The organism is Vibrio sp. 2304 (assembly GCF_033339475.1).
Lineage (GTDB): Bacteria > Pseudomonadota > Gammaproteobacteria > Enterobacterales > Vibrionaceae > Vibrio > Vibrio alginolyticus.
In genome coordinates this window covers 115118-230460 of record NZ_JAWOUQ010000007.1, presented here as the reverse complement: position 1 = coordinate 230460, position 115343 = coordinate 115118, and the positions used below count along the sequence as shown (strand labels likewise).

The following is a 115343-nucleotide window of genomic DNA, read 5'->3' as shown; positions in this document are numbered from 1 at the left end:
ACGTTGCCCTCAGAAATTATCGTTATTCATTATATTATACGATAATTCCTTTTGGGATAGGCTCTAAATCCTTCTTGAAGTTAGAAATTAATTCAGCTAGAGAATCGGCAAGCTTTAAAGCGACCTTGTAGTCATAATCTATGAGAATTACCTGTCCGAAACTACCTTCCTCTGTTGGACTTAAATCAACGCAAATTAAACAAGATGAACAGTCATCCGCAATTGGGATTCTACTTTTGCCGAAGGTATACTCTTTATCTATACCTTTATCGGTATAACTGAGTACGTTTCCATCACCATCATGGCTATAGTTTTCTACAAGGCTTGAGGTCTGTCCGATAGAGAGTAAAGCGACGCCATAAGCAAAATTTGCTTGCTTCTCGGGGTCCTGCCCTTTAGATGTTTTGTACAGTTCAACTAAATCTTGTGGTAGCTCTCTACCCACATTACAGCGAAGCAAATTTATTTCTTCTTCCGACGCTGGCTCTAAGAACGCATCAGCAACTAGTGGTGCTTTATTAAGTATTTCTTTTCTTACTTGCTCGAACATTAATTTTCCCTCGTTTTCATTGTAATCTTCGGGTTTGAAAGAATAAGCTTCAAAATCGAAGCGATGGTATTAATCTATTTCTTCTGCACTGCTCCAACTCAAATACCAGAAGTCTTAGTTAGAATGAGTACTAGTTATGCGGAACATAGGAAACTCGTATTACCCCTATTAATTAGAGGTAATGCGAAATGCGGTTAACTTGAGCGAGTATGAGCAAAGAAAGAGCCGTTTCCTAACTTCTAAATTTCTCTGTTTCATGGGCATATTTGGGTCGGAGAGTTTTGACTGCTCATCACCGTGTTGCGCGCATTAGTGTAAAACTGGTAGATTAGAATTTTAATAAAATAAATGTTACATCTCTAGATTTTGAACGAATAACCCTTCACGATTCTTATACTTGTTAACGGCTCTTATATCAGTAGAAACGTAATCACCACCTTTATTATCAACTTGTCTAATCTCGTATCCTCCGCAATGAACAGAAATATTCGCTTCTATTGAATGCTCATTTTTTGTTTCACCATTTACTTTCTTTGCTGACGAAACCCATTGGAAGCAAAACCTATCTTGATTATCTAAATATTCCGTAAGAGCAACTGATGTCCCTTTATCCACTTCGAAATAATCAATTGATAATATCTTGGATATGCCAGGATATTGGTAAGATGGGTTCTCTACTGTTGGTTCACTTAGTTCGGTTTGATTAGCACAGCCAGCAATAACTGATAATGTCGATGCCATAAGTAGTATTTTCTTCATTTTTGTTCCTTGTAGATGATAAAATTAGCCCCACGATCTATTAACGCTTTCGATAGTGGGGTTGTGTATGTTTATCTAATTGTTTACGTTTTGAAGGTCACGATAATCAACAGACTCATCAGCACTTGAGATGCTTGCTGCCTCACCGAACATTGCTATGTAAGCACTTGGGAAAGTCAAAGCGGCCCCTGCTATACCACAGATTAGAACGAATTTTCCTACGCCCTTACTTTGTGGTGAGCTTTCTCGGCTATTCCATGCCCAGGTTGCAAGGCTAATGACAATCATTGCAATACCAATCCATAAGCCTATGGTATATGTAGCACTACCACCTGCAGCTGAAATTGCATCCACGTTTTTTGCAGCTTGCTCTAGCTTTGTTTCATTGGCTGCCATCGTAGTTACAGAGGTTAGTGCTAGAGCGATACCCAGGGCACCGGACCATTTCGTTAGTTTATTCATAGTTACTCCGTGCTATCTCCTTCATCGAAGATATAAGTTGTGTTAGAAGAGAGGTTTGCCCGACCAGATGAGTCGAGTGTTATTGGGTCCACTGTGTCACTAAAGGTAAATACCTCACCCACTAGATCTAAACCACCGTGGAAAGTTAATAATGCGCCAGCTATTGAGAAGGATATTGGCCATAGAACAGAAACATCATTATCCGCTTTGTTTGCTTTGTACCAACCGATGAAACCAAACACGACAAGACCGAGGCCAAGTACTGCTCTCAAATTCCAGAGAACTGCAATCCAAAGTCGAACATGTTTAATTACATTTATTCCGCCATCTGCAATGGTGGAGTTATGCGTTTCTGAAGCGAATGAACTACTGGATAATGTGTAAACAAACATCCAATACCACTTTTTCATCGAAGCGCTCCAATACAGTAAGTATCTGAACAGATTGTTCCGTCAGCCGAGATTTCTCTAACAGTTCCAATGAAGTCGTAGTATTTTCCTTTTTCTACGGAAATAGTTCTTTCGCCAGAGGTCTTGGTAAGATTTACGACTAGCGCACTGTTTAGGTCCTGCGACTTAGTGATCATTGCGTAGTCAGGAAGAAGAATTCGCCCATCCTTGTATGTTACTCCCGTACTTGGAACTACCATTTTTGGCGCTTCTATTGGCTGTACTACAGTCGAGCTAGATGCTATTGCCATCGTTGGCTGTACTACTTTGCTATTTACTTCTGTATTTTTACCAATATGTTGGGTGGTAGTCTTAGCAACCTGTACTGCCGTTGGCTTTGTAATCGATTCTTTAGCAGGTTTTACAACTTTCTTTTTAGACTGCTGAGAGCGTCGAAGGTTGGCTAGTTCAGTCGGCGTGTACTCCTGGCGTTCTTTATCAATAAAGTATTTGCTGCCAATAAGTAAAACTCCGTCTTCTCCCTCACCTTTAATGTTGGTGACTTTATGGTTGCCAATTTTTGATTTGAACGGCTCACTTTTGTAAAGAGTGATGTAATGTGGAGAGTTATCGGATCTATCTGGTGCACGTACAGCAAAAACCCCCTCAGCAATCTCATCCACAACGTTGAATTCTTTTAAGCGTTTACGCTCACTACTTCGCGCTGCTTTCGTATGTCCGTTTGAAAGGCTATTGTTTAATTTAGCAAACTCGCCTTCAAATGAATTTACATCGCTTTCCAATTTATCCAATCTATTGGTTAAACTAACGTTAAAAGTTTCTTGAGCAGAATTAAATTGATGATATGGCTTCAATCTCATTGTAATTGAGTCATCAATTTGTTGCTGTAAGGTCGAACTGATCGTCTGTGTAATATTCTGTGACGCAGCTTTCGAGGTTGACTTCACAATCTCACTTTTTTGCTTACCAAATTCATCCTTTACTTTGCTAGGAATGTCTATTTTAGTAATGATTGATTGAGCGATTTCTTGTCTTTGTAATTCAGTGATAGCACCAAACTCTTCAGACTTAGTAATCACATCTATTTCAGTCTTAATGAGTTCAGGCAATGATTGCCTGAGAGCGGTGATCTCACGCTCAAGATTTCTCTCTAGCTTTTGTATTTCTTCTACTTTGGAAGGGCCTCCAAAATCTGGTATCAAACCCATTTTATGTGCAGCTAAACTAGCACCACCAACAAGCAAAGTAGCTCCTACGACATAAACGAGTAACTTTACTTTTGGCTTTGCTGAGCTGCTTTGGCTTTTATTCGCTTTGCCAGCATTTGCGTCTTGAGCTTCGTTATCGCTCATGATGATCGCTCCTTGTTTTTAATTGAATAATGTATTATATAAAAGATCTAAATTAATTCCATAAACGAGTTTTGTTGTCACTCGGGATTGATACATTTTGCCCAATATTCGATTTGCGAATTTCAGAGCTTAGGTCAGTTTCTTCGGAATTAACTTCTGTTAGTCTATTTTGCTCCGCCATCATCTTGAGAAGATCGCTCTGATTCGGAGTTTGAATTTCATCCGTTTCTTGTACTTGATTCTCAAACAATAAGTACATAGTTTGACCTTTCGGTATCTCTACCTGAACAGGTCTTCTCGCATTATCGTATAGGATAGGTAAAAAGCCTTGTGCAGCTTTGGCGATACTATAAACAATTCTGTCTCTCGTATTATCAATCGCACCTGTCGAAGTTGTTGTTTCCCCATTTGATGTTGTCACTGTCGTATCAATGAGTGAATCCAAAAAACCTGTCATAAACAAACCAGCAAACATGCCACCAAACCTCTGGATGTAATGGTGGTCTACTTCACCTTCTATAAGCGCCTTTTCAGTTTCAGCAGATAATACCCAAGCTTTTACAGGGATTTGTTTCCCATCTCTAATAACAGACGTTACAGTTAAGGCAACACCTGGAGCTTGTTCTATAAGCTCCATTTCACCGAACGCAATACTACCTTCTGCTTTTCCGGTTAATAAACGAATTCTGATTGGGCCAGGAATGTCTGAGTCGATAGGCAAGGTGGTACGGGCATAAACCAACTCACCTGCATCAAATACTATAGACTCTTGGTCTACTTCAACTGGTGGCTGTCTATATTTTTCATTAGAGGTTTCTTTTTCATTGTCCGTATACCCAACTGTGTTTTCTTTCTTATAATAATTAGGATGAATCCCCATTTGAGTCTGACCTCCATCAGAACGATACAATGCTGAGGCCACTTCTTGTTCTGCATCACTCGGGTCAAAAACGAACTGTGATGTTTTACTATAAATGTCAGCCTTCTTACTATAAGTGATTTTGTACTTTTCGCCTGTATCTGGTGCGTAAGGGAGACCTGAAAATAATGCTTGTGCACCTTCTGATATCTTTTTTTGTCGCTCAGCTTCTAATTGTATCAACCGCTGACGCTCAGCATCGGCTTTGTCGTTTCGATTCTTTATTTCTTGAGCCTTTAAACTCATTTTAGTCGTTGCTAGTTCGTTTCGGAGATCTTCTAGCTGGCTTGAAGTTTCTATATCTTGTTTAGGCAACGGTAATTTTACGTCTCTACCTGCACTATTCTCTTCTGTATCTGAATTTGTCTTTTTAGACTCAGCATCTTTGCCAGACTTAACTTCTTGCCCCAGGGGATCAACCTCCTGCGACTTAGGCTTGTCAACTTCGGTTTTTGTATCTGGTCCCGTTGCTGATTCTTGTACGCGAGTTTTACTGATATGGCTCTCGCCATTAGTAGCAGCCTGTTTACGCGCGTTCTTCTCCCTTTCTTCGGTTTCTTTAGCGATAGGTGAATTTTCAGGAACACTGATTGTCCCATCAGTTGAGTTCTTAATCACATCGTCAGTTTTAACGACAGGTCTACCTGCTGTTTTATCACCTTTGCCCGAAAGGTCTTCTGTAACTTGATTGGAAGCCATATAGATTGCGTATCCAATCCCTCCGGCGGCTACTACAAACAAACCTACAACGATTGCTATTTTTTTTAATTTCATCGGTGAGAAGCCTTATAGTTCACTTGTATCCACAAACGCTTTTACTTTCTGTCGACCATCGCTAAACCAATAGAATGAACGGGGGTAAAGTTTGTAAAGGTTGTAATCACCGACACTTCCCTCTCTTACCAAAGAGCTACCTTTGCTTCTTAAAATGGCTGTTGTTCTGATATAAACAAATTCATTATATAAATAGGCTTGGCCATTGATTCCTTGCAATTTAGTTTCTTTGGCACCAGGCACACCTGTTGTCGTACCTGAAAGAAAAGAAAAGAATTCTGGACCAGCTTTATCAAGATCTACACTTGAAGTAGAACGGTATTGTATTGGCTTGGCGTTCGGGCCAATTAGTGGAATGATCACTTGTCTTCGAGAATTGTAGTAATCTGTTTTTTCAGAACTAATCATGAAAGGAATAGTTGTATCTAAACCCTTCAGCTGAAACCAGCCCGAATGAGTTACTCCAGGTAAACGAGCTTCCAAGCTATATGCGTTACCGGGTGTTTTTCCAGCCTCGAAGGCTCCCTGAGCTCCTAGCTTAACATATACAATAGGCCAAGGAGCTCCTGTCTGGTCGAAAAATGAAATAGACCCAGGGAAGCCAGGGTACACCTGCAAAATTAACTCCTGAGGTAGTGAAGGATCGAATTTAATCGTATCAATTAGACTTTCCGGGGGCCTTACTAAAAGTTTATTTTCTGCAATTAGCCTCTGCCTTTCTATTTTACGCATCCTTTCAATAAAAGCAGGGTCGGAGTTCATTTTCTCACTTTTAATGATGTCATTCTTTTTATTCTCAGCCCTCAGTATCTCAAGTCTGTCTCTATTTTGGTAATTACTCTGGAGTTTCGAGTATTCTAGATCTGTTATGTACGTCTGAATTGCATTTTGTTCATACACCTCAAGTTCACGCATGTTAATCAATATATTTTCTATACTTCCATATTTCTTTAACAATGCATCCGCAATTGCAGCATGACTAACTTGGTTAGTTTGATTAGCTTGAGAAAACGCCGACAATGACAACACCACCGCACTTACTGTTAAGCGGAAATAGGCTTTCAGAGAGGAGATGTTTCTTGAGTGCATTGGTAATCCTTGAAGTTTAACAAGCGTAAATATATTTCATTTATGTATTAAAAACAACCCTACTCAGACAAACCTAACGATTGTAGTGTTTTCTCTACAATATCACTGACTTCTTCGTCGCCGAGAGGTTCTGATTGGAGTTCTTCTTTAGGATATTCCAATATGTCCTTGACTTGATTGATCGCCGCCTCTGTGGCTCTTTCAGCATTAGGCTCATCTAAACCAGCTAACAAATTTATATCTATAGTAGTGCCAGATATAGTGCCTTTATTGTTCTGCTGAGCGCTTTCAAGAAATGGATCTGATAGGTTAGATGAAACATATCTACTGTTATAAGCGATATCCAACTCGCCGTATGCATCATTGTCAAAATTAGCAAGGTCTACTTCGGAGGTCTCTTCGTTCGTACCTAAATCTTGAGTGGATAAATATGCTGGTGGCGAAACAAATTCTTCGCTAGTACTGTGCTCAAAGGGGCCTTCGGCATAGAAGTTGTTGTACTGCATAATTGAATCAAAGTCGTGTTCTTCTTCAGGCCAATCCTCATCACTATAGGTGTTTTCAAAGTCATTAAAATCGAGTTCATCATTAAAGGCTGAAACTTCTTCATTATAAGCCTCCATAGAGCCCATAATCTGTACTTCAGCATCTGTTTGTGCAAGACCAACAAGCTCTTCATCGAATACATCTACTGGTGATTCTTCAGGTCGTATTTCTTCGACTTCTTCAATGGCGCTCTCCGTTATCAACGTTGCGTCTTCTTTAATTATCCCTAAACCAATAGCCATCATCATTTGTTTAGAGATGTTTTCAGTTAGGTTCAATGCTCTTACTTCAGTTAGATTATTTTTTAGCTCTAAGAACTCCAACATTTCGACATTGCTATCGATATAATCGTTGGCCTGTTGAACATATTCATTGGATTTTACTAACTGTTGCCTCTTAGCCGTTTCTACCTCATCATCAGAAGGCTCAAGCACCTGAGCAAAATAGTTCAAACGAGAAGTTTCTACATCAGGGAAGTCGAGTTTTAATGCTCGGAATGGGTATACATCACCACCAAAAATGTATAAGCCTTCTCCAGGTTCAGCACTAGCAAGCATCTTAGCGTTTACAGTATCTTTTTCTTCTACTCGGACATCATCGTTATCATGGACCGCCCCAGCCAAATTATTCTCTATTCTATCCTGACGGGAACCAAACACTTTGCCAGTTCGACCAAGCGCCAACTGTAACGATTCACCATGGTCTTCATTTTTAAGAATGAATTTATTGTTTAAGTTGCCCATTAGTGCTTCATATTCATCCCGGCCGCAAACCTTCTGGAACATTCCGGCTGTCTGTGCTCCAAAAAGAACGTGAAAACCATATGAACGAACCAAGGCAACAATCATGTAAAAACCTTTAACCGCATACATTCCGTACTCATCAAAGAAAAGTCGTACAGGATATCTAGCACTGGAAGGCCTATTGTCTACTGTAGTAATTCGAGAACCTTGTAGCTTGTAGCCAGCAGCTCTCATCAAAATAGGCCGTAATCCCTGCAATAGAAGCCTACCCAATGCTGCAACGGAATCGGGGTTTTTGGCAATGGAAGGAAGAAGAACTAATAATACTCGCCCCCCTAAGCATACATCCGTCATATTTACTTCCGAAAGTTTTGTCACGAATATATGCCCCATGGTTTCACTCAGGTCAGCCATGGTTTCACTAATCATCATCACACAATATGTGTGCTGTTCATCTGCTTTACTATTAAGATCAAGGTTGTCTATCTGTTCCTCAGTCATATCAAATATGGCATCACTAATAGAAGGCAAGGTTTTTAAATATTGCTGGAGTGGTTGTCGGTACTTTAAAGGCACATCTTTTCGCGCTGCCTTTTTGAGCATAGTTTTAATGACAAGAAAGTTTCGAACCACTTCGATGTTTAAATCTAAGCCTTCCACATCCCTTTCGTAAGCAAGATACTGATATGCTCCCCCAATCATAGTAGAACTACGACCTTCCCAAAAAGAGCTATCCCCTCCATCCGTTTCACGCCCTAACCCCATGGTTATAGTCTTCATCTGGTCAGGGGTTCCCGCATTTAGAATATTCATGTTATTCGAAATGCGATCGTCGTCGTGCATGTTAGTAGTATCTAAGGAGTCCATGGGAGTCAGAAAATTGAGAACCAACAAATCGTGGAGTCTATCTAATCGTTTCAAGATAGCGAAAATTGTCCAAAACAATTTTATATCTGCCTTACCATCAACTATGACTGCTGATGTTCCTCCTGGCTGGAGAAGTGCTTGAAATAGCAATGTCAGTATAAGTACAGTTTTACCCGAGCCCGTACTGCCCATGACGAGTGTATGTCTTGTTTCCATATCCGGGTTGGATACGAGTAACCTACGTAGAAAAAATTCAAACCCGAATATTAATGTACCGTTTCCTCTTTTACGCTGGGGAATAAGATGGCCAGCTTTAACTGCGTCTTTTAACGACTCCTTTTTTGAAATAAACTGCTCCCACTCCGGCGCGTCAAAAGGATATTCATGCTTCTCTCTTGAGTTTGTAAGCTTCAGACAAATTGCAAATGCAAAAATAAAGTCCCCATTTTGAGGGAACATAAACAAAGCAATCCCGCATGCAGCAATTAATAAAGGAAATGACACATTTACTGCTGACTGTATTCGCATCCACATAGTGCGAGAATCACGATGAAAGAGCTCTGGGTTATTCAGTTCAGGGTTTGTGTTTAGAACCGACTGCTTCTTAAAACTGGCCATACTAATCAACTTCCTTGTACTGCTTCATTAACTCAGGAATATCCTCATAAGGGTCATTGAAGACTTTCTCATCCTTTTCTATATCGACACCTAGTGACTTTAGAATCTGTTTTGCTTCATTCTCTCGGCCATCAGCCTTTTTCTCTATCTCGCTGAGATCAAATAATCTACTAAATTCATCCTCATCCATGTTCAGGAGGTCTTCTCCTTTCTTACCTGCTGTTAATATTCTCTCTGCATTAATGTGAAGGTCTTGCACTGCTCCTAGGACACTTGGAATTGTCATTCGAAATCCGGCTTTTCTTTCCATAAGAAAATGCGAGCGAGTACCACTTGCTTCTAAGAAAGGCGTTTCTCTGCCGATAGACTGCAATACCATTCCTAAATTTCGGTCATGCTTAGTTACCCAAGTAAACTCGTTTCCTGCAATACGGTTTACATCTTTAAAGAGAAGCATCAACGCCCAGATTACAGTAGTAGAATAAGCATGCTTCTTTGTTACCATTGCATAGAGGATTTCTTCGAATGTACGGGTTGTCTTTCCATCCATTTTTTCCTTAAGCTGTGTAAGAACCTTTCTTTCAATACCGTTAAATAAAAGTATTGTGTCTTCGATGCTGCCAGCGTAAGGGACGCCATCATTCAATAAAGTTGTTGGACGAAAGCCACCTATTATCGCTCCTCCTCTCTTAAACTTATCCGCTTCATTACCCTGTTTATCTACATATTCAATTGGAATGGTTTTCCCATTATCATCAAACAACCGTGCTAGTTTATCTTCCGAATGTAGTTGTTGCGGTAAAGGACAGAGGAGAAGCCTCTCTAAGCTGATAGTCGCTGTTCGAGAGCAAAACTCTATTGTTGAGTCTTTCGGGTTCTCGCAGTAATAGAAGTAACAAATAGGCCTAAAATTGCTAACAAACCCCGTTTCTTTTTGCATTTCTTTGTCACGTTCTATTTCATCTAATGTGACACCCAAAGGAGGATTTGCTGTGAGCATTTCGTAAGGAGATACACCCATAGCGTATCGGTTTTCATAGTCAGAGCGATTTTCGAAATTGTAATCATGTGAATAGTCACAAGGGTTTTCACCCTCTAAACGTTCTTTATATTTAGGAAACATCCAGCCAATGGAATATCCCATCAATTTATCGTAGAAGTTGGGCGGTACTATACGTTTTAAATGAGGATGAACCTTGGAAGCAGCCCGTATCATTGATTCAACGTTGTGTTCTTTTCTGGTTTTAGAGCGTATTGAATATTCTTTACAACCTAAGTAGATCAGAGCTAAAGCGAAGGGCCATTTAAGTATATTTCCGAAAATAGAGTCGTAAGCTCCAATATACTCGGGTGTAATCATCGTATAATGCAATTCTAATATTTGATATAGCCCCTCCTTAAACCCCCATCCTTGAAATCCTGTTAGCCAAGAGGTAGTTACAACCACGAGGTTCTCAAAAGCAAAAAATGTAAACATCTGAGCTATCTTTAGCATTCTCCACACAAAAGCAAGTATGTGGAAAAAGTGCGCGTAAACCCCGTAACCCATACCTATTGCTAATGCTAGAGCTAGGGCGACTGAAGCATTCAACTCTGATTCTTTTTCTGGCGTACGCTGACTCATAACTTAGGAATCCTTAAAAATTATGTTTGTGTCATCAATACGTCGCTCTTTAAGAATCATTTTTAGAGAATCATACTTTCCTTTGGTCAATGGAATGGGTAACACAAGCCGTGCCCTTAGACCTTTTCGATGAAGTATAAAGTTTACGGTTATGACGAAGTAGTAATAGAGGAAGACAACACATCCGAAAGTCGTTAAAACTTTTGCCGAAAAGTTCTTGTCGGAAGCTGTTAACGATTGCATAGCTTGAGTTATTTCGAAGGTTAAGACGATACTGATCACACAAAATATGACCGAAGCTCCGACAATCGCTTGCCCTACTAAATGTGACTTAAGTACTGGATGTATCGTTCTGAACTGTTTCCACATTCCGATATATGTGACGAATAAACTAAGTACCGGAGCAAGAAGAGAAACTCCACCTGAAACAGGCATTAAGAGTAATGAAAGATACTGTAGAAATATTAAAGTTAACATTTTTGCACCGTTGCTTTTAATCCATTTAAGGCATATATTTTTCACATCATAGCAAATTTATCAACGGATGGAATGGTTTTAGCTAAACGAAAACAACCAAATCTAACATCTCGTTCAACCCTCAAAATCAAATCAACCAAACAACCAAACACCAAAAAATATGGCATTGCTTTTCATCCGTAAAAGACATATATTTTTGTGATTATAAAATATGTCATAGGTAGTAGTAGTTTGGAGTCACTGTTAGGAAGCAACGTCATTTTGTTTTCTCAAAAAGAAAAAGAAACTTTATGCATTATCTCGAATGTCGAATATGGACGCCGTGTTGCTGAGTTACAACTATCTTCGGCTGATAGCTACAAACCTGTTTTGAGTATTCTTGTCTCTATTGTCGATAGTAACCATCCAGAGTTGGACACCCTCGATCGCTGCTTCCTTGTTAACTCATCAATCTCTACAGATTCCATTGAATTAACAGAGCTTTTAGAAAAGTTTAAAAGCTCAACCCAGTCATACCAACAAACGATAGAGATTGATGGTGTTGAATTTTCCTATCTGCGCAAGGAAATAGAAAGGTTACAACTAATAGGATAAATGTAATGGAAAACGAAGAGTCTGTTGGCTTTAAATCAGTTACCCAATCTGCCGAGTTAATTATCCATGCAGGGTCTTCTCCCATCCCAGGAGAAGTCAGAAGCCGCCTAGAAAAGATACCAAGTATAAAGCCAAGACCAGCGCGCAGAATAATGGGTGTGAAATTGGCTGAATTGGGTGTCAATAGAAACCCTTATGTTGCAAATAGAGCAACTAAGGCTTTACTTGCACTGACTTCAATTACGTGGGGCCTCACCCTGCTTTTATTGACTGGTTCGCTGGTTAATTTTTACCTGCTTGAAAGAATAAATATCAGCGCTACCTCCCATGACGCAAGGATTGAGCCTACTGGCAAGCCTGTACGCATCGGTAACTTGGATTAGAGGAAGGATATGTTTCGCTCATCCGTAATTAAGAATCATCGAGGGCTCCTATCTGGTTTCGTAGTGCTGGTGGTCATTATCTATTTCTTAGAGTTTGCACTAAACACTCTTACAACAAATAAATCTGGTTACTACAAGATCCCCACTTACAACGATAAGGGCATTACCCGAATAGTTCCTCAGGTCCCATTAAGTGACCGTCTTTTTTCTGACTCTGAAGTTATGGATTTTGTAACTGAAGCTATGTACAACACACTCTCTCTATCTTTCGATAGTTATGAATTGTCTATGACAGAATCAGCATTACTATTCTTTACTACTTCTGGCTGGAAGTCATTCTCAAGCGCAGTTCAAGAAGCAGAAATTTTATCAACCATTTTCTCTAATAAAGAAATTATTGAGTTTTACCCTACCCGAGCGCCTTTTATGGAATTCAGTGGCACAGTTGACGGGAAAATTGATGGAAGATTCACAAAAGATGCCTACTGGGTATGGCGAGTTAAAGTTCAGGGCAAGATTATGAAAAAATCTTTGAAGGTTAAAGACGCAACTGAAACTGAGCTCGAGGCTATTCAGAATCAAAGGCACCAGGCCGCTAATGTAACTTTCTGGCTTGATTTACAACGTGTGCCAAAGGGTAAGGGGGCAAGTGCAGTTAAGATCATAAGTTCTTCTAATTGGGATGTTGATTGGTTATGAATATTCCACGACTTATTCGCATACTTAAATTCGACTGGCCATTTGTGCTTGCTATCGTTTTATCTGTTTTAGCTATTTTTAAACTTTCCGATTTCAATGAAGAACTATTAGGGAACCCGGATAGAGTTTTTCTTTATTCTGATGGTAATGGTGGTTACACAAGGGCCTTTGTATCACGTGACCCACGCTATACAGACGAGAAGGTTGTCAGGTTTCTTCGTCGTATGGTGAGCTCATGCTATACCGTCGATTATAAAACCGCTCAACACCTAATGAACGGTGAACGCGATAACGATTATGCCAACTGTATTGAAAAGCACTTTGCGCCAATAGCCGCCACATCACTGTTCAATGTTTATCCTACTGACCCTATGATTGAGGCGATTCTTATGTCAGAAGGTAAGGCTAACGTTGTTGTTCCTTACGATCCTATCGTTACCTTAAAGAACAAACCTGGTAAGCCTTTAGTTTGGGTAGTTGAGGTTCCGATAATGGTAACAGTCCAATCGGTATCAGGAGACCAAACAACCTCATTCATTGCTCACTACACAGTTCTACCTGAACCTAGAGCGGATAACGCAAGTTCATTACTCATCGACAGGGTGGTTTTTAGATGAACGTTAAAGACCTATTCAATTTTATTAGTACAGCTTTGGGGAAGACTCCGTTAACAGGAAGACAAAGTTCGAAGTCTACTGAGGATAGCTTTGTTAAAGGGGATACCTTTAGTTGCCAATCAATACCCTCCAGCGAGGTTAACCGTAACCACGATGCCGTGTTTGAAACAGATAAACGTCATAATTTAATCTATGACAATTTTAAGTCTGTCCAGCGATCTCCATACTACGCTCTGGTTTTATTTTTCTTAGCTATTGTTGCATTTTTATACGCCTTGAACCTGTTCATAGATACCACAAAGATTACTTCAACAAACTACTTTATTGCATCAACGACAAGTGATACTGCTGTATACCCAATACCCACAGATAAGCATATCTTGCCGACTAAGGACCAAGAAAGAAACCCTGGCGAAACTTACTCTGAAGAAGAGTCAGAAGTATTAGTTCGTGAATATCTAGTTGATAGCCTTAAAGACTGTTTTTCAATGAACTACTTAAATGCAGCAACAGTACTGTCTAGGTGCAAGTCCAACCATTTGGACTCTGAAACAGACACCCAAGACATATTTATTGAGCTTCTAAGAGCAAGTAACTATATAAATATAATGAAGAAATACCAGACTTCTGCATTACTCCACGTAGACACAAGCTCTATTAAACTTTTGAACAAAGCAATAGCTCAGCGTGAAGCCGTACCTGGCAGCGGCGTTATGCGTAGCCGCGCTGTCTGGATTTACCAACTTAAGATGCATTATACGATGGAGAAAGTTTCTGTCTCTTCTCCCACCTTGTGGCAAGTTGAGATGATCAGAGAATCTGCTTTCAACAAAGAGTTCCCTGTTTCTATCTTCAAAATACGCGATATCGAGTGAGTGAACATGAAAAGTCAAAATAAAGAGCTTCAAGTTAACCCGAGAAACTTTCAACCGTCTTTGTTGCAAAAAAATTTACATAAATCACGCAAAGGAAAGTCAAAAACTAAAAAAGCGTTGGCAAAAGCTCCAAACTACTATAGAGACCTTTTTCAGCCAATTGAAGGGGTCTTTAGCCGACCTTCATTTGGCGAGTTTCAATTCACTTACTGTGGATACATGATAGCTAACCAGCGTGAGGGTGTTCTCAATATCTATGTACCACAAGAAACAGACTCCCCATTACTAGAGTCACTCGAATCATACGGGTTTTATCTATGTAAAAAGTACCCTATTTCTGTACCCAATAGCTCTAGATCCTCAAGACTTCTTATGAAGCGCTATCTTTCAGAAAAAGTATCAGATCAGCAAGCTGTGGAGACAATAATGCAGTTAAAGATCATGCTAAATGCAGCAATAAAAAAACAACAACAAAGTGAGGATTTAGATATATCGGCAATGCCTAGCCTCAGTCCTACAATATTTAAGTCACTAAAAGATATCGGTATAAATAAGCAATCAGAGTTAAGGAAGGCAGACTTAAATGTTTTGTTCCATAAGATCAAAAGTGGAAACTCGAAGAGCTATAAAGGGGTACGCTTGTTATTTCAGCTACATTGCTTAAGAGAGGATACTCAAGTTCCTTACTTATCTAACGATACCAAACAACGCTTAGTTGATTCTTATAATTTTTTCGCCAAAATTAGAGGATACGCCCCTCTGACTTATATGTTTTACAGCTAGAAAATAACCTTGCATTAGTTTCTTTCGACATGCAATTAAACCATCAGTTACAAGGTAACCAGTCGCTCATTAGGCCTCTATTTATTAGTTAGTTTCAAACAGCAATAGATGTTGAATGTATGTAATTCTCCACAAAACATATGGTGACGTTAGCTAGGTATCGTTCACCATACTACAAGTGCTGATTCCCTCATTAACTCTATATTTTAAATCCTTCGATTCTAGTTTCCTTTACCTCTACTGTTAGCTTGGGGTGTGGTAACTGTCCTCTAGCCAGCATTTGAATAGGATTTCCTGTTCGTTTTGTAGTGGTTTCTTTATTACTTTTTTCATACGCTACTTTGGGTGATATTGAAGACTCCCAGTAAAGAAGGTCTACTGGAAGAGCGCATAGAAATTGTAGAGGTTTCCGTGTCTTGAACTCACCGTGAACTAAGCGCCTTTGTGCATATGAGTAAATTAGATCCTTTTCTGCACGAGTGGTGGCCACATAGAATAGCCTAAGCTCTTCATGAACATTGTCTTTCTCATTACCTTTGAAGTGTGCTTCTTCTTCGCAGCCAATGACATATACACGCTTAAACTCTAAGCCCTTACTAGCGTGTTCTGTCATTAACTGAACCGCACTAGCCCCTTGCTCACCAGAATCCACCAGCATGTTAAGTTCTTTGATACAATCATGTAAGTGTCCATGAACCTCAGTGAAAGCAAAAAGGCGCTTTGTTAAGGTAATGACGTTTTGCTCTCTTTTATTAACTTCTGAGATTACTTCTGCTGTCATCTCTTGAGTTTTATACTTCTTCTTAGCGTTATCTATAATTTTGGGTTTGAACAGCTCGACCCAGATTTGATGCAAACCTTCCTCTAAGCCAGAAAGTACTTCTCCCCACTTATTTCTCAGTTCAGAATCACTAAGTTCATAGTTATTTATTTTTGCTAAGTCAGTGATTGAACCGCATTCGAACAATGCTTCTTTGATAATTGAGTGGCACTCCAACAAAGAGGCAAATCCAAGCTTTCTATCTTGAGATTTTACAGTTCCATACGTGGTCATGTACTTACAGTATTCAATAACTGTTAGGTTTTTATCAATGAGCTTTTGGCGCATAGTTACGCCCTTAGTTTTAAGGCTTGCTGCATCAATGACACGTGAAGCAGCCATAACATCCTTCTCATTAGCACAGAAACGTAGGAATGCACTCCAGTCCTTTACTTCTTTACTATCAAAGAAATCCTTGTCGCCAACAACTCGGTATTCTACCCCATGCTCAATAAGTTGAGCTTCAATTGGGTCTTTGATTACTTTTGAACGATACAGAATGGCAATTTCTTCTGGTTTTAATTCACCAGATTCGATAGCCTGTTTAATCTCATTGGCTGTCGTAATTGCCTCATCCTTGTCATTGGCAAATTGTCGGGCAATTGGCTTATCACCCTGAATATTTGCCATTGCTATCATATGTCCGTCTGTAACCTTTTGGTCTTCATGCATTAAGTCAGCAATAGCATTGGCCACATTTACAACTTGTTCAGTTGATCGAAAGTTCTCTCCCATCTGAACAATCTTCATGTCTCCGAATTCTTTTTGAGCATTTAGTAACTGACCGACATCTGCAGCCCTGAAAGCATAAATACTTTGTTTTTCATCACCAACCATAGTTAGGTTATTGCCTTGACCAACAATAAGTTTTAACAATAAGCCTTGGACTGGGTTAGCATCCTGATGCTCATCGGCAAGTACTGCTTTAAACTGGTTTTGCAACCAGGTTCTAAAACCTACATCATGTGTGAGAATTTTTACCGCATGGACGAGAATGTGGTCGTAATCAATAGCATTCAGCTCAATCATTCGTCTGTAGTAGACCTTCCAGATACAAACGCAATGGCTTAACAAGGCTTTCTCATCAAAAGTCAGATTTGGGTTGGTTTTGGACTGGTGCTCGAACTCAGACTTAGGACCACGACCATAGGACAAGGATAGCCCCATGAAGTTTTGAACATACTTTGCACCACCGTGCTCTTTTAAGAACTCATAGTCTGAGTTCGATAATGTTTTCTTAGCTGACTCATTTATTAGTGTAAGGGACTCAGTTTCATCCAAGATAACTAAGTCACTCGATGTATAACCGCACTTTACAAAATATGGGTGTTGCTTTTTGATGGCAGGTTTTATGACTTGGTTTAGTGCAAAGGAGTGCCAGTTACAGATAACAGCTTGATAAGCTTTGATACCTATACGTAAGTAAAGACGCTCTAACATTTCCGCAGCAGCTTTCTTGGTAAAGGTTATGGCACAAAGTCGACAGGGTTCCAAGCCTGACTCAATGAATGTCGCGGCCTTCTCCACAATAACGCGAGTCTTACCACTACCTGCCCCCGCATTAATCATGCAAGGTACTCCAGTCGTGTTGACTCCTTCATACTGACTCGCGGTTAATTTCATTCTCATCCCTCCCATTTAAGTGTTTATATATGGTATTTTAATTCAACCTCAAAGTCAACTTTAGTCTATTGTTTTTTGTTGCTAAATGATATATTTCATTTAACGGAGGATTGCGTCTATGTTTGAATTTTTGGGTGTAACAGCAGCTGACGGTCTTGAGCAACTTAAAGAACCGGAAAGGTCTTATTACGAATATGTAATAGAGCATGGCGACACGGGGCTGTACAAAGCCATGCCGTGGAAAAGTAAACGAGATTTACTTCTTACTTACAAAGGTGAGATTGAAGAGTGTACTTTAATCTCTAGCAAGCTAAACAATATACATCCTAAATACATACGTACAATCATGAGAAGCGAGAATGGTTGGCCAGGAGCTGACCAGAAAGCCAAGAACGGTTCTGGTGATTTAGGAATAATACAAGTTAACCCTAAGGTTTGGGATCAAGAGTTTCGTAAGCTTGGTGTGACTATAAACTGGGAAGACGTCAGAGATGATGTATGTGCAAATCTATTTATTGGTGGTGTCATTCTGGCCAGAAGATTAAACGCAACGAATGACATTTTTAAAGGCCTCGCTAACTACCATCGATATGCAACTTCAGACAATAAATATTTTCATTACTCGTACCGCCTGAAAGCAATGAAGCACTTTGCTGATATTGAATCTGAGTATGGTCGTTGGATTTCTCACCGAATACACGCAGTCAATAAACTAGGAGAATAGCCATGTGGGTCGCTATTGCAGAGAAGTCTTCTCAAGCTGAAAAGATCGCATCAGCTTTGAATCTTAGAAAGCAAGGTGGATTATATTCAGGCTTCTACAAAGGGCAAGAACTGATCCTTTGGTATGCCGCAGGTCACTTCCTCGAACTGTCTCCCCCTACAGAGCAAATACAGAACTTCAGTTGGAACGATCCTCGTACTCACGAACGCATCCCTCGCAAGGTTCCTTATAAAGTTTGTCCGGACATACCAGCTCGTGACGGATACCCGGCAAGAAAACCAGGAGAGCGAATCCAATTACTTAAACAGTATGTCGACAAAGCGACTTTAGTCATTGGTGCTACAGACCCAGACCGAGAAGGTGAAGTCATATACCGTAGCATTTTAGATTTCCTTAAATACGATGGCCCATTAAAACGAGTTTGGTTAACAAAGGGGTTATCCAAGGATGCAATACAAACCTCTTTCGATGAAATGGTCGATGCATCTCAATACTACGGCGAATATTTAGCTGGGTCTAGTCGTCGTATGGCAGATTACGCAGCCATGGTTCTAACTGCCACCTACACTTATTACTCAAGAAGGGGAATGCTTGGAAAGTACCTAGGCTCAGGGGATAAGAAAAGCTCAACGACATCTGTTGGTCGAGTTCAGTCGACTGTTGTAGGTTTTACTTACCATCGTCATCAAGAAAGAGCAAACTTTAAATCTGTAACTCACTTTCGTCCGGTACCGCTGATCAGGTGTAACGGCGCTGTAAGTTTTGAAGGCCGATACCTTCCAGAGATAAAAGACTCCGACTATGACTCCCCTATCCCTGGCGTAAAGTGGGATGAAAAAAATCTAGCATCCAAAATATCGCCTGATATGTCTGAGGAAGAAGTCGAGGAGTTAACCATAAACAATAGACCTAAACCTCTTTATATCGACAAATCTATTATGATGGATTTTACGGAAAGGCTTAAGCAAGCGAGCATATTGGATTTAGATATAAATGAAAGTATGGCGACTTCTGCCCCACCAAAGCCTTTATCACTGACCAAACTACAGAGTCTGATTAGCAACGCTAGTGCCACTGATGTCCTCAATGCAGCACAACGCCTATACGATTCTGGTTTTATCACTTACCCAAGAGGTGAAGAACAAGAGATTTCTGACAAAGATTACAATCCTAGGGATATTGCCGACAAATGTACTCAACTAGCAAAATGGGACCAATTTGGCCAAGCCGCCCTTAAAGTCGCTGCCATTCAAACGGGACAAGACGATACCTGCGCAAGTTTCAAACCAAGCTGCTATACGCCAGGAGATAAAATACACGATGCTCTAGCTCCTGTTGTTATACCTAAACCAGGAGAGCTACAGGGGCTAGCTCTTCAGGTCTTTGAAGAAATTACGTCGCATTACTTGCAAGCACATTTGCCTCCATCAAAATATTTAGTTCAAGAAGGGGTTTTAAAATTCGATACCCATGGGCTTTTTGGAGAACCGGTATCTAGTTTCAAGATCACAAAGCGATCTTGTATAGAAACTGGGTGGGAACATTACTTTAAAGGTAAAGAGACCGTCCAAACTATCAGCTTAAACGATTTAGACAAAAGCAATGTTTCAATTCCAGATGTTGAGCTAAAGGAGTCTACTACAACTAAGCCCCCTCTCTTCACTGAGGCCTCACTACTTTTTGCGATGTACCATGCGGCAAAATTCGAGCCTAATCCTATTCTTAGGAATTCACTCAAAGAATCAAAAGGCATTGGGACACCAGCTACTAGGCCAACTCAAATCGCAACTATCTTAATGCGTGAGTTCGTAGCGTATACTAGCAAGGGTAAAAACCCTTCGATTGATATCACCCCAAAAGGGATTGAATTGTATAAGGCACTACCTGATTCATATAAAAGCCCTGGTACTACTGCCAAATGGGAACTCAAACTTTCTGACATGAGTAAACTCCCTCAACGAGAAGCAGAAGCAGCGTCTCTGGAATTTATAAACACTCAAATTGAAAATACTGAAAAGCTAATAGGTTTCCTGAATAAAAACCTGTTTGATAAAACACCAAGAGACGGTGTGAATCCTAACATGCCACTTTCAAACCAAACCAAAGATAAACTTCAGAAGCGTTGTAAAGGGCTCGGACTACCAATGCCCAGACAGGCCTTAGCAAGTGAGGCTAAAGCGAGGCAATGGCTACGAGAGCACCCTTGGTTGGTAACTGACGCTATGCGAAGAAAGATTTCACAAATATGCTCTTTCAAAAAGATCCAGCCGCCAGCGCTTAAAATGACTGACTTTGGTAAAGCTCTAGAATTTATAAAAGCTCACGAAGATGATGTCCCAAGTACTCCATCTAAAAAGTTTCTTGATTACGCAAAACAGTTGGAATCGAAGACTGGCCTGAAAATTCCTTCTCAAGCGATTAGTAACGCCAAATTACTATCTAAATATGTAGAAGAGGCAAAACGTATTAAGAAACCAAGTAAAAAGACTATTGCTGCTATTAACGAGCTGGCCAAAAAGCTAAACGTTAGGGTTCCTGCTAGTGAATTAGAAAATGACGAAAGAGCAAAAAACATACTTAGCCGTATGAAAGCAATGATTGCTACAGCATCAAAATAAGGGGTTCAAGTAGATATGATGAATGATATTCTCGAAAAGTATAATATTCTCGAAAAGTATAAACAGGCGTTCCTAACTTCTGACTTTTATAATGACCAAAAAGTTTTAGCACCGGATGATTTAGTCCCGATGATAAGAGGGTTTCTCCATGCTAATGGGGAAGATTTATTAGTGGACAATCACACTAATATCTCTGCGTTCGCCAAGTCAGTCTTTGCGGAGACCAACCAGGAAAAGTTCGAAAGCTTCTTAACCGAACTAAAGTTACTTGTAGACGAGCTTAATTTAGACTTTAGAGGTTCTGCCGACATACCTAACTATGACAATCTCTCTATTACGCTTAGCTTCGACACAGCAAGCGAAGACCAGATTGATAGATTGATCCGTTTCGTCAGAAATAACCTCACGAATAATTTCCGAGCATCAGGCCAATACCCTTTAGCTGTATGGAAAGCTTTCATTATCTCCTCAGATTGCTGGTCGGTAGAGTTCCGATTCTCACCGAGATGGGAATTTAAAGAAGATATCCAAGGATAGAAGATTTAGAGTTAATGGTGTTAAATGCTGGAGGACATTATCAGTATTGGCAAATCAACTAACTAGGAAGATCTATGCACAAGGTGACTACGATATTAAAAACAAACATTGGGAACGTGGAAGGTTACTTAGATGAGAGCGGTAGCCTGTTTATTCTGAACCCGGCTAAGATTGAAAATCGCAAGCTTGCTCACTTCCTCCCAACACCTTCGCAACGTTCAAAAGATGATGTGGAACAAAACCCGAATAACTACCTAAAGGTCGAGGAACCGAGTGAGTTCGCAGGGGTTTGGGAAGTGAGTGGACCAAATGTAGGAAAAGGGGATGCGTTAAGAACTTATCCTTTTATGTTTAAAAGAGTGAGCCCCCCATCTGAAGGTAGTTAATACGGCACAACTATATTTTGGGTGGTTTCTTAATTGTCAAGATAAATATTTTTAGGTGCGGTTATTTCTAAATCGAATTAACAAACCGTAATTTGGACTTATAGACAGGGTCTTATTCAGTTAGTTAGTGTTCACTGACTGATATTTTGAATTTTGCTTTTTATCCACAAATGATCCTCGAACTGCACCTTGATAAACTTTTTTTATCGCACTATCTTGATACCCGTGAGCTCAAGTAGTTCAGTGCATGGAAGCAAATAGTAGCTGTGCTTAGTTTCTTTCGTGATATTAAACTGGAGCTCAAAATCACTTAAACCCCACCATAGGCAGGGTTTAAGAGAGAAGCCAAATCGAGTAGCTGCAACTACTCATTATGGCTGCTGGGTATCATTCTCGACACCTGACACACGAGACTATAGATCACCAGTAGCCTATTTGGCAATTTTCTTGTTCAATAGTTAATGGTGATTAATATGTACCCACAAAGGTTTATCTATCTGATTATGAGAGTATGGAAAGCAATGGTCTCGGTATTCAAACTCAATCCACACATATGTATCAAAGGGTTAATGTATCTAGTCGAGTTTTTTAGAGACTAAACCATTTGTATGTACACACTTCTTAAGGTGTGTACATTATTTAGACAAAAATGTTAAGTCCGTGTGCTCTAACTTCTTATACACATTTGGGTATTGGGCTCGAGAAATCTTTAAGTTTAAAAGACCTTGGGCTATTTCATCACTTTTAAATTCGGAGAGGTCAAGTTTGCTTTGCAAATATCTACCATAATCAAACATTCTATTTACCTTAGCTTGTAATACTCCCAGCTCAACTAGTTGATATTCCGCATCTTCTCTCCAACTAGGCCTACGGCTCGACTGCTTATTCTCATATTCATTTTCTACTCTAGCGGATAAGTACTGAGTCTTACTTAGTATTTTTGCCATTACCAGAACAACATCTATGTCTGCGTTTTCCATGCATTTTGTGAATATGGCTGTTGTATTGGCCAAATCTAGTTTCGGTGGTACAGGCTTCTTACCTGTTCTTTTCGGCATACCTTTCCAAAATTCAATTGATTCGGTGTAGAAGCTAGCCATCTCAGTTGTGTATTTAGTTAAGTCAGACAGAGTTTGAGGTAACAATGCTCTTGCTGCTAAAAGTTGGCTCTCTTGTCGCTGAACAACAAAGATTGAAACTTTTCTGTTACGCGGGGCAGATTGCTACGTGACACTATAGCAAAGAACTGACAATAAAGATCAAAACTCAATTTCACTCAATAGGCCAACTCAAAGCAAGAAGTAACAATAAAGTTCGAAACTTTTCGACGCTTTTTGTCATAGTTTGTCTTTTGCTGTAGCAAGCTTTTGCCCCTTTCCTTCTTAGAGAAAAAACCGTTCAAATACTGTTAATTAGATTTTCCCTACGAAAACTAATCTGGATGGTCGGTTCGAGCGTTTAAAAACAGAAGCCAGTGAAAGGAAAATTCTCACTGGCTTTGTCGTAGTATTGTGGTTCGAAATACACCTGACTTGTAATAGTTGGCGTCTTTAGCATTAGGTCTGGCTATCGTTTTGTATCTTTGTTCCAAGCGACTTATTGCCAAGCTCCTCCCTCACGCCACACAATCCCCTCAGAACGACGCCAACAAGACTCATCATTGTTTCCGTTAGGCCACGTGTTTCGCTCCGCAATCATTACCCACATTGGTTCTATGTCAAACTTGCTAACATAGTCATGAAGAGTTTCATCATCAATAACTACTGCAGTTTGATGCTCAAAAGGCTCTTGAGCTTGTATTACAACATCACCATGTATGTTTAACCATTTGCTTGGCTCACTTTGAGACAACGAAAGTTCAAGTTCATCGGCAAACCATTTTTGTGGCATATAATTCGAAAAACCATCAGGAAGAGATTTGTCTAAATGACTTTCCCAATGGTAGTTAACTGTAGGTATTGCAAATGTACATTCTTCAGGCCCGTTCCAAAGAGAGTCTGAAAACTTTTCAGATTCCCACGTATTGCGCCAATATGCTTCGCGAAGGTACGGACCGTCAGTAAACTCCCTCGGTTTAAAAGAGTCAACATCAATACTTTCATTCTCTCTAAGAAACTCGGCTAGCTTTCTCACACTTCCTTTTTTAAGAAATACGCAATAAAGGAATCTGAATTCTTCATATCGCATTCCATGCATGCCGACTCTACGACCTTGATATTTTTCGCTAGAACAATTGAATTCATACAGCACACTCCACGCCTTATTATTTTCATCAATCCTAGAGAGCTTCTCAATCATCGTCAGCGTCGGATCTTCTTCAAAAGGCCACTGCTTCAAATTCTCTTCTGTAACTTCGGGAAGCTCGATAATTGGCTCTACCATCCATTTTTCAAGGTGGAGGTCTTGTTTTACGGGAGGTAATATAGTTGGTTCAATATTTCGTCGAAAGTCATGATGGCTATATCGATAAATACACGGCTTTTCAGCTCCCCATCCGCCTTCAAGAAACCAGTAGTTGTCAGCTAATCGGGCTTGAATTTCGTCTAAAGCAATTCTTTGGTATTTTTTACCTATCCGCTCTAGGTCATTTTCATGTCTTGAGTTACTAGTACCATATCCATCTCTAGGAAAAAGATCTGAGTTCCAACCAAGTTCATAGGCTCTTTTAGTGATCCATAATCTGCATTGTTGTATATCAACCGAATCAAACTCCTCGTAGCCACCATCACGAAGGTAGTCCAACGAAAGTCTTTTCCTCTCGTCTTCACTTAATAAGCTTTCTAAGCGGTGGCGAGCATTAACTATTGCTTCTTCTAGAGCTGTAGCTTCCGTTTTGACAGCCTCATTCTCTGGTTGAGCAAAAAATATAGCTTGAAAATAATTGGGACTGGATGCTTTTTCAAACTCCTCTAGAGCGTCGACGCGCTCAGTGAAGGGATGTATCACTTCCTCTAAAAAAACTCGCTTTAGTTCTTTCTTCGAAACTGGTTTTGGACTACTAAGGGGAGTAGTTAAAAAATTTCGCACACGACCTGGGATACTGTATTTCCCATAGTCCCCCCACTCACTTGAAGCAGAACTAAATATTTCTTTGCCTCCTCTTTCTTCAGCAATTTTCTCTACTTCATCTTCAGTCAGACCAAATATTGGAGGTTCAGAGCCTAGAGGGTGATAGCAGTCTTCTAGGTTAATACCTTCACTCAATGCGTGCTTGCTATTTGCAAGTTCAATTATCCCCAATGCATAGTCTCTAGTAAGTAGTGCTACCGGTGGCTGTTTGTCTGCAAAAACTTTGGCGAAGACTTCATGCGAGTAAACATTTAGACGTTCAGAGCTTTGATCGATGCAACAAGCTCCAAAGGCTGCTGCATAGAGTCGCTCTATAACATACGGATCATCGCAATCGTGCAACTTTTCGAGCAGGAAGGTAAATATGTTTGAGTTTACTAAAAATAGCGTCGTTAGTGCTTTGGTCGCTTGGTCACGCAATGTCTGGTTAGACGAAGATAAGGACCATACCAAAACTAATGACGCTAACTCCAAATGTTTTAAATCTGCAGTGCGACTATGCTTTGATAACGCCCATGAGACAATTCTTTCAACTTGATTGAGTTCTTCTCGCGACGCCCAATTAATCCAACGTGTCCAATGACTATCTCTTTCTGGCATTTGCCATTGCTTCAGACGTTCATGAAGGCGAAGAGCGTTAAAAGGATGGTCAATAGTCATTGAAACTTCCAAGAGTAACCCTAGAGGCTCAACATTGTAGCCATCTAATCGGTTCAGTAATTCTCGCGAGTCATTCGAAAAGGCATCTGCACTCCTCCACTTGAAGCTTTCCGCAAAGCTCTCCTGCAGTGACTGTTCTCTTTCCCAATGTAATTCCCAATCGGGTAGAGTTTTAGCAAATTCTACCCCGAGTTTCTCTGGGTAGATTGTGGATAGAGCGCTAATCAATCCTGTATATTGATAGTGAAGACCATGGTCTGGCTTCCCATCATAAAATAGGAAATTCAGAGGAAAGCCCGCATCGAAAGCCGTATTTAACTGTTCCCTAGACACTTTCGAAAGCAAGGATGTCGCCATGAGGTGATCTTGGAACCTCTGAAATGAGAAGCGCACTAGTTCTGATGGGGGATTAAAGGGATCATAACATTCCGAATAAGGAGGCGGGTCGCGTCTGAATAAACTTGTTTCTATTAACACCTGTAGCCAAGTTTTTCCTTCTGGCGCAGTTCTACCCTTAAAGCTCTCGTCTGCAATTGCTATCGCATCTTCGACTTCTATGAAATCGCAACCATTCATAGCCATCATACTAGCGACTTGAACAACACATTTTTTAATGGAATTTGAAATGGTAGCTGAGTTTGCTGTTTGTATCCCAGTGCGCCAACTCAACGCATCGAGATACAGGGCCATAGTTTGTGATATTCCGTTCAACCCGCGAGGAAATTCCGTAAGTCCTTTAGCATGCAAAGCCTCACTAGTCGTTTTTAGGAATAATGGATTGTTGAATTCTGGCGATAACCATGGTGTATTGGGCCGAGCTATGCCTTTGGTATCAAGGTATCGAATTGCTGCACGTTCCATCTCCTCCGGAGTGGAAAACCCATTTATCCGATATTTAGGAAGTTTTTCGAGCAAACTATCCGGAACCGCATAAGGAAGATACTCATCACGACAAGAGAAAACTGCTGATAGGTAAGGGTATTTTTGAATCGCGTTAACTATTTCCGGGAGATTACACTTCCAGTAATGTGCACCAACACCCTCGTTGATTGCGTCAAAGAGCAGAATGGTCCGCTCACCTTTACGTTCGCCAGCTGTATTCAGGGGGCCCAAAACATCATCGACTGTTCTACCCTCTAGACCACAAATTCCGCCGAATTGCTCCCAAAATACTGACGTCGAGAAACTCTGGCCTAACACTAGGACTGTTGGTAATCCTGCACTAGTTCGCTGCTCTGCAACTTGCCCTAGAATATGAGACTTTCCCGCACCTGCAGGTCCATAAATTAGAGCGCAGCGTAATGACTCTGCTATAAAGTTAGAATTTCTTAGAATTTCTCTTAATGAAAAGCAAGAGGATGAAAGCTCTTGGAGACGTATACGCACATTTTCAAGTTTGCTTTTATCATCCTCTATCAATATACCTTTATCTACCGAAGCGTACTGTCTTTCAAGTTTCCAAACAGCGTCTTGAAGCCGATCTAAAATACTCGTTGCTACCTCAATGTTCCATTCTTCATTTAAGTCGTGTGTAAACGAACCTTTAAGCTGAACAAGTTCCTGCCATGTCTCATTTGCAATTAAAAGTGTGTCGGCATCTGATGCAAGATCTGCTGAAGAGAACTCTATAGTGGGAACTCTTGATTCCTCAAGCTCATTGAATGCGCCTATCAACTGCTCAGTCGTGCTTGGACCTCGAGCTATGGTGTCAAACAAAGATTCAACCGAGACTTCTACGTGATCGTGAGGATTGAAACGGTCATCTAACGCTCGTTTCGCAGTATTAACTTGGTCTTCAAACCAAGAATCGTTTAGTACATCACCTCCAAACCAAAACTTGATCAATGCGGCATTCTCTTTTCGAAGGAGCATTTCTTTTAGAGTAGTTTCGGACCAAAGCTCGAATTCAATGTCAATTGACTTTTCTTCTGCCCAACCTTTCCACTTATTTACTCGCTCATCCCACTTTTCTCGCTGAGATTTACCTTTCGTCCCTCTAGGTGGAGTTAAGTCTTTTGGTATTGCGAAAATATAAGTTTGAAGTTCAGGGTGTACCTTTAACGCTTGTTCTACCGACTCATCCATTTGACTCCATTGGGAGTCACCAATCGAAGTGAAATACTTTGCTTGATAACCAATTTTCCTTCCATTGTTTAGAATCCAAAGAGCCTCTACACCTCCATCTCCTCCACAACCATCATTCGGTTGGAATTCAAGACCATTTTTAGGGTTCTCTCGACGAGCAAGCACACAAATTAGATCTTCAAAGGACTCTCTAGGCCCTTTGTTGAACGCATTTATAGAAGAAAAATCAATCAAGTTTGTATGTCCTTTTCCTGTCTGGAAGGTTGCGAAATTGGGGTTTGAAAGATAACAACTAGGAAAGAATAATATATCAAACAACTAGAATACTTTGTTGACGTAATTCAAACATCCAATCAATGACTTACACCTCATTAATAGGAGTAAAACTCAGGTCTAACCGTCTTGACTCGTTTATGCCCCAAAGCTTGCCAGCCAAAGATTTAGGACAAATTTCTTTTGTCATAAATTGACCAACTTTTTCTAGTGGATGATTATGTACTTAGTTTGATACGAAGTTGTAGCTCGATTCAGAAACGGTAAGTCCAATTATTTTGTATATGGAGACAAAGTGAAACAGTTAAAAGTAAACACGCTTCATGAACTGCAAGAGTTAATTGCCACGTATGGCGAGGCGGTACTTTTCAGGGGGCAGCTTGAACATTACGGTGAGCCTAGTCATCCTTCTGTTATAGCCTCATTTGACCGCAGAGTTTGCGTTCCTTCTGAAGCCGTAAAGTGGATGAGTTATGCCAGTAAAGTTCTTGAGGTCCTTATTGGTGACCATGTTAAAGATATTAGTTATGTACAAGCACTTTTACAGCATTATGGATGGAGATCATTTTATATTGATTGCTCATCCAGCCCAGCCGTGAGCGCATGGTTTGCTAGTCATAAGTACACTGAGTCACTAGGCATCGATATGTGTGAAGATTGTGGTGAAAACTTTCTCTGGGAGCGCAAGAAGTTTGCGCAGTATAATTTTGAAGAGGGTGACGGGCATCTTTATATAATTGATAAATCAATCGCAAAAGAAGTAGGACTTGTAGATTTGTCTACATTAACACTTAGTGGAACTTTTCTCCGAACAGATGCGCAAAAAGCATGGCTGTTAGGACCGACTTTAGGGAAACCGATACCCAAGGAGTGTTTTGTTGCTCATATTACAGCGAGTAGGAGCATCTTTCGGGACTATGCAAGCTTACACGATTTAACAAACACTGATTCTTTGTTTCCGCCAGCTTCAAAAGATCCAATTTTGAAAGCACTACTAGAGTTGCCGTGGCGAGAAATAAAGTCGCTCCGTGATCCAGAGTTTTCGGTTCCAGTCTTTCAGCGAGCACTTGAATTGCCAGAATATCAAAACAGTTTTGAAAAAATCGCTTCACCTACAACTGCTTTTTACCGAGGTCAGACGATAAGTGAAATGTTCGATTCATTAGAGTCTCGCTATGGATTACTGACTGGTGGTGAAATTATTTCTGCATCAGAATTAATTCTTTTCGGAAGTGCTGATACAAACACACCATTGAATTTTCCTAAAATCGAAAAAAAGCTTGAAGGGAATAACTACCTAGCATTTGAAATAGATGAAATCGTTAAACATCCTAATGTGGGAGATAACATTATTTATCAAAAAGGGGTTGGTATAATTTCTCACTCATCGGAACTTTTTGAAGTTTGCGCATTAGTCGTTATGCATCCTGGTATTGAAATGACCAATGCTGGATTTAGTCCAGGCTGGTTCTATCGTAGAAAGTCGAGTGGTTTATGGGAACGGGAATATCATGAATATGAATGCGACTGTGGTAACGAGAATATACATAATCGTAATATTTCTGCACTGCACATCGCTGAAGAGCTTTTAACGTTGTAAGGGGAATAGTTTACATGGACCATGAAATTACCAATTACGTAATGGCTTATTAAAGTTCGCCACGAGTATCGAGTTTTCCCTACATGAAGTAATTCGTGGTTTGCTAAATTAAGTAAATACTCTAAATTGATTCTGTCCAAAAACGATTCTGAGATTAAATATCCTTTATAAGGAGCAGTGCTTATCCTGTAAGCACTGCTCCTTATAAAGTTTCAATCTTTAATGTAAAAGTGGCGAACTTTATCGTCAGAGTTTCGATCTTTGTTGTCCACCGACATCTCTCGATTCTTTTCTTCGTGATATTTAGCCGCATAAACCGCCAATAAGCTTGCTGTAAAAGCAATCATTGCTGCATTCAGAGTTTGCCAATGAGACCAAACTTCTTGGACATATGACCAATTTCCACCACCATCAAACCATGGCTTTAATATCATCATCACGAAATACACCCCAATCAAAATACAACCAAAGGTAGAAAAGTATACTCTTACAAAAGTATCCAAGAGAGTTTTGGGAGACCCCATTCTTTTCTGTATTGAGCTAAGAAATTCAGTACTGATACCGATAACTTTGCGAAGATAATTGGCCCCATCACGAAGCTTCTCTACCCCAGATAGTTCTTTATCCATGTTGTACCACTCCTAGTAAACAATTTTTTAAAGCTTAAGGTTACCAAATTGTACTCGTTTCTATGCATAATGAGCGCGATACTCAACCACAGTCAACTAAGAGGTTCATAGTTTCGTGTCTATGCTCTAGATAGCCGATTAGGTTGAGGAGCTCTCGGAAGGAATTAGACCAAGCGTAAGTAGTAAGCTTACGCTTGTTAGAAGAGTTCTTAGTGAGGATTAGAGACGTTCTTGGTCAATGAGTTGCTCTAACGTATTTCAAATGTATTCCCGTAGGAGTGATATTGGTTAAATCTCGGCTATATACATACCCATACTTTTGTAAGAGATCAATTGAGTGATACGTCCAGCCAGCGGCAAAGGCTACACCAGCCAAGGCAAAATAAACACAGATTTTATTAGCTAGCTGCATTGCACTTTGAGAGTAAATTTCATTGATTTTTTTCCCGCACAACATAGCTTTTGGGGCCATAAAAAAAATACAACCTAACGCCCCTAATAATCCAATCGGCACCCACAGAGTTAGAACGGATAGCTGAACAGTGTCTGCTTTATTCAGTAGTTCAAGATAGTCTCTATAGACTACATAAGATGGATAGCCCCAACAAATTATCCCAAACAAAAGAACAAAGATACCAGCCAAACGTAATCTTGTTTTATGTGACATTCTCAAGCATCCTTACGACTTGATTAGAAACTTTGTATTCACCCCAAACAACCTCAATTAAGACATATGTTGCTGTAACAAATAGCGCACCAACCATTACGGGAGCTCCCAGAGCTGCCGTAGCAAATAACAGAACTTCACCAGCTGCTGTTTGCAACATGAATTTGAACATATCGGCACCTACATTGCCAAACCAATCCACTAAGTGATAGTCGTCTTTAAAAACTAAGTCGCTGGTGGCTAGACTAGCGGACACCACAAAGGTTAAGGCACCCGCACCTTTGAAGTTTGCAGTTCTAGATTGAGGACTAAAGCCTGCTTGCACCGACTTAAATGAATTTAGAGGGTACTTCTTACCATTCATATTAAGCCGAGTACCATTGACAAACGCATGCCGTAGCACTTTGCCATTCTCGTTTGTCCCTGAAAATGCGACAAATAATTTACCTCGGCTTTCTACCAAATCAGCTTTAACGCCTAGATCGCCAAACTGTTTAGCAATTGATATCGCATTAAACATAGGCTCTGTGTGATTGAACCAAGACTTAACGGTGTTAATGCTCAAGGCGATAGCAGCGACATCCTTACCAGACTCCAGCCAAACGTTATGTAATATTTTATGTGCATCCTCTAAATCTGTAATTAACACATGCTGGTGGTTTTTAGCCATTTCATCCCCAAGTGAACACTGTAATCCTATTGAGTCACTGAGAAGCTGAGGAGCATTCAATCCTAGAGAAGTAGGTCCTAACCCTGCTTTTTCTCTATCTCTAAGAACCCTCTCACGATTTTCCATCGCTTGCTGAAGGAGTTAATTCAGCTCTACGCTCTCGTTGCTGACGAGCGAAGAGCTCTTTTGTGGTTTCCGGCTTTCTTCTGGGGTAACAGGGGCAGATTCATATCTCATAGGATCATACTTACACTATAAAAATATGATTATATCAATATTTTCAATACGTTATCATTATCAACAATGCCGATCTACGCTTTAACTGCCAGAAAAGCCATTATGGCTAGTTAAATGTTCACATTGAAACCTAAATCACATCAACTTGAACTCAAGTAGAAAGCTTTTAAAGAATAGTTCCCAAATTGGTATGTAATTTATGATATCGATACTATTCATCTCAGACCACTGAGTTGCTTTAATGTGAACTGGAAACAGCATCAAAACTTTACTATTAAAACTAAGAGTCTATTGTAAGGCTTCCAGACCTTTTATTAACTTATAACTAGGTACTTATAAATAATGAAGATTCTCAGCTTTATAACCAAAATCTTTATAAGAGAAAATCAATTAAGTTCCCAAAAGTTTTCAGCTTCACGTGACTTGAATGAACTTGCATTCCGTGCCCAGCAAAACTATCGAGCTAATCCGGATAAGCTCGCAAATAGAAGAAATATAACAGCAATTGTGAACGCATTTCATGCACTCCATTCAAACTTAGCAGCTCAGCCTCACGACAATTATTTCTTTGGTAATTTAATCAAAGACCATAAAAATGGTTATACCAGCATGGATACAGCAGTCAGTTTAACTCTTGACCTTATCAATGAACCTAAAGCACTTTTCTCATCACAATGTGAATATTTTTCAAGGAACTTAGAAGTCATCCTAAGAGATTACTCATTCACAAGTCCACCTGAGAAAATTATATCCCCTTACCTAAACGAAATAAGTGATGTGGCATACGGAGGCATTTAACATCTCCCTAGGCTAACTATAAGCTAAATTGCTTGCATGTAGATGGTGTAGTCGGAACTATTCCCTCATCTCTAATTTCCCGACATAGTTCCTCTACACCTTTAACAAACGCCATGTACCACCCTGAGCCATTATTAAACAGTTTGCTAAGTGTAGTAATCGCTGTAAAACACAGATTCTGCGCCTTGGTGGGCTAAATGCCAGTTTTTCCAATGCTCCCTTTCGGCTTCAACTTGTTCTCTATCTACAACCCTAGGGAGCAACAACTCGATGCCTCCCCTTTCTTCATGGGATATTACGCAGTTATGGCAATTCTCGACTATCATTCGGTTAATTTTATGTGTTTGGTCTCGCGTAAGTTTTGTACCTCTTGGAATTGGAGGAGAAACTCCAACTTGTGTATACAGCAAATGCCTTGGTCCCAGTGGTAAAATGACCTCACTGTTTGGATTTGCCCAGCCACCATTAAAATCATAATTTTTGCTATCTTCATAATTTAACCGTACCACTGGATTGTCTGACGTATACCAACTCATCCCCTCAGCAGGAAGGAGTATGGTCCACTTGTTTCTATGTAGTTGATCAGCAACAGTGGTAAGGACATGTTTTATAGACCACAACCAAGAAGCTCTTCCAACCAAAGATGTAACTTTTACTACAAACTCACCCTTAGCATTGTCTATGATCTCCACTCTTAAGGGTAAGCTATCATGGTAACGAGCCTTCCCATCAGGCTTATAACCCGGAGGTATTTTTGATTTAACCTCTTTAAGGACATCTTTGACCACTTCATTAAGTGCCACTTCATTGAAACGCTCTAAATGCTCTAGGTAACGCTTTGGAGTCCGTAAGTCCTGAAGTGCAACGAAGTTAGCTAATTTCTTATAATCATTCCTTGTAAGCTTCTCATTGCGAGCTACTTTCTCAATCGACTTACTGGCAGGAAATTCATACTTAGAATCGAACCAATTTTCTAATATATCATCTGGGCTACCGTTTTGAGTGTTTACATACAAATATTTATGGTAACCGATCGCTGATGGATAGTAGTCCTTCCATAATGGCACATTCTCGTGTTGAACAACTTTCCTATAGTGGAATACCTTACCCTGCTCGTTGCACCAATTTTTTAGATACATCTCAGGTAAAAAGTGATTGTCTTTTTTTACACTCAATGAAGCCTCCATTTTCTCTTTTAACGCTGCATTATGGTGCTACAAAACCTTACCGTACCACCGGGCTTATACCTTACTACTCGAATCTATAGTGCAATTACAGTGTCTCTCCATGCTCATGAATCGTATACTCAAAAACCTATGGTTCACAGATGTGCACCAGGCCATCTAACCATCCCAATAGCTCATGCTCTTCCTTACATTGCACCAGTACATAGCTGGATATATAATTACTGTATATACATACAGCAGTCAGACGTGTTTTTAAAATGGGTGTTTTACAAATATTTGATCAGTCAATAAATTGCGGCATAACAGGCTTTGAAGACCCAACAAGCGGGAGTGTCCGTAAATCCCTGTCATTGTCAAAACAGCTAGTTCATCATCCTAGCGCAACCAAATTAACTGTTGCTCATCAAGATGTACCTTACTTCGGTATTTCAGATGGCGATTACCTGCTTGTTGACTCAAGCCTTCAACCTGAAGCAAACGACTGTATTTTGGTTGAATACCTTGGCGAAAACGCTCTTGTGTCATTTCAAGAGATACAAAAGCAAGAAGATATTGTAGTTCAAGGCGTTGTATCTGCTCGTTTTCATTGGTACAGAAAAGGCTATTCGATACCTATTCATAACTCATTGAAAGAGTTCGACCTTCATGAGTTATTAATACCTCCTGAGCAACAACATACATGTGTATTGATGCGTGCAAACGGTAAGTCTATGTTACCAATCATTGATAACGGAGATTTGCTACTCCTTAACCGCAGCCTCTCATTTAAAGAAGATCATCCCGTTATCATGGCTTTAAATGGTGAATTGGTATGTAAGAGGTTGAACAAAAGACTGAAAAAAGCATACAGCGACAACCCAAAGTTCAGATCTGTTTATCTATCATCAAGTGACGAAATTCGCATTTACGGCTGTGTCTCTATGGCTATCCGAATTTACCGGAGAGAACTTCGTGGCCGATAAATCATTCGCACTAATAGACGGAACAGGATTTTATGCGCACAGTAGTGCTCAATTTCATCCTGGTTTAAAAGGGAAACCAGTACTCGTGTCAGCAGGCCAAGGTATTAGTATTGCCGGAGCAAATATAAAGGAATTTGGGATACCCAAGTTCTCTCCTATTTGGGAAATCGACTCTAAAGTTGCCATGCATCATGGCGCAATATTTAAGTGTAATTTTAATACCTTAGGGCAGATATCTAGGAACTTTAAGCAATCACTTATAGATGTTTCCGAGGGGCTACCCATTTTTCATTACAGCGTCGATGAATCTTGGGTGGAGACTACGGAGCTACTGAAGAATGGCATTGACCTGGAACGCGAAGCTTGGCGTTGGCGTGAACACATTTGGAAAACAACGGGTGTTCCTACAGGAGTCGGGATTGGTCCTAGTTTAACTCTTTCAAAACTGGCTTCGTTTGCAGCCAAAAAACTTCAGGGTAGTAACGGTGTATTTGTCATTAGTAAAGACAATTTGATTCAGACATTAGAAAAGGTACCTGTTTCAGAGGTTTGGAACGTAGGCAGGAAGCTATCTAAACACTTTTCTCATATGGGCATTTATAGCGCGTTAGATTTAGCTCGCCAAGATCCTAAAAAAATGCAAAAAGCCTTTTCGATTTCCGTCGCCAACACGATCCATGAGTTAAATGCCACACCTGTCTACAATTGGAACGACACACGACCTAAGAAGCAACGAATTTGGTCCACCAGCTCATACCGGGACCGTTTACAATCAAGGGAGTCCATAATGTCGGAATTATCTCTTCACCTTGCAGAGGCATTTTTTAAATTACGAGCGCAAAAATCAGAAGCCCTGGCTATAACAGCATTTGTGTCCACATCCATACATGACGATCCTCAGGAGCAGTTTAAGGCTAGCCGGAGCATACACTTCAGTTACGGTGTATGCGATACCTCTGTAGGTCTAAAGACTTTGAGAGCTATTCAGGGTGACCTTATTCCTACTCAACCGACAAAAACGCGCATTTATAAGGTTGGAGTTGGCCTTACTAGTTTAATCGACGCAGAACACAAGCAAGCAGATCTATTTGAACCAGAGGTTAATAACCATAAATTAAGCAAAGCAATCGACTGCATTAATTCGCGCTTTGGGAAAGGGACAATAGAATTTGGAGCACGTACAAAGCGGTACTCAGAGCGACCAGGGAATGTAAAGTTGCTAGAGCTGGAGAATTATTTCAGCGATTTTAATGAGCTACTTGAGGTTAAGTGTATTTGAATGTATTGGGTTGTGTGAATTAGTGAGAATGCAATCTGTCAGTTTGGTCTCCTGAGGGAGATAAAATCTGAAAAATCTGAAAAATCTGAAAAATCTGAAAAATCTGAAAAATCTGACAGATTGTTTATATTGCTATAGGAGAGGAATAAAGTTTCATACTAATTCCTACTACAAAGTCTGAGTCACGCTACAACTTAGTAATAAAGTATCATAATGGTTGTCTTGAGCATCCACAGATTGAGCGGTCCCATTTAAACACGTTTCTGGACAGAAGTTTGCCAGTGATTTTACTAAATTAGTAATTCATGAATAACTTTATGTATCGAAAAGCCGCTTAGTGAAGTGTCCAGTCTGGCTGGAGCAGATTAGTCGAGCAGTTCATCCTTTTCTTTCGCTTGAAGTTGCGTCTGATATTCTTTGAAAGTGGTGAGATTACCGATAATCCCCGCGAGCGGGGTTCTCAAATCATGAGATACGGAAAGCAAAATTTGGTGGCGCAGTTGAACTTGTTCTAGCGCATTTTGTTGGCGTCGATATCGCTCAGCGAGCTGACTGGTAGTAAAGGCAACCACAATAAAAACAAGTAAGTTGATGATGTCATCTAAGTGGAACATCTGAAGCGAATATCGAGGCGTGGTAAAGAGGAAGTTAAAACTGACGGCTTCGGCAATCGCAGCCACATAAGCTATTTGTGAGTGACATTGAAGGGCAATCACAACGATAGAAAGCTGGAGTATCAGCAACACCGCAATGGTTGAGCCTAACCAGTGATCAAGTCCTAAAGATACGACAAGTGCAAGAACAAACACCGATGCCGATAAGAGATAACGCTTCTGTAGCCAACTCATTGCCATATAAGTCATTTGAAAGAAAATCTTAACAGCGACTCTATCAGATGCGCAGTCAGGGTTCGCGTAAAAAAAGCGTAAAAAAATGGCGAAATCTAGAGGCGTTATATCCAATCAGAGGAAGTCACAAACAGCATCATAACTTCCTCGACTTATGTATTGGTTAAGGTTTTGCAGAGCCTTCATCAACCCACTTCATGTTCAGATCTCTCTGCGGGAAAGGGATGGTTAGCCCCGCCGCTTCGATATTCGGTTTCACTTGCTTCTGCACCGCCCAATAGGTTTCCCAGTATTTGTCCGTCGGACACCAGGCGCGAAGTTGGAGGTTCACTGAACTATCGGCCAGCATGTGAACAATCACTTGAGGCTCAGGATCTTTAAGGATATGTGGCTGGGACAACGCCAACTCTTTAAGCACATTCAATCCGATTTCTACTGAATCTTGGTAAGAGATGCCAACCGTGATATCCATACGACGTTTGTTGTTTCGGCTAAAATTACGAATGGTTGAATTCCAAACCGCACTGTTCGGACTAGAGATGTAGAGACCGTCCGCTGTCTCGAACACAGAAGTGAATAGACCAATATCGACCACGCTACCAGAGTAGCTTCCGAATTCGACGAACTCGCCTTTTTTGATTGGCTTCAGAAATAAAATCATGATACCTGCGGCAATGTTACTCAGTGTGTCTTTCAGAGCTAGGCCAATCGCTAAACCCGCTGCACCGACTAAGGCAACCAAGCTGGCAGTATTCACACCAAAGAGGTCTAGAACAATGACCAACGCGACTAAATAAACCGCATAAGACGCGACTTGAGAAAGCAAGCGAGCGATAATTTCATCCCCACCGCTGACTTTCTCTGTTGCTTTAAATACCCCGCGCTTGACGAGCTTGGATACCACAGAAGCCAAGATAAAAATAAAAATCGTCAAGAGCGCATTTTGCAAGATCTGCATAATGAGTGCCTGATGAGTATCGTAAAAACCAGCGATATGTTCCATGGTTACTCCTCTATCTCTTTTTGTACGGATTGATAATGGTTACTACGTGAATCAATAAGTTCACCGTTCAGTATTTGTCTATTACAGCGCTCCATAGATGAGATAACCATTGTACCCCAAATAACACAACAACAGAACAGCGCCTTCACTGCGAGAAATCGTCTGTGATTTGCCAAAACGAGCGGCGGTCAACAGCAGTAATCCCGTGACAAAAAGCATCGATGTCCAGTCACGCCAGAAGACTTCAGCACCAATATTGGCAATAGGTTCAATGGTACCAGCAATACCGATGACGGCTAAGGAGTTAAACATATTTGAGCCGACCACATTACCCACAGCTATATCATGCTCGCCTTTACGAGCTGCCACGATGGATGCTGCTAATTCGGGTAAGGACGTTCCTAAGGCAACAATAGTTAGGCCAATCAATAAATCGCTGACACCGAGTTGTTGTGCGATTTCCACCGCTCCCCACACCAAAATACGCGAGCTGATAATCAGTAACACTAACCCTGTAATCAGCCAGAAAATGGATGACTTCAGTGACATACTTTGGCTAGATAGTTCGTCGTCCATCTCTTGTTCTAAGTGGTCTCCCTTTGAGCGTAATGCGCTCCAGATTGACCAACCAATCAAAAGCATGAATCCACCAATCAACGCCCAGGCTTCTAATGTGCTGATATGGTGATTCCACAGCATTGCGCCAATGACAAGCGTGACGACCAAAAGGATGGGAAGTTCTTTACGGATGATGCTTGAATGTACAGCAATCGGTGCAATGATCGCGGTTACACCGAGTATTAAGGTAATGTTGACAATGTTCGAACCGACAGCATTTCCGAGCGCCAGAGCAGGGTTGCCATCCATAGCCGCCATAGCCGAAACCACCATTTCAGGTGCAGATGTACCGAATCCGACGACCAACATACCAATCAATAAAGGTGGCATTCCTGCGTAGTTGGCACTAGCGGCTGCGCCTTCAACAAATTTATCTGCACTCCAGACAAGCAGTGCAAAGCCAGCGATAATCGCGAGTGAAGCTAATAGCATGTTTAATCCCTATTAAATAACGTAAAAGTATAGAATAACGGCCAAAATTAATCGGTAGATGACATAAGGCATCATCCCAAATTGATTCAGGAATTTGAGGAAGTAGTGGATCGCAAGTATTGCGGTGAGAAAAGAGGTAACGCTACCAATTAAAAGTGCCAGCCAATCTACGGTTACCGAACTATCCATCGCTACTTCAGCGATTTTGGCTGCTGCCGCGAGAGCAGTAATCGGTATTGCAAGCAAAAAGGACAGGCGAGAAGCTGCTTGTCGATTAAATCCTAGTATCAATGCTGCGGTGATGGTTACACCTGAACGAGAGGTGCCAGGGATTAAGGCTAATGCTTGCGCACACCCGACAATCAGTACATCTCTCCAACCGAGAGATTCTAACTCTCTAACTTTTCGACCAAAGATATCGGCTAAACCCAGCATCACGCCATAAGCTACGGTTGTAAACAGAATAACCATAACAGAGCGAAGCTGGTCATCGATTAAGTCAAGAAGAAATAACCCAGCTAATGCCGCAGGAAAGGTTCCCCACAAAATCGCCCAGGCTAAGCGACTGTTGGCGGAGGAATATTGACGTTGAGTGATCGATTTACCCCATTCAGTGATCAATAGAGCAATATCTCGTCGAAAGTAGACGAGCACGGCGAGCAGCGTACCGATATGAGTGGCGAGATCGAAGCTAACTCCCTGATCGACTACACCAAGGAAGGTCGGCATTAAGATCAAATGAGCAGAGCTAGAAATGGGGAGAAACTCGGTAATTCCTTGCACTATCCCTAAAAACAAAGCGTACCATGCATCCACAGCAGGTTTCCTTTTGTCATCTCGGGCAGGCAACAACAAAAGCAAAATAGCAATCCTGCCCGCATCGCTATTTTGCTTAAGTCTTGCCAGAACATGTTGAACGTGAATACCACAAGCATAAGGCTTGGAGACTGTTGATATTCACTCCACTACTAATCAGTAGTGGAAGGCTACTCCCTTAAACGAGCTGAATTGTAACTAACAAATACGATTTATATCAAATGTTAAATAAATAAGTTGAAATAAGAAAAATTGGGCTGAGAGTTTGTGTGCGAGTTTTTGCTCTAACTAACAATACACAGTTTCACAATCCATCAGAGATAAGTTTTGTGAGGGCTACGCATAGTACAGTTGACAGTAATGCTCTTTGCCGCAAAGAAGGAATGGGGCAAAACCGTCTTAGAACTATTACATACACAACGTGCCCACTACGAATGTGTTCACGGGTAAAAACACCATATGTATCGCTTCAACTAAACAGGTACCGTACACAAAGACCACAGCCAACACCGACCAACTTCTTGGATTTATATCCAACTTTTTGGCTCGATAAACAAAAAATTGTATCGGCGTATACTACTATCATCCTACCTGGCTGATTTTGCAGAAGAAAGTTCATGGCATGCTTACTGCTTATTGCCGTGATAACTAGTATTCACTTTAGGTATTTGTGTGTCCTATAAAGTTCTTCCACTGTCGGAAGTAATGTCTCATGAATTTGGATTGATAGAGGGCAACTTCCATAATATTTCGGAAGCGGATATCGCCTCTGCTATTCCTTCACATCTTACTTTTGAACAGCTAAAGCAGCATCTCTACGAAGGCAATCTCGTACTCGTGAGTGATACGCCTCAAACTCCCGCTCTACTTAGTTACAACGACCCAATAGGTCCTAAAACTTGGAGGCTGAACTCTGAGGTTATCCCAGCATTCTCTGATGATGCCGCTAATAATTTATTAGCAAAAACGAAAATCACCAGAACAACGGGAGGATACAGCTCTTGTCTAGGGGAAACCTCGACGCTCGAACGAGTTTACACGCCGCAGCCAATCGCAACCGAAAGTGAAGAGGAAATCACCAAGGAATTTGAGTACAGCTTCGAAGTTGGCTGCTCGGATGCCACCATAAAGAAAATGGTGCACAGTGACTTTGCTTTAGCGAAAACTGAAAAAGAGAACGCGTTAACTCGCTGGGAACAAACCAATACCGAGCAAGGCACCCGCTACACAGCGTTATGTGTATTTGATGAGCCAAAGCGTTTAAATATCCACATCGCTGATGACAATCTCGGGCTGACGCCACAGGAAGCCGTCACACTAAAAAAAGTCGGCAGCCATAAAGCTGAGGAAGGTTTTATACCTGTTGTCCCTGCAGTGCGATTGGGCGAACGTTTAGGTTTGCCTACTGAAGGCTATTACTACCACTTTAATGATGGTGAACTTGTCCAAGAATACAAAATTCTTGGGGAAGAAAAATGGGCGTTTTACGCTACGCAATCGACACAAGACAAGCTCAATGACGAGCGTGGTTTTACTAAAGACCAAAGCGCTATTTTGGTGTATTGGAAATTAGCCGATCAAATCATCGAAAATCAATACATCATTTATCTTGAGCGACAAATCACGCGTGAAGAGCTCGATAATCTCAGTGAAGATTGGCTGTGTGAAAACGGGATAAAGTTGGATATCCCCGCATTGTTTAATGCGGTCAAACAGCCGGAAGAAGCGCGCTCAGAAGGTAACAACGATGAGACGCAAGCGGAACAAACCGCAGCGACGCACACCGTAACGGTAGGGGAAGACTGGCAAAGCATCGCTGAACTATATGGTATGGGAGCTAAAGCCTTGCTCTTGCTTAACCCAGTGTTTGAGGCCGACCCTCTGTCACTTGCGGTAGGTGATGAAATTATTGTTGCTGAGAAACAGCAACAACAAGCACCGGACAAAAAGAATACCTTTCCGCCGCTGCGCCCACAAACTTACAACAACATCCGCAACAGTCATTATCAGCACAGTGATCCATTGCTCGGGTTGACCAAATATAGAGCCATTAACACTGCCGATTGCATAGAAGGCGATGTGGTAATCCTCAATTTAAAAGACGCCACAAGCTCGCTCGTGTTCGCTAAATCCTGCACCAGACCAGAGGGATGTATTGAAATTGGCGACCAACAAGAGTCAATAAGTAACTTTGGTCCTTGGTCATTCTTCTTTGCACAAGCCAATGCAAACCCAGCTGCTGTCATACCCGCCATTCAAGCGACACAAGCACAAATGGCTATGGGCAGTTCCGCAGCTGTCGCCGGTTCCCCAGAGCAAATGCAGCAAACCCAAACCGCAGCGATGCAGTTAGATAAACTGGCCGGCACATTGAAAGACAAAATCGTCGAGGGCTACCGCTGGCAGGTCGAAGGTATTGGCGCTTTGTTTGCCATGCAGCAAAGCTTATTTGGCGATAACACCCAATACACAGACCAAGATTTACGCCAAGTAACCACGGCGCAAAGCCGCGTTCGTGTCCACATTACCGAGCCCCAAGATGGCGAGTTTTATCCGCACGTACAGGGCTATCATGTAGATGACACACGAATCCCCATCAAATATGTGAAACAAGGGAACAATGGTCAGTTGTCCGTTGCGATTGAAGAGAACGGACCAACCATATATTGGACTCCAGAAGAAAACGGTGAAGCAAGTTGGCAAACTACCCCCGATCATAGTGATGGGTTTGAAAAAGACGATATACTGGTCACGCCAATCCACTCGGATAGCGATGCGAACGTCACCGTTACGCCTGCGCCTGAAGAGAAAGACTGGCGTGATGCGATCTTGGTATTCCCTGAAAGCTCAGGCATTGCTCCGCTCTATGTAGTTTACAAAGAAAGACTGAGGGATAAGCCCGGAGTCGTTACTGGTAAGGGCGAAGATATCTTGGGTATCTGGTTAGCTGATGCGGGTAAAGATTTAGGAGCTCCAATACCGTCTCAAATTGCTGATAAGCTAAGAGGAAGTGAGTTCAGTAGCTTTGACGATTTTAGAAGAGTCTTCTGGGGCGAGATTGCCAATGATCCTACTCTATCAAGTCAATTTATACCTGCGAACCTTAAACGGATGATGGATGGCAAAGCTCCTCGAGCAAGGTTTAAGGATACCGTTGGAGGAAGACGTTCTTTCGAACTACACCATGTTGAAGAAATACAACATGGCGGTTCTGTATACGATGTTGACAACTTAAGAGTAAACACCCCCCGTAACCATATTGATATACACAAGAGTTAACGATGGAATTAAAAGACACACTGAGTGCTTATACTGAAGCTGATTTCATAAACTTAATAGATGAGATAATTGAATCAAAGGGCAGCGATGATTATCAAGATAAGTTGCTTGAACACTTCATATTAATTACGGAGCATCCGGCGGGTTCAGACTTAATTTACTACCCAGAGAACCCGGGTGAGGATACGCCTGAAGGGATAGTCAAAATAGTGAAAGATTGGCGTGCTAGTCAGGGACTTCCTTGCTTCAAAGAGTAAAAGCTAAAAGGCGTCACGATGACGCCTTTTCTCATTCCCATTCCTCAACCTGCTCTAAAAACCGCTCAAAATCCTCTTGTGTCAGAACCTTATGGCAGCTCTCGGTGAACTCAATATTTTGTCCATTGCGATTGAAGATAACGTACCAACCATCAATTGGACGCCAGAAAAAACGGTGAAGCAAGTTGGCAAACTCCCGATTCAAGTCAATTTATACCTGCTAACCTTAAACGGACGATGGGTGGCAAAGCTCCTCGAACAAGGTTTAAGGATACCGCTGGGGGAAGACGTTCTTTCTAAATGCACCATGTTGAATAAATACAACATTGTGGTTCTGTGTACGATGTTGACAACTTAAGAGCCCCCGTAATACAACATGAGGATTAACAACGAATAGCATTAGAAGAATGGATTACTTTTAGTAAGGCAAAACCCAATTAACAGGATATGAATGAGTATTTACTCTGTCTTATAATGGGGCAAAGGTGTGTTTGCCGTGATTCAGCGATATCACATCTCTGGACAGAAATGAGCGGGAGTATTAGCTCGCAAGCATCTTCTTCGGATAACTTAAATTTGGGGTAACTATCAACTAGCTTAGTAAGCTCATCACCCACATATCTAAACCTATGTGGCTGATGCGATAGAGGAGGTAACCAACTTAGGCTTTTTCAGCATTGTGCCCTACAACTGGGAGTGTAGCCCAAAACAGGGGTAGGCATTGGAAGGGTTAGCTAATAAGCTGCTCTGAAATACCTTTGAATGAGGCAAAACAGGTATCAAAGTCATGCGGCTCTGTGTTGTACACCATTGGAGCAACAAACGCGTCAAAACGTTTACGAAACTCCTCGTTGGATTCTAGCTCTTCTAATCCTAGTTTTAACTCATTGCGCGGATCATCGACAAACTCATGATGTTGATTGCCATATCGCGCCCTGTCTTCTTCCAAAACGGTATCAAACATCGGCTTTAATACGCCCATATCAATCGTATGCTCGGCGCTAATACAGTGAACATCGTAGATATGACGAACCAATGTTTCGTCATCCTTACGCTGTGGATCTCGCTTGACTGACATGGTGCGACGCAACATGGAAAGCACTTTTTCAACCAACGTCGAGTCAATAGATATACACGACATTGTGCTTACTTCGGCAGGTTGATTGTAGCTCTGCGCGACCAGCGATGAAATAGAGCGAGGCTCAACGCCCTGAAGTTCGATTGTCTCGATAAATTCCAGTTTGATATAAGGTCTTAGACACGGTGCTTGATGGTATTGTTGTGGGTACTCTATTTCGATTTCAACATAGCGATAGCTATCACGTACCGTTTTATCGCTATAATTCAGATAAGTGTGGTCAGCTAACCTCGCTATGAGGTGCTCGACTAACGCTTTGCGAGCTCTTCTCTTCGCACCAGGGCCCTTATCGAGAAACTCCTTAGTTGGAATTAATTTTATGTCGACGTCTTCAGACATTCGCAGAATCTTAATATTGGACTTGGCCAAAGCAGTTCCACCTGAAAAAACAAGCTGGTGGTGCTCACTTTCCACACCTTCCAACATGGCAAGCAGAGACACCACCCAATAGTCCTTTTCCGCGATCGACGGGTTGCCTAACTCAAGGGCATCAGATACTTCAAGAAATTGATTTTTTAGTTTTGATATACTCATTGTCGCTTGTTCAATACTCTGTTACCAACCTTAAGGCTGCGATTGAAATGCTTAGAGTCCCACTTGTACCTGATGGACGCTGGTATTTGAGTGGACTGTCCATTGATACTCTTCAATGACATAGCATCCAGCTCAAAGTCTACACCGCGCATTTTTAGGATCTCACGCATGATTGCGTCAGTACCACCGGGATTCGTAGGCATAGGTTTATTAGTTAAGCTGTTGATTGTTGACTTGGTGTATAAGCCATACCCGATTTTCATCAGCACACCTTTATCCACAAGTTTCTTCAATACACGACCAACCTGGTCATAGCTAGCATAGTTGTCGAAGTCTTTACGTTCGAACACATAGCGTCGAGAGCGCTTTATCTTTTGATAAATAAGATCAGTTGCTGTCATGACTCACCCTCCTACATAGTGCTTGACCCTAGTATACTCGAAGCCCATCGTTATTTGAAACACATACGGCATTCATTTAAGAAAAAATACGACGTGCATATTTTTAATAACAACCTATGAGTATGTTTTTACTTGATTTTTTTTCACTTACAAATTAACGACCTCATTTAAAAAAAATAAGCGACCCAATTCAAAAATAAACCTTTACATTGGTGTAAATGGCTATATAGCGCGTGACTACCGAATGAAGCTCATGTGTGCTCACTGACAGGGAGGAGTTATTGGGAGGAACTGATTGTAGTTGATATGACCGAAGCTATTCATTTGTCTGGTATACTAATTTCAACGTTTAATGCTCATGTTTATGTCGGGCGGCATGATAATGAAACTAATGAATAACTATTGGCTGCTCCTTTCAAAGAGAATGAAACCAATGGAAGTATTGATTTAGCTTAAAAGTCTTAAAGGTGAAAAGATGCAGGACTTTGATTAAGCGGCTCAGTCCGCTTTAGAAATGCTTGAGGCCAAGATTCTGGAATTGTTAGTGAAAGCAGATAAAGATGGATTATCCGAGGCCGAAAGTTTCTACTTTGAAGATTTGCTTCAAGAACGTCACGAGTTAGCAAATGAATTAGAAACCAAATAAGCGGGGAAAAGATGGCTTTGAAAACAAGCAACTAGTGATTCTGATATTTACGCAGCATTACAACATCTAATGTCATTACCTCATACTGTGACTGCAACAATGCCGCAACCTTGGGCTAAACAAACATTTTTGGAATGGTTGAAAGAATCACTCCCCAAAAAGATTCAGTACGGGGATCATTTTGATGTTGCTACTGGTGTTTACGCGCATGTAGTTCCAGTTGGTCACGGTTACTCAAAATGCCCAAATGATGATCGATACTTGATTGTTTTGTCTATTCGGTCAGGTAATACAGATTTAGACCATTTGAACGAAATTAACTGATAAAGGGAAAAAACGTGGATATACATGATTTTACAGGTTTCAAGCTTGAACTTGTTCCTAACTGCTCAGAGTCTCCAATGATCTTGAAGATTGATGGAACAGCGTCCCTTAGCATTGAATTACCATCGACAGGAGAATTTCATATTTTCCCTGCTGATGATGATTCCGATTATCACGTTGTAATGTTCAAAATGAATGGAGCGAAAAATAACCCGCCTGAAGTTAGTTTTCACGTGCTCGCGTCAGAGCTGGAAACATTCAAGAATACTACCGTTCTGCCAGTAATCAGTTAGAGAGGAAAATTCATGGCTATGAATCTAAAAAGTAAAGCAGATGATGGTTGATGTCGAGAACGCAAAGCAAGGGATGCGAGGCTACAAAACTGCCTAGAAGCTTGGGTGGCATGGCTTCGATGATTCAGGTTTGTTTCATTGTTCAGGAAACAATTGTCTATGGATTTACGCTGGTTGCATTGTGACCGTTCTTGGCTCGCTACTCAAATAGTAAAAAGTGGCAGTGAAACTAGGTAACGCTGCCAATTTAGTATGAAACTTTAATGCTCAGTATGAAGCTTTATTCTACTCACACTATTACATAAGAAAAAACCAACTAAGAATTCAACACTTACTGCCTACCAGTACTCTCTTTATAGTCAGGGAACCTTTCCTGATATCGTTTAGCAATAGAATGATTGCTATTGTTTTCTGAGACAGCCCTGCCCCCTTCTAAAAACAAAATGTGCCTCACTGGTATACGTTCTCTGAGTAATTCTTCTAGTTCACTAAAATCGAAACGTTTCCCTAATTTACATTTGCAAACCGTACGTACTAAGCTCCCCATTTTGGAAACCCTTTGCTTCTCTAGAGCAAGGGTATCAATATCATTATCACTCCAAACGTTCGGATTAGGAGGAATATCATTATGGTAGTATGCAAGATAATGGAGAATACAGGTAGAACCATTAGGATTTCGGTCACCTATAGGTGTACCATTTGGTTTGCTTGAATAAAACTGCTCCCATACAACAAATCCCTGTTTGTTAGGTACTACCTGACGGGCTATTTGAGATGAAAAGTGAGAGGTAGGTGGTTGATAATTAGGTTTCAGATAGTCCCAATTTGGCCGATCACTTTTTGCTTCAAACAAACATAGTTTCCCGACTCCCTTGTCATAATCAATCAATAAAACACAAGCATCAACGCCCCATGCTTGCTCTTCATTTGATTTCAACTTCTGTGAAAATGCAGCTGATTTTAACGGTAGCCTAGCATTAATCCTATTACGAATTTCTGCAGTTAGGACAGATGTATATTCATTTTCACTAGAAATGATACCTATACTAAAATCGGTTCGAAGATCAACATCAACTTGATTGATCAACTTTTCTATCAACTCTCTCGTTTCTCTGTCAAAAAGTGCCATTTACTTACTTCTCCTAATTTACTCATCTCGATAGAATTATGATTAGCGTCTCTTTTTAAAACGGCCTGAGCTACTTCTTTTGTTCTTTTGAAACTCTCTTGCCAGTTCAAAAATGTTTTGTGAGCAACGTCGTACAGAATGAAATGGATGGGATTCTACGAATCGTAACTTGGCTCTTGTGATGGCGACATACATTAGATTCAACTCATCTCGAATTTCGTCTTCTGTACGCTCGATTAATTTCAATTGGTCACAAAAATCATCCCCTAGCACCACCTGGTCAAACTCTAAGCCTTTCGTTCTGTGGCAAGTTCCTACGACAACTTCAGCAGCCTCAATTTTATCCACTTTAGAAAGCTTCAAGTTCTCATAAATATCAAACAAACCAGTATCATATTTAGAGACAAGTCTGAGGATTCTAGCCATATCGATGTTTTTCGTTTTTTTCGCAACTTCTACGAAATCTTCGAATGTAGTAAAATCACGCTTAAAGTCGCGTGAGCGTATTTTATCGTACTGCTCTAGCTTCAAGTAGAGTAAATCAAAGAGCTCGTTAAATGGATAGTTATTAAAACCTCCAGTCCAGTAAATGCTCTTGCCACGTTCGTCAGCTTCTATCGCGACTTCAATCGTTAATACGATCGTACGGTTGATATAGGCTATCTGGAGATTTTCATCTAAATCGTTTTCTGAAGTTAAAACAGACTCGATAATGCCATTATCGGTCCCCTTAAGCCGTTCATGAACACCAAGTTGGTTCAGAAAGGCATTGGCATATGTAGCAACCTGTTCATTGAAGCGAAATGACTGGGTTAATGAGAAAACTTCGGCTCCACTATTTTCTTGAACTTTCAGTGCATCTTCGGCACCGCGATAACGATAAATTTGTTGCGACTCATCACCACATACATAGACTCTCATATTAGTTTGAGCTTTCATAAAAGCTCTCACTGCAGGGTTAAGGTCTTGCCCCTCATCTACAAGTAGCACATCAAAATGCTCGCTCAAATCTACTTGGGCAATAGAGAAACCTTTTAGGTAACCATCGTGCGTCATGGGAACCGGACTTTCCAATAACTGCATTTCATTCCAGATTTGCTTGGCACTAGAAACTAGCTGTTCTTGAATATCCAATGATTTTTTATTTTTGGGGTTGTATGGAGCGTGTTTTTTTTCTATTTCTTGATCTTCACTACAAAAATAGTTTTCTAAAGTAACCATAGTCCCGTTTGCGATGGACCAGTCGCACCTGAGGTGCTTTCTAATCAGCCCCATGCTGAGGTTTTCTGCAAACTTGTGGCGGTAGTATTTTCCTACGAATTGATATGCTAACTGATGGCCAGTGAGTGATAGACAATTGGGAGGTAAATTAGCGGCATCTGCGATCGGACGATTATAAGTAATATAGAGCATTCTTAGCTCTGGATATGCATTCGCGAACAATCTAAATAATGTAGTTTTACCAGTTCCTGCAAGCGCTTTGATCACAGCAAGCCTAACAGGTTTGTATATGACGTTTTGTTGTTCTAACGTTGGTTTCATTTTGCCCCCAAAGCTGTTTTAATATGGTATATTGTGACAGCAAAACAAAAAGCAGTCAACTATCATATATAATAAACCCCGGAAAATATCCAGGGTTTATCAATTAGTTAGATTTCAGTTTCTAGAGATTACATTGGTGAGGTTTTTCGAGATTAGAAACCGTTAGTGGCGTTAATTCATCGCTAAAGCAATGGTACTCATCAACGAAGTTCTTTTCACACATACGGTAGGCAAAGAGCTCATTACCCACATTTGGAAGCATAAGTTTTCCATTTGTAGTGTCTGTAACTAATTCAGCACCTGCCACATCTAATGAATCAAGGCTTGAAACTTTATAAACTTCTATTTTGGTGTTATCGCTAGTGACATGATCATTTAACTTAAACTCCCCCATTGAACAAACATCAATAGAACCACCGAGAGTATCTAAGTAAAACTCTACATCACACTCACCAGCTAGTGGACTTTTTAACGCTACCCCTTCCTCTGACAACTTTCTCATTTGAAGCATTGCCTCATATGCATTCAAAACACCATAGCCGCAATATCCATTGTCACAAGAATAATTAAGAAAACCACTTCCCGCTTCACCGACCACTGGTTTGCCTGTCGATTGTTTAAGAATGGTAATGATTTCTGTAGGAGTTAAATCGGGATTTTCGTTGAGCATTAGTGCAATTGTGCCCGTTACTAGAGGTGTCGAAAGACTCGTTCCAGCCGTTTCGGTGTAGTCCAAAGCTCCATCATTATTCGAATCAACGATTGTCGGCAATGAGAGGCGGTCACCATAAGCAACAATGTCTACGTTAACATCAAAGTTAGAAAACCCAGACTTATATCCATCTAATTGGTTTGAGCCTACTCCGATCACACCGGGACAATCTTTTGGTAACCCTGTTTCATAATTAACGCCTCGATTCCCTTGCGCTGCCACAAAAGTAATCCCCTTATCTTGCGCTACTCGAATCGCGTCTTGAACGTCACCACCACACATTGTGTTCCGCAACGTTAACGACATATTTATAACATCAACTGGCTCTGAAATTAGCGGTACACCAGGAACCTCTTGTCCACTCAGCCACTTGATTGCAGCAGTTAAGTCTTCAACTTTTGCTTCACTACATTTCAGTGCTCGAGCTGCAACCAATTCAACATCAGCTACACCTTTTACGCCATCCCCTTGAGGGTTGGCACCAATTAGTGATGCAACCATATTGCCATGACCTATATCGCAGTGTTCACCACGGTCAGATATCGGTGTGTCAAAATTTGCTGTGTAACCTTCAGTTCCGATAAAACTATATCCATCAACAAAAGGAAGCTCTGGAGTATTTAAAAAGCCTCCATCTATAACACCCACACGTGTCACGTTATTGGTTTTTGCAGTATCTCTGGCCTTAGAAATACTATTCGCCCCTTTAAGTAAGTCTTGGTCTGCCCAATAGGTATTTAACTGTGACTGGTGGTAACCAGTTGAGTCTGACATCGCTAAAGGATCGACTCCTTTAAATAAGATAGGTTCTGCAATGTTCGCATGAGCATAACCTTTAAAAACTGCAGCGCTAATTAGTAGAGATAGGGTGATTTTGTTCATTCTATTTGTCCTTAAATGCTGCAATTGCCGTAAGTAGGGTCAGTTAAATTTTCAACAAACTGAAATTCAGGGTTGAACTTGAAAACTGACAGTTCAGTAAACTGACCGTAGTTCACATTACCTTTAAAGAATGAATAGCCTGTCGAAGAGGCATTGAAATCCACTGCTGGGAGTACACTCAGGCTATTCTCTTTTGCGGCAATCTTGTTCAGATGATCTATGTATTGTTTAGCGCTTGCGTTTAGTTCAGATTCAAAACTTGATAATGGATTAACAAGTAGAGTCTCTATACCACCATTATGCACCTTGCTTACTGCCAACTTGATGTCGTTTAGTTTGTCCAGGTATACCTGCTCATCAAATTCGGGTGTAAATGGGAGCTGACCATGACCCATCAATAAAAAAACCTTTTCATAAGCATGTTGGAGTGATTTTAGCTCCGAAAACTGCTTAATCTCTTCACTGTTATCGATGTACGTTGAAGCGACTTCAAGACGCTCATTAAGACTTGTGTTAACAATATCAAGGCTAAAGTTCGTAGATATTTGCTCGCTGCCATCTTCAAGTGTCAGTGTGAGGCTCAAATCACCTGAAGACTTAAGTAATTCATCTGCTGAAAGAATTAAATTCGATTTATTTACAGACCAATGAATATTTTTTTCATATTCACTTAGAGGAATTTGATTGAGAACCGACTGTGGATCTCTTACAGTAAGAGTGTAGTTATCTGATTTTGAGTTTGTTTCTAATTGGACGGTTATTGACGCCCCATTCTCCACTAGTGATTGAGTTGGATCTGTTACAGTAAGTACAAGTGACTTATCGCCACTACTGCTATTGGTGCCACCACCTTCTCCGCCACCACCACAGCCAGATAGGACTACTAAAATCGAGAGTGCTAAGTAGTTTTTCACTTCAAATCCTTTTTTTTATACGTAAATGACATAGATTAGTTTTCTAAATAAACCAGCGATTTCGCTAGTTTATTGATTGCTCTCAGATTATCCTTATCCAGATTCACGTTTTGAGCTTGCAGTTCAACTTTTGTCGTTAAGTTGAGGACTTAGAATGCTTTTTCATAAGCTTTTCTTTCAAAGCGGGCAATTTTCGCTCAGATGTCTCGTATTCGACAGCTAGTTCCAAGAGCTCATCATTACTAAATCGACTCGTTAACCCAACGATCGCTGCCAAGCCTTTTGACATGGCGCCTTTTTTTCGTGCGTTATCCACAACGCTATTACGAGTACCCAATAATGAATACACCCCTAACTTCGACATACCCAGCTTCAGGAGACGACTCTCCAGAGCATCATAATGCTTCACTTTACAGCGCTGTGACTCTGTAACGCTTAAGATAGGATTGTTTACACTCTGAGATAGAATGTGGATCTGTTGCTCTTTTGGCATTTTCAAAAGAAAATCAACGCATCGAATATGCGATTCCTTTACAGGTTCGTCGGGATTATTTTTGTACTTTTGAATCGCGACTTCATTTGAGCCAAGAAAATAAGCTAATGAGCGTACAGACTGCCCCTTTCTCCGTGATTGCAATTCATCAAAAGGTAATTTGTCTAGATTTTTCTGAAAGTCACTAAATAACATTATGCCTTTATGTTGCGGTTTTCCCGCAACATACCTTAATCTAATTAATCCGAGATAATATCTCTTCAAGAAGGACTTTGTCGTTTTCTAAGGCCTCTGTCGCTGACAATCTGCCCTGCCCAAGCTTAAGGTTTTTGTAAAGGTACCAAGTACCACGTTTGTCTATAATTCGAGCATCTAAGCCTAAATCAAGAACTTCACCGTAGTAATCGAAACCCTTACCAAACAATATTTTGGTTTCAGCTTGTTTAAATGGAGGGGCAAGTTTGTTTTTGACAACCTTAATCCTGGTTTCATTACCCATTGTACAATCGGTGACTTTATAGCTCCCCGTTCTGCGAATATCAATTCGCGTTGTAGCGTAGAACTTTAAAGCATTTCCACCTGTTGTTGTCTCAGGGTTTCCAAAACCACCAATTTTAAAACGAATTTGGTTTATGAAAATAGCCATGGTATTCGTTTTCTTTAGAATACCTGTTAGCTTCCGGCATGCTTGCGACATTAACCTCGAATGAAGGCCCATACTAGCTGCCCCCATCTCTCCTTCTAACTCCATTTTAGGACACATTGCTGCGACACTATCGATAACAATAATGTCTACTGCTCCCGATAGAGCAAGAGTTTCTGCAATAGACAGAGCTTCCTCCGCACTATTTGGCTGCGAAACATACAATTCTTCGCTATTAACGCCAATTAATTTGGCATATCCAGGATCAAGCGCATGCTCAACATCAATGAAGGCACAAATACTTTCTTTCTTTTGTGCTTCAGCAATGACTTCCAATGCCAATGTCGACTTTCCGGAGCTCTCCGGGCCAAAAACTTCATGAATACGACCTCGCGCTAACCCGCCCACTCCTAAAGCTTTATCAAGCTTAGGTGAGCCTGTAGATACGATGTCAAGATTGTTAGTTGTTGCTTCGCCCCCAAGGCTTTGCACAGCACCCTTGCCAAATTGTTTTTCAATTTGCCCTAAAGCAGCAGCAAGAGCCACGCTTTTAGGTGAAGGATTGCTGTTATTGCTAGCTATTGTAACCATAACTACCTCGCTCTGTTTTGTTATATATTATAGTTGAGCAAAGTGTTTGTCAATGGTATTTAATACCATATTAAATCATTTTATAGCTACTGTTTATTTCTGGAATGAGGTACTTCGGTAGGCATATAGGTAAGAATTGTATCCAGATTGATCAGGCTGTCATCTGGCTCCAGATTTCCGGCTTTTGACTCTATCTGACTTGCACTTGCATTATCAATTGGGCTAGGTAATAGCTGAATCCCAAGTACAATGCTAGAACACAGAAACCAAACAATGAGTATCGTCTTTTGCAAATTATCTCTACGCTTGTGCATCTCTAACCCTCCAATTTAATATCATATATTATAGATTGGTTTGTAAATTTTTCTATCTATATTCGGGCTTATATCGATATAGACGCAAAGTTGAGATATAGGGTTGCTCTTCAAACTTACTACGAGCTTTACTAGACCCCAGTCTTTTAGACTTTGGGGTAGACTCAATCGAAACCATAGAACCAATGAGTACCGTTCTCGCTGAATCCATATCGGTAGTTACAACAAATATTGGTAACGAAGCAACTCTTGAATGACTTTTCTCTCCCACTCCTGGTACATATTTAGTGATGTTCGCTTTAATACTTGTTGGACTTGGCGTCCGGTGCACAAGAAACTCCGAATCAGAAATCTCTGCAATTTTCTTAGAAACGATGTCAAAGCTATCAGAACCGTTATCAATGATTTCTTTAGCTAACTCAAGCGCTTCTTCTTTTGAGTATTTCTTTTGGTTACCCCACCCTTTTGATTCGTTATAAAAAACTATTTTTTTAGGTAGCGCCTCTTCTACCACCAGCAAGCGTTCACATTGTTTAAAGTGAACCCTTTGCATGCCTATCTCTGTTAATAATTTTCTTACATAATTCAATGCGGCAGTATTGCTTTTGCATTTACTCGAGGCCTTAGCTTCTTTTACAGCGTCTGAAAATGCCTTTTTGGCATGATTTACTTCTAGTAATTTGGGAACTACATCTTCAGGAATGAAGACCACTCCAGGTAACTGGTTTAACTCTCGTCCTGATTGGTATTCATCGTAAGTGATCGCCGTTATAGCTCTAATGACCGCTTTAATTGGTTTGATGTCAGAGGGATTGTTTAACTGAACGTTAAAGTACGTTTGCTCTAAGGAGTGAGCAAACGCATGAAGTGAGGATTCTAATGACTGAAGTTTTCGTATGACTGGCACACTGTGTAGTGACTTGGACACTCTTCTTCTCTCTCTATCATTTTGGATTGATTTGTTTCAACCCGCTTAGAGCCCCTTTGAGAATAGGTTGCCACCTTATCAAGGAAACCTCTATCGTTAAAAACAAAGTCAACATACTCTTCATACATCGGCAACCCAATTTTATTTTCCCAATATCTATAAGTAACTACTCTACCCCATGGGAAACTTTGGGTTAGTTGGGGCTCACCGAATATCTTAAATAGTTCAGTTTCAGTAGTTAACCCAGGATCAACTAAGTATGCTGGATTATTAGGGATTCTTGTACCACCAGCACCATATTCACCAGTAAAACCAAATACTGGATCAAGACTATCATTTTGAGCACAACCGAAAAGGGAGGCGCTCAACATTACAGCTAACATTAATTTCTTATTCATCATCTTTTCGTTTCGTCATGATATTGAGGGTTTGTTTTACAAAACTAAAATCAGGTACAACTGGCATAAATGCCGCTCTCATATACTGTCGAACTGTTCGATGTATTGAGAACAAGAACCGCCCAATAAAACTATCTATTTCCGATTCATTTAGTTCTTTGTATGTCACCTTAATTTGGAATATTGAGGCGACTACCACGACGCACACTACTGGAATTAACCAGTTAGGAACGAGTGTGTAGTACATATTCAACCCCCAAAAAATAGCCGCTATAACACCAAGTAATGGAAGAAGAGCAATTGCAGCAACCATAGGAAGCCTCCTGTTGTTTTATAATAGGTTACAGCATATACAACTTAAAATCCAATTCCTAAATTCATATCAGTGTCAACCTCTTGTTTAACTTTTTCGTCTACTTGTTTGCACTTGTCTTTTACTGGTCCAGAAAGCTTATTGAGAATTTCATTATTCACAGATGTATCTATAGTGAACTCATTAACTATATTACCAAGCTTGGCTTTAACAACTGCTGGTGGAGTTGGTTCAGCCCTGTCAACAGCTTCTATTTCAGTACTTATGTTAGAATGCAAAGATGGTTTACCTGTCCACGAACTTACCTCAACCTGCCTTAATATCTCAAGAAGGTCCTTGGGGTTTGCAGAGTACGGTAGGCTTAACTGACTACCTTCAAGTTTGGGTTCATTATTATTATCGAAAGTGATATTTAAGAGTTTAATGTGCCCATTGTTCGAGTACTTATGGATAAAGTCTTGTTTAGCTGCAATCTGCACCTCTGTAGATAAATTTCTACCAGCGTCTAAATTCGCTTTATAACCACGATACAGGTCAAACGACTGATGCTCATGTTCAACATAACCTGTTTTTCTAACGACCAAACCTTGATCAATTACTTTACCATCAATGAACTGGTTGAACTCTCCAGCCTTTTTAATCGCGTTTACCAGGAGCTCATCCACATTTAAAGAGGTCTCGGTAACCTTGCCTAATTTCTTGAGAACAGAGTCCCTAAACCCTTGGAGCTTGTTAACCAATGAAACCTTAATAACTGGCTGTATACGATCAATATCTCTTAGATCAATACTTTCAGCCTTCATTGCTAACCATTCTTCCGCAAGGCTACGTCTATCTAGAGGCTTGTTTTCATCAAGGTGCCCATAGTTTTGTTTTATTGTAGCCTTGTCTTCAGTGGAAATGTTTTGCCAAACAGTCTCCATAAGGTCCACATACTCGGAGTTTGTGAACATCTTCTTAAATCCCAAGTGTACCGCTTCATGTGCAATAGTCTTTCGAAGTCCTGACTCATATGCGTTATGTTCACTTTGTAGATTCACATGCATTTCACCATTGTGGGCAACCCCAGCGAGTGTAGAGCTGTAACTTTTCAGATCATTACTAAGAAAGTTCATTGAATCTATCGTTTCATGTACACGAATCTTTAAGTAAGGGTGATTAGCCTGAATCTCTTCAAGAATCTTTATTGATTTGGGGATATCCAGCTCAGGATCTACTTGGGAAGTGGGAGCAGCACCTATTGTTCTTAACGTGTCAGGATTATGTTTTATAAAAGAATGTACAGCTTGAGCTTTACCATCACGCTCGAGCTCACTGTAAAGAATAGTTTTACCTTTAAAGCCTTCCTCCCTCAGCTTCTCTATTGCCAACATTTGATCGATAATTTCAGGCTCAGTTACTGCTTCAGGTAAAATGATTGCTCGAACATCTTTTATGGTCAGTTTTTGAATGGGGTCAGCTTTCTCAGAACCTATTGGCGAAAACCTTGTAGCCTCAGCTAGCTGGTATAATTCATTCGATAAACTATCGCTCAAAGCTTCTTGCGAAACAGGTTTGTTTAGCGATAAAGATTCCACTATTCTACTGAATACATCTTCCTTTGCTTTTGATACATCAATACCTTGGTCCACCGATAACTGGGATACTATCCCTTCAAATTTTTTAATAAGGTCCGCATAATACTCAGATGTATGGTTAGTTGACCCAACAAGCTCACCATCCAGGGTCGCTTGTATTTTACTAAGGTCTTGGTTAGATAAATGTACTAATGCTGCCATCATCTGCGGAATAGTGACATTATTGGAGTTTTCAAGGAAGGCCATAGCTTCATGTTTACTTTTTAGTTCTACACTCGGCTCTAACTTGCATTCTAAGATGTTGTTTAATAACCAAGTATTGAAAGCATCCCTCTCACTGTACTCATCCAACTGCAAATTTAATTGTAATGATAGAGCTTCATGGTCTACTTCTGATTCTTTTGTATATACGTCTAGTAGTTGTTCAAGGTGGTACCTTAAGCCCATTAATTCGTTTCGCGGATCTAATTGTTTGTATAGTGTTGTTGCAGTTTCGTCTAGTAACTCAATACTTTCTTTGGAGTCATCGAGCTGCATCTCATTCATAAACGATAAAACTTGTGATTTAACGGCGCTATCAATTTTGTCATTTAATGATTCCCCTTGCTCTAACAAAAACTGTTTAAAGTCTGGTTCAACGCCCTCAAGCTTTTGAGCAGTAGTGAACTTCAAGTACTCTTCAGCAATTTCTACTAAATCTAAATTCTGAATAAATCTTGCACCGGGTAGATTCTTCTTTGGCAAGTCTGCAAATCTTCCCTGGCTATATTGATAAGCTAAAAGTACTTCTGGTCTTTTACAAAGCTCCAGAGCAGACTCTAAACCATTTTCACTAATAGCGTTTTCTAAATTTGTTGAATCAATACCTAGATTATTTAGTGCTTCGAGCATGCCGGGCCACTCTGAAAGACGCTCCATATCCACAGTGAAGTTCGATATTAATGGGTTGTTTAATTTTCCTTGGGGTGTCCAACAATCAGACTGAGTGATCGTATTTTGAAAATCTACGATTAAATCGATACCTTGATTCGATTCAATGAACTCCTGGAAGGTATTCGTTTCTACCTTAAACCCCTCTCCACTTTTGACTTTATCTAAAAGTGAACTTAGGTTTCCATTTAAACTAAAGCTCGCAATGAGAGAGTTCTCATAACCATTTTCATGAGTCACATCCCAATCTTGCTGTTTCAAATGGTGAAGGGTGTAATAGGTATTGGCCATGCCTTGAGGCACTAGTTTTAAGGTATCTACCATCTCATTTGCTAATGGATGATCAAGGCTTAACTCTTTCCCTTTAATTGAACCATTAGAAAACTCACCGTGTTCCATTAGGTTGTCTACAATACGCTCTCTATCTCGGGTAATGATATAGCTATAAACCATAATTTTAGACCTTGTTATTTATCCGCAAATGACATATTTACTATATTCCATAATCTTTATAAATTCGATTTATTTCAACTCGCGCGTGTGTTAATGTGGTATTTATACTGTGTAATTATCCTTCAGGTACAGCTCATGAAAATCTCAAATTGGCCATCACTCATTAAATGGATTATCTCTGTTGGACCAAAATCAGCCTCTACAAGTCAGCAATATATTACTTCACTGCAAAGTCGTGACCGAGACGCTTGGCGAAAACGAGTATCAAAGTTTAGCCCCAAATGTACTTTTGCTGGTGTTATTAGTGATGCAATGCACGAAAAAAGAGGCGGACTTGTAATTGGTATCGAGACTAAATGTGAAGGCAAGATAAATTTGTTGATCCCTAAAAACAAATGCAACGAAATGGATTTAGCGAAGTCGATACTATCTAATGCATCTATAGTTTCTATCACTTTCACTCCATACATTCATTTTGAGTACGGTCTAATTGGGCTAGTAGAAAGCATAAGTTCTTTATGCCACAACACAGAGAACCAAATATCAATTAAACCTAAACAATTGCCGAAAAATGCAACCTCGACCAACACTACTATCACTCAAAGTGTTCCTCGTTCCACCAATAGCTGGAACAGTTCGAGTGACGAGCAATTGATGAATTACTTGAGTCAAGATATTGGTTTGAGGCAGATAGCTTTACAGATGAACGTAACACCAAAATTCATTACAAATAGAATGCTGCAACTAAGCATAATTGACATTGACCAGTTCGCTGAAATAAAAAGGCAACTGTTAGATTTAGGGTGCTTTCAATAAATGGCTAATGCCACTTGATACCGAAGAGGATTAAACAAGTGGTAGTTTTGTAGAAATATCTATCGTAGAAGCAGCGATCAACAAGTGCTTTGCTTGGTCAAAAACCTCAGGCAAAAACACTATCAAATGAACCAAACAAAGAGGAGCACCAACTTAGTAAATGGTCTCCGAACGGAGCACGGCTTTGAATGTCATATCACGTTTGACCTTGTTTTGACTCACAGCGTTCCGGCGACGGAACGCGATTCAATTCTTGTATAGCGCCAAATGAAAAATTTATATTAGTATCCCCGATGATGATCGTTCAGGCCTTGATATATAGCACTAGCGATTAAATAACCTGTCAATCCAAATACAGACAGAGCATTAGTATGTAGTGCACCATTGAAGTAAGTAGTGATTAGAGATGAAATAAACACCACTACAAAAATTAAAAGCGCTATCTTGAAGCCCCAGTCAACAAAGAAGTCTATTGCAGGACCAAAGCTCAAAGCTAGGTTGTTATTCTCCATTACATTCTCAAGCCTTTTCACAAGCTTCTCCTAGTTTTCTTTATAGGGTTTTCGAATAGATTTTGGCGCTTTGGGTAGCCCGTTAAGCATATCTATATGAGCTTGTTTCTTACTATGCCCTAGCTCAACTTCCTCTGCAATTTGGTAGACTCTTACCTTGCTAAACCCCCACCGATTGGCTAGGTGTGCTGTAGTCCAACCTTTTCGTTTATAGCACTCAATGTATTCGTCTTTAGTCACGGTAACAAGAAACCTATCTTTGTAAAGTATGCTTAACTATATACGTTAAGCATACTTTACTCAACAACTCAAGATTTTTAGTCTTCGCGTTTCACTAATAACATACTAGAATCTGAGTATTCGTTTAGTTTGCACATAGGCCAGCTCTTAATAATTTCGTAATTTTTTCTGTTGATTTCTAAAGGTACTTCTATCATCACATCAATGAAATGTTTACTGTTATATGGAGTAGACTGCCGATGTAATACAATTTCTAACTTATCTTCGCGTGGGATTGCAGTACTTTTTACATAAACACTCGGAGACACAACAGCCTCTACCGCGGTCCGTTCTCTCAAAAATACTAGCAATTGCTCTTTAATGTCGCTCATTATTTTTTCTCTATTTATTAATAACTTAGGGTATACATTGTGTTTCTGTACACTCAGATATCTGACCATATACAGCGACAAAATCAACCTATAGATTCTGTTCGCACTGTATTTGACTTTTTTCATTAGGATTCTGTGATGAAAGCCTCAAATAAAAATGATAGCCTCAACATATCATTGATACCCATTAATTATCATTGACAGTCATCACCTGTTAATTGACAATGTGACTGTCAATTTTATGGAGAGTCACAATGTCATCAGTCACTGAATCCGTTTTGCAGAATTTGGAAAAAGCAAACGAGAGCGTAAGTCGTACCGAGTCAGAACGTCGAGCAAACATCCTTCAGCAATCGAAGGTTGTACTCGATGAACAGTTTGAAGTCAGCAAGGTCATTCTTAATCACTCAGTTCCACAAACCAAAATGAGCAAAATGTGTGGCTGGGACTCTGTCAACACGTTTAAGAAAAAGGAAGAAGATTGGGTGGAGCAAGGCTATCAACCACCTGAAATGATCCGTGGTAAGTATGCGTATTCGCCAGACTATATTCATGAAATTCTCGATTTAGCTGGTAAGCCAAAATGGTCTGATTTTAATCGTGGTACTCATATTATCAATGTACAGAACCAGAAAGGTGGTACAGGTAAGTCCATGACGACTATTAACCTGGCTCAGGCATTAGGTTTACAGCACCTTGAACGTATCCGCATTCTAATCATTGATTTAGATCCACAGGGTTCACTTAAATTGTTCGCTCAATCTAAGGAATACAAACAAAATGATCTGGACCAACTCACTGCCGTTGACATTATGACAGCGGATCTTGAGGGTAAAGATTCTCTATATCAAAATTTCGTGAATTATGGTTTAAGTCATGAGGATATTATTGATGAAGCAATCCTTAATACCTTCTTACCTAATGTTCGAATCATGCCAGCGTTTCCTGAGGATGAGCGATTTTCGTCTTTACATTGGCTCGGAGAAGAAAACCTAATTCCAAGATTAAAAGAACGAGTTATCGACCCTATTCGTAACCAATACGACTTAATCTTTATTGATACAGGACCTCAAATCAACCCGCTTACTTGGAGTGCACTGTACGCTTGTAATGGTTTGTTGGTACCAGTATCTCCAAAGGCTCTCGACTGGAGCTCCACAACTCAATTCTTGGATAATTTACCTAACCAGGTTCGAGCTTTGCCAGAAGGTTCAGAAGGTATTCGTTGGATTAAAATTGCCCGTACCAACGTCGAAGAAGAGAAAGACCGAGATACTGAGCTATCAAATCGTATCAAAGATGAGTACCGTTCCATGGTATTCAATAACTACATCATTCGCTCAAATGCTTTTGATACCGCAGCCAAAAATTATCGAACAGTACTAGATGTCGCTTCTAGCGAAGGTATTTGTATCCCTCGACAGCTACGTGACTCTAAGGACTCAGTAATTGATTTAGCAAATGAGCTTAAAGATCACTTAAAAGATATCGATTTATAAAGAGGGCACCATGTCAAGTCATAGAAGAAATGTCCAAGCTTATACACCAGGTGGTAATCGTACCTCGAAGTTATCATCAGATAGTGTTGCAATCACAACGAAAGAGGAGCAACTCCTTAACGAGGCAGCTCAAGCAGGAGTATCCGAACTAGAAATTGCGGTTGATGGCCAAGAAGTCTTGTTTCAACTGGTCGAAATTCCTTTTGATAAAATTGAAGCCGAAACATTCGTATCAGAGGATAATGTTCGAGATCAATCAATTATGTCTCGGCTGTCAGTTATAGATATTACCAACAAGATCTCTGATAAGGGTCAACTCTATCCCGGTCTTGCTATAAAACACACTGATTCACAAGGGGGTGTCACTTATGAAGTTATTGATGGCTCTCAACGCAGAAGCGGTTGTTTCTACAGTAAGCGCGGTTTTAAGATCTATGCTACAAGTCAAAATATTACACGCGAAAGTAAGCAGTCTTTATCTGAAGTAAGTAATACACATAGACCCATGTCTCTCTATGAGTTAGGTAAGCAATGGCTGAACCTCAAGAAAGAACAAGGTTTGAACAATATTCAGATTGCCACCGAGAAAGGCTATGACAAAAACTTAGTCTCAGCTGGTATAAAAGCGGCAGAGCTACCAAAATGGCTAATAGATGTCATTCCTAGTGTTCCTGATCTAGGAAGACCTTCAATAATTGAATTAGACAAGAAAATAACTAGCCTTTCTGATAAAGAAAAATCAGGCTTTGAAAATTTTTGCTCATCTTTATTAGAAGAGACAGAAAACCTAAGGCTTACAGCATTAAGCGCTAAACACGCCAACGCTCAAATCGTAAAAAAGATTCTGTCATACAGCTATGCCGAGCATGATGAGGATCAAGGGCAAGATGCATTGACAAAGCCAAAGAAACTTAAGAAGAAACTTGATAACGGCTCTGAAGTTCACGTAAAACATGACTCCTTGAAAGGTGAGTTCAGTTTCACAGTTAAAAATATAAGCGATGAGCAAAAGCAGCAGCTTGATCAGCTTTTAGGAGATTGGGGATTATCCATATAGTGTGGCGTTTATCTATCATGCTGAAAAATTGGGCATTTAACTGTTTATAGTGTCATTTTCTTTGAACTAAGCTGTAAACCTGTATATAATTCGCTTCGGAGTTAAATTGCCCCCAAGCGTTTATCTCTGTCCCCCTCTTACGCTTTTGCGTAGGAGGGGGTTCTTTTTTTCAAACCAGAAAATATACAACTCCCCCTCCCCTTATATCTTTACTTGATCAACTCCAAACTTGCGAAAATAAGCTTGTAGCCACAGAATTCTTTAGGCCAGTGTATCCTTTTACTGATATAAGTTACTCTTTTATCAACCTCAATGGCTTGTACTATTTTAAGAGAGTGATGAGAGCAAACCAATGGACTTGTATACTAATCGAACTTCAAAAAATGATTTCATTAAACATGGCATCACAGATCATATAGAAGATGGAATGGACTTATTCATTGCTTCAGCTTTTTTCACAGAGTTTGATGTTATAGATGAGGTCCTTGGAAAAGGATGTAATTTAAAAATCATTGTGCGACTTGGTTTTCCAACCTCACCATCTGCACTAGATAGATTACTAAACAATAATAAGGTTGAAGCTAGGTTCTTCACGACCAACTCATTCCATCCTAAGCTTTACATTTTTGGTGATAAGTCCATCTTGTTGGGTTCAGCGAATCTAACTCGATCCGCCATATATTCTAATCAAGAAGTTATGATTGGCATCCACCCGGAAGATCATAGATTTATAGAACTGCAAGAGTTATTCAGTGAATACTGGCGTGACGCAAAAGTGCTCAATAGAGATGCAGTCAAATGCTATCGGAGTATCTATAACAAGTACTATCATGCAAATAAACTATTAAATGACATGGAACACGATGTCATCGACACCATGGGGGATGTGAACTTCTCGAACATCAATCGCGGTAAAAAGAAAGCATCACAGAAGTCTATTTTCCAAGATACATACCAGCGTTCATATCAAGAATCAGTTAGTGCTTTTAATCGAATAGTAGAAATCTACAAAACCTTCGATAGAAAAGTTAACGGTGACTTAATACCATTAAGATTAGAAATTGACTCATTCTTCAGCTTTGTTCGCGACTTCTATGCCACTCAAGACACTTGGAAGCACCAACCTCTTGGATGGGATGAACAACAACGGTCTAAAACGGCAAAACTTATTAATGAATGGATGAATACAAAATGGGAACATTTTGAGGATCGCATTGTTCCGCATAATTATCCCCTTATAAAAAAAGTCCTCGGTTCAAAGGAAGCAATCATATCAGCTTCAATGATTGATATAGTTGAGGCACTTTGCATTCTGCACTCTTTCCATGACCGGTTTCGCTTCTACAAAGGTGGCCTCAATACATTAAAGGAGAGCTTTATGGGAAGTAATGAAGAACAGAGGGTAAAAAAGACTCTGATATACCTACTATACGGCACTGGAGACCCTGTAACACGTATGGCAAACTGCATATACGATAGTGAGTATAAGTTGAACCAATTCGGAAAATCTAATGTTCAGGAGCTAATTGGATGGATTAACAAAGAAGATTTGCCAGTCATCAACGGTAGGACAACTAAAGTACTAAGATACTTCGGCAACAAAGTTGTTCAAGTAAGTGAGTAACGAAAGTTATAGTTATTGACGCCTCACTTCTGTTGAAATGAGGCAATATGATATCCTAAAAACTACGCTACTTCTTCTACCTCTGCATCGGTCTCAATAAGTCTAATCATTTGCTCATATAAATTAGTCCGCTCAAAGTTCTCCTTTGTATATTTGCTTCGAAGATACTTCTCTACCCCTTTGACAGTTACATTTCTATCTGATGATAATGGTTGCTTAAACACTTGAGCCAGCAACTGGCAAAAGTCATGCCCATTCGCGGTCTGATATATACAATAACCAGCTTGATTTAACTCTACGTATTTATTGTATATGTCGATACAATGAGTTTGTTCTACTCTCGGACTTCTTCTGATTGCAGCTTCGATTAAGATTTGAATGTTTATTGACACATTAAAATCGTTAACCGTCACAGCTTCGCTAGTAAAGTAGTTCATACCTTTGAATCTCACATTCAAATTCAGCAACCTACAAGCGAGTTTTACAAGACCGATTTCATTACAGACGCTCATCAGATTACTCATTAATCTCTGACCAACTTCATCGATCTGCATCGGACCCAGAATATGATTTTGTGTATGTTCAGTTATAAAATCTGTGATAAATTCATCATGAAGCATCATAATTTCTGTATCATGCACGTCCGTCATAAATGTATCGTTGTAAGTCTTTTCTAGTACGTGGTCGAAGTCTGCATCGACTATACCGTAAACTTGATTAGAAATACGAGTCCTCAGCCTATCAACAGCTTCTATGACATCCGCCTTTCCACTTGCTGGAGTGCAGTAAAAGAACTCTGTATTTCTCAACACCATGTTAAACAGAGTAATATCGGAGTCGCCTTCAACAACAAATATAATCCTATTGCCTACGTGGTCAGTTTGGACCTGTAAAAGCAGAGCGCTAAATTTAGTTTCATCGCTACGTTCTCTGGTAGCATCTCTTAAACTCGACATAACTAGTTACTCTTTGCAATCACATGCTTGTCAAAGAGGTCAATTGAACTTTCCCACTCATCACCAATCACATCCGGTGAATGCGTTGTTACTATAAGCTGTGAGTAGTGATTAAACTTTGATATTTGAGAGAACTCATTAAGGAGGTCTTTCTGCCATGAAATGTGTAGAGATACCTCAGGTTCGTCTATCAAAATGATTGCACCATTTTCTGCTTTGAAAATTAGATCAAAGAAAATAGATACTTGGTTCTTCTCGCCTGAAGACAACTTTTCTAAAGGTATATTAGCACCAACATGATTGAAGAATGCGAAGCCGTATTCCGGGTTAACTGCTATAGTTTTAAATGAAAACTTTTTCTTCTCAATTAGCTTCGAGAACTCGCTCAAACGTCCTACAAAGTCTTCATGCAAAGATTCTTCATAGAATATTTCATCCAATTTATCACTCAAGTTAATGGTGTAGTCTGATACAAGGTTTAAGTCATTCAATTCGAGATACTTACTCGACTTTGGTAGCAATCCGAAACGAGTGTAAGGTGCTAACAGGTCTTGTAGGCCAACTATCCTCTCTTTCTGCATGTACGGTAATGCGTTATTTTGAACTTCGTGTGATTCTATTGAAATGCATGAAAATAAGTCATAAACCAACTGGTCAAGCTTGTGCAATTTACTTAGCGCAAACTTCATTTTATCTTCTAGAAACGCTCTTTGCTTTGTAATGATGCTATATGCTTCAGTTTCGTCATTCAGATGTACAGAATGGATAAGAATAGAAAAAGCTTTTCTGTAATCAAATACCTTTTCTTCAGACAAGTTTTGGGTTGAAGGAATGATGATCTTTTTTGTGTCATTAAGAAATGACTCGATCTGCATACCAGATTCTGAGTTGAAGTAACGGACAAGACCAAGATTGGTTTTCAGTTCGAATGTATCAAAACTTATTTTAGATAATTCTTTGTAGTTATTTGAGATAGCATTATGAATCAATTTGAGAAGCATAGTCTTACCATAGCCATTGGGGCCTGTAATAACCACATGATCGGACTCTGGAAGTTCAATGTCATAGTTTAAAAAACCAAACAGATTCTTAACTGTAATTTTTTCTATTCTTAGGAACATTTTGTAGTATTTTTATTGAAAATTATGTCGCATTGTACCATTAGAGGTAATGTCGTAAAGTGCATATTGATTCTGGGTATTTCTGTTTCTGTGGGTTATTCAGTGATTTATGGGTAATGACCAAAGACCAACGTAGCTTGAATAGTAAAGATTTATTAGTCTGAACTCGTTACTTTATCTAGACGATTTATATCCACATTCTTAACCAAAGCATCTGCATCAAATATCAATTGATTTTTTTCATTAACTTTTGGTCTGAATAAAACTAGTACTTTACCAAACTCCCCTTCTGCCTCAGCTGTTAAGGTCGTATTTCCTGAACTATCAACCAAGTAGTTTGTTGAGTCTGAATCCAACCTTCCAATTCGGCCATTCACGTGAATAATTCCAACGTCATAGTCTCTTGATGACAAACTCTCGGAAAAATACTTTTTTAACTCTTCAGGGTTATCCAATATAGATTCAGGGTCATCAACGTACGCACTTGCAACCTTAAGTTCTATATTCTGTTTATTATGAATTGATGTATAATCCGGCCCATTTGGAGTATTTGAAATGCCAGGGCTAACATATAAGCCCACAATTGCCCAAATTGCTGAACATGATGTAACTATTGCTCCTCCACCTTTTGATGAAACCTTGAGATTGTTCCATTCGATTAGTTGCTCCTCTTCCTTTAACGAGGCGCCTCTTTTGAAAATTTTATAACCAAAGTACGCAACGAAAGAACCAATAGAGAAACACAGAAGCATCCCTATACCGTTAAAGACAATAATACCCAATCCTGTCGGAGGACATTAAAGTTTGAAACTTTTCTATTTCCGAAGTGCGTTACTATCGTGGCTAAAAGAACCCAATACTGACAATAAAGATCGACACTTAGATTCAATCAATGTGGCTATCCAACGAAAGTGTGACAACAAAGTTTGAAACTCGCTTTTGGACAGAAATGAGTTAGAGCCGACCAACGGCTCTGTGCCATTTGCGGACGTTGTTAACGCCTAGGTCACATGCTGCGCAAACTAAGGCACGAAGAGTTTGCTAAACTGCCGAAGGCAGAGCAAACCGAGTGACGTGTTAGCAGTCATGTGCACCGACTTGTTAGATTTCATTTAAAGAGTTAATGCCCTGTTCATGTAGTTTATTTAAACCATCTTTCATTGCTTTAACTTGCTCTATTGAATGACCCTGCCAGCTTGATACTTCACCTACAACTTTAAATGAATGGATTGAACGATATGACATAGTTGGATTCCCTGGGAACTTTCTATCCGTTAGGTCAGGATCATTTTCAATTGGACCTGTTGGCTCAACCAAATAAATTCTTTCGCGACCATTACCTAGGGCAAGCTCTGCTCCCCAAATGGCAGCATCTAGTGTAGCTGTCAAAAATATATACTTAGCCTTATTATTTTGTCCAAAATTTGAATTAAACCCTGTTTCTATAAGATCTCCCAATTTAAGATCTGCTTTGGTTCCATGAAAAAACGTTTGAGAAAAAGGTTTTGCATTTTTTTGGGCATTCTCAGTCATATCTTTTTTCCTAGTTATGGTTTTTATACTAAATATTGCGAAATTATAGCTAACATGAAATCTAACGTTTTAGTATTTATTTACACATGAGTGTAAATAAATCATTTGTTGAACGGACGGCGACTTGTGAATCACTGTATTGGAATCATTTATGCTAATGGAATTTGCTTTTTTAAGCCTGAGGATGATTGATGACGTTATCCGATTTATCTTCATCATTGCATTCCATTGTCACTGTCGTTCAGTCGATTAATGGTCTTAATTTACGTTACTTTTCTGGTTAATTGCAAGTGTATTTTTTACACACGCAAGCGCCAGTCTATCAGGCGGCATTCAGTCTAATATTTGCGTAAATGGTTTGACGTCATCATTGTTTAACTTGAATCCAATCCTCTTATCTGTTGCGTTAAGGGGAGCACGATAGCGACGAATATCAATTGCCCTTGATGGCAGTGCGAGCAAACCCAATGCAGTTTGGTTTCCACGTTATCCATGGCGATTTTATCGGTTAAATCACGGCACTGTGCTCGAATGAGGGGGATGCGCTTGTTACGACAAGCATTGGCTAAAAAGCCATAATGGCGAATACGCATAAAGCCTTTAGGCAGGACATGTTGTAAATAGCGCCGAATGAACTCATCCATACTTAAGGTCATGAATTTGGTTTTATTGTTGTCACGATAATCCTTGTAACGAAAGCGCACACGACTGGCGTTATAGTTCACTAATCGTGATTCAGATAAGGCACCTTTGCGGGTATAACGTGCAAGATAGTGCAAGAGTTGATGTGGGTAGACACAGGCTTTGCTGTACACGCACCAAGTGGCGGGTAATGACGGTAGCGCTATGGATTGTGCCTTGAGTGCCGCTATCATTTTACCTCGAAACACAGTGGATAAAGCCTTAACAGGATAGAGATAACCTTTAGTGATAGGTTGCCACTGCGATTGTCGATTGAGGCTACCTGCGGGGATTAAACAATGCACATGAATATGTTGGCTGAGGTTTTGCCCCCAAGTATGCAACACACAAGTCATGCCGAGTTGACCCTGATGACGATGGGCAGCGAATGTCATGAGTGTTTGCCAAAGGCTCTTAAATAAACAGTGATAAAGCACGTTAGGTGCATAGTGTGCGATTAGGTTAAGTTCATGCGGTAAGGTAAACACTAAGTGAAAGTAAGGGCAAGGTAGCAGTGACATCGCTTGTTTGGCAATCCAAGCTTGCGTGGCTTGTCCTTGGCAGCGAGGACAATGCCGGTCTCTGCAACTACAACTAAATTGCTCCTCATGACCACACTGGTCACAACGCCACTGTTGATAACCGAGTTGTCCTGTTCTACACGCCAAGATATGTGCACACACTTGATATTGTTGACGGGTTAATCGGTGCTGTTGTTGGTAATGCGGTAATCCTTGGCTGAGAATATCCGCCAGATGAAGCGGTGGCATGCGTTACTGCAAGTTGGCTAGTAAATCAACGCCCCCATGCCCAAGCTCTGGCAACCAATGCAGATAGCACTCGGTCGTTTTAATGCTGCGATGCCCAAGCTGGTGCTGTAATTGATGCAACGGCATCCCTGCCTCTAATTGATGCGTGGCATAGGCATGGCGTAACTGATGCGCGTTCACTTTATCCTTAAGCCCAAGCTGTGCGGCGATTTTTTTCAGTGCCTTCGTATAGGTGGAGCTACTGAGAGGTTGGGAGGCTAACCAGCGAGAATAGAACAGCCACTCTTTGGGGTGATAGGCTTGCCAGTACACGTGGAGTTGATGCAATACCGTCTCAGGAATCACCACATAACGAGACTGGTTGCCCTTGCCGTGTTCAATAAAGGCCGTTTTACGTTGCCCATCAATCTGTGCCACTTTGAGGTGGGTTAATTCATTTAAGCGTAATCCACAGCCATAACTGAGCATTATCATGGTTTTTAAACGTAAATCTTGGCAATGGTGAATCAGTAAGTGGATATCTTGTCGGCTTAAATATTGGGGTGGCTTATGCCGTTGCTTGGGTAAAGTGATGGCTAATTGCAACGGCCGGTGGAGTATGTGTTTGAATAAGAAGAGGACACTATTAATTTGCACCAATTGGCTCGCTCGGGTTAATCGGCGCACCTCAGGCTCATTAAAATAGTGATTCAATTCCGCATCCGTGACTTGCGCTAAGGATTTACTGAAATAGTTCTCAATGCGCTGTAAGCAACCACAGTAGGTCTCGCGAGTTCGTTGTGAATAGCCCATGAGTTCAATTTCAGTGGCGACTTGTTCAATGAGAGAGTTCATTGTTACCTCCAGATTAATGGGTTAAATCTCAAGGTAAGTGTGGTCGTTGATTGGGATGTTTGCGACTCCGCGCAGCGGCTTAGTTCAACAATTTAATAGTGTGCAAATCGCGCATATTTCTACCACGTAATAGCTCACTTTTCTGGTTCATACGTTTTTATCAAATTAGCTAACCTTTTGCTAGCTATGAAAATATTTGAAAGTTAATGACGTGGTCTAAGGACAAAAATGCGCAAATTGCTCATTTACCTGAATATGGGGGAAGTTTGTTGATTTTGGATATAAAAACGGTATCAGCTGAACATTTTTCACCGTCCGCTGATCGCTCATTTGCGACGCTCGACTAGACTTGTTTTGGGGCATAAATGTGTTGACTCGTTTTTTTGTAAGAGCCTCTTGCAAAATTGGGCAGTGGGATTTGTCCAGCAGCCTGTTGGTCAATTGCGAAACAATTTGCTTCACAAATGAGCTGTCCTGAATTTAGTCAACAGCCTGTTGACCAAATTATTCTTATGAAGGTTTACTGCGTTCTAAACACGTTTAGGAGCAGAAATGAGCCGTTTAAGTAACCTCAAGCCAAAGCTTAATGTAATGAGAATAAGGAAAACGACTATGAACATAAATATTGGCTTGTAGAAATTAAACGGTTCTTCAGTACGGAAAAAGTACTGATAGATACTATCTCCAGCAGCAATGCCTAATGCGATATAGCACTTATCGGCAACTTCCTTTGTCATATATCCTCCTTCGCATATAACGCATTTTATACGGCTTTTCATAGTCCTATCATGCAGCCTTTTCAATCACAGTTCAATTAATAATCAATAGTTTAATGAGATGTTATCGGTATTAGATTGCAAAATGACGTATGATTTTTAAAAAGCTTACTTCGACACTTCCTCGAATAACTACAAGTAAGGCAAACGTACAATCACAAATTGTGAGTAGACTTTCGCGCAGAGAAGGAATGGGGCAAAATCGTCTCAGAGAAGAAGGCAAACTACGACAAATGGCACCGAAAAGTTTCGTACTTTATTGTCATAGTTCTAATCTTTATTGTTCGAGTTTCAAACTTTGTTGTCCACCGACAAATCCTTCCATGGATCTCCCTTATCTTAATTTTACTATTATTTTGTTAATTCATCTAAACAAGCTTAGATCATTCTTGTATCAACAGAGCTCAAACTTAGATTCTTTTTTCTTAGGCTCACCTTACATTCTGTTTACTTATGAACTATTAGTTATTCCGAAAGTATTTATCTGTATTCATTAATTCGTATCGGCAAGTGAGCTTTTTCTAAGGAGTATTTTGTGGCTACCATTCATTCAAACGCATTTGAATTTAATCTCGATGGCTTAACTAATATCAATTTCATAGAACAATCCCACTGTATCACCCATGGTCAACCTTATGATGGAGTCCGTTGCTACAACGCTTGTCACAAGGAGCCAGCAAAATTGGTTGTACTTGCTGGCAGGAAGGGGTCACATGAAGTTTCTAACTGGCTAGTGTCAAATGTAAATTGGCCCAAAGAAAACGGCCTAGGAGGTGCAATAGCAGATACCTATATGGATGACATTCCACGTAAACTCAATTTTGCCATTCGTGGTTGTATCATACTCACCATCTTCGGTATTGAGTACACAATCGAAGACATTGTCCTCGCACAAGGTAAGTCTGGTGCTTACAACAACTGGTGGCTTGGTTCGAGCTCAATGATAAAGATAAAGGCAGAAAACATGACAGATTCATATGCTCAGGAGCTGTCCGAAATGGCCAACAAGTTGATTATGGCAGGACTATCTAAGAGTTTCGCTAGAGCAATCAATGCTATCGGCATTGGAATATACAAATTAACAAAACCACATAAAGTGGGTCGTTGTCTAATTGGGTGCACGAATGACCAATTCGATAAAAGTAAGTCCGTGGTTTTCATAAGTATGAAAAACAGTTCGGCTGATGCAACTATGATGGGTACTTACGCGCTTGATTCTGAAAAATTGTAGTATTTAAAACACTTTAGATTAAGAATATACATTGTATATTCTAATACTTTTTTTTTGAACAACCATGTTGATTAATAGTTAATCAAGAGTTCTGGAACACTATGCCAGATGGATATCTGAGTAATATACACTGTATACTATTTTAACAAATAGCTCCCTTTAAAATATACAGTGTATATTTACAATGTGACATCAATACTGGTCCCATTAGAATATACACTGTATATCACCCCAAAAATTCACATCACTTAAGCGTATTGATTAACTTAATTAAACTATCTGGGTCAGAGGTGTAGAGCGATACCAGCTCCTTTTTACTTAGGTTAGTTAGTATCTTGGCTATCAAATCCTGGTTAGTATTGGTTACTAGGTTCTGAACCTTAAACTCTGAATACCCCATAACCATCGCAACATACAAGTGCCTGTTTTCCTTAAACCACTTCCAATAGGCAGACTTAGAGAAGCCTTCATCTACAAGTCGATCTGGAGCACTAGGCAATCCTAGTTCGGCGTTAACCTCTTTTATGGTTTCCAATTCCACCAGCCTGTTGACAAATAGCTTTAGTTCATCGTAATCATTACAGTAGTTGAATGCATTATCCAACATGAAAGCCTGTTTCGGCTTTGATTTCTGCCACAGTTTTATTGTGCTTTCACTCTGTTTAAACGCTTCAGCTAAGAGAGATAAATCGTTTTTATAGTCATAAGTAAACATAATTGTTTTATAGATTTAATAGTGATTCGAGTAAGGGTTTTGGCGTTACATTTCTTGTAGAACGTTTAGTTACTTTTGTCGTATGCATATTACTATCGACTCGATCAGGAGAAATTGTAACATTCGTATTTACTGGCATTGTACATAAATCCGTTGATAGAGATAGACGCTGTTCGAGTGAAAACTTTGATATTGTTTCACGAAGAGAAAATCTCTTTATATCTTCAATTTGAGCTTTAAACCACTCGAGGGTGATAAGAGCCTCAGATAGGTTTGACTCATATTCTCCCAACCGAGTTAAGTAGTTTTCTACGCTTGGGTTAAATGAAGCTAGAAAATCTTGTTTGTCTAAGTTAATCACATTTGAGGCTGGTGTTTCGATATTACTTAGTCGCGTGTATAGAGCTGCATTCAGATTTCTCAATTCAGTTTTTAGACAAAGATATTCCTCTGAACTTTTATACTTAAAAACATCGTCAAATTTCAAGTTAGATAGGTCTTTAGATACCTTAGCGATTTTTGAAACTGTTTCACTATCAATACTATTAATGGCATTTGAATACACTCCTTTAAGTGCCCAGTTCATCGCAATAGATTGCTCTAGTACTGAAACAACTGAGTTTAGCTGTTCGATTGTAAAGTGTGTAATTTCCTTCTTAATAGATGGCTTAGCATTCAGTTCTGTTAGTTGGTTAGTAGAGAGAGAACTTTTGTAGAACTCTTCAATCGATTTGAACGAGTCTGAGCTTAATAAAGACCAGCACTTTAATGTTCGATGAATCTGAGGCTGATTATCGGTCAAGAATAGTGTGGGATTGTTTAGCTTGACAGTTGATTCACCAAATCGAGCCAGGTATTTCTTCAATCTATCACAGTGATTCCTTAATCTACTCTCACAGCCTTCCAACGGCCTAGACAGTTGCAGCTTTATTTTGTGTCTTATTGCGTTTCTACGCTCCCGAACATGAAGTAATAGCTTAGCTTTATCGATCCTATGCTTTTGCATAGAAACCATAAAAGGCAATTGTTTTAGTTCTGATGCATTCATGTCTTGGTAGTCGAAACAACCAAGTTCTGACAGTAACTCTGTTCTCTTGGCTATGTCGAGGAATGTCGGGTAGTACTTTAACGATATCCTAACGGCCCCTGTCTCTACCATAGAACGTGCCACAGCTCCTAATTGCGTGGACCGTACTGATTGTTTTCTATTAGAGAGAGACAATCTACGTCTTCTTATGTTCTGAATGAGTGCAAGATCATGTTCAGCTTTAATTCTTTCGTAAGGTTGGGTTAAGTGCCACTGACTGAGAGTTCTTTCATTAACTACAATATTTAACTTGTCGCCTAGAGCGGCATTAGGGTCAATATAATGTGCTGGTGTAAAAACATCTTTAACTTCTTCGCCCAAGAGATCGATGTCAGGGTGAAGCACTCTATGATTATCTGCATGCGCATAGTGAAGTCTTGGATTTGTTTCAAGATTATAGAAAGAGAGTCTTGTTGTTCCCTTAGTAAGTTTACCTGATCTAATTTTTGCTACACGTTTTGTGAAATCTAATGAAGGTTTAACTTTTCGAGCCTTTTCCTGGTATTGGATATCAGTAACATGCGATAGATAGGGTATAGAAAGCTTGGTGTTTATCTTTCCACCGCCAAACATAGAACTAAAGGATGCATAAATCACTTTCGTAGCTTCTTGGATAGAACTAAATTCAATGCTACTAATTTGCTCATCAATTTCGTTATACCAATTTAGTGCTTTTTTGTTTGCATAACCCTTAAGTAGACTAGTTTTAAAGTACTCTGAAAATGCACTAGAAGCTTTACGTCCATTACACTCCAACTTGATTACCTTATCAGAGTTACTTGAAATCAAATCAAAGAGTTCAACTCTCTCAGCATTGACCATCACTGAAATCCTTCCTAAGAGATCACAATGTTTAGATCGAGAAGTGTCCTGGCTGATTGGTTCCAGCTTTAAATTATGAGCAATACTCACTTTTACAGGTAACTGTGTTTTAGGGAGGATCTTCGTGGTGCAGTTAAAATCGCTTTCATTCAAATCGCTCGCATCTATTGGACGCTCCCAGTAGCTAAGAAAGGACTTATGATTATCAATAAACCGCACTGGGTCATTGTCAACATTAAGAGTTTTCATTAATACGGCTTCAGGTAATTTCGATGAGTTAATGCTGATTTTTCCATGAATAGATTCGTACTCTGCATTACTTTTAGGATAAGGAATCCAGCCATTACCTCTCAAAAGTTCATTCCAGATAACCAAAGGTCTATAGGGAAGGGCATTTACTCCATCTAGACTCCATCTAAACGAAAGATAAGCAGCATGCTTTTCAGAAAAAATGTTTATTAAGGGTTTCTGGGCCTCTTGAATGTACATATCAAGAAATGCTCTTCTGGCTTTAGCGTTCAAGCTTCTATCATTTTTGATGTCTATAACGCCTTCATGTTGGTCGACGTACCCACTTTTATATAGTCGTTTGAACTCTTCAGCTTTTTTAGATGACTCAATTGAAATTTGAGCAAAATACCTAACCAACTTTTCTAAATACTTTACTTTTAGAACGTTCGGCTGAAATGCTACTCGTTGATATGCTGCAAAATCGATAGCTTTGGCATGCATCATTCTCGCATCCATATTGCAACTCAGCTGAAACATGAAATCTCTAATGCGCAGAACCTCTTCCTGTAAAAACACTTTCCATCGAGTATGTTTAGCTAGTGAGTTTTGGGTTTTATCGTGTTGAACCATTGTGCATAGTGTGCATCCAAATCGACTAGATCCATTGCAACCATTTGAATTCTTTTGTCCTACTGCAATCTCACAGACATCAGAAGAAGCATTCCCATAAATGGCCAAAAGCAGGGCGAAATCAGAAAGGAAGCCGGGAAGGGGAGGGAGCCCAGCTAAACTACGAGTAAGAGGCTTAGCTCCAGAAAGTTCTAAGGAAGTGAAAACCTCTTGGGTAGACCAGTCACGTATTGGAGCGTATAGAAACAGTGGGTAGCCTGTATTTAAGTCAGACTCTTTCATCTCTTTCAATAAATCACTTATAGACTTATCACTGGTTCCCTGAATAACCATATTACCTTTTCGCTTTGTACTCTCGTTGTTTCTTTGCCCTGTAGCGCAAATCACATCAAAACGGGTGTATTGCTGTAGTTCTTCGTCTGATTTAAAGCGGTCCAATAGGTTTTTTAAATATCTTTCGCTAGGAACAATTTTGAGAATAGAGCTGCAGTCACTATTACGTTGTGCATTTGGTATTAGCTTATTACTAGTCAGGTATTTGTTCGCGTACTCTTCATGAAATGACGGAGTGACAATATCGTAGTAAACGTTAATATCGTTATCTTTTGCATAGTCAATAAACTTAGATTTAACCCACCTGGTGTACATAACCATTGGAAGTGATTCCGAAAGAGTGTCAACCGTTGAAACAATTAAGGGGCGAGTTTTTTCGATCCAACCATTTTGAATACAAACTCGATAAGCTTCAGAAGCAGCATTCAAAACTGTGCTGGAGTCTTTACCCATACTGCAAGGAACAAACACTAGCGAATCACTAGATCGCAAAATCGTTATAAACTCTTCTACAACCGCATTGAACTTGAAGCTAACACTCTCGTGCAAAGCCACCAATTCGTTTTCTATTAGGTTTGTTGTTTCAAAAATATTAACCATTGGCTGAACCATTACTAAAGACCGACAACTATATAATACCATATTTAAACACACTTTATAGACTTAAATATACTTAGTGCACTTTTTTGTGCACATATATTGAAGGAGGTGTATTTATATGGTATTTTACTTCTATTCTTTTAGTCATCGGGTCAAGACATGTACACACCAATTTATTCTGAACAAGACCTTCAATTAGTACTCTTCAGAGCTAACGAGGGTATTTGCACGAATGGCATTTCTGTATTTGAGGGGGTAATAACAGGCAAAGAATTTGCTGAGAACTTCACTGAAGAAGAGAGCTCAGATAGTTTAAATGAGTATCAAAAAAGACAGAGAGACCTTGAGAAAGGTCGTGCACAAGGTTTGATTAAGTATTTCGACAATAGGGAGGATACAGTACTCCCTAGCATTACTGTCTTTGTTTCTTCATTAAAACTCCATGAGGAAATATCTATTGGTAACAAAGAAGTCGTCACAGCCACATTAGAAAGTTCATCTGACCGTCTTGTATGTGATGGTCAGAACCGTTTGAATTTGTTTAAGGACAGAGTTACGAATGCTAGTCCTACTCAGTACCATACGCTGGGAGTTAAATTCATTGTTACAAACACGGACACCTTAGAGCCAGTCACTCAAAAGATTAGACAGGTATTTTCTGACTACCACTTACACCTTCGTAAACCAACATCAGCACAAAACTTATTCTTTGACAGCTCGCAAAGCTTTTCCAGATTAATTAGGGACCAGATACTCGATAATGTATTAGTTGATGGTCATTCACTAAAGCGGTTTATAAGTACCACAGGAAAACCCAAGAAATCCCAGTTAATGGACTTGAAGCAGTTAGGCGATTTCATTTGTACCGCATTAGGTACAACTCCTGTAAAAATGAACAAATTGCTTGAAGGTTCAAGCGATACCGAAGCTGAAATAATTCGCTTAACAACTCCATTCCTCACCAAGTTTTTTTCTCTTATACCTATGAGGTTTCTTTCAGACTCAGGGCCAAATGTTATGTACACGAAAAGTATATTTTGGAAAGGGACTGCGATAGTAATTCGATCTATCTTTGAAGAGCATTTGTCTCGAATGCATAAAGCCCCCATTGATTGGTCAGTACTAGATGGGATAGTTCGATTGCCTGTGAAAGATATTACACATGACTTTTGGCTAGAGAATAATGTAGTACAGAAATCTATTTCAAGAAATGGAAGTATTAAATACAGAATGATCCGCAGCTCAGAGAGAAGCTGTGCTACTGCTATTTGTAAAGAACTAGAACTACCCTCAGTGGGAGAAGAAGTATGAAGTCACCAGAGAGTAATGACTTAGACCTGAAAGCACATCGATGCCCTAATGCGATGACAATGGCGAGAATGGGTCTATCTCGAGCAATTAAGGAAGGTGTTAATGAGTACAACATATACAGCATAGAACCACTGTTAGGAAAGCACATATCTGCTTACTTAAATGATGTCCAATGTAAATTTGAAATTCACATTGAATCGGTAAGGATACGTGACGAACATAAAAAGTTATGGTGTAACGAAAGCACAATCTTTGATGAAGATGATTTCGAGTTTGCAGAGCACTACTGTCGGTACCGTATCGCCTTCACCAACAAATCAAATTATGGTGAAAGTTGAGTACAACCCTTAAAAGAAACCGTGAACCAATTTCCTTAGTTCGAAAACTAAAGTTGATTGTAATTCGCTCAAGGCCTATATTGCTTTTTATCCATAAATGACAATGGTAGATTGCAATGAATAACATTAATCTCATTACAGTGGGGATTGCTTTAGCGGTTTCCGCCCCCTCTGTAATTGCTTCAATCAAAGCACCACACAATGCAGGGAGCTACAATAAAGTTATTAAGGTTCCTTCACACATGAACCAAACAAGTGCAGTTGGCTTGGATGATACTTTAGGCTCCAGAAACATCTCTGACGAAACAATCGTTGAGCTCCCAACCGTCCCAGATGATCCAGTAGGGGACTTTGAGATCCCCAAACCTGGAGAGGATGAAGATGAGGCAGTAGATATTACTATTAACTGTGGATGTGCTTCTGTGAATGTCGCAAGGGGAGCATGTTTTTCTCCAAAAAGAGCTAAAAGCGCAATGGACAGCAAAGCAAGTGGGTACTTTAGCTCATCTTATGGTTCATATTGGCCTAACTCGTCGAACATTGATTTCCTTGTAACATATAACCTGGAAACCAAAGGGATCACAAAAATAGCCATCACTGATCATAGTAAAATATACAATCTCACTGATGAAATCGCTAATGCTGGTTTATTTGAAATTTCCGGGCCAGTGACATCAACTGCTACACCTAGCTGTAGAGTAAGCTTAACTCGTGCTGCGTTTGCTGACATGGGATACTACACAATGGGTGCAGATGATCCATGGAGAGTAAGGTATAGAGGGTGGGCACATTACAACAAACCTTCCGGTTCCAGATACAAAACTGTAAATGGTGGTACCACAAGCACTCGACCTCCATCCGGGAAGACCTACTATTACTAGATAGCTTGAGTTTGTAAAAGCTTTTCTGGGCCTCTCAAACAAACCTTCCTTGGTGTACCAGGTCTTAATATACAAGTGGTACATCAAGGACGTTTTCTTAAAGCGTTAGTTTTCGTCCTAAATGTCACCCCAGACACTATTGGACCATAGTAAATCAATAAGATAGAAGAACACCTCTATCTAAGTGTGACATCTAGGACGAAAGTTTTCTATCTAGTGCCACCGCATATATTTAACTCATTGATATGCTTTTCTACTTTCTTATACTCAAGTAGGCTTTACGTCCTAGATGTCACAGAGAAGAGATTTTTATCTTTATTTTCAATGCTTTAAATATATTCAATGATATCTATAGTAACTAGCTTTTCTTAAATTCCCAACTGGGCTAAACCATTTTACCCCTACGAATGTTTTCGTCCTAGATGTCACCTATCACTCTTTACTGTATATCGAACGTAGAGAAAGTATGACTCCAGTGTGTAGCTTTTTATATCAGCCTAAGGCACAAATAAAATATCTTTTATTTTCAGTCAGTTATAATCATTAAGTTTGAGCTTTATTCTATAGAGTACTGGACACACATTGTTGCTTCTTAAAGTATCATTTTAAAACCGTCCTAAATGTCACCCCTCACGCTCTTGACACAGAAAAACAATTAAAATACATATACTTATAAAAAATCCGATTAAAACATCGCCATAGAACAGTGACACCTAGGACGAAAATAGAGAAAAAAACGCATTGCATATTCATTGATCCCTTACTTTCGTCCTAAGTGTCACCCCTCCAACTAGAAGCAATAGATACTATCCTTATAATTCAATACGTTAGAAGGAGTTCTGAAAAATTAGCTTAACCTTCATTTACAGGGTTTTCATTCAAAGGAAGCAAAAAAGCAGGTTATAAAGAAGGAATTGGGTCTTCATCACCCACAAAACAACTTCAATCACGGATAAAAAACAACAATTAGGGAGTTGGATCACAGTTATTGAGAGGTTTAGCCACCAGCAATATCTGGTAAAGGTGACACTTAGGACGGTATTTTGAGGCAGAACTAGCACACTTGATTGTTGAATGTGCTAGTTGGATGGAAATTTACTTCTTTGGTGTGCTAGTTGAAGCTAATCTTCATCATCTGTGACTATTTCATAGTCGGTTACATCAATGACGTCATCTGATTTCTTCATTGATGTACCTTTAGCATCTTTTGACTCTTCACCAAACTTCTTAATAGCGCTTAGGACAGCAGGGGATATATCTTCACCATTCAGCAATAGTTCTCCAATCTGCTCAGTCAATGCGACCATTTCACTCTGCTTTGGTTGAAGGTTGGCATTGATAGCTTTGATTGCTGACCTTGCAAGGGATAGTTTACTTGGGGCCTTTTTAGAAAGCTCCCAGGTAAACTTAAATGCGACAGTCTTGGTACCTTTTCGAACATCCTCGTAGGAAAGACTTTTGAAAATGTGCAACTTATTAAGTTCTTCAATTGCTGGGTTAAGCCAACGTTTCTTAAGAACCGCAGTTCTGTCATACGAAGAGGGCAGTTGCCACCTAGAGCGCATCCAATCAACATCTAGAATTAGGTTATTTCTTAAATTCTTCCACTGATTGATAGCCTCATAAAGCCTCATGGTATAAACGGAAGATAAGTTTCCTGCTTCACCTATCAGCAGCTGTGTATAGTTTGATGTGGTTTGGTTAATGATACTAATCAACTCAGCATTCAAATACAGCACTACATGTCCTCGTTTAGGACGATAGCTCTGTTTAGTGGTCCAGTGGATAGCATCATAAGCTTTTTCACCATCTTTGCTGTCTTCATCAGGAAGATAGATAACCACACTTTTCTCATGTAAAGATTGTGCTGCGCGTTGTATGTCTCTTGATAGGTTTTTCTTCGACTCATCATCTATCTCGAAGTATTCGATGAACTCTTTGTTAGAAATAGTGATCGGATACTGACCATATTCCATTGTTTTTAAATGTTCGGGAGTAGGGTTTTCCTGATTAATCCGCTTGAGGCACATGTATACAAGCCGCTTCTCATAACGAGTAAGGCTATAAGCTGCCGTTGTTAAAGCGTTCGCTTGTCTAACAGTAAGATCGTTTTTGCTGTTGTTCTCGGTCATGATACTGATACACACAATAAGAAATTGTACCAAATGTAACATTGTAGGCTTAAATGTGCCAGTAAGTAAGCAAACCAACCTTATACATACTTATACAGACTTATCCACAACCGAAAGCGTCCTAGATGGCACGGTAAGTCGTCCTAAGCGATCTTCAAATCTTCCTAAATGTAATAGTGTTTCGTCCTAGATGATCTTAAACGAATTCCTAACTACTTGAATTATAAAAACATAGATAAGTTATCAACACCCTAATAAGATCTTAAAAAAGATCTTAATAAGATCAATAAAAATATTATTATTAAATAGTGTCTAGAAATTAATCAGTTAGAAGGGTAAAGGGACGATCTTGGAGAACAAAGAAGTAGTAATAGTTCTTTTTTTGCATGTTAACTCAAAAAGCCACTCAGTAGAGCTATATGAGCTAATTTGCTCTATTTAGACACATATACCGGGTTGTGTCCAATCATAAGCATAGAGGCGCTCTCAGCTTGCATTTGCCCTAAATTTTCAATGACGATCTTTAGATCATTCATTTAATTAACCATTTGGTTTAAGGATCATACGCACGAACACAATGGGTTTAATCTTCCGAGGCTCTCCAGAACCATCATGTCATATAAACAAAGAAAGTTAAAAAATCATACACAAACAACTGTTATAATATGGTATTTACTGTTATACTAATGGGGAATTAACGGTTCTATCCCGTTGAAATATATGTAATAGCTTGGGGGCTAAAATGAAAAGAAGATCTTTTGTAAGTAGAGAAGAACTAAACTACGCTAAAAATTTACTAGTCTCTTATGGCTGTATGAATAAGGTGATTAACAGCGCAATTCAAATGGTAGATGAACTTGATATTGAGCCTGGCCTAAAGTTCCAGGCTAAGATGGGATCATTTAAGAAGGAATTGGATGTAGCTATATCAGCTATAGGAAAACCAGAATCACGTGCCAAGTTCATTCTAAACATAACGAACTTCTTGGTATCATGGTATGAAAGTGGAAATAAGTGCTTAGACAAGTTCTCGGTTGCCAGGTTTTCAATTTTGCTCTTTCATGCTACTGAACTTAAATTAATATCCGCTCGACAACAATTGGATATCATTTATGGGTGTTTGAAAGTTAGCGAGTTACCAAAATCAGACACACATCTGTTAATCCAACTGCCCATAACCCAGGATATCTTCACTTTAGAGAAAGTGCAGTCTCACCAATCTAAGGCTCATGTTATCAACCAAGACGATCATACCCTCGTTCAACTTGATATATCTGATGTTCCAAAAGAAAACCAAAGTGCGATAATTGGTGCGCTAGACGATTTAAGTCTGGATGAGGTCTCACTTTCAAAAGATGGAAAGTACCTTTCATTACTCGCTCCATTAACCTTGGAATGCGGCTTAGAAGATACACTCAAGAAGGTTGAAGCTCTAAAGGCGTGTTCAATGCTTGATGTATTTTGCCAATTTAAACCAATCTCTTTAGAAGAAATAGCTGTTAAGTATTGGGATGGTAAGCAGTACTTTGATGAGCTGGCGACAATGTATAAAGCAAGCTCTCAGTCAGAATCTACTCGACAAACTATAAGCAGTGCACTTGAACTAGTTAATACCGGTTACATTCTGAGTTCTTTAGATGGTTTATCCACTCTTTGTCATCGTTTAGCTGTAGATACGGACAAGGACTATAAATATAAAGGATCGTCAGCTCTATATGAGCTTCTGGACACTCTAAGGGGGTTTTATAGAGACTTACTATGGAAACTCGAAGATATGGGTTATGAGTTTCAATATACATCTGCATTTTCGAACGTGCTTTAGTTGATTTTCGGGGATTCCGATTAATGCTTCCACTAACTAAACACATTAACTCGGATTCCCTTTGCTCCCTGTCGCACTTACAAGGTCATAGCGCTAGATTTTAGCTGTATGTACTGGATAGAAACTAGGCATGGGTATAGAAGTTAATCAGAAACACTTCGACTTGATTTAACGTTTGACACTAATTAATAAATCAGCACTCAGAGGGAAACATTTTGTCAGATTTAGACTTCACAAAGCACTGGACATCCGAACGTACCCGCAAAAAGCAAACAGCTCTAACAAAGCTATCAAATGGACTTCTAAAAGAAGTAGTCGAAGACCCATTCTCTAGAGACTTGTTTGAACTCGAAGAAATTGAAGCGATGAAAGTCGCAGCAAAGGCTTTGAGTAAAGCAAAAGAAAAGTTTACCAAAATTAAAGAGAAGAAAGCCCGTATCGAAAAACGTAAGGCTCAAGAGTTAGCAAACATCAATAAACAAGCGAAAAAATATGCTATTGAGGTATTAGATTCGCTTAATTCCAATCCGGATACTTTTACACGAGAACAGCTGTGCCTATGGGTGACGGTCGCTCACTTTACTAGTTCTGTTTTAGATCCTGAGAGTTGGGAGATAGACATTAACGATAATATTGCTAATCACTATTTAGAGAGTGATCACGCATTAAGAAGGCGTAATGTTTGGACTATGAGAAGTAAGGCTCTAAACGCTTTCGAAAATTATTTTAAAAGAGCATGGCAATTCTCTTTTGAAACAGACTCTTGGGTAGTACGAGTGCCAATTAAAGAGTCCGTAGCACAACTTAAGGCACTAATAAATCATGATGAGTACATCAAAAATGAAAAGCTATATGCTCATTTACTTGAGCCTTTAGAGGCTTACAATCGTGAGGTTGATGCAATTAAACGACGCAAGAACATGAAGTCTATTTAACCAGGAGAAGATTCACCAATGACATACGAAGAATTGTACGCCGACTGGGAGTATTTGTTTAAAAAAGTTGGCTGTGCTGAAGACATGACGGGTGGTTATGTTGACTCTGAAGATTTAGAGGAACTACTTAAAAAGCCAACTAAATCTACAGCAAAGAACTGCTTGAATAGACAGATCGATTATTGGTTCAGAGCTGGAATTCAGTTCGACTATGACCTCAAAGGTAGGTCGGTTTTCGATCTCATAGAAGAGTATCCGAAGATAGAAGAAATCGCAGACAGACACTTTGTTGATTTAGATGATTGTCCCGACCCTTTCGTTAAGACAAATGATTAAAGGGGAAAGCATGGTAGATTTATCTATTTATAATATTCGACCTGAGCCTAAAGAAGCTGTCTGCATTGGCTGCGGGTGTAGTGATAATAATGCATGTTTTGAGAACTCCCAGGCATGTTATTGGCTAAAAGTGGATAGAGAAAAACAGCAAGGTGTTTGCTCAAACTGTCATGACCTTTTGTCTCAGTAAATTTAGGAAATGGATGAATTTTCTATAATCACAATCGCTTAATGCCTAACTATAGGAAGGAAATAATGAGTCGTCTTGAAACACTTATAGAACAGAGCAATGATGAACTTTGTAGTGTGTCAGTCCCTGTTAAAGAACAGTGTCTGAACCGATGCAATGAATGTCCAGTTGATGATGAGTTAATTGGAACGTTGACAACAGATAGTAAGAGCTCAACAGAAGAGTCACCAAATGAGTGAGAAAGTACTTCTAGGCACATTATTGGTTGCAGGTTTTTTGTTAGCAGTGAGATGGGCATTTAAGAGTGATACATCTTCATTTGATGAAGCACTTAACAGGTTTCTATCAAGTGAACAACGAAAAGAGAAGAAAGGTAACTCAAATCCTAGTAGTGCTTACGAACGACGCAGGAAGGCTATGTTTAGCGGCACAGATTCGATGGGTTGCTATCAAAAGCACAAAAAGGCCAACGAAAGGCTTCATCGTAAAAGGTGAACCTTAGATAAAAAAATAGGCCCCATATCATGCAATATGATGACCTGGTTTATTAATTGGTCTGGGATGTATTGGTGTAGGAGAGGAATAAAGTTTCATGCTGGTTGTCTTGAGCATCCACAGATTGAGCGGTCCCATTCAAATACGTTTCTGGACAATTATCATTTTCGGAAAATCAAACATTAGCAATCCATGAACAACTCTATGTCTGGGAAACTACTCCCGAACTCATTATTAAGGTTGATTTAAAACGCCCAGCCCCAATATTCTTATAATCCACCCACAACGCTACCTTGGCTATGCAAATCAAACGAGACTTTGACTACTACCACAACCTTCACAACGTCATTACCCACGCCCTGCTTCATTTGCTGTGTCAGGTTTCCGCATCTTCCCGTTTTGTTCCAGTAAAATCACGCAATGACATACTGATAAAGTACCTTAAGCCAAAGCTCAACGATAAGTCGTTATCGAATATCAAAAAAGACATCAAACTGATGATCAGCTTAGCAAGAAAAAAAGGTGGGAACCTAGAAATGAAACTGCATCAACTTAATTCACAATCGAAGCATACAAAACTCATCGGTGCTGAAAAGCTTTATAACCTACTCGTACACCTTTATGACGTAGAGGGTATCGAATCAAGACTGTTTGAGGAGGGTAGTGAAGCGGAGCCTGGGATTCTTTATATGCTAGAGGAACAAGTCGAACACGGTTTTGACCAAGAACACAATCAACTCACCCCGTTATCGATGCTTATCCAACTAGAGCGTGCACCTGAATTAATTGAATCGATTAATGCTCACGGCCTATTTCTTGCTGAAATGAAAGAGTGGAACACCGAGAAACATCAAGCCCACATCTTAGTACACCCAGCTTAAAAAAGCTGGCTAGCCATCATTTAAACGCCCGCTCATTCTATCTTCCATGAACTGGCTTCACCAGCTAGTTCTAAGTTGGACATAAACGTTTTAGAAATGGCGGCGTACTCTGATGGCTGCCATTAAGTATAAAACTTTAATACTCAGTATCAAACTTATTGCTTAGTAACGAAACTTTATTCCTCACAAACAAATGGAGTTAATGGGTTTGAAAGCTCTCCACTAACAGGGTTCCCCCTAGTCGCCACCGAGGCCCACCCGCCGGACTTACCCCTGCATTACTAAGTCTCGTTCCTCGCCAAGTATTGCCGCTCATGGCTGTTATCCACCAGCGCTAGTACGATGCCAACAAAACCCCATTGTCACCGTCCTAGCAGAATGCTGGTGGCCATATGATCCGCCTTCGGCGAGCTAAAAGCATTTGTATCGCTTTTCTTAACGGCTTCGCCTAAAAAGCTGACCCTCTATCGAGCCCTATTGTGTCGCCTTTGTCCGGCCCAAAGTCCAGATAATAAGTTAATTATATTTCACAAAGGTTAGTGTTTAAATGTGGTATCTATTTGTTGTTTTTTATATAATTATGACATAGTTAAGGCAAGTGAGATCAATTGCTTGGGGGCAGTATGATAAAGGTATTAGAGAAGAAAGTTTCTCTCCATAGAAATAAACTAAGAGTATTCTTCGAAGGGCAGTATTTACTAATGGCGGGTTTTAAAGGAGGGGCTAAGTTTCAGCTTAAGTCTGACCGTACAAAGAAAGAAATTAAAATAGTTATTGATCGTTTCGGCTCTCGACAAGTGACCAACTCAAGACGAAACGGTAAAGAGCGACCTGTCATTGACTTAAAGCACGCTGATTTAGATATTTTCGGAGACCATGTAAAAGCCTACATCAAAGATGGTGAAATCCGAATTGTCGAATTGCATTCAGTCCAAGAGATTCATGACAGAGAGCTGAGGTTTAAGGATATGACGAGAAATCTTAAGCCATTAAACCATGCCGTATTCAGCTTTAATTCTAATTTGGTACTCCTTTCTAACGAGTTGGAATACAACTCGCCAATAGAGCTGTTTGATCTAAAGAAGAGTAGCATCAAGGCTGAAGTGATTAGCTTACAAGGTGCGCCAGAGGCTAATTGTTACTTTTACTTAATGACTGCCTTCATCAAAACACTTCAACCATCTGCAATTTTTATAGATACACAGTGGACAGAACCTCTTGAAGCCGCATTTTCCCATACTATGAAAAATATGGGGTACGTAAAAAGTGATGAATTGAATGGTTACTTATCTAAAAATATCTCAGGGGCTGAGCTTGGTTCTGCTTCTGTTGAACTAACTCCGGCTTCACTTATCAAGAAGTTATGTCTCGATAGAGTGATAAAGACTTGGAGGAATCTAAAACAAAAAGAGCGTGTTCAGAGAGCTATGTCAAAGTACAAAGCGAATATACCTTTATCCACTTCAGATATATTTAATGGTATAGGGGTATTGTGCTCAAGTATTTCCGATGGACTTAAGCGTAGTAACCTTTCTACTTTCGTAAAGGTAATTGTCGAATCGAGTGAAAGGTACTTCAATGCATGTCTGCAAAATAATCCTGTGTGGGCTGGGGAGGCACCGGAAGAGCAATACGGATTAAATATGCGATTGGAGAGTGTTGATTTGTCCAGAGGTGGTGTTAGAACGGAAGTCAATTCAGGATCGCTGCCTTGCGAAGGGAGTTCCATAAGCGGTAGATCTAAGAACGGAAATAAATTTGCAGAAGCACACAAAAATACAGGCGGGTGTTTTATCGATTTCTTGCACTGGCAGTCGATAACGAATCCAATTATTTCTGTTTTTGAGAATGTTACTTCATTTACTAAATCAAACTCATACGCTGTTATCGTAGATACGTTTAGTAAAGTGTTTGGGTACAACTTTATAAATATGACATTAGCAGGTTCTCAGTTTGGTGCACTTGAAGATAGAAAGAGGCTTTGTGGTATTGGATACTGCAGCTCCTTCAAAGAGGGTTTAAAGGACTTTATGCCCCAAAAGGTAAGGACAACTTATAAATATAGCTGCTTAGCTGATGTACTCGATGATATACCTGAAACTCATGAAAGCTATAAGCCCTATACATATTTAGTGGAAAAGGAAAAGAGAGACATTGCTCAAAAGAAAGGCTTTCGACTCCAGTGGCTTAAGCCTACTGCTACAAAGGTAGGGTGCATAACCAAATCATACCAAAAGTGTCGATCTACCGATCCATTTCTAATCCATAGCAATGGTAAATTAGCTAGGTTATTTACAACTGTTGAACATGCCAAGTGCAAGCAAATACCAGAATCGTTCGTTCGCGATCTGACCGTAGGACTAGCCCACGAATGTTTGGGCCAGTCGGTGATTTACTCGGCCTTTTGTTGGGTTGGTGAATGGGTTGGTAAGTGGCTTAACAATGTGTTAAACACACAATACGAGCGAATGGCGGTATAGAATCTAAATAGAATATCGACCTGCAATAGAGCTCTTTTTTATTGCTGGTTATGAATTTCTCTCCACTAACAGGGGTTCCCCCTAGTCGCCACCGAGGCCCACCCGCCGGACTTACCCCTTGCATTACTAAGTCTCGTTCCTCGCCAAGTATTGCCGCTCATGGCTGTTGTCCACCAGCGCTAGTACGATGCCAACAAACCCCCGTTGTCACCGTCCTAGCAGAATGCTGGTGGCCATATGATTCGCCTTCGGCGAGCTAAAAGCATTTGTATCGCTTTTCTTAACGGCTTCGCCTAAAAAGCTTTCCCTCTGTCGAGCCCCATTGTGGTCCCTTTGTCCAGGCCAGAGTCAATCTAAATAGTTAATTATATTTAACATTTATTTGTGTTTTAATATGGTATTTATTGGGGGTTGTTAGTATAATTAACACATCAAATAAATACGTCAAATCATTTGTTAAACATAGATAGCTTGGGGGCTACAGATGCAAAATTTAGTTAATAAAAAAATCGAGGAATACATTGGAGAAGACAAGGACCTGCTTGAATATAAGAGCCAGCTTGATCCTTCATCAATTGAGCGAGCTTTTAATGGCCAATCTCAATTTCCTGAGCGTCACGCCGCTCAAGCAGTAGTTGACTACTGCAACGCATTACGGACATTCAAAATTTCACTTCATGAGCTGATCAAGTCCACTTCGGAAAGCGCACCATCGAAGGCGTTTAATTGTTCAGTGGAAGAAATTGTTGAAATTGAGTTTGAAGAATTTCAAAGAAAGTTAAAACGCTACTTCGATGAGTACATAAGTGCAGAGTCCAAATGTATCTCATGGCATGTAACAGGGCCAGCGAGATTCCCTGTGGCGAAAGCAGAAAAGGCCAATAAGAATAGTAGGGATAAGCTTAATCAATATGCAGATTATCCTCAGAGAGCCTTAAAAGCCATTGCAAAGAAACTGTTCCCCGATGGGGATGGTTCAGTTGTCAAAATGTCATCAGATAACCCGGTTGAGCAATTAAGAATTAAAATTAGTGAAGCGGAAACAATGCATGGCTACATGAAAATAGCTAATCGTTTAGTGCCAGCTGCATATAAAGCGTCTGAAAATGGAGAGCTTACAGATAATAGTGCTGCTGTACTTGAAAACAAGATGCTTGAACGTGGTATACCTCAAAACCTCCTTAAAACGTTTTTGGAGCCAAATCCAATAGTAAACACTTGGGGACGATTTAGCTTAGCAAACTCAAATGCTAATATCCGACGATTAAAACAACGTTTAGTCGAAGCAGAGCGAGTCGAAGAAAGTCGAAATTCAAACTCATTAGAAGGTGAATTAGAAAATGGAATTAAGCACGGGGTTATTGATGGGCGCATTGGTATTTGGTTAGGTGGTAGGCCACCGAAAGAGGTTACCCAAAGACTAAGAAAGTTTAGCTTCAAATTCTCACCAACCCGAAATAATGCATGGGTTCGCGCTCATACTGTGAATGCTGAGGCGGTATTTAAGAGAGACGTAGTACCATTTCTTGAACAGCTAGATCCTCAAACATTTGATTAAACGCTCCCCAAGCGAAAAGCCCTTGCTTACAAAGCAGGGGCTTTTTTTTGTCCGTATAAATTCAATAAAAGAAATAGAGACCTTGCAAGAAAATTTCTCTCCACTAATAGGGGATACCCCTAGTCGCCACCGAGGCCCACCCGCCGGACTTACCCCAGCATCACTAGGGCTCGTCCCTCACCAAGTTCTGCCGCTCAAGGCTGTTGTCCACCAGCGCTAGTACGATGCCAACAAACCCCCGTTGTCACCGTCCTAGCAGAAAGCTGGTGGCCACATGAATCGCCTTCGGCGAGCTAAAAGCATTTGTATCGCTTTTCTTAACGGCTTCGCCTAAAAAGCTGTCCCTCTGTCGAGCCCCATTGTATCGCCTTTGTCCGGGGTAAAGTCAACCAATATAGTTAAATATACTTAACTATATTTTATGTTTTAATGTGGTATTTTAGAGCGTGTTTTAGTATAATTTCCTTAGTTGCTTATGTAACTATCTATTTTAAAACAATTGCTTGGGGGCAATATGAAGATTTCATCATTCGATAAGAAAGTAGTCATTTCATTACTTAATCAGCTAACACCCGAAAAGACTGAAACATCCACGGAGAGAAACGGCGAAATAGACAAAGTAGCCCTAGCTGTTCGATTAGGGAAAATCCGATTCATTAAACAAGAAGACCAGTATGTAGATTTAAAAGCTCTATCTGGTGACCTATTTGATCCTGATGTGAACATCGATATAAGTAAAGAAGAACTTAAGCGAAGTGAAAGTGCTTTTAGAGTGCGTGTTCATCGTGAAGGTGTTTGGATTGTCGAATCGCAATATTGGACCGGGAGAGCTTGGGAAGGTATCGAAGGTATCTCAAACAATGTTATTTGTGGCTTTGTAGGTGATGACTTTGTTGGCTCTGGATACGAACTGGATTTAGGTCGCGAAGCACTTACTGCATACAATAGCCAACCCCTAGACGCGCTTGGCTTTGTAATTGATCCGTTCCGTCAAGAATAGTAATCGGTAAATCTAACGTGTATAGAGGGCTCAATGGCCCTCTTTTTTAAAAAGTTGCTTGGGGGCAGTATGGACAGAATCGTAAAGATCAACGAAGAAAAGAAGGTACAAGTAAAAAAAGCACTTACACTAGCATTCAAGTGCGTAAATGCTATTCAAGGCAAACGTCTTAGAAGCATCCGAACCCAACCTATTCAGAGCAAATATGGAAATTCCGACAAGGTGCAAGCATGCTGGTACAAACAGGTACGTGAATTCGAAACCAAACTTGGGTACTTACTGGATGATTTAAATACGGTGCTCCCTTACCTGGAGTGGGTCAATCAAGTACAAGATTTAGGAATCAAAAAATCTGAATGCAAAGGCCAACTTTTAGAGGTTGATTACATTACATGTAATCTCCTTACTAATCTGATTTACAAGTGTACCGCTTTTACAGAATCCTCAGAACACCAAGTAGGTCGATTTACATTCCACGAAATACTTCATGAGTTCATAAATTTAATGACTGTAAGGCATGCACTTGTTTACGGGCTACCACCTAAAATTGAAACAGTCTTCCTAAAGATGATCCGCAATAAACAAACAAGCTTTTTTAAGAATGGCTTTATCCCAGATCTGTTTGTTGTTGATGCTTGCAGTGAGATCAATAACACACTTAAAGCCATTAAATGTAGTAAAGATCGCGTATCTACCCACTCTGTAGAGCCTGGGTATAAGCTTACAGCTGAAGAAGCTAGCTACTACGATTTATATATACTGTAGAAAAATTTGACTGGTCATTATGGCCAGTCAAGCGCTCTCCACTAACAGGGGTCCCCCCTAGTCGCCACCGAGGCCCACCCGCCGGACTTACCCCTGCATCACTAGGGCTCGTCCCTCACCAAGTTCTGCCGCTCAAGGCTGCTGTCCACCAGCGCCAGGACATTGCCAACAAACCCCCGTTGTCACCGTCCTAGCAGAATGCTGGTGGCCATTAGAATCGCCTTCGGCGAGCAAAAAGCATTTGTATCGCTTTTCTTAACGGCTTCGCCTAAAAAGCTTTCCCTCTGTCGAGCCCCATTGTGGCCCCTTTGTCCGGGCCAAAGTCAACAAATATAGTTAATTATATTTAACAATCACTTGTGTTTTAATATGGTATTTATGTGTGAGGTTAGATATAATTATTAACAGTTAATCAATGATATACATTGCTTGGGGGCAGTATGGAAAATTTAGCATTAAAGTTAGTACCCGTTTCAGAACAATTTGAATCAGAATCCTTTTATCAAACACCTGAAGAGATCAAGAAGGAGTTCGAGGTCTCCTCAAAAACTTCAATCGCACGTAAATCTGTTAGTGCCCCATTAAAACAGTTTCTCTCACAGTTCCCTCATTTAGTGTCAGCCCCAGCTTTGAACTATGCGAAAGGGCGTGAACAAGAAAGTAAGGACACTCAAGCTATATACGATTTATCAGGTATGTGTGCAGAGTACGATTACACATTTTGTCCTGATCTAGACATTCTTAAAGCGCATTACTCATTTGTATATTGTGGATATTGCACCAATGTATTGCCCCCTTTACCCAGAAAACAGGTCTGGAAAAACCTAGCTAAGCTCTGTAGTCAAGAGGGCGGCATAGTCGTTGTTTCAGCTCGCTCTAATACGGACCGAGGAATTAAGGGAGTACCGGAGTTTGATGGGTTTCGTACACTCCGAGGTACGTATCAAAAAGGATATTTTAAAGATGAGTTGTTTTTTGAGGCGAAAGAAGTCTTTTCCCACGTAATAGAGCTCAAAACAAAGGGCGCATTTAGGATGGTCATTTGTTCACACTCGAACATCAATTTAGACCAAGGGGAAGGCTAATGTTTGATATCAACAACCAATATACAACAGTTGAGCTTAGCACTGGCCATATAAAGGAAGGAGATGTAGTTGCCCTTGATGAAATCTCTAAGGAAGAATTTTCATTAGTAGCAAAACGAAATACGGGCTATTTCATTAAATTGCATACACAACACGATTTAAATATCCGTAAAGAATATTCTGACGAGCTAAATTTTATCCTTTCGAAAGCAGCCCAATTGGGTTTTAAGTGTGTCGAGTTAGATTCAGATGCAGGAGAAGAGCGATCATTGCCGATCTTTGAGTGGTCCTAACCTATAGAATTTAGCCATCGTCTCGGTGGCTAAATTGCTCTCCACTAATAGGGGATACCCCTAGTCGCCACCGAGGCCCACCCGCCGGACTTACCCCTGCATTACTAAGTCTCGTTCCTCGCCAAGTATTGCCGCTCAAGGCTGTTGTCCACCAGCGCTAGGACATTGCCAACAAACCCCCGTTGTCACCGTCCTAGCAGAATGCTGGTGGCCATATGAATCGCCTTCGGCGAGCAAAAAGCCTTTTATCGCTTTTCTTAACGGCTTCGCCTAAAAAGCTGACCCTCTATCGAGCCCTATTGTGTCGCCTTTGTCCGGCCAAAAGTCAATCAATATAGTTAAATATATTTAACTGAAATTAGTGTTGTTATGTGGTATTTAGCAGTCTGTTTGGTATAATGGCTATTATGGATTGGGGCAGAAATGCTTTAATCGTTGATTGATATTCAAGGCTTGGGGGCTTTATGAAAATTATCGTAACTGAAGGTGCATTTAAAGGTTGCAAGGGAGCACTACTTGAAGTGCTAGAAGATGGATTCTCTTATGTAAAACTTGAGACTTCAAAGGGTAGTGAAATTAAAGTAGTTTTGCGGGGCAATGAATTTGACCAATATACGGAGTTTTTAACTTCAGTTCGATTTGGCTCTTCAGAGAGCAAAGCTTTCGTTGTCAGTGCTATCAATCCTAAGCATGCAGCCTATATTGCAGCCCAGAACATTAAAGAGTGTTGTAAGAATGAAAATGTTCATGACTTTTTTGTAGATTTGGTAGCTGACCGGGAATTCAACATCAGTCAAGGATTTCAGTTCTCATCCAAAGAGCTAGAGCAAGATTTGTTTACTGGCTTAACAGCTTAATCTCAAGGAGTAAGAGAGGAATATCCATGCTGAAATATATTGAAAATAGCTTAACTTCAATACCATTGTGCGAATCAAGGTTTTCTTCTGGAGAGGAGGTCATTGTCGTTAATGGTTATGGCTTAGTTCTGCAAGGCTACAAAGTGATAGGTTTCTCACAACCGTGTCAAGAGAGGCAAGCCTATATTCACTTAGATTGGGACTGCTATTGGTTCTCATTACCAGATAGCAGGGTATTTAAAACCTATGAGCTGAGCTCTTTTTATCGTATCTACTCACCAACCAAAGGATTTTTAGGTTTGGACGATGATAACAGCCTGATCTGGCTCAGTAACTCGCAACACAGTGAACTTTACAGTCAAACCACAAAAGACAATTTTTCAGCTACTTCAATGTGTGAAAACGGTGTTGCTGATGCTGTTTATGTTAAAGCATTAGACTCAGAACCTACCAGGGATTAACGCTCCCCAAGCGACCAGCCCCGGCAATATTGTCGGGGTTTTTTTTGTCTCTCGTGTTAATGAATTCATAGAACTAAAATAGAAACTTAAAATTGCTCTCCACTAATAGGGGGTTCCCCCTAGTCGCCACCGAGGCCCACCCGCCGGACTTACCCCTGCATTACTAAGTCTCGTTCCTCGCCAAGTATTGCCGCTCATGGCTGTTGTCCACCAGCGCTAGTACGATGCCAACAAAACCCCGTTGTCACCGTCCTAGCAGAATGCTGGTGGCCATATGATTCGCCTTCGGCGAGCTAGAAGCATTTGTATCGCTTTTCTTAACGGCTTCGCCTAAAAAGCTGACCCTCTATCGAGCCCTATTGTGACGCCTTTGTCCGGGGCAAAGTCAATGTAATTAGTTAATTATATTTTACTTTATTTAGTGTTTAAATATGGTATTTGTCTATAGGGTTAGATATAATTATTACCAGTTAATCAACTAGATATATTGCTTGGGGGCATTATGGAAATTACAACAGTTATAGACGAACAAGGTCTGTCATTCATTCTTTCACAATCATTAGGAAATGTTGAGGTGCTTTATGACTGCGGTTCTTCCGTACTTCTAGACACCCCTAGTAGTGCGGAATACAAAAAAAAATTTGGTGCTAGTCGTCCCTCAAGAGCAGTAGTTGTTCACAGTGATATAAAGCCCAATTGCTTAAAGAGTCAGTTCATTATCAACAATATGAAAATGTCGGCACCCTTAGAAGACACTTTCTATTACCAATGGCTGGAGAGAAATGAGTGCGATACTCGCCAGGTAACAGGCAATAAGATCATTGATAAAGCCAATTTTTTGAACGCTCTTGGTTTCCACCCAGACATTCACTTCCTCAGTGAGGATACTTTGACTGTAATCAAGCATGCACATGACCATTTCTTTTTCAACAAACTTAATGAGAAAGAGCAATCTGATGATCACTCCATTGAACATGAACTGTCATTGCTTCTACCAATAGACAACACACTAGTATTACCTCAAAAGCAGCTGAAGCACTACAAAGCGATAAAGAACTTATTACTTAAGGCTGGAGGCAAATACAAAAAAGGTGCATTTCATTTCGAGTATAGAAACGTAGTTGATATACAAAAGAAACTTATCGAAGGAGAAGAGCTCAATGATAAGAAAAAATACCAAATGTTTTTCTCTCCGGACACTCTAGCAGATGAAATGATGATTGACTTAGATCTCAGGCCTGAACATAGATGGATGGAACCTAGTTGCGGCGATGGTAGGTGTGCAAATCGTATGGCTCGAATTAGTGATAATGGTGTTGCTATCGAGCTGAACCCTCAGAACTTCGACATGCTTAAGCATCATAGATACGCAACTCACTGTATGGACTTTATGGAGTACCCTGAGGGTAATAAGTTCGACCGTATTTTGGCTAACCCCCCATTCAATAAGCACCAGGATATTAAGCATATAAGAAAGATGTTCAATCACTTAGACATCGGTGGCCGCTTAGTTACCATAGCAAGTGATGGAGCGGTTAACGGGACCCGTAGAATTCAAAGAGAATTCCAAGAATGGCTGAAGGAGCTGGGCGCATCGGTCACTAGTTGTAAAGAAGGGACTTTCTCCGAATCTGGTACACAAGTGAAGACTGTAAAAATAGTGATTTCAAAAGGTAAATCTAATGAGTGTTAAATGTATAGCAAGACCTAAAGAAGGCGAGAGCTGTTTAATTACTGGACTAGAGGCATCTAATCTATATTGCTATGGGGAAAATTTTATCTTGAAGGAGTTGGTACCAGCTCCAGCTGATGGTTGGACCTACGAAGATTTAGAGGAGTGCTGCTCTAAGTTTGAATACGATTATGCAGATGTCTATCTAGGCGAGCAATGGATAGGCAGCACAGAAATTTAGTGGTTAATTGAGAATGCCATGGCCTTAGATTTTTTAAGGGCCATGTCACCCCAGGAATTCACTAAAGACGAACAGAGTAATAGAAAAAATACCACAACATAGATGTTATAATGTGGTATTTTAATTCGTGTTTTGTTATACTCTTTACATGGCTTGTTAATAAATTCAATTGCTTGGGGGCAATATGAGACACAATAATATTCTCATTTCTTTTGAAGAAATGAAGCAATTTCTCAAGTTTCATTACAGACATTCACGGCTATATGGCCGTAACAAAGATAATGGCTGGGATGATGGATACGGTGACCGCATTGTAGAGGCTTATCATATCGATATCATTAACGGTAAGCGCTGCTATATCTCCCGGCATGAGCACCAGAAAGCTGATGGCTTAAGTTTCTCTTCCCAGGATGTATTCAACTATATTGGATACATTTCATCAAATGACACCCTCGAGGCTGAGCTTGAAGTGTTAAAAGAAATGCTAGGCACTGACAGTCAAACAGAACCTAAGTTAGGTAAGAGCTCACATGTTACTACTAAAGATTTGGCAAAACAGAAATATGCTATTTACACGAGAATTTTAAGCCTTCGACCTCGAGCTAAAGTTTCTTGAGGATTACCAGTATAAAGTTTTATTTCGTTCGGCAACTAGGAGCTAATCTTATGAGTAACAATATTATCGCTTTCTTATTAATAGCAGTACTTTCTCCCTCGGTCAGCGCGGTGGGTCAAATCGATGAGAACGTGAAATATACCTCAATACCAACGGTTCATCATCTGAACCAAAAGTAGTAGAGATACTTCAAAACCCCTCAAAAAAACTCAGTGTTAAGCACTGAGTTTTTTTTGTCCTGTGAACAAGATATTGAGATGAATTTTCTCTCCACTAATAGGGGTTCCCCCTAGTCGCCACCGAGGCCCACCCGCCGGACTTACCCCTGCATCCCTAAGGCTCGTTCCTCACCAAGTGCTGCCGCTCAAGGCTGTTGTCCACCAGCGCTAGGACATTGCCAACCAACCCCCGTTGTCACCGTCCTAGCAGAATGCTGGTGGCCATATGAATCGCCTTCGGCGAGCAAAAAGCATTTGTATCGCTTTTCTTAACGGCTTCGCCTAAAAAGCTGACCCTCTATCGAGCCCTATTGTGACGCCCTTGTTCGGGCCAAAGTCAATAAATAAAGTTAAGTATATTTTACTATTTATAGTGTATTAATATGGTATTTATTGAGGGTGTGAGTTATAATGTTTTTAAGTTAAGAGAACAACTTATTCTTAATCTATTTTTCCGATGCTTGGGGGCAACGATGATTAAACCAATTTCAGTTACTGTATTATTTTCTGAATCAAAAATGCTTGAAGAGAAAGATTACTCTATCGAAGATTTTGAACAACTTGCTCATGAAGTAGCTGCAAAATGCGAACTAGGGTATGAAAAGACAGATGTTAAGGTAACTTTCGATTCTGGCACGATTTTCAATATTGACCTAAGCCTGGGTCGTGGTTGCGACAAAAGTATAAAAGAGCGCCTAGGGAAGTTGAAATCGTATGTAGAAGAATTCAAGGAGCGATTGACACGAGAAGAGCTGCTTGAGTTTGGTTTTCTAACTAAGGTCGATTTAGAAGATATCGACAACAGCAAGAACAAGGCACTTTATTCCTCTATTATTGCCGAAGAAGCTAAGCGCAAGGAAGAGGAAGAAAAGAAAGCATACGAAGAAAGGCAAAAGCGCATAATGGAACATCGGAAAGCGGTAGAGGCTTTCCAGGACAACTTATCTATCCCTGAAGATGCCCAGGCGGTTATCGTTGCCAAATTTACCTCTATGAGTGATAGATCAGACCCTTATACTGATTATTATGAAACACTAACTAATAGAACCATCATCCTGGCATGGTCAAAGCACACCCGTGATCTATTTTCTGAGATGCGTAAAGCAGCGCTAAACCACCAAGACACCGCAGCCCTATCCGACAAAGAGCTTAGTACAGAGCACAGAGAAAAGTATTCTATGGGACGAGGCTTTTATCTGACAAATAAAGATTACATTCGTTGCGGTATAGAAATTAGGAAGATAGTGCTCAACACGAACGATAAAAAATCAAGTGTTCCTTATGGAGAAATAGCTATTCCAGAAAAGAAGGTTACTGGCAAGAAAACAGAAAACAGTAGTAATCAATCCGAAGTAGACCTTAAGAACTCTATTGTTGGGAAGGCCAAGCCAATTGAGGTGATGCATCACACAAAAAAAGGCCATTTAGTTTTCGTGGTGAACTTCGAAGAAAAACAAAGCCCTGATGTTTTTAAGTCGTTGCTTTCAGTGGCTAAGGAGAACAATGGGTATTACTCAAAGTTTAAATCTGATGGCGCTATCCCAGGTTTTCATTTTACTGACCGTTCGGATGTAAATGGCTTCTTCAAATGCATTGGTATGTTGGCTGATTACTCATGCCTTAACGAGCCATCTAGTAATGGTCAGCAAGACAACTCTACCAAGGAGCCTATCAAGCTTAATCAGGCCGAAGTCGTCAGCGTCGAAAGTGGAAAAGTGAAGGAAGGGCAAGGAAGTAGCTACATCAAATCTATGATTGCCAATAAGAAAAAGCAACATGAAGATGTAAAGAAATGGATTGGATTTACTAAGGTTATCACAGTACAGGTGGGTAGCTTTCCACAGGAACAGATAGATAAGCAGTCATTTCTCGATATGTCAGAGTTGTTCTTAATGTCAGAACCAATCGTTAGTAATAACACTGTGGTTTATAGCTATGAAGATACGATTTTCACACTCGAACTTGAAGCAAACATTAGCTTGAATGTACATTAGACCTGGTATTGGTTTTGGGTTGTTTTTTATGTGGAAATTATATTATTACAATTTAGGTGGGTCAGCAGTAGAGAGAAAGCCTGAACCTCTTTCGCATACTTTAGAAGACAGCCTGAACATTCTCGAGCGAAGGTTTAAAAGCCAATGCCTAACAGAAGTGGTGAAGGCTAAACATTTTTCCTTGTACTCTATCTGTGTCCCCCATAAGGGAAAGAGCAATCAAAAGTCAATTAGTGGAAGATTGCTGGTATATAGAGAACCAGCACCAGAATAACCGCTCCCCAAGCGACCAGCCCCGGCAATATTGTCGGGGCTTTTTTGTCTCTGGTGTACATAAAACCAATCAACTACAATCGAAACATAAAAATTACTCTCCACTAATAGGGGTTCCCCCTAGTCGCCACCGAGGCCCACCCGCCGGACTTACCCCTGCATCCCTAAGGCTCGTTCCTCACCAAGTGCTGCCGCTCAAGGCTGTTGTCCACCAGCGCTAGGACATTGCCAACCAACCCCCGTTGTCACCGTCCTAGCAGAATGCTGGTGGCCATATGAATCGCCTTCGGCGAGCAAAAAGCATTTGTATCGCTTTTCTTAACGGCTTCGCCTAAAAAGCTGACCCTCTATCGAGCCCTATTGTGTTGCCTTTGTCCGGTCCAAAGTCAATCAATATAGTTCAGTATATTTTACCATGTAAAATGTATTAATGTGGTATTTTAGGGCGTATTTTAGTATAATTTCCTTAGTTGCTTATGTAACTATCTATTTGAAAACAATTGCTTGGGGGCAATATGAAAACAGAGTTCTGCAATTACGATAATCTTAAAAAAGTCGCTCAAGGCCAAGCAATGCTCTTTGTTTGGCCAAATGAACTAATCAATAAATCACTCACAACAATTTCTTTTACTGATGAATCTAAAGAACTAGGTCTTCAACCACTACTGATAGACGCATTCACTGCTTCCATACTAGTAAAGGTGTTAGATGCGCTAAGAGAATCAACGCAAGATAAGGTTAAAGAGAGAATTCAAACAGACAGAGCGAACTTCTGTCTGTTCTACGAAAGAGCAATGAGTGTCATCTGACAATCAAGATCATTTGTAAATGTTAGGAGGAAAGACATGTTTAAGTACTTACCAATAGCAGCTTTTCAAGCTGAATCGTTGCCAGAGACGAATGCAATTGCTACTACCCCCGATAAAACTGAATATTATCTAGACATAGCCGCTGCCAAGGAGCTTTCAGTATATGACCAACTGGTAGATATTGAACCAGAAATTGCTACATTGGCTGAAAGCGGCACGGAAGTAATAAACCTAAGTGTTTACTAATTAATGGGTATTTGACCCCAGGTAAGCCGCAATGAGTTAACATTGCGGCTTACCTACTCTCCACTAACAGGGGTTCCCCCTAGTCGCCACCGAGGCCCACCCGCCGGACTTACCCTTGCAATGCTAGGTCTCGTGCCTCGCCAAGTATTGCCGCTCAAGGCTGTTGTCCACCAGCGCTAGTACGATGCCAACAAACCCCCGTTGTCACAGTCCTAGCAGAATGCTGGTGGCCATATGAATCGCCTTCGGCGAGCTAAAAGCATTTGTATCGCTTTTCTTAACGGCTTCGCCTAAAAAGCTTTCCCTCTATCGAGCCCTATTGTGTCGTCTTTGTCCGGGCAAAAGTCAATCTCAATAGTTAACTATATTTAACTTAAATTTGTGTTTTAATATGGTATTTAATGGCGTGTTTTAGTATAATTCCTTTAATTGCTAATGTAACAATACATTCTAAAAAACAATTGCTTGGGGGCAATATGACCAAAACAATAAGCAGCTTATCTATAAGCAAGAGAAAGAAGTACATAACTACCTGCGGAAAGACCATATCGTTGTGCCCTGAAATGCACATCTGTAACTATAATTACATGGATCAATATCGTACTCAGATTGCGAGAAGGAAAGAGCTATTCCAGAAGAATGAAAATGCATATCTCTATTTTTCATACAATCTGGAACCAGGCAGTCCAGTGTATTACTTTTCGAATGGTTACAATGGGATTCACATCGATGACGTAGACCGGGAGGACTGTCTATTCTTCGGTATTATCCTCACTACTCAGATCATAGAAACGGACCTACTCATCATTTTTTTAATGTCTAAGATGCTGGTCAAAAAGAAAATCAGAGAAGGGACATATGTCTATGGCATTCATGACAAGACACTACCAGGACAGCTAGCACACCACGAAGTCGTATGGGATAAGCGCAAACAACTTTTCAACGATCATTCTGAAGTAATTAAGAAAATAAATGAGATTCATAGCTACCTTACAAGCAAGGAGATATTAGAGCTCCATAAGGAGGCCGTTCATCATTCAATCACTGCTAGTAAGGAGAATGTATGAGATTAGTAGGATTAAAGGTATTCAATAAAGATAAAGTATTAAAAGGGAAGGTTACCCAGCAATACACATCCAGTACTGATGATAGGGAGGTGCTACTAATCAACGATGATTATGAGATCTGTATAGAGCAGGTTGATTACATACTCTTCACTCTAAAGCCGGATGAGCGTGGTGAGCATCTAAGAATAAAATAACCCTATGATAGCGGCTCAGGTCCGCTATCGAGCCTTAAGCCAGAAGAAAACATAATATCAGTCTCTTTCAATATCAAAGCTCTCAATAGACTACCAAAATTACATGTGTATAAATGTGGTATTTAACTCGGCCACTTGCTATAATATATAATAGTTGTTAGCAATTGCTTGGGGGCAATATGAAATTTAGAGAAATTGATGGAAAGCAACAGGTTTGTTTCGAACTGGAGGACATTCCAAGTTTTGGCAGTGACATATGGTTTCAGGTCGAATGCTTAGATGGTCTGTATTGTCTGCTTCTTAGTTACCTACGAAATTGCGGACCAACAAAGCAAGAAGAGACGATAAATAAAAAACGTAGACTCGCATTGCTACACATAAGAAAAGCATGGTGGATAATAAAAAGACAGAGATTACCTTTAGATGTCGTCAAAGGATTTAGTGTGTCAAACAAGTTTGCAAAACTTAAAGGCTTTACAGTTCTAGGATAGATTAAACTACAAGGTAATTGAGTGATGACTGATACAAGTGATCTAAGACATGTGTATAGGCTAACACTGCTTGGCAGTGGTACATGTAAGTTTGGCGACTGTGAAGTTTGCAACGAGCATTTTGATACCGGTTACTACCTAGTTCAAATGAGAGTGTATCTGAATAGATTTACCGGGAATGAACATTTGTCATATTCAGGGTGTTTTGCACTATTTGGTCATAAAGAGTGCTTGATTACTCAAACATGACTATATCGATGATTTTTATCATACGCTAAAAAGAGGCTCCCAAGGGAGCCTCTTTTTATTAGGTGGGTTTGTGAGATTTTAGCTCTCCACTAACAGGGCCCCCCCTAGTCGCCACCGAGGCCCACCCGCCGGACTTACCCCTGCATCCCTATGGCTCGTCCCTCACCAAGTTCTGCTGCTCAAGGCTGTTGACCTCCAGCGCTAGGTCGGTGCCAACAAAACCCCGTTGTCACCAACCTAGCAGTTTGCTGGTGGCCATAAGTTTCGCCTTTGGCGAGCTAGAAGCATTTGTATTGCTTTTCTTAACGGCTTCGCCTAAAAAGCCGACCCTCTCACGAGCCCTATTGTGTCGACTTTGTCCTTCCCAAAGTCAATAAAATATGGGAACAATAATTTATAAATATTTGGTGTTATAATGTGGTATTTATAGGGGTAAGAGTGTATAATAAATACATGAAAACAAAGACATAGTTTTCATGTTAACTGATTTTTAAATAGCTTGGGGGCTAAAATATGTCAATTGATAAAAACTTCGCATACTCACTTCCTTGTACTGTAGGTAAGCAATTCAAACCATTTCATCTAGTGAATGTTCCAGCTTCAGTATTGGTCTCACTACTAAACATCGATAACAAGGGTAGTGTACTTAAACGTAGCCAGCGAGAGGTAAATATGAAGCGAGCGAAAGATTTCGCGAAATACCTTGTGAACAACTATAAGCGTTTTTACATCATTCCAACTATCATTGGTGTGGTTGTGTCGAAGAAAGATAAAAAGCCTGAATTTGAAGAGGTTATGGAAGGAGCGCGAGTTGGTCTACTTCATATATCTATGGATAGCTCCATTAAGCTATTCGATGGCCAACATCGTTCTGTTGGAATCGACTTCGCTCTAGAAATGTTGTGTGATGAACTCGCCGAGTTAGGTTTTGATCTAGAGAACGTAGATGTTCCTATTATGCTATACACGAACTTGACACTTAAAGAGAGGCAGTTGGGCTTTTGTGACATCAACCAAAACTTGGCCAAACCTCAACAAAGTATTTCAGATGCCTTTAATACACGTGACCCTCTTCCATGTTTAGCTCGTTACATAACTGAGAACTGCGTTGCGTTTAAAGACCTGGTTGATATGGAGCACAATACTATCACCAAGAAGTCTGAAAAGTACTTTCCTTTGAAAGCTATCAAAGATATCAACCAAATCCTGCTGGGGTTGAGTAAGGAAGTAAAAGAAATCTCTGATTCAAAGTACCAGCTAGCAAACGAGTTTTGGACTACTGTTTCTAGAGCCATGGGTTGGGGAGGCTTAGCATTTAGCGATACGTCAGCAGAAGAATTCCGTAATACCTGTATTCTGACTCATGTAGCTACACTAAAGGCTATTGCAGTAGCTGGAAATATCGCAATGAATCACTATGGCTCTCTCGAAGCAGTTCAGTGGGATAAGCTTGAAGAACTTAACTACTCACGCGATCTAGGTACGTCTGACTTTACTGGCCGCATCATAGATGACAAGAGTGGCAATATGTCAGTGAATAAAACTAGCATTGACTTGGCTGCAAATAAACTCCTTACAACCCTGGGTGTACCACTTTCTGAAGCACGGCAAAAGTTAGAGGATCAGTACTTTGGTTCTCAAAGTATGAGCGATGATAGTGGTGACATTGATGGAGCAACAGAACAAGCCGCTTAACCAAGTTTTAATTAGAGAAGCCCTGACTAAGCTCAGGGCTTTTTGTTGCGAGTAAACAATATAACGCATTCACAATTTTCTCTCCACTAACAGGGGTTTCCCCTAGTCGCCACCGAGGCCCACCCGCCGGACTTACCCCTAAGCACTAAGAATCGTTCCTCTTCAAGTGCTTCATTTAATGAAACCCTAGAGCAATCTGATTGCCAAAGAAAAGAATTTGTCATTCAGATTGCTACCCTAGGGTCCAAAAGTTTATCTCGCTCAAGGCTGCTAGACCTCCAGCGCCATAGCAATGCCAACATCAACCCCGTTGTCATTGCTATGGCAGTTTGCTGGTGGTCTAAATGAATCGCCTTCGGCGAGCTAGAAGCTTTTGTATCGCTTTTCTTAACGGCTTCGCCTAAAAAGCTGACCCTCTATCGAGCCCTATTGTGTCGCCTTTGTCGGGGCTAATGTCAATCGAAAGGACAATACTTATTTTTTAATATATCGTGTTATTATATGGTATTTAACTGGGTGGTTTGATATACTAAACACAAGTAAGTTACTGTTTATATTGTTAAATTGCTTGGGGGCATTATGAAGACAGTTATTCAAAACATTGAAAAAGTGACTATTGGTCATATAGTAGGCGGGGTTAAACAGGAGTCAGAAGTACGTCTATTAATCATTGAATCTAAGGACGTTGGCACGTTCGCTACATGTGTAGTAGAGAATGATGAATTTGGTACAAGCTTGTATGAGGTATGTAGCGTCAAAAGTCTAGACAACATTGTTGATGATGTTCAACAAGGCAGAAAGGTCGCGCTTAGTACATGGGAGCCTACCTTAATCCCTAATGTCGAGTATGTAGCGGAGCAGTTTGAGATCGCAGAGCTATTAAGTAACAAACCAAATCACATTAGTTTATTGAAGTAGGGGCACCACTATGAGAACCGAGAAACAGATTGAGCTAATTAGTAAGCACTATAAAGACCAGATCAGTGTATTCAGCGGAGAACCGCATCTAATGGTATGGACAGAAAAAGGAACTGGCTTTGTTTCAGTCAAAGAAATGTCTCAGAATAAATTCGATGAATTCTTTAAGGTTGCCCTTAAGCGTGAAGAAAAAGCTAACAATGAAGTTAAGCTAAAACAGATTTGTGCAGATTTCGGGGTTCTAGAAATACTTCAGTCAACGGCTCAATGGCGGGATTCAATCGAATCATTATTGACCTTGTTTTCATTTGCGTTACTTCCGACACGCCTTGTGGAGCTAGAGAAGGAGCTTGAAAGAGCAGCGTTGTCATTCGACCATCAATAGATAAATATTGCTCAGATTTACTGGGCAATATTTGCTCTCCACTAACAGGGGTTCCCCCTAGTCGCCACCGAGGCCCACCCGCCGGACTTACCCCTACATCACTAAAGCTCGTGCCTCGCTAAGTGCTGTCATTGAAATTTCATTCAAACCTAAATCACTATGGACGCCAACAAAAATCCGTTGTCATCCATAGTGCAGTGGTAAGGTTTGATGAATTTCAATGTATCGCTCAAGGCTGTTAGACCTCCAGCGCCATAGCAATGCCAACATAAACCCCGTTGTCATTGCTATGGCAGGGTGCTGGTGGTCTAAATGAATCGCCTTCGGCGAGCTAGAAGCTTTTGTATCGCTTTTCTTAACGGCTTCGCCTAAAAAGCTGACCCTCTGTCGAGCCCTATTGTGTCGTCTTTGTCCGGTCTAAAGTCAACTAAAATAGTTAAGTATATTTTACTTTATTGTGTGTTCTAATATGGTATTTATAGTTGCGTTTATTTATAATACATACTCTGAACAAATAAATATCATAGGCTTGGGGGCAGTATGAAATTAGAAGTTATCATCAATAATTACACCATTATTTGCAGTCGTTTATTCGGTTATGTTGGGAAAAACAATGTCGGTTTAGTAGAGGGTAAGTTTATTTCGATTACCTATGAAAAGGTGATCAATGATTCAATATACATGGACTCAGACATAGCTTTTATCTTAGGTACTAACTCGGATATCGACACAAGACATAATATCGTAGAAATCCTAAGTTGCTTATCAGAGGAAGGGCATCGTGGTTCTTCTTTATCAAAAGTAATTTCAATAGGTAAGTTTCTGCTAGGGAAGAAGTTTAATGAACCTAGGTTAAAAGTGATGAAACAGTTTAGGGGAAAGACGGTTTCTACTTATGAATGGGATGTGTCAGGACAATCCTTAATAATCGAACAGACCAATGAGCCAGATTCATTATTATCTAGTTTCAAACTTATCTAGCGATATCTGTCATATATCAATTGAACATACTAGCTAATTGAAAAGGAATATATTAAGGGTAGGGGGAACATATTGAATTTAGCAGCATTGTTATTACGCATTTACGCAGTAGCTGACGCTCTAACATTTATTTTTGAGCGTTTGGGTTTCTCAAATGTGGCTGATGCTTTTACAGTATTTGTACTAATTGTTGGGTTTGCAGAGGCTTTCGGTCTAATAGATAAAATTGTAGAAACTATCAAAACGAAAACGAGTACAAAGCAAAGAGTAAAATTGGCGATACTTTTAATTTTAATACTAATAACTATCCAATTGTAACAAGTAAATTTGTTTCAATTGGACGCTCTCCACTAACAGGGGTTCCCCCTAGTCGCCACCGAGGCCCACCCGCCGGACTTACCCCTACATCACTAAAGCTCGTTCCTCGCTAAGTGTTGTCATTGAAATTTCAATCAAACCTAAATCACTATGGACGCCAACAAAAACACGTTGTCATCCATAGTGCAGTAATAAGGTTTGATGCATTTCAATGTATCGCTCAAGGCTGCTAGACCTCCAGCGCCATAGCAATGCCAACATAAACCCCGTTGTCATTGCTATGGCAGGTGCTGGTGGCCTAAATGATCTGCCTTCGGCAGCTAAAAGAAGTTTCAACGCTTTTCTTAACGGCTTCGCCTAAAAAGCTAACCCTCTATCGAGCCCTATTGTGTCGTCTTTGTCTGGATATAAGTCAATTAAAATAGTTAAGTATATTTTACCTATATTTGTGTTTTAATGTGGTATTTTAATCTGGTTTTGGTATAATGGAAACAGTTGGGAATACTACTGGCGGGACAAAAAATGAAAGTAACAGTTCATAACTTCTACATCACTAACGGCAAGATTATTGGTCAAGTTGGTGACAACGATATGGGTTTAACTCAGGGGAGATTCTTTAGCGCGGAATTTCAGAAAAAAACTCCAAACGCTGTCTACTGTGAACTGGGAATAAAATATGAATTCGGCAAAGCCTCAGAAACACCTATCGGAGACCTTGTGAAAGAAAAGTTGTTCGATCTTCAATTCGAGATTACGCAGGGGTCAATAGTTGCTAAGGCACAAGAGTTACTGAGAGAAACGTTTGGTGTGGAAACTACGCCTTCTGTAATTTCAGAAGTCCAGTACAAAACACGTTTAGTACGTAAATTAGAGTGGTCATTCTTTGGTCGCAAGATCACCATGACAGAGTCAATTGATCACTCTGGATATAGCGAATTATCCATTTAAGCACTTAGGGCTAAAGCCCTAAATGCTTAATTTCCCGCTTCTTGGGGGTCACCCCCGACAGCTCGGCCCCAGCCAACCCGTCATCCCCCGATCACAATGCAATATTAAAGAACTTGACATTGATTATTTCGATCTATATTTTGGCGAAGCCCTTTTAATTATTTTAAATTTAAAAGTATTAAAATATTTTAATTCTAAAGAAGGGTCTGCGTTTTGTTTGACAGACTTGTTTTTCTCCCATATTTGTAAATATCAAAAATTACACTGTCCTTTTGGGCTCCTTTCTATGACCTTTAAGTGTCCGATTACTCTCACTGTGACGTAATACTTTACTCACTTATTAAATGTCCATCGGGTATATTAGCTTGATTATTGCCATCCAATTGCCATTACAGTCCCACCAAATAGCCGCTAATCGGTCAGGACAAAAAAGACCCTTTGCCAGGGCATATCTACAACTGTGAGTAATTAAGGCTGTGGTGGATTTATCTTAAGTTATCAACTTAAGAGCATGTTTTAGCTTTAGACAGCTCAATGTGTGATGTTGCCAAAGCGATAGATGCGTCCATTTTTAGGATGTTAAGAGACGTATCTTTTGAAATAATGTGAATATTTTGAGTGAAGGCTAGGGGGATGTTGGGGAGAGCAACTGAGGTCTACTTAGAGCAAGGAGCTCAGAACAATTTACTTTAAAATGAGGTTGGAACCTTAATGATAACCTTCCACCTTTGTATTCAGAAATTGAAAATACTATTTATTATTTGACCTATGTGAATAACGAGGTTGGCAAGCAAATGGCTAGTGTGGCACGTGGGGCCATCGACTGTCATCAACTGACTTAGTGTATAGACAGTCAGAGCCAAGTTGTGTTGTTCCGTTAGAACCTCACAAGCGAATGTTAGCTACAAATCAAAGTATTGAGCTCCCATGATGTTCAGATGATTAGGCAAAGAAAACGTCGGTTGCTTGATTCGGCTCTTGACGTATGTGCTAACGTAGAAGCACCAAACTGGCTTAACTGACTAAATAAGCTTCCAATTGTCGAGGACTTAAATTATATATATTTGCAGCCTAAATCGTCGATTTGACGAAGGCGGTGTTCGCGAACATTTTGCATCACTGTAATACGATTAAAGTCTCGGTCAATCATGGGATTTAGCATCGGTTGAGGTACTCAAAGCTCTGCATGTTCATTAAGTATAAGATGACATATTAAAATTGCTCTTACACTCTTAGTGTATATTATCTATGTTATGTTAAATTCACGACGATTGGAATTTTGTACACGTAGTTGTTACCACCTACCAAATATCAATAAGTTAGATACCTCCTTTAGAAAGTTGACTATGTGAAATCTCTTTCCCCTGTGAATTTGAAATTTGTGAGTATTAAACATAATGGCCATTTACCATAAAATACGTTATCAGAAGATCTATTTAACTAAAGTTAAATAGATCTTCTGATAAAAAATAACTTAGTTTTCGATTACTCTTACTAAGATTCGAAGCAATATTTACTCATTTTATTCTTTGGTAGTTTTACTCTATGTCGTTTTTCAATTAACGTTGATACCTTGCTATTCTGGCAATATTCCCATGTATTTTGTCTAATCACTACATCGACTAGGTCTAAATTTAAACCTAAGTATTTTTGTACATTTGAACTGTCAGAAAATTGTACATATACCATTCGATTCTTTTTCGATATATAGAGAGATGATACTTCTATTTGGTAATTTCTCTCCAAGTTCTCCTTTAACTTCTCTCGCCAGTCTTCAATCAACACCTGCCTCCTAAAGTGAAAATATTTGAGGTTGTCACATACATGCTATATATTGCATTTATCACTAAAAAACAATAGAGATATTTTACTATGTTTAACGACTGTTCAACACTATTTATTGGGTATGATGACGGTAATGCCCAACATAAGATCTCAGCTGAATCTGTTAAAACCTCCTTTCCTACACACATCCAACGTTCGACTGAACGTTTTGCGGTACTAGATGAAACCTTTTCAGTATCAAGTAATGCTCCTGTTCAAACGAAATTTACTTCTGCTGTTACAGGTAACGCTTACACCATTGGTGAGGTAAAACAACCTATTCCCAGGAACGATGACTTCTCCAATAGTGAAGCAGCTCAGGTTTTACTGCAGCATGGCTTAAATCAATTTGGAGATGAGTTACTCAATAAAAAGTACGTTCTTTGTACTGGAATGCCATTAAGACAGTTCTTTAAAACAGATGGGTCCGTCAACGAAAACAATGTTAAGCAAAAGATGCTCTCTATGCAGAGATCTTTTGATCACTTAGGTACTGACCCGGAATCGAAGCTGCGGAAGTCAAATATTGAAGCTCTACTTGTTCAGCCCGAAGCACTAGCAGCCCTTCGTGTATTCCTATTTAAGAGAGATGATTCAGGGATGTTGGTACATAACCCTGAATACATAGGAAAAACGATCGCAATCGCTGATCCTGGTGGTAAAACAACTGATATAGCTGTGTTTGACGATGGAACTATTGATATGGATCGTTCTGTCACCCAGGACATCGGGTTCAATCAGATTGTCAAAAAAGCATCCAACTACCTTTACGATTTAGGTTTCACCACACCCACACATCAGCAGTGCCGTAAGTTAATTGATGAAGGTATTGTTACAGTTCGGGGGGTTGAGAAAGATCATTCTGAATGGGCAGAGAATGCACGGAAGGAGCTAGCTAGTAAGATTTTTGGCGCAATCACTGATACCTTATCTAAAGCTGTAGATATTGATTTAATCATATTCATTGGAGGTACTATTGCCGCATTGCGTGAAGAAATTACACCTTTAATTGAAGAGTATTACGGTAAAGATAACAACTCATTCCTCATACCAGATGAAGCAGACAAGCTAAACGCTTGGGGCCTTGAGTTGTTTGCAGAGCTTTGGTACCAAAACAACAAAAAGAATAAGTAGGCAAAGGTCATGGGGCGCTTTTCATTAAAAGTGGAAATAAGGATACCAAATGATTACTCAACAGAATGCCGAGAGTTAGCGAATTCAAAATCAATAACTCTCAAATCGTTAGTCGAAGAGTTAATTAGAATTGGGTATTTCATCGAAGAGGGTGAGTTCGATAAGCTTATGTATTATTTTGATAACATCCTCCCTCATGAGATCAGAGACTGGGATTGGTGCCGCAACTTAGGGTTACACATTGATAAAGTAAAGAGAAGAGCTAGCATACACATAACGGATTCTTCTGTGTATCACCAAGGTCTCGTTCATACTTATTTGTCTGCACATTCCGAAAACGATCCCAAGCAAGCTCTTAATGATGTCAACCAACATGCTATCAATATGATGAATTCTGCTATTCATTTCCTTCAAAACCAAAGTAATAAAGAAAGGTTTAAGTGTAATGAGTACAAGACACTCGAAAATGTTGAGCAACATTTGGCTAAAATAGCTTCAAGTATTGAAAAGCTTTCAAACCACCCTATTGGCTTTAGAGCTGTTGAGGGGCAAACTGAACAGCCAGATGCTTTTTCTACGAAAGATGATTATCTTGAAAGTAAAGATGGTGTCTCTGATAGCTTAGCTATTGATAATTTCAACATGGAGTCATTGCTGATAGCTTAAGAAAAATGGGGCTTAGCACTGTTTAGTTAAGCCCCACTTTTGAAAGGAGTTGGTACCTATTTTATTCGTCAAAGAGAGCCTCAATTTGTTCATTGTCTAAGTCCCCTTTCCGACTTTTGAACCTATTAAAACCTTGTTTAACTGTTTCTTTAACTCTTGCTTTAACAGCGTTAAAAAAGTCCTTCCAGTCGATCTTGTAATCTGAGTCCAATGTGTATGCAATAATGCTAGGAATTGAAGATCGTGCAACGCTATCCAGAACAGCCATCTCTTGTGGTGTCGGTTCCGCCTCTTCTAAATGCAATTCAAAAACCTTGATCGTTATGTACCACTTCTCACTATCGTAGTGTACTAAGTCACTATCGAATTTCGAAAGGAGAAATTTAATCTCGTTAGAACTTAGTTTATAGGTAGGGAAACCAACGACAATGTTCATGAATTTTGCAGCCATACCATTGTCTATTATTTTTCTTCCTGGAATCTGGCTAGCACTACCCTTTCTGAGCTCGTTTTTGATGTGTGAAAAACTACAACGCTCTGTGAACTTAGCCCTAAGTTCGACTAGGGTGTGTTTTGCTGCTCTATCTGCAATCGTACTTGCTTCAGTTATACTGATTTTTTTGTTCCTATTTTGTTTTAGCAAAATTGCTGTTTTAAGTCTTCTGGCGTATAAGCCAGGGAAACCTTCTAAGTCACTGTAAGGGTAATCGTATGCTGATTCTAAACATTGTTCATACAGTTCCACCCAAGGGCTTTTTAACTCTTCTAGCTCTACAGTCATTGTGAACTCCACTTTCTATTGTTTATAGTCCATTTATAGCATATATCTAATTTTATTAACACAAAGCTGACTTAACATTTGCTATAATATATAATAGAATTCTTAGCAATATGGTTATTACCGCAATATAATAAATACAAAAGTAGTAAACCTTTGATTTAAGGTGATAAGAATGCCAAAAACCAAAAAGTTACTTATCTCTAGGCTGGCAGACATTGTTCAAAAGATTGAACTACTAGAGAATCCCAAACGCAACGCCCGAATTTTAGAGTTGGCACTAGGGCTAAATGGTGAGGGTCCACATACTCAAGCTCAGATTAAAGAATTTCTTGACGTGGAGTACCCAGAAGCAACTGTTAGTACCGAAAGAATCCGTGTCATCAAGAGTGTACTTGTAGATTCGTTTGGCAAGGAACTAGTTAAATCGTGGGATGAGTTTTTCGAAAATCTGTTTGATTACCTGTACTCTCAGGTCCCAATTGAAATTGGGCTACTTGCCCAACGCTTAGCCGATCCCAAATATCAGAGTTTTAACCCCAAGCTTGGACATCAAGAAGCATTTAGTGAAAAACCATTTAATGTTTTGGGGCTGATGAAAATCCTAGAGTTCAGACCAAAAGTCGACACGAGACAACTCAAAATTAAGAGGCTCTATTTTGAGTTCAATGACACACGTATAAAGGGTCGTGAGAGAAATACTAAAGAGTCTACGCTTTTCCTTATTCCAAACAACTTTAACGTTAAGTTAGAAAACCTTCTTAACCACGCAGAACGAGCTGTAAAGTTTAATGGGATGATACAAGAGCAAATCTTACTACCTCTCATGCCTAAAAAGCTGCCTGTACATAAAAGAGAGGAATTAGCTCACTCTTTGCTTATCTGTCATAAGGATTTCATGTGGCTAGATGAGCGATTAGGCTACTTGACCCTAACTAACTCTTTAGATAATAGGATTACAAGATTTGCAGCTAAGATTTTTAAAGTTGTTGATGAGATTTCAATTGCCCTATTTTCATGCCAAATATCAAGAGCAGTACGGGCCCAAGCTCGCGCATTAAGAAGTGACTCAGATTTAGAGTTTCTACAAGAGCGCTCAAATTTATTGAATAATGTCTCTTATGGTTCTGACATACCTTTCAAAGTGCAAGACGCTTTAATGTATTTCGTTAGAGCGGGATTATGCACGATTGATGAGAGCAATACTCTTCGTCCTACTGAGCTGTTACTGGATAACGTTGATGTTTCTCTTCGTCGTTCAGAAGAAATAATGATGGACGTACTAAAGAATGCACCAAACCAAACGTTAAGTAACTCTGAATTCCGCGAGAAAAGCATAAAAGAGATATCTGAGAGGACAGCAAAGCTGTATGACGAACGTTTTGAAGATTTTATTGCTAAGGACATTATTCTTAAGAAAGACCAGCTCGTGCTTTTTAATAGGGATAGCGTTGACTCTTTAAAGAGATGCACTAGAAGCGCTATTGAATCTCAAAGAAGCATTTATAAAGGCGCTCGACAACCTCTTTATCTAAGACTAATTGAACTTGCCAGTTTATATATTGAACGAGCCAAGAAAGCTAACGCTTCAATTGCATCTAATCGTACACAGTTGAGAAAAGCTAAGGCAGATAAGAAGGTGAAGCTTGAGAAAATCGAATCTCTTGAATCAACCTCTTCTGACTTACGTTTGTTAAAAGCAGAGTGCTCTGATTTCTCGTTAAGAGTTGATAAGTTACAAGAGGAATTGCAACGATTAAACAGAAAAGTTTCTCAGTATGAAAAGGCAGGTGAATCTAGGAGATCTTTGTTGAACTCAGAACTTGAAAGGATTCATATTGCTGAAAGACACATGTCATTCTGCGAGCGATTGCTAACTACAAGAGACTCAATTTATGAAAAATCAATTCAAATCGTTGTCGATGAGCTTTGTTCTACTCTGATGTCACTCAAAAGTAGTGAGGTTGATGAAGAAATACTCAAATCCAAGTCAGACGTTGCTATTAACGATGTTCTCGGCTCAATTCTAAACAGAGTTGAAGGCATCGATTCTGAGTTTTCTAATGATCTCGAGAAGCTTAAATTTACTGATATTCTAATCTACCGTGTGATATCAGATTCGATTTCCTTACTCGATAGACTCGACTCTGAGCTACCAGAACCAAATGATAAATTTTCAGATTTGATATTGAATTTGATTTTGGAGTTACCTGAGGATTCCGATGGTAATAGGAGCACTACGTATAGCGAGTTTAAATCAGCTTTAATCGAAAGAGCTATCGCTGACGAAAGAAACCATGCTGTTGGCCACTTCAACCAACATAATAGCTATAGCCCCCTCTTTGTTCGTGTGAGAAAAGCGGAATACTCGTACGTAGGTACTGAAGCTTCTAAGCATGCTGACTTTGAGTATATATAACTAAGAGATCAGGAGTACAAATGCTAAAGATTTTTAACAAATTTATGATGTTACTTGCCCTATTTGCTACCGTAAGTTTGGTGTCATCAGTTGTTGAAGGAAATGCAGTCTTAGTCTTTATGACGTCGGCATTTGTACTTGGTTTGCTATGCATCATTCATAAGTTCAAAGGTGGAGTACTATCTCCTACCCTCTTAAAGGCCGTTGAGGTTGCAGTGGTAATTGTATCTATTGGATGTTTGCTTACAGCTCCTCCCGGCGAGGGATTTTACGTTTTAGCTTGGTTATGGACGACCGTGTTTTTCACGCTGTATAAAAAGGCCGATACTCATGTCTAATTCATTAAGCAAAAAAGTTAACATACGTGGGCCAAATAACTACCAGTTTTTAAAGTGGATTCTGGATGCTAACGATAATTTTTTGGCACTTAACCACTGCAATGACCCGGATGGTTTTCGTACAACATCTAAAGCAATTCAATCTCAGCTTAATAAAATTGATGAAACGGATGTACAGAAGATTCGGTCTACTTTCATGCAATTATTGGTTTTCTTTCCAGAGTCTAGAGTAGATAA

Annotated in this window: 102 protein-coding genes and 2 pseudogenes (1 of these 104 cut by a window edge); 59 read left to right on the top strand and 45 right to left on the bottom strand. The window is 40.0% G+C overall.

What is annotated here, in order from left to right:
* Positions 1 to 34: 34 nt before the first annotated feature.
* The 9 genes from R7P64_RS15950 to R7P64_RS15910 all read right to left on the bottom strand — a co-directional run bounded on the left by R7P64_RS15950 (position 35) and on the right by R7P64_RS15910 (position 10713).
* Complete coding sequence (locus R7P64_RS15950) at positions 35 to 550, bottom strand: SMI1/KNR4 family protein (RefSeq protein ID WP_203347280.1); 516 nt, start codon at positions 548 to 550, stop codon at positions 35 to 37.
* A gap of 351 nt (positions 551 to 901) precedes the next feature.
* Positions 902 to 1309 (bottom strand): hypothetical protein, encoded by a 408-nt coding sequence (locus tag R7P64_RS15945; RefSeq protein ID WP_025767067.1) that lies wholly within the window; start codon positions 1307 to 1309, stop codon positions 902 to 904.
* 75 nt (positions 1310 to 1384) lie between these two features.
* Positions 1385 to 1771, bottom strand: coding sequence for a hypothetical protein (locus R7P64_RS15940; RefSeq protein WP_025634012.1), 387 nt, complete (start codon positions 1769 to 1771; stop codon positions 1385 to 1387).
* Between the two features lie 2 nt (positions 1772 to 1773).
* On the bottom strand, positions 1774 to 2181 hold the full coding sequence (locus tag R7P64_RS15935) for a hypothetical protein (protein ID WP_025634011.1): 408 nt from the start codon (positions 2179 to 2181) through the stop codon (positions 1774 to 1776).
* Positions 2178 to 3533 (bottom strand): hypothetical protein, encoded by a 1356-nt coding sequence (locus R7P64_RS15930; RefSeq protein ID WP_025767068.1) that lies wholly within the window; start codon positions 3531 to 3533, stop codon positions 2178 to 2180. The genes R7P64_RS15935 and R7P64_RS15930 overlap by 4 nt, the downstream gene beginning before the upstream one ends.
* Before the next feature lie 52 nt (positions 3534 to 3585).
* Positions 3586 to 5226, bottom strand: coding sequence for a DotG/IcmE/VirB10 family protein (locus R7P64_RS15925; protein WP_203347292.1), 1641 nt, complete (start codon positions 5224 to 5226; stop codon positions 3586 to 3588).
* A 12-nt stretch (positions 5227 to 5238) separates the two neighbouring features.
* Positions 5239 to 6315, bottom strand: coding sequence for a DotH/IcmK family type IV secretion protein (locus tag R7P64_RS15920; protein WP_025634007.1), 1077 nt, complete (start codon positions 6313 to 6315; stop codon positions 5239 to 5241).
* Positions 6316 to 6374: 59 nt separating this feature from the next.
* Positions 6375 to 9089: a type IV secretion system DNA-binding domain-containing protein gene (locus tag R7P64_RS15915; RefSeq protein ID WP_206937375.1), complete on the bottom strand. Its 2715-nt coding sequence runs from the start codon at positions 9087 to 9089 to the stop codon at positions 6375 to 6377.
* 1 nt (position 9090) lies between these two features.
* On the bottom strand, positions 9091 to 10713 hold the full coding sequence (locus R7P64_RS15910; protein WP_025634005.1) for a hypothetical protein: 1623 nt from the start codon (positions 10711 to 10713) through the stop codon (positions 9091 to 9093).
* 708 nt (positions 10714 to 11421) lie between these two features.
* On the opposite strand from R7P64_RS15910, the gene R7P64_RS15905 reads away from it, so the two are divergent.
* Genes R7P64_RS15905 through R7P64_RS15880 form a run of 6 tightly spaced genes read left to right on the top strand, consistent with a single transcriptional unit; the run spans position 11422 to position 15141 of the window.
* Positions 11422 to 11784, top strand: a complete 363-nt coding sequence (locus tag R7P64_RS15905) for a hypothetical protein (protein ID WP_025634000.1) — start codon at positions 11422 to 11424, stop codon at positions 11782 to 11784.
* A 5-nt stretch (positions 11785 to 11789) separates the two neighbouring features.
* A complete protein-coding gene (locus tag R7P64_RS15900) occupies positions 11790 to 12167 on the top strand; it encodes a hypothetical protein (RefSeq protein ID WP_025633999.1) in 378 nt (125 codons plus the stop codon).
* Positions 12168 to 12176: 9 nt separating this feature from the next.
* A complete protein-coding gene (locus tag R7P64_RS15895) occupies positions 12177 to 12866 on the top strand; it encodes a DotI/IcmL family type IV secretion protein (RefSeq protein ID WP_054574978.1) in 690 nt (229 codons plus the stop codon).
* Positions 12863 to 13483 carry a DotI/IcmL/TraM family protein gene (locus tag R7P64_RS15890; RefSeq protein ID WP_025767073.1) on the top strand — a complete coding sequence of 207 codons (621 nt, stop codon included), beginning with the start codon at positions 12863 to 12865 and terminating at the stop codon, positions 13481 to 13483. The genes R7P64_RS15895 and R7P64_RS15890 overlap by 4 nt, the downstream gene beginning before the upstream one ends.
* Positions 13480 to 14358, top strand: coding sequence for a hypothetical protein (locus R7P64_RS15885; protein WP_025633994.1), 879 nt, complete (start codon positions 13480 to 13482; stop codon positions 14356 to 14358). The genes R7P64_RS15890 and R7P64_RS15885 overlap by 4 nt, the downstream gene beginning before the upstream one ends.
* A gap of 6 nt (positions 14359 to 14364) precedes the next feature.
* On the top strand, positions 14365 to 15141 hold the full coding sequence (locus tag R7P64_RS15880) for a TfoX/Sxy family DNA transformation protein (RefSeq protein WP_025633992.1): 777 nt from the start codon (positions 14365 to 14367) through the stop codon (positions 15139 to 15141).
* 199 nt (positions 15142 to 15340) lie between these two features.
* On the opposite strand, the gene R7P64_RS15875 is transcribed toward R7P64_RS15880, so the two are convergent.
* Entirely contained in the window at positions 15341 to 17584 is a 2244-nt protein-coding gene (locus R7P64_RS15875; protein ID WP_025633991.1) for an ATP-dependent helicase, read from the bottom strand.
* A 118-nt stretch (positions 17585 to 17702) separates the two neighbouring features.
* Here R7P64_RS15875 and R7P64_RS15870 point away from each other — a divergent pair, with 118 nt between their 5' ends.
* The 4 genes from R7P64_RS15870 to R7P64_RS15855 all read left to right on the top strand — a co-directional run bounded on the left by R7P64_RS15870 (position 17703) and on the right by R7P64_RS15855 (position 21849).
* Positions 17703 to 18308: a transglycosylase SLT domain-containing protein gene (locus R7P64_RS15870; RefSeq protein ID WP_025633990.1), complete on the top strand. Its 606-nt coding sequence runs from the start codon at positions 17703 to 17705 to the stop codon at positions 18306 to 18308.
* 2 nt (positions 18309 to 18310) lie between these two features.
* On the top strand, positions 18311 to 20926 hold the full coding sequence (locus tag R7P64_RS15865; RefSeq protein WP_077284299.1) for a DNA topoisomerase: 2616 nt from the start codon (positions 18311 to 18313) through the stop codon (positions 20924 to 20926).
* Between the two features lie 15 nt (positions 20927 to 20941).
* Entirely contained in the window at positions 20942 to 21463 is a 522-nt protein-coding gene (locus R7P64_RS15860) for a hypothetical protein (RefSeq protein WP_077284301.1), read from the top strand.
* Positions 21464 to 21537: 74 nt separating this feature from the next.
* Positions 21538 to 21849, top strand: a complete 312-nt coding sequence (locus R7P64_RS15855) for a hypothetical protein (RefSeq protein ID WP_025767076.1) — start codon at positions 21538 to 21540, stop codon at positions 21847 to 21849.
* Between the two features lie 635 nt (positions 21850 to 22484).
* Here the strand turns inward: R7P64_RS15855 and R7P64_RS15850 are convergent.
* Together R7P64_RS15850 and R7P64_RS15845 are read right to left on the bottom strand one after the other, a co-directional pair.
* Positions 22485 to 22994: a hypothetical protein gene (locus R7P64_RS15850; RefSeq protein WP_213899629.1), complete on the bottom strand. Its 510-nt coding sequence runs from the start codon at positions 22992 to 22994 to the stop codon at positions 22485 to 22487.
* Between the two features lie 451 nt (positions 22995 to 23445).
* Positions 23446 to 27897, bottom strand: coding sequence for a hypothetical protein (locus tag R7P64_RS15845; protein ID WP_318123688.1), 4452 nt, complete (start codon positions 27895 to 27897; stop codon positions 23446 to 23448).
* 334 nt (positions 27898 to 28231) lie between these two features.
* Between R7P64_RS15845 and R7P64_RS15840 the strand changes: the two genes are divergently transcribed.
* Positions 28232 to 29536 (top strand): FRG domain-containing protein, encoded by a 1305-nt coding sequence (locus tag R7P64_RS15840; protein ID WP_213899631.1) that lies wholly within the window; start codon positions 28232 to 28234, stop codon positions 29534 to 29536.
* Between the two features lie 212 nt (positions 29537 to 29748).
* Here the strand turns inward: R7P64_RS15840 and R7P64_RS15835 are convergent, their stop codons facing one another.
* From R7P64_RS15835 to R7P64_RS15825, 3 genes and pseudogenes are all read right to left on the bottom strand, one after another.
* On the bottom strand, positions 29749 to 30165 hold the full coding sequence (locus R7P64_RS15835) for a hypothetical protein (protein WP_213899632.1): 417 nt from the start codon (positions 30163 to 30165) through the stop codon (positions 29749 to 29751).
* A gap of 235 nt (positions 30166 to 30400) precedes the next feature.
* A complete protein-coding gene (locus R7P64_RS15830; RefSeq protein WP_077284305.1) occupies positions 30401 to 30832 on the bottom strand; it encodes a hypothetical protein in 432 nt (143 codons plus the stop codon).
* Positions 30822 to 31739, bottom strand: a pseudogene (locus R7P64_RS15825) (hypothetical protein). Before R7P64_RS15825 ends, R7P64_RS15830 begins: the two are co-directional and overlap by 11 nt.
* 342 nt (positions 31740 to 32081) lie before the next feature.
* Between R7P64_RS15825 and R7P64_RS15820 the strand changes: the two are divergent.
* Positions 32082 to 32537, top strand: a complete 456-nt coding sequence (locus R7P64_RS15820; protein ID WP_025767120.1) for a hypothetical protein — start codon at positions 32082 to 32084, stop codon at positions 32535 to 32537.
* Positions 32538 to 32683: 146 nt separating this feature from the next.
* Here the strand turns inward: R7P64_RS15820 and R7P64_RS15815 are convergent, their stop codons facing one another.
* The gene (locus tag R7P64_RS15815; protein ID WP_176043453.1) at positions 32684 to 33712 is read right to left on the bottom strand and encodes a DUF4238 domain-containing protein; all 1029 of its coding nucleotides are present in this window, start codon (positions 33710 to 33712) and stop codon (positions 32684 to 32686) included.
* A gap of 269 nt (positions 33713 to 33981) precedes the next feature.
* Between R7P64_RS15815 and R7P64_RS15810 the strand changes: the two genes are divergently transcribed.
* The gene (locus R7P64_RS15810) at positions 33982 to 34686 is read left to right on the top strand and encodes a S24 family peptidase (RefSeq protein WP_025767122.1); all 705 of its coding nucleotides are present in this window, start codon (positions 33982 to 33984) and stop codon (positions 34684 to 34686) included.
* Complete coding sequence (locus tag R7P64_RS15805) at positions 34676 to 35965, top strand: nucleotidyltransferase (protein ID WP_213899633.1); 1290 nt, start codon at positions 34676 to 34678, stop codon at positions 35963 to 35965. The genes R7P64_RS15810 and R7P64_RS15805 overlap by 11 nt, the downstream gene beginning before the upstream one ends.
* A 368-nt stretch (positions 35966 to 36333) precedes the next feature.
* Here R7P64_RS15805 and R7P64_RS15800 read toward each other — a convergent pair.
* The 4 genes and pseudogenes from R7P64_RS15800 to R7P64_RS15785 all read right to left on the bottom strand — a co-directional run.
* Positions 36334 to 36813 (bottom strand): annotated as a pseudogene (locus R7P64_RS15800) (DUF4118 domain-containing protein); the annotation flags it as partial.
* Between the two features lie 163 nt (positions 36814 to 36976).
* Positions 36977 to 37816, bottom strand: coding sequence for a mechanosensitive ion channel family protein (locus R7P64_RS15795; RefSeq protein ID WP_104965929.1), 840 nt, complete (start codon positions 37814 to 37816; stop codon positions 36977 to 36979).
* Between the two features lie 81 nt (positions 37817 to 37897).
* A complete protein-coding gene (locus tag R7P64_RS15790; RefSeq protein ID WP_039428122.1) occupies positions 37898 to 38866 on the bottom strand; it encodes a calcium/sodium antiporter in 969 nt (322 codons plus the stop codon).
* Positions 38867 to 38878: 12 nt separating this feature from the next.
* The gene (locus R7P64_RS15785; protein WP_039428124.1) at positions 38879 to 39682 is read right to left on the bottom strand and encodes an undecaprenyl-diphosphate phosphatase; all 804 of its coding nucleotides are present in this window, start codon (positions 39680 to 39682) and stop codon (positions 38879 to 38881) included.
* A gap of 672 nt (positions 39683 to 40354) precedes the next feature.
* Between R7P64_RS15785 and R7P64_RS15780 the strand changes: the two genes are divergently transcribed.
* The 3 genes from R7P64_RS15780 (at position 40355) to R7P64_RS15770 (ending at position 43576) form a co-directional block, all read left to right on the top strand.
* A complete protein-coding gene (locus tag R7P64_RS15780) occupies positions 40355 to 42961 on the top strand; it encodes an S-type pyocin domain-containing protein (protein WP_086484042.1) in 2607 nt (868 codons plus the stop codon).
* A gap of 2 nt (positions 42962 to 42963) precedes the next feature.
* Positions 42964 to 43218, top strand: coding sequence for a bacteriocin immunity protein (locus tag R7P64_RS15775; RefSeq protein ID WP_025767126.1), 255 nt, complete (start codon positions 42964 to 42966; stop codon positions 43216 to 43218).
* A 91-nt stretch (positions 43219 to 43309) separates the two neighbouring features.
* Complete coding sequence (locus tag R7P64_RS15770) at positions 43310 to 43576, top strand: hypothetical protein (RefSeq protein ID WP_025767127.1); 267 nt, start codon at positions 43310 to 43312, stop codon at positions 43574 to 43576.
* A gap of 372 nt (positions 43577 to 43948) precedes the next feature.
* On the opposite strand, the gene R7P64_RS15765 is transcribed toward R7P64_RS15770, so the two are convergent.
* A complete protein-coding gene (locus R7P64_RS15765; RefSeq protein ID WP_025767128.1) occupies positions 43949 to 44884 on the bottom strand; it encodes a nucleotidyl transferase AbiEii/AbiGii toxin family protein in 936 nt (311 codons plus the stop codon).
* A 2-nt stretch (positions 44885 to 44886) separates the two neighbouring features.
* Positions 44887 to 45291: a DUF6088 family protein gene (locus R7P64_RS15760; protein WP_025767129.1), complete on the bottom strand. Its 405-nt coding sequence runs from the start codon at positions 45289 to 45291 to the stop codon at positions 44887 to 44889.
* A gap of 984 nt (positions 45292 to 46275) precedes the next feature.
* Here R7P64_RS15760 and R7P64_RS15755 point away from each other — a divergent pair.
* Complete coding sequence (locus tag R7P64_RS15755; RefSeq protein WP_077284317.1) at positions 46276 to 46554, top strand: hypothetical protein; 279 nt, start codon at positions 46276 to 46278, stop codon at positions 46552 to 46554.
* A 331-nt stretch (positions 46555 to 46885) separates the two neighbouring features.
* On the opposite strand, the gene R7P64_RS15750 is transcribed toward R7P64_RS15755, so the two are convergent.
* From R7P64_RS15750 to R7P64_RS15705, 10 genes are all read right to left on the bottom strand, one after another.
* A complete protein-coding gene (locus R7P64_RS15750; protein ID WP_025767132.1) occupies positions 46886 to 47683 on the bottom strand; it encodes a hypothetical protein in 798 nt (265 codons plus the stop codon).
* Between the two features lie 42 nt (positions 47684 to 47725).
* Positions 47726 to 49225 carry a UvrD-helicase domain-containing protein gene (locus R7P64_RS15745; RefSeq protein ID WP_025767133.1) on the bottom strand — a complete coding sequence of 500 codons (1500 nt, stop codon included), beginning with the start codon at positions 49223 to 49225 and terminating at the stop codon, positions 47726 to 47728.
* Between the two features lie 121 nt (positions 49226 to 49346).
* Positions 49347 to 50819, bottom strand: coding sequence for a S8 family peptidase (locus tag R7P64_RS15740; RefSeq protein WP_077284319.1), 1473 nt, complete (start codon positions 50817 to 50819; stop codon positions 49347 to 49349).
* 11 nt (positions 50820 to 50830) lie between these two features.
* On the bottom strand, positions 50831 to 51733 hold the full coding sequence (locus R7P64_RS15735; RefSeq protein WP_025767135.1) for a hypothetical protein: 903 nt from the start codon (positions 51731 to 51733) through the stop codon (positions 50831 to 50833).
* A 136-nt stretch (positions 51734 to 51869) separates the two neighbouring features.
* On the bottom strand, positions 51870 to 52421 hold the full coding sequence (locus R7P64_RS15730; protein ID WP_025633965.1) for a hypothetical protein: 552 nt from the start codon (positions 52419 to 52421) through the stop codon (positions 51870 to 51872).
* 40 nt (positions 52422 to 52461) lie between these two features.
* Positions 52462 to 53460, bottom strand: a complete 999-nt coding sequence (recA, locus tag R7P64_RS15725) for a recombinase RecA (protein ID WP_077284321.1) — start codon at positions 53458 to 53460, stop codon at positions 52462 to 52464.
* A gap of 366 nt (positions 53461 to 53826) precedes the next feature.
* Positions 53827 to 54702, bottom strand: a complete 876-nt coding sequence (locus tag R7P64_RS15720; protein ID WP_139351515.1) for a hypothetical protein — start codon at positions 54700 to 54702, stop codon at positions 53827 to 53829.
* On the bottom strand, positions 54651 to 55103 hold the full coding sequence (locus R7P64_RS15715; RefSeq protein WP_138058892.1) for a hypothetical protein: 453 nt from the start codon (positions 55101 to 55103) through the stop codon (positions 54651 to 54653). The genes R7P64_RS15720 and R7P64_RS15715 overlap by 52 nt, the downstream gene beginning before the upstream one ends.
* The gene (locus tag R7P64_RS15710; protein ID WP_025633960.1) at positions 55093 to 55413 is read right to left on the bottom strand and encodes a hypothetical protein; all 321 of its coding nucleotides are present in this window, start codon (positions 55411 to 55413) and stop codon (positions 55093 to 55095) included. Before R7P64_RS15710 ends, R7P64_RS15715 begins: the two co-directional genes overlap by 11 nt.
* Positions 55414 to 55457: 44 nt before the next feature.
* Positions 55458 to 58319 (bottom strand): hypothetical protein, encoded by a 2862-nt coding sequence (locus tag R7P64_RS15705; RefSeq protein ID WP_139351516.1) that lies wholly within the window; start codon positions 58317 to 58319, stop codon positions 55458 to 55460.
* 189 nt (positions 58320 to 58508) lie between these two features.
* Here R7P64_RS15705 and R7P64_RS15700 point away from each other — a divergent pair, with 189 nt between their 5' ends.
* Complete coding sequence (locus tag R7P64_RS15700; RefSeq protein WP_025633958.1) at positions 58509 to 59189, top strand: hypothetical protein; 681 nt, start codon at positions 58509 to 58511, stop codon at positions 59187 to 59189.
* Positions 59190 to 59470: 281 nt separating this feature from the next.
* Here the strand turns inward: R7P64_RS15700 and R7P64_RS15695 are convergent, their stop codons facing one another.
* Entirely contained in the window at positions 59471 to 59722 is a 252-nt protein-coding gene (locus R7P64_RS15695; protein ID WP_025633956.1) for a hypothetical protein, read from the bottom strand.
* 296 nt (positions 59723 to 60018) lie between these two features.
* On the bottom strand, positions 60019 to 60312 hold the full coding sequence (locus tag R7P64_RS15690; RefSeq protein WP_025633953.1) for a hypothetical protein: 294 nt from the start codon (positions 60310 to 60312) through the stop codon (positions 60019 to 60021).
* A gap of 254 nt (positions 60313 to 60566) precedes the next feature.
* Here R7P64_RS15690 and R7P64_RS15685 point away from each other — a divergent pair, with 254 nt between their 5' ends.
* From R7P64_RS15685 to R7P64_RS15675, 3 genes are all read left to right on the top strand, one after another.
* On the top strand, positions 60567 to 61811 hold the full coding sequence (locus R7P64_RS15685; RefSeq protein WP_025633952.1) for a ParA family protein: 1245 nt from the start codon (positions 60567 to 60569) through the stop codon (positions 61809 to 61811).
* A 10-nt stretch (positions 61812 to 61821) separates the two neighbouring features.
* Positions 61822 to 62868, top strand: a complete 1047-nt coding sequence (locus tag R7P64_RS15680) for a ParB N-terminal domain-containing protein (protein ID WP_025633951.1) — start codon at positions 61822 to 61824, stop codon at positions 62866 to 62868.
* A gap of 352 nt (positions 62869 to 63220) precedes the next feature.
* Positions 63221 to 64492: a phospholipase D family protein gene (locus tag R7P64_RS15675; protein WP_077284325.1), complete on the top strand. Its 1272-nt coding sequence runs from the start codon at positions 63221 to 63223 to the stop codon at positions 64490 to 64492.
* A 62-nt stretch (positions 64493 to 64554) separates the two neighbouring features.
* Here the strand turns inward: R7P64_RS15675 and R7P64_RS15670 are convergent, their stop codons facing one another.
* The 7 genes from R7P64_RS15670 to R7P64_RS15640 all read right to left on the bottom strand — a co-directional run bounded on the left by R7P64_RS15670 (position 64555) and on the right by R7P64_RS15640 (position 71124).
* Positions 64555 to 65448 carry a DUF4435 domain-containing protein gene (locus R7P64_RS15670; protein WP_077284327.1) on the bottom strand — a complete coding sequence of 298 codons (894 nt, stop codon included), beginning with the start codon at positions 65446 to 65448 and terminating at the stop codon, positions 64555 to 64557.
* A gap of 2 nt (positions 65449 to 65450) precedes the next feature.
* Positions 65451 to 66569 (bottom strand): AAA family ATPase, encoded by a 1119-nt coding sequence (locus R7P64_RS15665; protein WP_042776222.1) that lies wholly within the window; start codon positions 66567 to 66569, stop codon positions 65451 to 65453.
* A gap of 155 nt (positions 66570 to 66724) precedes the next feature.
* Positions 66725 to 67321, bottom strand: a complete 597-nt coding sequence (locus R7P64_RS15660) for a hypothetical protein (RefSeq protein ID WP_318123686.1) — start codon at positions 67319 to 67321, stop codon at positions 66725 to 66727.
* Between the two features lie 349 nt (positions 67322 to 67670).
* Positions 67671 to 68102, bottom strand: coding sequence for an NAD(+)--rifampin ADP-ribosyltransferase (gene arr, locus R7P64_RS15655; RefSeq protein WP_077202317.1), 432 nt, complete (start codon positions 68100 to 68102; stop codon positions 67671 to 67673).
* A 374-nt stretch (positions 68103 to 68476) separates the two neighbouring features.
* Positions 68477 to 69553: an IS91 family transposase gene (locus tag R7P64_RS15650; protein WP_077202318.1), complete on the bottom strand. Its 1077-nt coding sequence runs from the start codon at positions 69551 to 69553 to the stop codon at positions 68477 to 68479.
* A 3-nt stretch (positions 69554 to 69556) separates the two neighbouring features.
* Positions 69557 to 70387, bottom strand: coding sequence for a tyrosine-type recombinase/integrase (locus tag R7P64_RS15645; protein ID WP_077202319.1), 831 nt, complete (start codon positions 70385 to 70387; stop codon positions 69557 to 69559).
* 530 nt (positions 70388 to 70917) lie between these two features.
* Positions 70918 to 71124, bottom strand: a complete 207-nt coding sequence (locus R7P64_RS15640; RefSeq protein ID WP_077202320.1) for a hypothetical protein — start codon at positions 71122 to 71124, stop codon at positions 70918 to 70920.
* Positions 71125 to 71698: 574 nt separating this feature from the next.
* Here R7P64_RS15640 and R7P64_RS15635 point away from each other — a divergent pair.
* Positions 71699 to 72394: a hypothetical protein gene (locus tag R7P64_RS15635; RefSeq protein WP_025633943.1), complete on the top strand. Its 696-nt coding sequence runs from the start codon at positions 71699 to 71701 to the stop codon at positions 72392 to 72394.
* Between the two features lie 244 nt (positions 72395 to 72638).
* Here R7P64_RS15635 and R7P64_RS15630 read toward each other — a convergent pair whose 3' ends face one another.
* Positions 72639 to 73109, bottom strand: coding sequence for a hypothetical protein (locus R7P64_RS15630; protein WP_025633942.1), 471 nt, complete (start codon positions 73107 to 73109; stop codon positions 72639 to 72641).
* 7 nt (positions 73110 to 73116) lie between these two features.
* Complete coding sequence (locus R7P64_RS15625) at positions 73117 to 76824, bottom strand: hypothetical protein (RefSeq protein WP_139351517.1); 3708 nt, start codon at positions 76822 to 76824, stop codon at positions 73117 to 73119.
* A gap of 147 nt (positions 76825 to 76971) precedes the next feature.
* On the opposite strand from R7P64_RS15625, the gene R7P64_RS15620 reads away from it, so the two are divergent.
* The 3 genes from R7P64_RS15620 to R7P64_RS15610 all read left to right on the top strand — a co-directional run bounded on the left by R7P64_RS15620 (position 76972) and on the right by R7P64_RS15610 (position 79342).
* Positions 76972 to 78123 carry a DGQHR domain-containing protein gene (locus R7P64_RS15620; protein ID WP_077202323.1) on the top strand — a complete coding sequence of 384 codons (1152 nt, stop codon included), beginning with the start codon at positions 76972 to 76974 and terminating at the stop codon, positions 78121 to 78123.
* Positions 78120 to 78461, top strand: a complete 342-nt coding sequence (locus R7P64_RS15615; RefSeq protein ID WP_042776211.1) for a hypothetical protein — start codon at positions 78120 to 78122, stop codon at positions 78459 to 78461. Before R7P64_RS15620 ends, R7P64_RS15615 begins: the two co-directional genes overlap by 4 nt.
* Positions 78462 to 78577: 116 nt before the next feature.
* Entirely contained in the window at positions 78578 to 79342 is a 765-nt protein-coding gene (locus R7P64_RS15610; protein WP_025633937.1) for a hypothetical protein, read from the top strand.
* 1121 nt (positions 79343 to 80463) lie between these two features.
* Here the strand turns inward: R7P64_RS15610 and R7P64_RS15605 are convergent.
* Positions 80464 to 81474, bottom strand: coding sequence for a RepB family plasmid replication initiator protein (locus tag R7P64_RS15605; RefSeq protein ID WP_158083951.1), 1011 nt, complete (start codon positions 81472 to 81474; stop codon positions 80464 to 80466).
* 742 nt (positions 81475 to 82216) lie between these two features.
* On the opposite strand from R7P64_RS15605, the gene R7P64_RS15600 reads away from it, so the two are divergent.
* The 30 genes from R7P64_RS15600 (at position 82217) to R7P64_RS15455 (ending at position 111571) form a co-directional block, all read left to right on the top strand.
* Complete coding sequence (locus R7P64_RS15600; protein WP_025633934.1) at positions 82217 to 83296, top strand: hypothetical protein; 1080 nt, start codon at positions 82217 to 82219, stop codon at positions 83294 to 83296.
* A 215-nt stretch (positions 83297 to 83511) separates the two neighbouring features.
* On the top strand, positions 83512 to 84231 hold the full coding sequence (locus R7P64_RS15595; protein WP_025633933.1) for a hypothetical protein: 720 nt from the start codon (positions 83512 to 83514) through the stop codon (positions 84229 to 84231).
* Between the two features lie 18 nt (positions 84232 to 84249).
* Positions 84250 to 84567: a hypothetical protein gene (locus tag R7P64_RS15590; RefSeq protein ID WP_025633931.1), complete on the top strand. Its 318-nt coding sequence runs from the start codon at positions 84250 to 84252 to the stop codon at positions 84565 to 84567.
* A gap of 255 nt (positions 84568 to 84822) precedes the next feature.
* Positions 84823 to 84996, top strand: coding sequence for a hypothetical protein (locus tag R7P64_RS15585; protein ID WP_155486753.1), 174 nt, complete (start codon positions 84823 to 84825; stop codon positions 84994 to 84996).
* The gene (locus tag R7P64_RS15580; protein WP_025633930.1) at positions 84989 to 85252 is read left to right on the top strand and encodes a hypothetical protein; all 264 of its coding nucleotides are present in this window, start codon (positions 84989 to 84991) and stop codon (positions 85250 to 85252) included. Before R7P64_RS15585 ends, R7P64_RS15580 begins: the two co-directional genes overlap by 8 nt.
* A 299-nt stretch (positions 85253 to 85551) precedes the next feature.
* Complete coding sequence (locus tag R7P64_RS15575; RefSeq protein WP_054574998.1) at positions 85552 to 86133, top strand: DUF2913 family protein; 582 nt, start codon at positions 85552 to 85554, stop codon at positions 86131 to 86133.
* Positions 86134 to 86756: 623 nt separating this feature from the next.
* Complete coding sequence (locus R7P64_RS15570) at positions 86757 to 88613, top strand: DNA cytosine methyltransferase (protein WP_054574999.1); 1857 nt, start codon at positions 86757 to 86759, stop codon at positions 88611 to 88613.
* Between the two features lie 484 nt (positions 88614 to 89097).
* Positions 89098 to 90171: a hypothetical protein gene (locus tag R7P64_RS15565; protein WP_025636739.1), complete on the top strand. Its 1074-nt coding sequence runs from the start codon at positions 89098 to 89100 to the stop codon at positions 90169 to 90171.
* A 514-nt stretch (positions 90172 to 90685) separates the two neighbouring features.
* Positions 90686 to 91171 (top strand): hypothetical protein, encoded by a 486-nt coding sequence (locus R7P64_RS15560; protein WP_042776734.1) that lies wholly within the window; start codon positions 90686 to 90688, stop codon positions 91169 to 91171.
* A gap of 69 nt (positions 91172 to 91240) precedes the next feature.
* Positions 91241 to 91936, top strand: a complete 696-nt coding sequence (locus R7P64_RS15555) for a hypothetical protein (RefSeq protein WP_213899636.1) — start codon at positions 91241 to 91243, stop codon at positions 91934 to 91936.
* Positions 91937 to 92376: 440 nt separating this feature from the next.
* A complete protein-coding gene (locus R7P64_RS15550; RefSeq protein ID WP_025636769.1) occupies positions 92377 to 93021 on the top strand; it encodes a hypothetical protein in 645 nt (214 codons plus the stop codon).
* Positions 93021 to 93314 (top strand): hypothetical protein, encoded by a 294-nt coding sequence (locus tag R7P64_RS15545; RefSeq protein WP_025636768.1) that lies wholly within the window; start codon positions 93021 to 93023, stop codon positions 93312 to 93314. Before R7P64_RS15550 ends, R7P64_RS15545 begins: the two co-directional genes overlap by 1 nt.
* Before the next feature lie 464 nt (positions 93315 to 93778).
* A complete protein-coding gene (locus R7P64_RS15540; RefSeq protein WP_042776621.1) occupies positions 93779 to 94171 on the top strand; it encodes a hypothetical protein in 393 nt (130 codons plus the stop codon).
* A gap of 26 nt (positions 94172 to 94197) precedes the next feature.
* Entirely contained in the window at positions 94198 to 94632 is a 435-nt protein-coding gene (locus tag R7P64_RS15535) for a hypothetical protein (protein ID WP_078535620.1), read from the top strand.
* 502 nt (positions 94633 to 95134) lie between these two features.
* Complete coding sequence (locus R7P64_RS15530; protein WP_054575002.1) at positions 95135 to 96325, top strand: class I SAM-dependent methyltransferase; 1191 nt, start codon at positions 95135 to 95137, stop codon at positions 96323 to 96325.
* A gap of 88 nt (positions 96326 to 96413) precedes the next feature.
* A complete protein-coding gene (locus tag R7P64_RS15525) occupies positions 96414 to 96545 on the top strand; it encodes a hypothetical protein (protein ID WP_254919935.1) in 132 nt (43 codons plus the stop codon).
* Between the two features lie 184 nt (positions 96546 to 96729).
* Entirely contained in the window at positions 96730 to 97161 is a 432-nt protein-coding gene (locus R7P64_RS15520; protein ID WP_025636572.1) for a hypothetical protein, read from the top strand.
* 691 nt (positions 97162 to 97852) lie between these two features.
* Positions 97853 to 99373: an LPD25 domain-containing protein gene (locus R7P64_RS15515; RefSeq protein ID WP_139364687.1), complete on the top strand. Its 1521-nt coding sequence runs from the start codon at positions 97853 to 97855 to the stop codon at positions 99371 to 99373.
* A gap of 788 nt (positions 99374 to 100161) precedes the next feature.
* Positions 100162 to 100455, top strand: a complete 294-nt coding sequence (locus tag R7P64_RS15510) for a hypothetical protein (RefSeq protein WP_025636822.1) — start codon at positions 100162 to 100164, stop codon at positions 100453 to 100455.
* A 36-nt stretch (positions 100456 to 100491) separates the two neighbouring features.
* The gene (locus tag R7P64_RS15505) at positions 100492 to 100701 is read left to right on the top strand and encodes a hypothetical protein (RefSeq protein ID WP_025636820.1); all 210 of its coding nucleotides are present in this window, start codon (positions 100492 to 100494) and stop codon (positions 100699 to 100701) included.
* 476 nt (positions 100702 to 101177) lie between these two features.
* A complete protein-coding gene (locus tag R7P64_RS15500) occupies positions 101178 to 101768 on the top strand; it encodes a hypothetical protein (protein ID WP_139364688.1) in 591 nt (196 codons plus the stop codon).
* Positions 101765 to 101962 (top strand): hypothetical protein, encoded by a 198-nt coding sequence (locus R7P64_RS15495; RefSeq protein ID WP_025636691.1) that lies wholly within the window; start codon positions 101765 to 101767, stop codon positions 101960 to 101962. Before R7P64_RS15500 ends, R7P64_RS15495 begins: the two co-directional genes overlap by 4 nt.
* Before the next feature lie 1253 nt (positions 101963 to 103215).
* Complete coding sequence (locus tag R7P64_RS15490; RefSeq protein WP_025767162.1) at positions 103216 to 104397, top strand: DGQHR domain-containing protein; 1182 nt, start codon at positions 103216 to 103218, stop codon at positions 104395 to 104397.
* A gap of 579 nt (positions 104398 to 104976) precedes the next feature.
* The gene (locus R7P64_RS15485) at positions 104977 to 105315 is read left to right on the top strand and encodes a hypothetical protein (RefSeq protein WP_025636798.1); all 339 of its coding nucleotides are present in this window, start codon (positions 104977 to 104979) and stop codon (positions 105313 to 105315) included.
* Between the two features lie 10 nt (positions 105316 to 105325).
* A complete protein-coding gene (locus R7P64_RS15480; RefSeq protein ID WP_025767163.1) occupies positions 105326 to 105700 on the top strand; it encodes a hypothetical protein in 375 nt (124 codons plus the stop codon).
* A 540-nt stretch (positions 105701 to 106240) separates the two neighbouring features.
* Positions 106241 to 106681 carry a hypothetical protein gene (locus R7P64_RS15475; protein WP_025767164.1) on the top strand — a complete coding sequence of 147 codons (441 nt, stop codon included), beginning with the start codon at positions 106241 to 106243 and terminating at the stop codon, positions 106679 to 106681.
* A gap of 72 nt (positions 106682 to 106753) precedes the next feature.
* Positions 106754 to 106999 (top strand): hypothetical protein, encoded by a 246-nt coding sequence (locus tag R7P64_RS15470; RefSeq protein WP_025636793.1) that lies wholly within the window; start codon positions 106754 to 106756, stop codon positions 106997 to 106999.
* A gap of 522 nt (positions 107000 to 107521) precedes the next feature.
* A complete protein-coding gene (locus R7P64_RS15465) occupies positions 107522 to 107947 on the top strand; it encodes a hypothetical protein (RefSeq protein ID WP_025767165.1) in 426 nt (141 codons plus the stop codon).
* 1872 nt (positions 107948 to 109819) lie between these two features.
* A complete protein-coding gene (locus R7P64_RS15460) occupies positions 109820 to 110905 on the top strand; it encodes a ParM/StbA family protein (protein WP_025634167.1) in 1086 nt (361 codons plus the stop codon).
* Between the two features lie 9 nt (positions 110906 to 110914).
* Positions 110915 to 111571, top strand: coding sequence for a hypothetical protein (locus R7P64_RS15455; RefSeq protein ID WP_025634166.1), 657 nt, complete (start codon positions 110915 to 110917; stop codon positions 111569 to 111571).
* A 61-nt stretch (positions 111572 to 111632) separates the two neighbouring features.
* Here the strand turns inward: R7P64_RS15455 and R7P64_RS15450 are convergent, their stop codons facing one another.
* Complete coding sequence (locus R7P64_RS15450) at positions 111633 to 112352, bottom strand: hypothetical protein (RefSeq protein WP_025634165.1); 720 nt, start codon at positions 112350 to 112352, stop codon at positions 111633 to 111635.
* A gap of 172 nt (positions 112353 to 112524) precedes the next feature.
* On the opposite strand from R7P64_RS15450, the gene R7P64_RS15445 reads away from it, so the two are divergent.
* The 3 genes in view from R7P64_RS15445 to R7P64_RS15435 are tightly spaced (at most 20 nt apart) and all read left to right on the top strand, a layout consistent with a single transcriptional unit that may run on beyond the window.
* Positions 112525 to 114768, top strand: coding sequence for a hypothetical protein (locus R7P64_RS15445; protein ID WP_025634164.1), 2244 nt, complete (start codon positions 112525 to 112527; stop codon positions 114766 to 114768).
* Between the two features lie 20 nt (positions 114769 to 114788).
* Complete coding sequence (locus tag R7P64_RS15440; protein WP_025634163.1) at positions 114789 to 115106, top strand: hypothetical protein; 318 nt, start codon at positions 114789 to 114791, stop codon at positions 115104 to 115106.
* Positions 115099 to 115343: the 5' portion of a hypothetical protein gene (locus R7P64_RS15435; RefSeq protein WP_025634162.1), read on the top strand. Its footprint extends 199 nt past the window's final position; the window shows 245 of its 444 coding nt (coding positions 1-245); the start codon lies at positions 115099 to 115101; its stop codon lies beyond the right edge, outside the window. The genes R7P64_RS15440 and R7P64_RS15435 overlap by 8 nt, the downstream gene beginning before the upstream one ends.

Bases quoted from the DNA above. Each gene is read 5' to 3' on its own strand.
- R7P64_RS15910 (WP_025634005.1), bottom strand. From the start codon at position 10,713: ATGAGTCAGCGTACGCCAGAAAAAGAATCAGAGTTGAATGCTTCAGTC.
- R7P64_RS15875 (WP_025633991.1), bottom strand. From the start codon at position 17,584: ATGAAATTAACCGCGAGTCAGTATGAAGGAGTCAACACGACTGGAGTA.
- R7P64_RS15510 (WP_025636822.1), top strand. From the start codon at position 100,162: ATGAAAACAGAGTTCTGCAATTACGATAATCTTAAAAAAGTCGCTCAA.
- R7P64_RS15600 (WP_025633934.1), top strand. From the start codon at position 82,217: ATGAAAAGAAGATCTTTTGTAAGTAGAGAAGAACTAAACTACGCTAAA.
- R7P64_RS15915 (WP_206937375.1), bottom strand. From the start codon at position 9,089: ATGGCCAGTTTTAAGAAGCAGTCGGTTCTAAACACAAACCCTGAACTG.
- R7P64_RS15670 (WP_077284327.1), bottom strand. From the start codon at position 65,448: ATGTCGAGTTTAAGAGATGCTACCAGAGAACGTAGCGATGAAACTAAA.
- R7P64_RS15500 (WP_139364688.1), top strand. From the start codon at position 101,178: ATGACCAAAACAATAAGCAGCTTATCTATAAGCAAGAGAAAGAAGTAC.
- R7P64_RS15495 (WP_025636691.1), top strand. From the start codon at position 101,765: ATGAGATTAGTAGGATTAAAGGTATTCAATAAAGATAAAGTATTAAAA.
- R7P64_RS15605 (WP_158083951.1), bottom strand. From the start codon at position 81,474: ATGACCGAGAACAACAGCAAAAACGATCTTACTGTTAGACAAGCGAAC.
- R7P64_RS15545 (WP_025636768.1), top strand. From the start codon at position 93,021: ATGTTTGATATCAACAACCAATATACAACAGTTGAGCTTAGCACTGGC.
- recA (WP_077284321.1), bottom strand. From the start codon at position 53,460: ATGGTTACAATAGCTAGCAATAACAGCAATCCTTCACCTAAAAGCGTG.
- R7P64_RS15610 (WP_025633937.1), top strand. From the start codon at position 78,578: ATGAATAACATTAATCTCATTACAGTGGGGATTGCTTTAGCGGTTTCC.
- R7P64_RS15485 (WP_025636798.1), top strand. From the start codon at position 104,977: ATGAAGACAGTTATTCAAAACATTGAAAAAGTGACTATTGGTCATATA.
- R7P64_RS15855 (WP_025767076.1), top strand. From the start codon at position 21,538: ATGCACAAGGTGACTACGATATTAAAAACAAACATTGGGAACGTGGAA.
- R7P64_RS15790 (WP_039428122.1), bottom strand. From the start codon at position 38,866: ATGCTATTAGCTTCACTCGCGATTATCGCTGGCTTTGCACTGCTTGTC.
- R7P64_RS15575 (WP_054574998.1), top strand. From the start codon at position 85,552: ATGCAAATCAAACGAGACTTTGACTACTACCACAACCTTCACAACGTC.
- R7P64_RS15440 (WP_025634163.1), top strand. From the start codon at position 114,789: ATGCTAAAGATTTTTAACAAATTTATGATGTTACTTGCCCTATTTGCT.
- R7P64_RS15555 (WP_213899636.1), top strand. From the start codon at position 91,241: ATGGACAGAATCGTAAAGATCAACGAAGAAAAGAAGGTACAAGTAAAA.
- R7P64_RS15615 (WP_042776211.1), top strand. From the start codon at position 78,120: ATGAAGTCACCAGAGAGTAATGACTTAGACCTGAAAGCACATCGATGC.
- R7P64_RS15640 (WP_077202320.1), bottom strand. From the start codon at position 71,124: ATGACAAAGGAAGTTGCCGATAAGTGCTATATCGCATTAGGCATTGCT.
- R7P64_RS15455 (WP_025634166.1), top strand. From the start codon at position 110,915: ATGGGGCGCTTTTCATTAAAAGTGGAAATAAGGATACCAAATGATTAC.
- R7P64_RS15690 (WP_025633953.1), bottom strand. From the start codon at position 60,312: ATGAGCGACATTAAAGAGCAATTGCTAGTATTTTTGAGAGAACGGACC.
- R7P64_RS15650 (WP_077202318.1), bottom strand. From the start codon at position 69,553: ATGCCACCGCTTCATCTGGCGGATATTCTCAGCCAAGGATTACCGCAT.
- R7P64_RS15900 (WP_025633999.1), top strand. From the start codon at position 11,790: ATGGAAAACGAAGAGTCTGTTGGCTTTAAATCAGTTACCCAATCTGCC.
- R7P64_RS15880 (WP_025633992.1), top strand. From the start codon at position 14,365: ATGAAAAGTCAAAATAAAGAGCTTCAAGTTAACCCGAGAAACTTTCAA.
- R7P64_RS15950 (WP_203347280.1), bottom strand. From the start codon at position 550: ATGTTCGAGCAAGTAAGAAAAGAAATACTTAATAAAGCACCACTAGTT.
- R7P64_RS15745 (WP_025767133.1), bottom strand. From the start codon at position 49,225: ATGAAACCAACGTTAGAACAACAAAACGTCATATACAAACCTGTTAGG.
- R7P64_RS15530 (WP_054575002.1), top strand. From the start codon at position 95,135: ATGGAAATTACAACAGTTATAGACGAACAAGGTCTGTCATTCATTCTT.
- R7P64_RS15820 (WP_025767120.1), top strand. From the start codon at position 32,082: ATGAAGATTCTCAGCTTTATAACCAAAATCTTTATAAGAGAAAATCAA.
- R7P64_RS15590 (WP_025633931.1), top strand. From the start codon at position 84,250: ATGACATACGAAGAATTGTACGCCGACTGGGAGTATTTGTTTAAAAAA.
- R7P64_RS15700 (WP_025633958.1), top strand. From the start codon at position 58,509: ATGAAAATCTCAAATTGGCCATCACTCATTAAATGGATTATCTCTGTT.
- R7P64_RS15620 (WP_077202323.1), top strand. From the start codon at position 76,972: ATGTACACACCAATTTATTCTGAACAAGACCTTCAATTAGTACTCTTC.
- R7P64_RS15520 (WP_025636572.1), top strand. From the start codon at position 96,730: ATGAGACACAATAATATTCTCATTTCTTTTGAAGAAATGAAGCAATTT.
- R7P64_RS15940 (WP_025634012.1), bottom strand. From the start codon at position 1,771: ATGAATAAACTAACGAAATGGTCCGGTGCCCTGGGTATCGCTCTAGCA.
- R7P64_RS15770 (WP_025767127.1), top strand. From the start codon at position 43,310: ATGGCAGCTCTCGGTGAACTCAATATTTTGTCCATTGCGATTGAAGAT.
- R7P64_RS15630 (WP_025633942.1), bottom strand. From the start codon at position 73,109: ATGTTTACTTATGACTATAAAAACGATTTATCTCTCTTAGCTGAAGCG.
- R7P64_RS15685 (WP_025633952.1), top strand. From the start codon at position 60,567: ATGTCATCAGTCACTGAATCCGTTTTGCAGAATTTGGAAAAAGCAAAC.
- R7P64_RS15580 (WP_025633930.1), top strand. From the start codon at position 84,989: ATGAGTGAGAAAGTACTTCTAGGCACATTATTGGTTGCAGGTTTTTTG.
- R7P64_RS15945 (WP_025767067.1), bottom strand. From the start codon at position 1,309: ATGAAGAAAATACTACTTATGGCATCGACATTATCAGTTATTGCTGGC.
- R7P64_RS15705 (WP_139351516.1), bottom strand. From the start codon at position 58,319: ATGGAACACGGTGAGTTTTCTAATGGTTCAATTAAAGGGAAAGAGTTA.
- R7P64_RS15665 (WP_042776222.1), bottom strand. From the start codon at position 66,569: ATGTTCCTAAGAATAGAAAAAATTACAGTTAAGAATCTGTTTGGTTTT.
- R7P64_RS15730 (WP_025633965.1), bottom strand. From the start codon at position 52,421: ATGTTATTTAGTGACTTTCAGAAAAATCTAGACAAATTACCTTTTGAT.
- R7P64_RS15475 (WP_025767164.1), top strand. From the start codon at position 106,241: ATGAAATTAGAAGTTATCATCAATAATTACACCATTATTTGCAGTCGT.
- R7P64_RS15585 (WP_155486753.1), top strand. From the start codon at position 84,823: ATGAGTCGTCTTGAAACACTTATAGAACAGAGCAATGATGAACTTTGT.
- R7P64_RS15760 (WP_025767129.1), bottom strand. From the start codon at position 45,291: ATGACAGCAACTGATCTTATTTATCAAAAGATAAAGCGCTCTCGACGC.
- R7P64_RS15750 (WP_025767132.1), bottom strand. From the start codon at position 47,683: ATGGCACTTTTTGACAGAGAAACGAGAGAGTTGATAGAAAAGTTGATC.
- R7P64_RS15680 (WP_025633951.1), top strand. From the start codon at position 61,822: ATGTCAAGTCATAGAAGAAATGTCCAAGCTTATACACCAGGTGGTAAT.
- R7P64_RS15465 (WP_025767165.1), top strand. From the start codon at position 107,522: ATGAAAGTAACAGTTCATAACTTCTACATCACTAACGGCAAGATTATT.
- R7P64_RS15660 (WP_318123686.1), bottom strand. From the start codon at position 67,321: ATGCTTCTGTGTTTCTCTATTGGTTCTTTCGTTGCGTACTTTGGTTAT.
- R7P64_RS15775 (WP_025767126.1), top strand. From the start codon at position 42,964: ATGGAATTAAAAGACACACTGAGTGCTTATACTGAAGCTGATTTCATA.
- R7P64_RS15830 (WP_077284305.1), bottom strand. From the start codon at position 30,832: ATGTCACATAAAACAAGATTACGTTTGGCTGGTATCTTTGTTCTTTTG.
- R7P64_RS15930 (WP_025767068.1), bottom strand. From the start codon at position 3,533: ATGAGCGATAACGAAGCTCAAGACGCAAATGCTGGCAAAGCGAATAAA.
- R7P64_RS15535 (WP_078535620.1), top strand. From the start codon at position 94,198: ATGCTGAAATATATTGAAAATAGCTTAACTTCAATACCATTGTGCGAA.
- R7P64_RS15645 (WP_077202319.1), bottom strand. From the start codon at position 70,387: ATGAACTCTCTCATTGAACAAGTCGCCACTGAAATTGAACTCATGGGC.
- R7P64_RS15710 (WP_025633960.1), bottom strand. From the start codon at position 55,413: ATGGTTGCTGCAATTGCTCTTCTTCCATTACTTGGTGTTATAGCGGCT.
- R7P64_RS15895 (WP_054574978.1), top strand. From the start codon at position 12,177: ATGTTTCGCTCATCCGTAATTAAGAATCATCGAGGGCTCCTATCTGGT.
- R7P64_RS15480 (WP_025767163.1), top strand. From the start codon at position 105,326: ATGAGAACCGAGAAACAGATTGAGCTAATTAGTAAGCACTATAAAGAC.
- R7P64_RS15890 (WP_025767073.1), top strand. From the start codon at position 12,863: ATGAATATTCCACGACTTATTCGCATACTTAAATTCGACTGGCCATTT.
- R7P64_RS15885 (WP_025633994.1), top strand. From the start codon at position 13,480: ATGAACGTTAAAGACCTATTCAATTTTATTAGTACAGCTTTGGGGAAG.
- R7P64_RS15740 (WP_077284319.1), bottom strand. From the start codon at position 50,819: ATGAACAAAATCACCCTATCTCTACTAATTAGCGCTGCAGTTTTTAAA.
- R7P64_RS15565 (WP_025636739.1), top strand. From the start codon at position 89,098: ATGCAAAATTTAGTTAATAAAAAAATCGAGGAATACATTGGAGAAGAC.
- R7P64_RS15505 (WP_025636820.1), top strand. From the start codon at position 100,492: ATGTTTAAGTACTTACCAATAGCAGCTTTTCAAGCTGAATCGTTGCCA.
- R7P64_RS15870 (WP_025633990.1), top strand. From the start codon at position 17,703: ATGTTTGAATTTTTGGGTGTAACAGCAGCTGACGGTCTTGAGCAACTT.
- R7P64_RS15920 (WP_025634007.1), bottom strand. From the start codon at position 6,315: ATGCACTCAAGAAACATCTCCTCTCTGAAAGCCTATTTCCGCTTAACA.
- R7P64_RS15795 (WP_104965929.1), bottom strand. From the start codon at position 37,816: ATGGAACATATCGCTGGTTTTTACGATACTCATCAGGCACTCATTATG.
- R7P64_RS15460 (WP_025634167.1), top strand. From the start codon at position 109,820: ATGTTTAACGACTGTTCAACACTATTTATTGGGTATGATGACGGTAAT.
- R7P64_RS15450 (WP_025634165.1), bottom strand. From the start codon at position 112,352: ATGACTGTAGAGCTAGAAGAGTTAAAAAGCCCTTGGGTGGAACTGTAT.
- R7P64_RS15550 (WP_025636769.1), top strand. From the start codon at position 92,377: ATGGAAAATTTAGCATTAAAGTTAGTACCCGTTTCAGAACAATTTGAA.
- R7P64_RS15715 (WP_138058892.1), bottom strand. From the start codon at position 55,103: ATGATGAATAAGAAATTAATGTTAGCTGTAATGTTGAGCGCCTCCCTT.
- R7P64_RS15675 (WP_077284325.1), top strand. From the start codon at position 63,221: ATGGACTTGTATACTAATCGAACTTCAAAAAATGATTTCATTAAACAT.
- R7P64_RS15445 (WP_025634164.1), top strand. From the start codon at position 112,525: ATGCCAAAAACCAAAAAGTTACTTATCTCTAGGCTGGCAGACATTGTT.
- R7P64_RS15925 (WP_203347292.1), bottom strand. From the start codon at position 5,226: ATGAAATTAAAAAAAATAGCAATCGTTGTAGGTTTGTTTGTAGTAGCC.
- R7P64_RS15625 (WP_139351517.1), bottom strand. From the start codon at position 76,824: ATGGTTCAGCCAATGGTTAATATTTTTGAAACAACAAACCTAATAGAA.
- R7P64_RS15810 (WP_025767122.1), top strand. From the start codon at position 33,982: ATGGGTGTTTTACAAATATTTGATCAGTCAATAAATTGCGGCATAACA.
- R7P64_RS15540 (WP_042776621.1), top strand. From the start codon at position 93,779: ATGAAAATTATCGTAACTGAAGGTGCATTTAAAGGTTGCAAGGGAGCA.
- R7P64_RS15835 (WP_213899632.1), bottom strand. From the start codon at position 30,165: ATGGATAAAGAACTATCTGGGGTAGAGAAGCTTCGTGATGGGGCCAAT.
- R7P64_RS15570 (WP_054574999.1), top strand. From the start codon at position 86,757: ATGATAAAGGTATTAGAGAAGAAAGTTTCTCTCCATAGAAATAAACTA.
- R7P64_RS15865 (WP_077284299.1), top strand. From the start codon at position 18,311: ATGTGGGTCGCTATTGCAGAGAAGTCTTCTCAAGCTGAAAAGATCGCA.
- R7P64_RS15935 (WP_025634011.1), bottom strand. From the start codon at position 2,181: ATGAAAAAGTGGTATTGGATGTTTGTTTACACATTATCCAGTAGTTCA.
- R7P64_RS15490 (WP_025767162.1), top strand. From the start codon at position 103,216: ATGTCAATTGATAAAAACTTCGCATACTCACTTCCTTGTACTGTAGGT.
- R7P64_RS15560 (WP_042776734.1), top strand. From the start codon at position 90,686: ATGAAGATTTCATCATTCGATAAGAAAGTAGTCATTTCATTACTTAAT.
- arr (WP_077202317.1), bottom strand. From the start codon at position 68,102: ATGACTGAGAATGCCCAAAAAAATGCAAAACCTTTTTCTCAAACGTTT.
- R7P64_RS15860 (WP_077284301.1), top strand. From the start codon at position 20,942: ATGATGAATGATATTCTCGAAAAGTATAATATTCTCGAAAAGTATAAA.
- R7P64_RS15515 (WP_139364687.1), top strand. From the start codon at position 97,853: ATGATTAAACCAATTTCAGTTACTGTATTATTTTCTGAATCAAAAATG.